General features: G+C 37.6%; 80 protein-coding genes, 9 tRNA genes, 3 rRNA genes, 1 pseudogene and 1 riboswitch. Of the genes and pseudogenes, 25 read left to right on the top strand and 68 right to left on the bottom strand.

Features of this window, described 5'->3' with window-relative positions:
- From I573_RS11545 to pth, 15 genes are all read right to left on the bottom strand, one after another.
- Positions 1–1,626, bottom strand: a 23S ribosomal RNA gene (locus I573_RS11545); the annotation flags it as partial.
- Positions 1,627–1,801: 175 nt separating this feature from the next.
- Positions 1,802–1,874 (bottom strand) — tRNA-Ala (locus I573_RS05465).
- Between the two features lie 72 nt (positions 1,875–1,946).
- Positions 1,947–3,502, bottom strand: a 16S ribosomal RNA gene (locus tag I573_RS05470).
- A 626-nt stretch (positions 3,503–4,128) separates the two neighbouring features.
- A complete protein-coding gene (gene lysS, locus I573_RS05475) occupies positions 4,129–5,610 on the bottom strand; it encodes a lysine--tRNA ligase (protein WP_035020647.1) in 1,482 nt (493 codons plus the stop codon).
- Positions 5,611–5,739: 129 nt separating this feature from the next.
- The gene (gene dusB, locus I573_RS05480) at positions 5,740–6,729 is read right to left on the bottom strand and encodes a tRNA dihydrouridine synthase DusB (protein ID WP_016186660.1); all 990 of its coding nucleotides are present in this window, start codon (positions 6,727–6,729) and stop codon (positions 5,740–5,742) included.
- On the bottom strand, positions 6,729–7,619 hold the full coding sequence (hslO, locus tag I573_RS05485) for an Hsp33 family molecular chaperone HslO (protein ID WP_016186659.1): 891 nt from the start codon (positions 7,617–7,619) through the stop codon (positions 6,729–6,731). Before hslO ends, dusB begins: the two co-directional genes overlap by 1 nt.
- 119 nt (positions 7,620–7,738) lie before the next feature.
- On the bottom strand, positions 7,739–9,787 hold the full coding sequence (gene ftsH, locus I573_RS05490) for an ATP-dependent zinc metalloprotease FtsH (RefSeq protein WP_016186658.1): 2,049 nt from the start codon (positions 9,785–9,787) through the stop codon (positions 7,739–7,741).
- A gap of 74 nt (positions 9,788–9,861) precedes the next feature.
- On the bottom strand, positions 9,862–10,404 hold the full coding sequence (gene hpt, locus I573_RS05495; RefSeq protein WP_016186657.1) for a hypoxanthine phosphoribosyltransferase: 543 nt from the start codon (positions 10,402–10,404) through the stop codon (positions 9,862–9,864).
- Positions 10,405–10,423: 19 nt separating this feature from the next.
- A complete protein-coding gene (gene tilS / locus I573_RS05500; RefSeq protein ID WP_016186656.1) occupies positions 10,424–11,773 on the bottom strand; it encodes a tRNA lysidine(34) synthetase TilS in 1,350 nt (449 codons plus the stop codon).
- Between the two features lie 59 nt (positions 11,774–11,832).
- Complete coding sequence (locus tag I573_RS05505) at positions 11,833–12,285, bottom strand: S1 domain-containing RNA-binding protein (protein ID WP_016186655.1); 453 nt, start codon at positions 12,283–12,285, stop codon at positions 11,833–11,835.
- A 65-nt stretch (positions 12,286–12,350) separates the two neighbouring features.
- Positions 12,351–12,752 carry an FtsB family cell division protein gene (locus tag I573_RS05510; RefSeq protein WP_016186654.1) on the bottom strand — a complete coding sequence of 134 codons (402 nt, stop codon included), beginning with the start codon at positions 12,750–12,752 and terminating at the stop codon, positions 12,351–12,353.
- An 84-nt stretch (positions 12,753–12,836) separates the two neighbouring features.
- A complete protein-coding gene (locus I573_RS05515) occupies positions 12,837–13,115 on the bottom strand; it encodes an RNA-binding S4 domain-containing protein (protein WP_016186653.1) in 279 nt (92 codons plus the stop codon).
- Entirely contained in the window at positions 13,112–14,692 is a 1,581-nt protein-coding gene (locus I573_RS05520; RefSeq protein ID WP_016186652.1) for a putative polysaccharide biosynthesis protein, read from the bottom strand. The genes I573_RS05515 and I573_RS05520 overlap by 4 nt, the downstream gene beginning before the upstream one ends.
- Before the next feature lie 12 nt (positions 14,693–14,704).
- Positions 14,705–18,238: a transcription-repair coupling factor gene (gene mfd, locus I573_RS05525; RefSeq protein WP_016186651.1), complete on the bottom strand. Its 3,534-nt coding sequence runs from the start codon at positions 18,236–18,238 to the stop codon at positions 14,705–14,707.
- Positions 18,239–18,242: 4 nt separating this feature from the next.
- Entirely contained in the window at positions 18,243–18,815 is a 573-nt protein-coding gene (gene pth, locus I573_RS05530) for an aminoacyl-tRNA hydrolase (protein WP_016186650.1), read from the bottom strand.
- Positions 18,816–19,173: 358 nt separating this feature from the next.
- On the opposite strand from pth, the gene I573_RS05535 reads away from it, so the two are divergent.
- Positions 19,174–20,157 (top strand): L-lactate dehydrogenase, encoded by a 984-nt coding sequence (locus I573_RS05535; protein ID WP_016186649.1) that lies wholly within the window; start codon positions 19,174–19,176, stop codon positions 20,155–20,157.
- A 41-nt stretch (positions 20,158–20,198) separates the two neighbouring features.
- Here the strand turns inward: I573_RS05535 and I573_RS05540 are convergent, their stop codons facing one another.
- From I573_RS05540 to I573_RS05550, 3 genes are all read right to left on the bottom strand, one after another.
- Positions 20,199–20,714: a GNAT family N-acetyltransferase gene (locus I573_RS05540; protein WP_016186648.1), complete on the bottom strand. Its 516-nt coding sequence runs from the start codon at positions 20,712–20,714 to the stop codon at positions 20,199–20,201.
- A gap of 20 nt (positions 20,715–20,734) precedes the next feature.
- Positions 20,735–21,238: a VanZ family protein gene (locus tag I573_RS05545; RefSeq protein WP_211213401.1), complete on the bottom strand. Its 504-nt coding sequence runs from the start codon at positions 21,236–21,238 to the stop codon at positions 20,735–20,737.
- Between the two features lie 90 nt (positions 21,239–21,328).
- Positions 21,329–21,622: a hypothetical protein gene (locus I573_RS05550; protein ID WP_016186646.1), complete on the bottom strand. Its 294-nt coding sequence runs from the start codon at positions 21,620–21,622 to the stop codon at positions 21,329–21,331.
- Positions 21,623–21,762: 140 nt separating this feature from the next.
- On the opposite strand from I573_RS05550, the gene I573_RS05555 reads away from it, so the two are divergent.
- Positions 21,763–23,565: a M3 family oligoendopeptidase gene (locus I573_RS05555; protein ID WP_016186645.1), complete on the top strand. Its 1,803-nt coding sequence runs from the start codon at positions 21,763–21,765 to the stop codon at positions 23,563–23,565.
- Positions 23,566–23,602: 37 nt separating this feature from the next.
- Here the strand turns inward: I573_RS05555 and I573_RS05560 are convergent, their stop codons facing one another.
- The 4 genes from I573_RS05560 to I573_RS05575 form a co-directional block, all read right to left on the bottom strand.
- Positions 23,603–26,038, bottom strand: a complete 2,436-nt coding sequence (locus I573_RS05560; protein ID WP_016186644.1) for a heavy metal translocating P-type ATPase — start codon at positions 26,036–26,038, stop codon at positions 23,603–23,605.
- A 69-nt stretch (positions 26,039–26,107) separates the two neighbouring features.
- Positions 26,108–27,010, bottom strand: a complete 903-nt coding sequence (locus I573_RS05565; protein ID WP_016186643.1) for an ROK family protein — start codon at positions 27,008–27,010, stop codon at positions 26,108–26,110.
- A gap of 87 nt (positions 27,011–27,097) precedes the next feature.
- Entirely contained in the window at positions 27,098–28,303 is a 1,206-nt protein-coding gene (locus tag I573_RS05570) for an NAD(P)/FAD-dependent oxidoreductase (RefSeq protein WP_016186642.1), read from the bottom strand.
- Positions 28,304–28,333: 30 nt separating this feature from the next.
- A complete protein-coding gene (locus I573_RS05575) occupies positions 28,334–29,236 on the bottom strand; it encodes a prenyltransferase (RefSeq protein ID WP_016186641.1) in 903 nt (300 codons plus the stop codon).
- 108 nt (positions 29,237–29,344) lie between these two features.
- Here I573_RS05575 and I573_RS05580 point away from each other — a divergent pair, with 108 nt between their 5' ends.
- Positions 29,345–30,325, top strand: a complete 981-nt coding sequence (locus I573_RS05580; protein ID WP_016186640.1) for a polyprenyl synthetase family protein — start codon at positions 29,345–29,347, stop codon at positions 30,323–30,325.
- Positions 30,326–30,379: 54 nt separating this feature from the next.
- On the opposite strand, the gene thiT is transcribed toward I573_RS05580, so the two are convergent.
- The 5 genes from thiT to nfsA form a co-directional block, all read right to left on the bottom strand.
- The gene (thiT, locus tag I573_RS05585; RefSeq protein ID WP_081634500.1) at positions 30,380–30,973 is read right to left on the bottom strand and encodes an energy-coupled thiamine transporter ThiT; all 594 of its coding nucleotides are present in this window, start codon (positions 30,971–30,973) and stop codon (positions 30,380–30,382) included.
- A 2-nt stretch (positions 30,974–30,975) separates the two neighbouring features.
- A riboswitch (TPP riboswitch) is annotated at positions 30,976–31,078 on the bottom strand.
- 51 nt (positions 31,079–31,129) lie between these two features.
- The gene (locus I573_RS05595) at positions 31,130–32,179 is read right to left on the bottom strand and encodes a serine hydrolase (RefSeq protein ID WP_016186638.1); all 1,050 of its coding nucleotides are present in this window, start codon (positions 32,177–32,179) and stop codon (positions 31,130–31,132) included.
- On the bottom strand, positions 32,176–32,697 hold the full coding sequence (locus I573_RS05600; RefSeq protein WP_016186637.1) for a DNA-3-methyladenine glycosylase I: 522 nt from the start codon (positions 32,695–32,697) through the stop codon (positions 32,176–32,178). Before I573_RS05600 ends, I573_RS05595 begins: the two co-directional genes overlap by 4 nt.
- A gap of 170 nt (positions 32,698–32,867) precedes the next feature.
- Complete coding sequence (locus I573_RS05605) at positions 32,868–33,827, bottom strand: L-lactate dehydrogenase (protein WP_016186636.1); 960 nt, start codon at positions 33,825–33,827, stop codon at positions 32,868–32,870.
- Positions 33,828–33,845: 18 nt separating this feature from the next.
- Complete coding sequence (gene nfsA / locus I573_RS05610) at positions 33,846–34,586, bottom strand: oxygen-insensitive NADPH nitroreductase (protein WP_016186635.1); 741 nt, start codon at positions 34,584–34,586, stop codon at positions 33,846–33,848.
- Positions 34,587–34,880: 294 nt separating this feature from the next.
- On the opposite strand from nfsA, the gene I573_RS05615 reads away from it, so the two are divergent.
- The 3 genes from I573_RS05615 (at position 34,881) to I573_RS05625 (ending at position 37,940) form a co-directional block, all read left to right on the top strand.
- Complete coding sequence (locus I573_RS05615; protein WP_016186634.1) at positions 34,881–35,267, top strand: YxeA family protein; 387 nt, start codon at positions 34,881–34,883, stop codon at positions 35,265–35,267.
- An 81-nt stretch (positions 35,268–35,348) separates the two neighbouring features.
- A complete protein-coding gene (locus tag I573_RS05620; protein ID WP_016186633.1) occupies positions 35,349–36,101 on the top strand; it encodes an ABC transporter ATP-binding protein in 753 nt (250 codons plus the stop codon).
- A 12-nt stretch (positions 36,102–36,113) separates the two neighbouring features.
- On the top strand, positions 36,114–37,940 hold the full coding sequence (locus I573_RS05625) for an FtsX-like permease family protein (protein ID WP_016186632.1): 1,827 nt from the start codon (positions 36,114–36,116) through the stop codon (positions 37,938–37,940).
- 16 nt (positions 37,941–37,956) lie between these two features.
- Here I573_RS05625 and I573_RS05630 read toward each other — a convergent pair whose 3' ends face one another.
- The 11 genes from I573_RS05630 to I573_RS05680 all read right to left on the bottom strand — a co-directional run bounded on the left by I573_RS05630 (position 37,957) and on the right by I573_RS05680 (position 50,496).
- The gene (locus tag I573_RS05630; RefSeq protein ID WP_016186631.1) at positions 37,957–39,375 is read right to left on the bottom strand and encodes an amino acid permease; all 1,419 of its coding nucleotides are present in this window, start codon (positions 39,373–39,375) and stop codon (positions 37,957–37,959) included.
- A gap of 14 nt (positions 39,376–39,389) precedes the next feature.
- The gene (gad, locus tag I573_RS05635; protein ID WP_016186630.1) at positions 39,390–40,772 is read right to left on the bottom strand and encodes a glutamate decarboxylase; all 1,383 of its coding nucleotides are present in this window, start codon (positions 40,770–40,772) and stop codon (positions 39,390–39,392) included.
- Between the two features lie 215 nt (positions 40,773–40,987).
- Positions 40,988–42,763 (bottom strand): oleate hydratase, encoded by a 1,776-nt coding sequence (locus tag I573_RS05640; RefSeq protein WP_016186629.1) that lies wholly within the window; start codon positions 42,761–42,763, stop codon positions 40,988–40,990.
- Positions 42,764–43,196: 433 nt separating this feature from the next.
- The gene (locus I573_RS05645; protein ID WP_016186628.1) at positions 43,197–43,451 is read right to left on the bottom strand and encodes a hypothetical protein; all 255 of its coding nucleotides are present in this window, start codon (positions 43,449–43,451) and stop codon (positions 43,197–43,199) included.
- Positions 43,452–43,488: 37 nt separating this feature from the next.
- Positions 43,489–44,127: a hypothetical protein gene (locus I573_RS05650; RefSeq protein WP_016186627.1), complete on the bottom strand. Its 639-nt coding sequence runs from the start codon at positions 44,125–44,127 to the stop codon at positions 43,489–43,491.
- A gap of 31 nt (positions 44,128–44,158) precedes the next feature.
- Entirely contained in the window at positions 44,159–44,707 is a 549-nt protein-coding gene (locus tag I573_RS05655; protein WP_016186626.1) for a hypothetical protein, read from the bottom strand.
- A 30-nt stretch (positions 44,708–44,737) separates the two neighbouring features.
- Complete coding sequence (locus tag I573_RS05660) at positions 44,738–47,089, bottom strand: hypothetical protein (protein WP_245555068.1); 2,352 nt, start codon at positions 47,087–47,089, stop codon at positions 44,738–44,740.
- A 535-nt stretch (positions 47,090–47,624) separates the two neighbouring features.
- Entirely contained in the window at positions 47,625–47,993 is a 369-nt protein-coding gene (locus tag I573_RS05665; RefSeq protein ID WP_016186624.1) for a DUF1622 domain-containing protein, read from the bottom strand.
- Positions 47,990–48,355, bottom strand: coding sequence for a DUF1622 domain-containing protein (locus I573_RS05670; protein WP_016186623.1), 366 nt, complete (start codon positions 48,353–48,355; stop codon positions 47,990–47,992). Before I573_RS05670 ends, I573_RS05665 begins: the two co-directional genes overlap by 4 nt.
- 67 nt (positions 48,356–48,422) lie before the next feature.
- A complete protein-coding gene (gene abc-f, locus I573_RS05675) occupies positions 48,423–49,934 on the bottom strand; it encodes a ribosomal protection-like ABC-F family protein (RefSeq protein ID WP_016186622.1) in 1,512 nt (503 codons plus the stop codon).
- Between the two features lie 250 nt (positions 49,935–50,184).
- Entirely contained in the window at positions 50,185–50,496 is a 312-nt protein-coding gene (locus tag I573_RS05680) for a nucleotide pyrophosphohydrolase (protein ID WP_016186621.1), read from the bottom strand.
- A gap of 234 nt (positions 50,497–50,730) precedes the next feature.
- On the opposite strand from I573_RS05680, the gene I573_RS05685 reads away from it, so the two are divergent.
- Entirely contained in the window at positions 50,731–52,053 is a 1,323-nt protein-coding gene (locus I573_RS05685) for an amino acid permease (RefSeq protein WP_016186620.1), read from the top strand.
- 37 nt (positions 52,054–52,090) lie between these two features.
- Here I573_RS05685 and I573_RS05690 read toward each other — a convergent pair whose 3' ends face one another.
- Positions 52,091–52,912 (bottom strand): hypothetical protein, encoded by an 822-nt coding sequence (locus tag I573_RS05690; RefSeq protein WP_016186619.1) that lies wholly within the window; start codon positions 52,910–52,912, stop codon positions 52,091–52,093.
- A gap of 205 nt (positions 52,913–53,117) precedes the next feature.
- On the opposite strand from I573_RS05690, the gene I573_RS05695 reads away from it, so the two are divergent.
- Genes I573_RS05695 through I573_RS05715 form a run of 5 tightly spaced genes read left to right on the top strand, consistent with a single transcriptional unit; the run spans position 53,118 to position 56,656 of the window.
- Entirely contained in the window at positions 53,118–53,534 is a 417-nt protein-coding gene (locus I573_RS05695) for a MarR family winged helix-turn-helix transcriptional regulator (protein WP_016186618.1), read from the top strand.
- Positions 53,535–53,548: 14 nt separating this feature from the next.
- Positions 53,549–54,511: a ring-cleaving dioxygenase gene (locus I573_RS05700; RefSeq protein ID WP_016186617.1), complete on the top strand. Its 963-nt coding sequence runs from the start codon at positions 53,549–53,551 to the stop codon at positions 54,509–54,511.
- Positions 54,512–54,523: 12 nt separating this feature from the next.
- Positions 54,524–55,411 (top strand): VOC family protein, encoded by an 888-nt coding sequence (locus I573_RS05705; RefSeq protein WP_016186616.1) that lies wholly within the window; start codon positions 54,524–54,526, stop codon positions 55,409–55,411.
- A 12-nt stretch (positions 55,412–55,423) separates the two neighbouring features.
- The gene (locus tag I573_RS05710) at positions 55,424–56,035 is read left to right on the top strand and encodes a flavin reductase family protein (protein WP_016186615.1); all 612 of its coding nucleotides are present in this window, start codon (positions 55,424–55,426) and stop codon (positions 56,033–56,035) included.
- A 12-nt stretch (positions 56,036–56,047) separates the two neighbouring features.
- Positions 56,048–56,656: an alpha/beta hydrolase gene (locus tag I573_RS05715; protein WP_016186614.1), complete on the top strand. Its 609-nt coding sequence runs from the start codon at positions 56,048–56,050 to the stop codon at positions 56,654–56,656.
- A gap of 15 nt (positions 56,657–56,671) precedes the next feature.
- Here the strand turns inward: I573_RS05715 and I573_RS05720 are convergent, their stop codons facing one another.
- The 3 genes from I573_RS05720 to I573_RS05730 are packed head-to-tail and all read right to left on the bottom strand — an operon-like array spanning position 56,672 to position 60,482.
- Positions 56,672–59,518 (bottom strand): DEAD/DEAH box helicase, encoded by a 2,847-nt coding sequence (locus I573_RS05720; protein WP_016186613.1) that lies wholly within the window; start codon positions 59,516–59,518, stop codon positions 56,672–56,674.
- Entirely contained in the window at positions 59,518–59,922 is a 405-nt protein-coding gene (locus I573_RS05725) for a (deoxy)nucleoside triphosphate pyrophosphohydrolase (RefSeq protein ID WP_016186612.1), read from the bottom strand. Before I573_RS05725 ends, I573_RS05720 begins: the two co-directional genes overlap by 1 nt.
- A 14-nt stretch (positions 59,923–59,936) precedes the next feature.
- Positions 59,937–60,482, bottom strand: coding sequence for a GNAT family N-acetyltransferase (locus tag I573_RS05730; protein ID WP_016186611.1), 546 nt, complete (start codon positions 60,480–60,482; stop codon positions 59,937–59,939).
- Between the two features lie 76 nt (positions 60,483–60,558).
- Here I573_RS05730 and I573_RS05735 point away from each other — a divergent pair, with 76 nt between their 5' ends.
- Entirely contained in the window at positions 60,559–60,963 is a 405-nt protein-coding gene (locus I573_RS05735; protein WP_016186610.1) for a GNAT family N-acetyltransferase, read from the top strand.
- 26 nt (positions 60,964–60,989) lie between these two features.
- Here the strand turns inward: I573_RS05735 and I573_RS05740 are convergent, their stop codons facing one another.
- The 4 genes from I573_RS05740 to I573_RS11635 all read right to left on the bottom strand — a co-directional run bounded on the left by I573_RS05740 (position 60,990) and on the right by I573_RS11635 (position 64,041).
- On the bottom strand, positions 60,990–61,661 hold the full coding sequence (locus tag I573_RS05740; RefSeq protein WP_016186609.1) for a DUF389 domain-containing protein: 672 nt from the start codon (positions 61,659–61,661) through the stop codon (positions 60,990–60,992).
- A 111-nt stretch (positions 61,662–61,772) separates the two neighbouring features.
- Positions 61,773–62,729, bottom strand: a complete 957-nt coding sequence (locus I573_RS05745) for a tRNA dihydrouridine synthase (RefSeq protein ID WP_016186608.1) — start codon at positions 62,727–62,729, stop codon at positions 61,773–61,775.
- Positions 62,730–62,855: 126 nt separating this feature from the next.
- Entirely contained in the window at positions 62,856–63,476 is a 621-nt protein-coding gene (gene apf, locus I573_RS05750) for an aggregation-promoting factor (protein WP_016186607.1), read from the bottom strand.
- A gap of 430 nt (positions 63,477–63,906) precedes the next feature.
- The gene (locus I573_RS11635; protein ID WP_016186606.1) at positions 63,907–64,041 is read right to left on the bottom strand and encodes a hypothetical protein; all 135 of its coding nucleotides are present in this window, start codon (positions 64,039–64,041) and stop codon (positions 63,907–63,909) included.
- A gap of 217 nt (positions 64,042–64,258) precedes the next feature.
- Here I573_RS11635 and I573_RS11505 point away from each other — a divergent pair, with 217 nt between their 5' ends.
- Positions 64,259–64,408: a hypothetical protein gene (locus I573_RS11505; protein ID WP_016186605.1), complete on the top strand. Its 150-nt coding sequence runs from the start codon at positions 64,259–64,261 to the stop codon at positions 64,406–64,408.
- A gap of 459 nt (positions 64,409–64,867) precedes the next feature.
- Here the strand turns inward: I573_RS11505 and I573_RS05760 are convergent, their stop codons facing one another.
- The 3 genes from I573_RS05760 to I573_RS05770 all read right to left on the bottom strand — a co-directional run bounded on the left by I573_RS05760 (position 64,868) and on the right by I573_RS05770 (position 70,382).
- The gene (locus I573_RS05760; protein ID WP_016186604.1) at positions 64,868–67,597 is read right to left on the bottom strand and encodes a DEAD/DEAH box helicase family protein; all 2,730 of its coding nucleotides are present in this window, start codon (positions 67,595–67,597) and stop codon (positions 64,868–64,870) included.
- A gap of 2 nt (positions 67,598–67,599) precedes the next feature.
- Positions 67,600–69,648 (bottom strand): DNA methyltransferase, encoded by a 2,049-nt coding sequence (locus I573_RS05765; protein WP_016186603.1) that lies wholly within the window; start codon positions 69,646–69,648, stop codon positions 67,600–67,602.
- A 110-nt stretch (positions 69,649–69,758) separates the two neighbouring features.
- Entirely contained in the window at positions 69,759–70,382 is a 624-nt protein-coding gene (locus I573_RS05770; RefSeq protein ID WP_016186602.1) for a hypothetical protein, read from the bottom strand.
- 225 nt (positions 70,383–70,607) lie between these two features.
- Here I573_RS05770 and I573_RS05775 point away from each other — a divergent pair, with 225 nt between their 5' ends.
- The 7 genes from I573_RS05775 to I573_RS05805 all read left to right on the top strand — a co-directional run bounded on the left by I573_RS05775 (position 70,608) and on the right by I573_RS05805 (position 75,105).
- Positions 70,608–70,997, top strand: coding sequence for a hypothetical protein (locus tag I573_RS05775; RefSeq protein ID WP_016186601.1), 390 nt, complete (start codon positions 70,608–70,610; stop codon positions 70,995–70,997).
- Position 70,998: 1 nt separating this feature from the next.
- Positions 70,999–71,532, top strand: coding sequence for a hypothetical protein (locus tag I573_RS05780; RefSeq protein ID WP_016186600.1), 534 nt, complete (start codon positions 70,999–71,001; stop codon positions 71,530–71,532).
- Positions 71,519–72,292: an ATP-binding protein gene (locus I573_RS05785; RefSeq protein ID WP_016186599.1), complete on the top strand. Its 774-nt coding sequence runs from the start codon at positions 71,519–71,521 to the stop codon at positions 72,290–72,292. The genes I573_RS05780 and I573_RS05785 overlap by 14 nt, the downstream gene beginning before the upstream one ends.
- A complete protein-coding gene (locus I573_RS05790; RefSeq protein ID WP_010716728.1) occupies positions 72,276–72,482 on the top strand; it encodes a hypothetical protein in 207 nt (68 codons plus the stop codon). The genes I573_RS05785 and I573_RS05790 overlap by 17 nt, the downstream gene beginning before the upstream one ends.
- Positions 72,483–72,769: 287 nt before the next feature.
- Positions 72,770–73,669 (top strand): rolling circle replication-associated protein, encoded by a 900-nt coding sequence (locus tag I573_RS05795; protein WP_016186598.1) that lies wholly within the window; start codon positions 72,770–72,772, stop codon positions 73,667–73,669.
- Positions 73,670–73,767: 98 nt separating this feature from the next.
- On the top strand, positions 73,768–73,959 hold the full coding sequence (locus tag I573_RS05800; protein ID WP_016186597.1) for a MerR family transcriptional regulator: 192 nt from the start codon (positions 73,768–73,770) through the stop codon (positions 73,957–73,959).
- A gap of 96 nt (positions 73,960–74,055) precedes the next feature.
- Complete coding sequence (locus tag I573_RS05805; protein WP_016186596.1) at positions 74,056–75,105, top strand: tyrosine-type recombinase/integrase; 1,050 nt, start codon at positions 74,056–74,058, stop codon at positions 75,103–75,105.
- 62 nt (positions 75,106–75,167) lie between these two features.
- Here I573_RS05805 and rpsI read toward each other — a convergent pair whose 3' ends face one another.
- Both rpsI and rplM read right to left on the bottom strand, forming a co-directional pair.
- On the bottom strand, positions 75,168–75,560 hold the full coding sequence (gene rpsI, locus I573_RS05810; RefSeq protein WP_016186595.1) for a 30S ribosomal protein S9: 393 nt from the start codon (positions 75,558–75,560) through the stop codon (positions 75,168–75,170).
- A 16-nt stretch (positions 75,561–75,576) separates the two neighbouring features.
- Positions 75,577–76,023, bottom strand: a complete 447-nt coding sequence (gene rplM, locus I573_RS05815; protein WP_342662182.1) for a 50S ribosomal protein L13 — start codon at positions 76,021–76,023, stop codon at positions 75,577–75,579.
- A gap of 295 nt (positions 76,024–76,318) precedes the next feature.
- On the opposite strand from rplM, the gene I573_RS05820 reads away from it, so the two are divergent.
- Complete coding sequence (locus tag I573_RS05820) at positions 76,319–77,515, top strand: argininosuccinate synthase (protein WP_035020649.1); 1,197 nt, start codon at positions 76,319–76,321, stop codon at positions 77,513–77,515.
- 15 nt (positions 77,516–77,530) lie between these two features.
- A complete protein-coding gene (gene argH / locus I573_RS05825; protein ID WP_016186592.1) occupies positions 77,531–78,904 on the top strand; it encodes an argininosuccinate lyase in 1,374 nt (457 codons plus the stop codon).
- A 30-nt stretch (positions 78,905–78,934) separates the two neighbouring features.
- Here argH and I573_RS05830 read toward each other — a convergent pair whose 3' ends face one another.
- The gene (locus I573_RS05830; protein WP_016186591.1) at positions 78,935–79,420 is read right to left on the bottom strand and encodes a Dps family protein; all 486 of its coding nucleotides are present in this window, start codon (positions 79,418–79,420) and stop codon (positions 78,935–78,937) included.
- A gap of 129 nt (positions 79,421–79,549) precedes the next feature.
- On the opposite strand from I573_RS05830, the pseudogene I573_RS11640 reads away from it, so the two are divergent.
- Together I573_RS11640 and I573_RS11605 are read left to right on the top strand one after the other, a co-directional pair.
- A pseudogene (locus tag I573_RS11640) lies at positions 79,550–79,789 on the top strand (prepilin peptidase); the annotation flags it as partial.
- A 93-nt stretch (positions 79,790–79,882) separates the two neighbouring features.
- The gene (locus tag I573_RS11605; protein WP_245555069.1) at positions 79,883–80,233 is read left to right on the top strand and encodes a hypothetical protein; all 351 of its coding nucleotides are present in this window, start codon (positions 79,883–79,885) and stop codon (positions 80,231–80,233) included.
- A gap of 41 nt (positions 80,234–80,274) precedes the next feature.
- Here the strand turns inward: I573_RS11605 and I573_RS05840 are convergent, their stop codons facing one another.
- The 16 genes from I573_RS05840 to rrf form a co-directional block, all read right to left on the bottom strand.
- Positions 80,275–81,642 carry a C40 family peptidase gene (locus I573_RS05840; RefSeq protein ID WP_016186589.1) on the bottom strand — a complete coding sequence of 456 codons (1,368 nt, stop codon included), beginning with the start codon at positions 81,640–81,642 and terminating at the stop codon, positions 80,275–80,277.
- 168 nt (positions 81,643–81,810) lie between these two features.
- The gene (locus I573_RS05845; protein ID WP_016186588.1) at positions 81,811–83,160 is read right to left on the bottom strand and encodes a PcsB-like coiled-coil domain-containing protein; all 1,350 of its coding nucleotides are present in this window, start codon (positions 83,158–83,160) and stop codon (positions 81,811–81,813) included.
- 246 nt (positions 83,161–83,406) lie between these two features.
- A complete protein-coding gene (mreD, locus tag I573_RS05850) occupies positions 83,407–83,931 on the bottom strand; it encodes a rod shape-determining protein MreD (protein WP_016186587.1) in 525 nt (174 codons plus the stop codon).
- A gap of 1 nt (position 83,932) precedes the next feature.
- Positions 83,933–84,787 carry a rod shape-determining protein MreC gene (mreC, locus tag I573_RS05855; protein ID WP_016186586.1) on the bottom strand — a complete coding sequence of 285 codons (855 nt, stop codon included), beginning with the start codon at positions 84,785–84,787 and terminating at the stop codon, positions 83,933–83,935.
- A 133-nt stretch (positions 84,788–84,920) separates the two neighbouring features.
- A complete protein-coding gene (locus I573_RS05860) occupies positions 84,921–85,553 on the bottom strand; it encodes a thiamine diphosphokinase (RefSeq protein WP_016186585.1) in 633 nt (210 codons plus the stop codon).
- A gap of 1 nt (position 85,554) precedes the next feature.
- Positions 85,555–86,205 carry a ribulose-phosphate 3-epimerase gene (gene rpe, locus I573_RS05865; protein ID WP_016186584.1) on the bottom strand — a complete coding sequence of 217 codons (651 nt, stop codon included), beginning with the start codon at positions 86,203–86,205 and terminating at the stop codon, positions 85,555–85,557.
- Between the two features lie 11 nt (positions 86,206–86,216).
- Positions 86,217–87,104 carry a ribosome small subunit-dependent GTPase A gene (rsgA, locus tag I573_RS05870; RefSeq protein WP_016186583.1) on the bottom strand — a complete coding sequence of 296 codons (888 nt, stop codon included), beginning with the start codon at positions 87,102–87,104 and terminating at the stop codon, positions 86,217–86,219.
- A 99-nt stretch (positions 87,105–87,203) separates the two neighbouring features.
- Positions 87,204–87,277, bottom strand: a tRNA-Pro gene (locus tag I573_RS05875).
- 16 nt (positions 87,278–87,293) lie between these two features.
- Positions 87,294–87,367 (bottom strand) — tRNA-Arg (locus I573_RS05880).
- A 4-nt stretch (positions 87,368–87,371) separates the two neighbouring features.
- Positions 87,372–87,457: transfer RNA gene (locus I573_RS05885), tRNA-Leu, on the bottom strand.
- A gap of 13 nt (positions 87,458–87,470) precedes the next feature.
- Positions 87,471–87,542: transfer RNA gene (locus I573_RS05890), tRNA-Gly, on the bottom strand.
- A gap of 10 nt (positions 87,543–87,552) precedes the next feature.
- A tRNA-Thr gene (locus I573_RS05895) sits at positions 87,553–87,625 on the bottom strand.
- 10 nt (positions 87,626–87,635) lie between these two features.
- Positions 87,636–87,717: transfer RNA gene (locus I573_RS05900), tRNA-Leu, on the bottom strand.
- 9 nt (positions 87,718–87,726) lie between these two features.
- A tRNA-Lys gene (locus tag I573_RS05905) sits at positions 87,727–87,799 on the bottom strand.
- 3 nt (positions 87,800–87,802) lie between these two features.
- Positions 87,803–87,875 (bottom strand) — tRNA-Val (locus tag I573_RS05910).
- An 11-nt stretch (positions 87,876–87,886) separates the two neighbouring features.
- Positions 87,887–88,002 (bottom strand): 5S ribosomal RNA (rrf, locus tag I573_RS05915).
- Positions 88,003–88,069: the final 67 nt, after the last annotated feature.

Consider the following 88,069-nt stretch of genomic DNA (forward strand, 5'->3'; position numbering starts at 1 on the left):
TACTAGAAGCTTTTCTTGGCAGTGTGACATCAGGAACTTCGGTACTATTATTTCCCTCCCCATCACAACTTGTCCTTGAAAGTGAAAGCATTTGACTCTCACTAAGACTTGTTGCTTGGACAGACATTTCCGATCGTCTGCATTCCTTAGCCTCCTGCGTCCCTCCATTGCTCAAACAAAAACAACGAGTACAGGAATATCAACCTGTTGTCCATCGCCTACGCCTGTCGGCCTCGGCTTAGGTCCCGACTAACCCTGGGCGGACGAGCCTTCCCCAGGAAACCTTAGTCATTCGGTGGACAGGATTCTCACCTGTCTTTCGCTACTCATACCGGCATTCTCACTTCTAAGCGCTCCAGCAGTCCTCACGGTCTACCTTCAACGCCCTTAGAACGCTCTCCTACCAGTGTACCAAAGGTACACTCCACAGCTTCGGTAATATGTTTAGCCCCGGTACATTTTCGGCGCAGGGTCACTCGACTAGTGAGCTATTACGCACTCTTTAAATGGTGGCTGCTTCTGAGCCAACATCCTAGTTGTCTGTGCAACCCCACATCCTTTTCCACTTAACATATATTTTGGGACCTTAGCTGGTGGTCTGGGCTGTTTCCCTTTCGACTATGGATCTTATCACTCACAGTCTGACTCCCGGATATAAATGAATGGCATTCGGAGTTTATCTGAATTCGGTAACCCGAGATGGGCCCCTAGTCCAAACAGTGCTCTACCTCCATCATTCTTAAATCCGAGGCTAGCCCTAAAGCTATTTCGGAGAGAACCAGCTATCTCCAAGTTCGATTGGAATTTCTCCGCTACCCACACCTCATCCCCGCACTTTTCAACGTACGTGGGTTCGGTCCTCCAGTGCGTTTTACCGCACCTTCAACCTGGACATGGGTAGATCACATGGTTTCGGGTCTACGACTACATACTAAAACGCCCTATTCAGACTCGCTTTCGCTACGGCTCCGCCTCTTCAGCTTAACCTCGCATGCAATCGTAACTCGCCGGTTCATTCTACAAAAGGCACGCCATCACCCATTAACGGGCTTTGACTTGTTGTAGGCACACGGTTTCAGGATCTATTTCACTCCCCTTCCGGGGTGCTTTTCACCTTTCCCTCACGGTACTGGTTCACTATCGGTCACTAGGGAGTATTTAGCCTTGGGAGATGGTCCTCCCGGATTCCGACGGAATTTCTCGTGTTCCGCCGTACTCAGGATCCTCCTAGGTGCATACCAAATTTCGTCTACGGGGTTTTTACCCTCTTTGACTGACTTTTCCAAGTCATTCGACTATCTGATCGTACTACCATATTGGAGTCCTACAACCCCAAGATGCAAGCATCTTGGTTTGGGCTTTTCCCGTTTCGCTCGCCGCTACTCAGGGAATCGAATTTTCTTTCTCTTCCTGCAGGTACTTAGATGTTTCAGTTCTCTGCGTCTACCTCTAATCAGCTATGTATTCACTGAAAAGTAACATCCTATAAAAGATGCTGGGTTCCCCCATTCGGAAATCTCTGGATCATAGCTTACTTACAGCTCCCCAAAGCATATCGGTGTTAGTCCCGTCCTTCATCGGCTCCTAGTGCCAAGGCATCCACCGTGCGCCCTTATTCACTTAACCTTATCAACCTTACGGTTGGGTTTTAATCATTGTCTTCTAGCGATAGAAGATGATTAAGAAAAATAAGCAATTGAACGTATTAAAAAACTCATTCAACGCGGTGTTCTCGGTTTGTTTTGATTTCTTTACTTCAATATCCAGTTTTCAATGAACAACTTAACGACTAAAGTCGTTATGGAGCCTAGCGGGATCGAACCGCTGACCTCCTGCGTGCAAAGCAGGCGCTCTCCCAGCTGAGCTAAGGCCCCGAGTATTAAGAGTAGACCTCTCAAAACTGAACAAAGTGGAAACGAACGTGTGTATTCCGTAATATTCCTTAGAAAGGAGGTGATCCAGCCGCACCTTCCGATACGGCTACCTTGTTACGACTTCACCCCAATCATCTATCCCACCTTAGGCGGCTGGCTCCAAAAGGTTACCTCACCGACTTCGGGTGTTACAAACTCTCGTGGTGTGACGGGCGGTGTGTACAAGGCCCGGGAACGTATTCACCGCGGCGTGCTGATCCGCGATTACTAGCGATTCCGGCTTCATGTAGGCGAGTTGCAGCCTACAATCCGAACTGAGAGAAACTTTAAGAGATTAGCTTAGCCTCGCGACTTCGCAACTCGTTGTATTTCCCATTGTAGCACGTGTGTAGCCCAGGTCATAAGGGGCATGATGATTTGACGTCATCCCCACCTTCCTCCGGTTTGTCACCGGCAGTCTCGCTAGAGTGCCCAACTAAATGATGGCAACTAACAATAAGGGTTGCGCTCGTTGCGGGACTTAACCCAACATCTCACGACACGAGCTGACGACAACCATGCACCACCTGTCACTTTGTCCCCGAAGGGAAAGCTCTATCTCTAGAGTGGTCAAAGGATGTCAAGACCTGGTAAGGTTCTTCGCGTTGCTTCGAATTAAACCACATGCTCCACCGCTTGTGCGGGCCCCCGTCAATTCCTTTGAGTTTCAACCTTGCGGTCGTACTCCCCAGGCGGAGTGCTTAATGCGTTAGCTGCAGCACTGAAGGGCGGAAACCCTCCAACACTTAGCACTCATCGTTTACGGCGTGGACTACCAGGGTATCTAATCCTGTTTGCTCCCCACGCTTTCGAGCCTCAGCGTCAGTTACAGACCAGAGAGTCGCCTTCGCCACTGGTGTTCCTCCATATATCTACGCATTTCACCGCTACACATGGAATTCCACTCTCCTCTTCTGCACTCAAGTTCTCCAGTTTCCAATGACCCTCCCCGGTTGAGCCGGGGGCTTTCACATCAGACTTAAAGAACCGCCTGCGCTCGCTTTACGCCCAATAAATCCGGACAACGCTTGCCACCTACGTATTACCGCGGCTGCTGGCACGTAGTTAGCCGTGGCTTTCTGGTTAGATACCGTCAAGGGATGAACATTTTACTCTCATCCTTGTTCTTCTCTAACAACAGAGTTTTACGATCCGAAAACCTTCTTCACTCACGCGGCGTTGCTCGGTCAGACTTTCGTCCATTGCCGAAGATTCCCTACTGCTGCCTCCCGTAGGAGTCTGGGCCGTGTCTCAGTCCCAGTGTGGCCGATCACCCTCTCAGGTCGGCTATGCATCGTTGCCTTGGTAGGCCATTACCCTACCAACTAGCTAATGCACCGCGGGTCCATCCATCAGTGACGCAAAAGCGCCTTTCATCACTCTACCATGCGGTAAACTGAATTATGCGGTATTAGCACCTGTTTCCAAGTGTTATCCCCCTCTGATGGGCAGGTTACCCACGTGTTACTCACCCGTTCGCCACTCCTCTTACTTGGTGAACCGAAGTTCGATAGTAAGAAGCGTTCGACTTGCATGTATTAGGCACGCCGCCAGCGTTCGTCCTGAGCCAGGATCAAACTCTCATAAAAAAATTTGAAACGATCTACGATCGTTAAGCTCTAAATTGACTTTGCTAGCAATAATTGCTTGCTGTTTTGTTTTGCTTCTATTAAATAGAAACACCTTACACTATTGGTTCGTTTGCTTGCTTTGTTCAGTTTTCAAAGGTCTATCCTGTCGCTGTAGCAACTTTTAAATCATAACACACCATACAATCTATGTCAATGCTTTTTTTAAAAGTTTTTTTCAAACAAAATTCAGTTTGTCTTTAACGACTTGATTATCATAACAAGTTATTTGTTATTTGTCAACAACTTTTTTTATTTAATTGATTGTTACATCAACGTTTAATTCAAGTTGTATTTTAACGACTCAGTTATAATATCATTTGCTTGCTCTCACGTCAACACTTTTTTTTAGCTTTTTTTCACTAAATATTTTAAGTGTCTCTCTTTGAGACAAGTAATAATATACCAATTAAGTTTCTCTAGGTCAAACATTTTTATGCTTCTTTTTCAAGTTTTTTCAAAAAGCGTTTGATCTATATCATCAAGAAGATTTCGTTCGTTTTTTAAAGTGATAATTCTATTTTTTTCTTATCAAACCATCTCTTTATTCGTATAAAAAAAGCCCTCAAATTATGAGGGCTTTTTTTCTAACGCATTGTAGGGAATAATAATACATCACGAATTGACTGTGCATCCGTTAGCAACATCACTAAACGGTCAATCCCGATTCCTAATCCACCAGTTGGCGGCATACCATATTCTAACGCTTCTAAGAAATCTTCATCGACTCCATGCGCTTCATCATTTCCAGCAGCACGTTCTTTTTCTTGTGCTTCAAAACGTTCGCGTTGATCGATTGGATCATTTAACTCTGTAAAGGCATTTGCAAATTCACGTCCTACGATAAATAATTCAAAACGATCTGTAAAACGAGGATCTTCAGGATTTTTCTTCGCTAAAGGTGATACTTCCACTGGATGTCCATAGACAAAAGTAGGTTGTTGCAGTGTTTCTTCCACAAATGTTTCAAAGAACTCATTCAAAATGTGTCCGACTGTCATGCTATCTGTGATTTCAACATTGTGCTCTTTAGCTAAAGCACGTGCTTCTTCAATAGACATTTCTTTCCAGAAGTCTACACCTGTTTGTTCTTTTACACCGTCTACCATATGTAAACGACGGAATTCAGATCCTAGATCAACAGCTTGTCCATCATAGGTAATTTGTGTTGTACCTAATGTTTTTTCAGCAGCATTGCGAATGATTCCTTCTGTTAGATCCATAATATCTTTATAATCTGTGTACGCTGTATAACACTCCATCATCGTAAATTCAGGATTATGGGTAGTATCGATTCCTTCATTACGGAACACACGACTAATTTCGTATACTTTTTCCATACCACCAACAATCAAACGTTTTAAATGTAGTTCTAGCGCTATACGCAAATACAAGTCCATATCTAAAGCATTGTGATGAGTAATGAATGGACGAGCTGCAGCACCACCAGCTTGGTTATGAAGTACAGGTGTTTCTACTTCGATATATCCTAAACCATCTAAATAGCGACGGATTTCGCTGATAATTTGACTACGTTTTGTAAAACGGTCAAAACTTTCTTGGTTACTAATTAAATCTAAATAACGTTGGCGATAACGTTGTTCGACGTTAGTCAATCCATGGTATTTATCCGGTAAAGGACGTAATGCTTTTGATAAGATTGTAATTTCTTTTGCTTTAATCGTCACTTCGCCAGTGTTCGTTTTCATGATTTCACCAGTCACACCAAAGAAATCACCTAGATCAGCATGTTTGAACACTTCATATTCAGCTTCACCTACTTGGTCTTGACGTACATAAATTTGGATACGACCTTCGCGATCTTGTAAATGCGCAAAACCTGCTTTTCCTTTTCCACGTTTTGTTACGATACGACCAGCGATACTTGCGGTTAAGCCCATTTCTGCTAGTTCTTCTTTTGTTCTCGGATCAAAGACCTCATGTAATTCAGCTGATTGATGAGTACGTTCAAAACGTTGACCAAATGGGTCGATTCCTTCTTCACGTAATTGTTCCATTTTTTGACGACGAACGACCATTTGATCGTTTAGTTCTTCTTGCGTTTCCACTTGTGCTTCTACTTTTTCCTCTGCCACGAGTGTTCCTCCATTCTCACTTGTACTTCTTTCCTAATAATGACAAGTTTCTGAAAAAAAAGCAAGTCGAAGATGGCACTTCGACTTGTTCTTTCATATTCGTTAGGCGTTTGCTTCAACCTTTTCCAAAAATGAGTCGAGCAAATCTAATGTTGTTTGACGATCTTCTGATTTATTGATCGCCGCTTTTATTTTTGCTGCACGTGGTACACCTTTTAAATAATAGGCAGCATGTTGACGAAATTCTAATGAAGCCAATTTTTCACCTTTTAGGGCAACCAAACGTTCAAAATGTAATTTTGCAATATCGATTTTTTCGCGCGGTGACGGTTCATCGATTAAAATACCTGTTTCCAAATATTCTTTTGTTCGACGAATCATCCATGGATTACCTAAAGCAGCACGACCGATCATCACTGCATCGCATCCGACTTCTTCAAGCATACGTTTAGCATCTTCTGGTGTTCGCACATCGCCATTTCCCATAAATGGAATATCGATTGCTTGTTTTACTTCTTTTAAAATATCCCAATTGGCTTGTCCTTCATACATCTGTACTCGTGTTCGCCCATGCATGGCGATCGCTGAAGCACCCGCGGCTTGAGCGGCTTGAGCATTTTGGACTGCAAATAAATGTTCCTCATCCCAACCCGTACGCATTTTCACAGTAACTGGAATCGAAACAGCTGATGAAACGGCATGAACCATTTCGTATACTTTATCAGGATCTAGTAGCCATCTAGCCCCTGCTTCTGCTTTGATGATTTTATTTACTGGACATCCCATGTTGATATCAATAATATCAGCAGTCGTATTGGCTTCTACAAAACGAGCTGCTTCTACTAGATTATCTTTGTCGCCTCCAAAAATCTGCAAGCTAAGCGGATGCTCTGTTTCTTCAATATGCAACATACTCAATGTCTTTTTGTTCCGTAAGTTGATTCCTTTGTCGCTGATCATCTCACACACGACCATCCCGGCACCAGCTTCTTTTACGGTTACTCGAAAAGCGGCATTACTAATTCCAGCCATCGGCGCTACGACCACACGATTAGGAATTTCAACGTTACCGATTTTCCAGGAGTGGTCCATTAGTTACCTCCAGTGATTTCAGCTTTAATTTCTTCAAGATCAGCTTCATCAAAATAGTATTTATTATTACAGAATGAACAGACAGCTTCTGCTCCGTGGTCTTCATCGATCATGTCTTGGATTTCTTTTGTACCCAAAGTTAAAATGGCGTTACCAAATTTTTCTTTTGAGCAATCACATTTAAACTCTACAGGCATTGTATCTAAGATCATGAGTGATTCACCATCAAAAATTGTATCCAGGATATCTTCTGGTGTTTTCCCTTGATCTAAAAGGCTTGAAACAAGTGGTAAGTTCGCTAAACGAGCTTCGATCTTATCGATAACTTCTTCAGAAGCTCCTGGCATAATTTGCAGCATAAATCCACCAGCAGAACGAATCGAATCATCTGTATCCACTAACACACTTAGCCCGACTGCTGAAGGAACTTGTTCAGATACAGCTAGGTAATACGTGAAGTCTTCACCTAATTCACCAGAAACGATTGGCGTTTGACCAGAAAAAGGTTCTTTTAGACCTAAATCTTTAATGACCGTAAATACACCTTCTGTTCCCACTGCACCACGAACATCGATTTTTCCTTTTTCGTTTAACGGTAAACTGACGTTAGGATTTTGAATATATCCTTTCACTTCACCACGACCATTACTGTCGACCATAATCAATCCAGCAGGACCATTTCCTTGAACTTTTACTGTAATCGTATCGTCGCCTTTTAGCGTGCTGCCTAATAACAATCCACCTACGATCGTTCTACCTAATGCAGCGGACGCTGTGTTCCATGTATCATGACGGCGCTGTGCTTCAGCGACCGTTTCAGTTGCACTTACAGCATAAGCGCGGACAAATCCACCATATGCTAATGCTTTTACTAAATAATCTTTGGTCATTTTTTTCTCTCCTTTTGCTTATGACTGAATCATACTCAAATCTTCACTTTTTTTCAACTTTACCGTTTAAAACAAGAAAACGAAGGAGCTACAAGTAGCATCCTTCGTTTATCTACCTATTATAGATGGTCATCTTCATCTAAAGGCGTAATGTCTTCATCTAAAGGTTTTTGTTCTGCTTGTTTTTGAGCGTCTTTTTCTTCTAATGCACGTTTTGCTTCTTCATACGTTTGTGCTTTTTCACTTGGAAATTCGCTATGCTCATGATCAGAAGGCATACGTCCTTCTTCAAACAAGGATTTGATTGCTTTTGCATCTAGCGTTTCAAACTCTAAAAGTTTTTCTGCAATCAATTTATGTTTCTCATGATACGTTTGAATGATTTCACGTGCTTTATTGTGTGCATCAACTAAGATCTTACGTACTTCTGTATCGATCTCATAGGCTACTTGTTCAGAATACGCTTTGGTTTGACCGTAATCACGACCAACAAAGACTTGATGGTTTCCTTCATATTGAACAGGTCCTAATTTATCACTCATTCCATATTCAGTTACCATGCTTCTTGCAAGAGCTGTTGCTTGTTCAAAGTCATTGGATGCTCCAGTTGATTGCACATTGAAGATCAATTCTTCCGCTGTACGACCACCTAAAAGACCGACGATTTGTTCGAACATGTCTTCTTTAGTCATCAACATTTGATCCTCTTTAGGCAAAGCGATCATGTACCCGCCAGCGCGTCCACGAGGAATGATCGTTACTTTATGCACGACACGAGCACGGCTTAAGACTAAACCAACAATCGTATGCCCTGCTTCATGGTAAGCAACCATTTCACGTTCACGTTTACTGATGACACGATCTTTCTTAGCAGGTCCTGCGATCACGCGATCTTCTGCTTCATCGATATCTGAAGCATCGATTTGTTTTTTATTACGACGAGCAGCAACTAAGGCTGCTTCATTCAAGACGTTTTCTAATTCTGCACCAGCAAAACCTGGTGTTTGTTGTGCCACGACTTTTAAGTCTACATCGTTTGCTAGAGGTTTATTCTTCGCATGAACACGTAAAATCGCTTCACGACCTTTAACATCCGGACGACCTACTAAGATTTGACGGTCAAAACGACCTGGACGAAGTAACGCAGGATCTAATACATCAGAACGGTTAGTTGCCGCAATAACGATTACACCTTCATTACCACCAAATCCATCCATTTCAACAAGCAATTGGTTCAAGGTTTGTTCACGTTCATCGTGTCCACCACCCATACCAGCGCCACGTTGACGACCTACAGCATCGATTTCATCGATAAAGATGATTGCTGGAGCATTTTTCTTCGCTGTTTCAAATAAATCACGTACACGGCTTGCACCGACACCGACAAACATTTCCACAAAATCAGAACCTGAAATTGAGTAAAATGGTACGCCAGCCTCACCTGCAACTGCTTTAGCAAGCAATGTTTTACCAGTTCCCGGAGGACCCTCTAATAACACCCCTGCTGGAATACGTGCACCTAATGCTGAGAAACGTCGTGGATCTTTTAAAAATTCCACTACTTCAACAAGTTCTTGTTTTTCTTCTTCTGCACCAGCAACGTCAGAAAAACGAACTCGGTTAGCTTTTTTATCTGCTTCTTTGGCTTTTGATTTTCCAAAGTTCATGACACGGCCGCCACCGCCACCGCCGCCTCCTTGTTGCCCCATCATCATGTAGAAGAAGAAAATGATGATCACAAGTGGCAAGAAGCTGACTAATAATGATAACCAGATTCCGCTATTTGATTCTTGTTCGATTTGCGTTTTCACTGAATTGTCACTTGCAAGTGTCGTAATTTCACTTAAAGTCGAATCATTCGGCAAAATAATTGTTGAAAATGATGTCGATTTAGAAGAAGTTGACCCAAACACACTCAATCCACTGTCATTGCTAATCGTTTGTTCACTCTTGTATTTACCCGTAATGCGATAAACACCGTTTGAAGGCTGAACGGTAAATGATTCAACGTCACCGTCTTTTAACTGTTTTGTAAATGTGGAATACTCGATTTCAGGTGATTTGCTGCCACCGTTGCCAAAGAAATAATAGACAACCATGACCATCGCCAATAAGACGAGTACATAATATAAGGTCGTTTTGACCGTACCGTTTCCTTTTTTGTTCATGCGGCCCCTCCTTGCCTGTTTTGTCTTATATTGACCAATTTTATTGTATCATAGTTGTTGTAAAATAATCACTATTAAGATTGATAAACGCTCGGTTTTAATACGCCTACATACGGCAAGTTACGGTATTGTTCGATGTAATCTAAACCATATCCGACAACAAATTCGTTTGGAACATCGAATCCAATGTAATCTGCTTCAATATCGACAACGCGACCTTCTGGTTTATCTAACAAGGTAACAATTTTGACAGATTTTGCTTTGCGATATTTAAATAAGTCGACTAGGTACGCTAAAGTGCGTCCACTATCAATAATATCTTCTACGATCAACATATCGCGACCTTCTACATTTGTATCAAGATCTTTAACGATTTTTACTTCCCCAGAAGACACTAATGCGTTCCCGTAGCTTGAGACATCCATAAAATCGATTTCTAAATAGCAATCCATTTCACGTACGATATCTGCCATAAATGGTACTGCACCTTTTAATACCCCAACAACTAATGGGTTTTTATCTTGGTATTCTGCTGTTAATTCTTTGCCAAGCTCTTCACAGCGTGTACGAATCTGCTCTTTTGTTACTAAAATTTTTTCAATATCTTTTTCTAGCATATAAGTCTCCTTTCAACCGTTACTTCTTGTATTTATAAAGAAGTACGTAGTGTATTTTATCAGTTTCTTTACCAATACTCAAATAGGAACAGACAAAAGGTAAGAATGCTAAAAGATTCTTATCTTTATTTTCTAAAACCCAGCCATTTTCACGTGCTTCAAGAGGGATTTTGCGATCGATTAAGAAACGTGAGATCTTTTTATACAGTTTGTTCGTGAGCCAAATGCGATCTCCAGGTTGTTTTTTTCGTAACCAAAACTCCTCTTGCGGGGCTAAGTGTACTTGGTAATCCGCTTGCCAATCTGGTAATTGCGTTGAAGCAAAGATTCCAATTTGTTCATATTCAGATAATCGATAGGTCTGATTTAAGCATAATTGGAACGGCTCATGCTCTATTTTTGAACGCGTTTCTTCTATAATAATCCATAATTTATCATATCGCCGTTTTATTTTTATTTGGTTGGCGAGATCCAGTTGCCACTGGCTTGTGTTTTTTCCAAGTAATCGGCGTACTTGTTCCACTTGCTTTTGGCTGATCTGCACAAAACTTTCTAGTCGCAAATATTCCCAAAAATAATATTGTTTTGCTTTTGATAATGCATGAAGTTGCGTGAGATCGATACACCAATAGCTTTTGTTTTTAACGATTATTTTTTTAGACCACTCTGCATACTCTTCTTCTATAAGTTGTTGGGCATATGCAGTTTGTTCGCTAACTTGATGGATATGTTCCAGTGCGCGCTGATTTTCCTTAGTCAATTGCGGAATAATATACTTACGAATTCGATTTCGAGTATACGCATCGCCCTGATTGCTTTCATCTTCATAAAATTCAATCTGGTTTTCAGTAGCGTACTGATAAAGTTCTACTTTTTTGACCGTTAAAAGCGGCCGAATTAAATATTTAGTTTGACTAAAAGATTGTTTTGCGACTAAAGACTTTAATGCAAACAACTGACCTTCACGAATCAATTTCATAATCAGCGTTTCTGCCTGATCATTTAAATGATGCGCCGTTAACAAAACATCGTATTCTTTCGTTTGTAAGATACTCTCAAAAAAAGTATAACGAAACGTTCGAGCATTTGCTTCGACATTATGATTTGTAGGTGTCCATGTTGTAGAAAAAAAAGGAATCTGATGTTGCGCACAAATTTTTTGTACCAACTCTTTTTCTGCTTTGGTTTGATCGCGCAATTGATGATCGACATAGGCTACAGCCAAGTGCTGGTATAGATCAGGCGATTTTATCAATAAATCAAACAGTACCATTGAATCAACTCCACCGGAAACTGCTAAAAGAATAGCTTGATCGCGCTCCCATAAAGCTTGTTTACGAAGATGAAGTAGTAGCTTTTCCCGAATCATTTTTCCTCCTATTGATAAAAAAAGGTTGAGCCGATACGGCTCAACCTTTATAAATTTACTTAGTTACGACGACCTCCACGGCCTCCGCGTTTTCCTTCAGTATTTCGTTTTAATGAAGATAGACGATCATCGCTATCCTTTAAAAACGAGGACATTAATGAATCGAAGTCTTGTTTTGTATTTGCTGGTGCTTGTGAAGGTTGATTACGTGTAAAAGGTTTTTTAGGTCCTCTATTAAACTCTTTTTTAGGATATTCACGTTTTTCTTCACGTGGTTTATCTTCAGCTTTACGAATCGATAAGCCTATTTTTCCATCCGTACCGATGTTTGTAACTAGAACTGTTACTTCATCGCCAACTTTTAATACTTCATTGATATCCTTCACGAAACCATTTGACACTTCACTGATGTGGACCAAGCCAGTTTTTCCCGCTCCAAGATCAATAAAGGCACCAAAATTTGTAATTCCTGATACTTTTCCTGGTACTTTTGCTCCAACTTCGATTGACATAAAAAATATGTTCCTCCTAATTTAATTACCCTTTTATAATGGACTATCTTGCGATAGACATTCACTTATTTTGTAGTTTCTTCTTGCGATTGCGTGACTGAATCTGGCAATCTAAAATTAATTTCGCCTTCTTTAGAATAAAAATAGCGGCTACGTGCAAGTTTTGCAACATAATCATCGTCTTCTAAGAGTGCGACATCTTTTTTCAATGATGTGATTTGCTGATCGGTTTCAGCTTTTTGCACAATTGTTTTATCTTGATATGTTTCTAATTGATGCAACCGTGAGAAATCACGTAATAAACTAATACCAAACAAAATCGCCACAACTGCGGCAACCGCAAAAATCACAAATAGACGGCGACGACGATAAATCACTTGGCGTTGTTGTTTCGCATAATTCGCATATTGTTCTTTTGCAAAATCAGTTGGCAAGTAGGCAACATTGCTTTTTTTCTGTTTTTTCAAAAATCGCTCGCTCCAGTCTTGTATGATTGTGATACTTATTATACCAACATCCACAAGACTTGTCTAACAATATTGAAGAGAAGTTTAAGACTCTTTTGTACTTGTTTCTGAGACTCTTTCTTCAGATAATAGAGTATACATTTGTGCAGCATCTTCTTTTTTTGTAGACTCTTGTAAGACTTCTACTTTGACTTCTACGATTCGATTACCAAATTGAATTCTCAAGATATCGCCAACTTTTACACTACTTCCTGATTTCGCTAACTTACCATTGATTTTAATTCGGCCTTTATCCGCTACCTCTTTTGCAACTGAACGGCGTTTAATCAAACGCGACACTTTTAAAAATTTATCAATTCTCATTTCTTCACTCCTAAACGTAAAATTTTTGCGCCTTTAGGTAAATACAACCACTCGCGCACTGTAAACACTTGGCATTTAATCGTTAAAAATAAAAAGACACTCGCACCAAGTACGACTCCTAATAAGCTGATCCACAGAGTCGTTGAACGATGCCATTCTTGAATTCCATAATACCAAGCAAGATCATAAATAAGCAAACTTACTGCCATACCAAATAGGGCAATTCCTAACCGAATAAAAAAAGATCGCTCTTTAAAAAACAGATACAATTTCCGGTCATCATAGCGTAAAAAAACTAAAAAAACAACGAAGAGTCCACTTAATGTAGCAAAACTAGTCCCAACTGTCCCAAAACGATAGGTCAAAATCCCAGTCAAAAATAATTTTATCGCGCATCCCCATGAAGCAGCTCGAAGGGATAAGCGCAAGCGATTTTGACTTTGAGCGATGCTTTGATACGCTTGGACCGTTGCCATCAATACGATGGAAAAGACAAAAATCAACAATGTATTCGTTCCTTTAAAATCTTTAAAGAGCGTATAGTTAATAAAAGGCATCAGACTAGCTAATCCTAGCGAAGCAGCAAAAGCTACACTGACCGTTAAGCGCAAATACATTTTTGCTGAGAAACGAAATTGAGCTTCGCGATTTGCAGTTAAATAATTGGTTAATGCTGGTAAAAAACTTGCGCTCAGTGCGGTCGCAACAACAAGTCCTAGCTGAACAAGCGGCTGACCACGATCAAAAATCCCTTTCGTGACTTGCGCTTCATGCAATGGCATACCTGATGCGACTAATCCATTCACTACAAAAAAAGAATCGATCAATTGAAAAATAATCAATAAGCTACCATAGATCGTTAACATCCCTGCTTCTTTATAAAAACGGTAACGAATTCTTTTCTCCGGATAAGGACCAAGCAGCTGGGTGAGTCGTGTATGTCCACCATGAATCTGGTAAGCATAATAACGAAGAACAAAAAATGCTGCAATACCTCCTACTAGTGATCCACTTAATGCATACGTTCCGACTTGATAAACAGTTTTATCAAATACCTTAAAACTATAGGCAGCTAATAAAATGACAATCACACGTACGATTTGTTCTACTACTTGAGAAACTGCAGTCGGGATCATGTGCATTGACCCTTGAAATTCTCCTCGACGAATCGCAAGTGACGGAATCAGCAAAAACGTAAAGGACACCACTCTGATCAAGGGGGCTAATTCACGATTCCCCATCGCAAACGCAACGATACCACTAAAGGTAAAAAGAAAAAACCAAAGCCCTAAAGATAGCGTTGCAATCATCGGAAAATACGCTTTTAACGTCTCACGTTTTTCTAATGGATTTTGGCCTACCGTCACGCGGGATAAAAATTGCGGAAAACTAGTCAACGCTAGCGTAATAGCGATCCCATATAAAGGATAGACTTGCTGATAGACATAGAATCCTTGGTCACCAACTAAATTTTGAAAAGGTACTCGATAGATTGCACTCAAAAGTTTTGCGACAAAGGAAGCAATCGTCAAAACAAGGGCGCCACGCATCAAATGATGCAATTGCGATTTTGCCATAAAAAAGCCTCCTTAGTCTGCGCTAGCTACTAACTGTTGTTGGTATCTGATTTCACGCAAAGCACGAACAAAATTTTCTACTTCTTGTAGCCATACCATCGATTTCATTTCTTTTGGAATAGTTAAGCGAATCACCATTTTGTCTTGCTCGATCCCTAGTGTCGCTTTTAATTTTGTTTTAGCCAACCCTTCAAACAGTTGTTCAACGGAGTACAGTTTGGTTCCAACTTTACTTAATGTAAATAACAATTGCTGTTCTTTTTTACGGATACTCTCAAACAAAGCTCGATCTGCATTCATTTTGATCTCGCCAATCATCAATAAATGCGCCACTTCATCCGGATAGTCTCCAAAACGATCCAGCAAATCATCTTGCAACTCGTCTAAGGCTTCCATACTTTCTAGTTCACGGATACGTTTATAGATTTCAATTTTTTGACGTTCATCTTCTATATAGGTTCCTGGCAAGTAAGCATCTAATCCTAAATCGATTTCCGTACTCGTTTTTTGCAACTGGGTATTCTTTCCTTGTTTACGTTCAACTGCTTCAGCAAGCATTTGTGCATATAAATCGAAACCGACAGAATCGATAAAGCCATGTTGCTGAGCACCCAAAAGGTTTCCTGCACCACGAATCGATAAATCACGCATTGCGATTTTAAATCCTGATCCTAGTTCCGTAAAATCTTTGATCGCTTGTAATCGTTTCTCACTGACTTCAGTTAAAATTTTTTGTGGTGCATACATAAAGTACGCATATGCCACCCGACTGCTTCGTCCCACTCGTCCACGTAATTGATAAAGTGTTGAAAGTCCCATAAAGTCAGCATTTTCCACAAATAATGTATTGGCATTTGGAATATCGACACCCGTTTCAATAATCGTCGTGGTCACTAAAACATCAAATTCCCCTTCAATAAAATCAAAAAGTGTATTCTCCAGCTGAATTTCGGTCATTTGACCATGTGCGTATCCAATTCGTGCATCTGGGACTAAAGCTTGTAGCTCTTCAACTTTTTGTTCGATTGTATCTACGCGGTTGTATAAATAAAATACTTGTCCACCACGAGCCATTTCGCGTAAGATCGCTTCTCTGATTGCTCCTGGGTTGCTTTCCATCACATAAGTTTGAATAGGATAACGATTTTCAGGTGGCGTCTCAATCACGGACAGATCACGCACCCCTAACATGGACATATGTAGCGTTCGGGGAATCGGTGTCGCAGTTAGTGTCAATACATCAACTTGTGAACGCAATTGTTTCAAACGTTCTTTGTGTTTTACACCAAATCGTTGTTCCTCATCGATGACTAGTAGACCTAGATCAGCAAACACAACATCTTTTGATAACAATCGATGCGTACCTACAACGATATCTAATTGTCCTTTTCGTAATTCTTCTAATGTCGCATTTTGTTGTGCTTTTGTTTGAAAGCGACTCAAAACACCAATATTTACCGGAAATCCTTGAAAACGATCGACCATCGTTTCATAATGTTGTTGCGCTAAAATCGTAGTCGGAACTAAGATCGCGACTTGTTTACTTTCCCGGATCGCTTTAAATGCTGCGCGCAAAGCGACCTCTGTCTTTCCAAATCCAACGTCTCCCACTAATAAACGATCCATTGGTTTTTCTTTTTCCATATCTTTTTTTATTTCAATCGTACTTCTTAATTGATCTTGAGTTTCAGAGTAAGGAAACGCATCTTCAAATTCTTTTTGATAGCCATCATCAGGACCAAAAGCAAAGCCTTTTTCTGCTTCTCGTTTGGCATACAGTTGGATCAAATCGTCCGCGATATCTTCAATACGTTGAGAAACTTTGCGTTTGGTCTTTGTCCATTCACTTCCTCCAAGTTTATTGATGCGAGGCGATTTCGATTCAGAAGCGACATATTTTTGGATCAAATTCAATTGTGTGACCGGAATAAACAGCTTATCATCATTTTGATAGAGAATCGTTAAGTAATCTTGATGGACGCCATCTACTTCTAGCGTCTCCATCCCAATATATTTTCCGATCCCATGATTTTCGTGGACGACATAGTCACCAGTTTTTAATTCGTTATAGCTTTTTAAGCGTTCTGCATTAGAGATCGTTTGACGGCGCGCACGCTTCTTTGCCACTTTTTGGAAGATTTCACGTTCGGTCACGACGATCAACTGTTCATTTGGCAATTCAAACCCGTTTTGCAGACTTGCTTCAATAATTTGAGCCCGTTGCAAAGTTAATTGATCTGGTTTCGTCGTCACAGCATAGATTTCATGATCGCGAAATTCTTGCTCTAATTTTTTTTGTTGTTCGATCGTCCCGACTAAGAAAACGATGGTGTAAGATAATTTGCTCCAACGATCGACTTCAGCTTTTAATAGCCCCATTTGACCGAAAAACTGTTGCATTGGTCGATACTGGATATTATGAATCGCTTGAAATTTTAAATTCCCCATCCCTTTTTGGAATAAAGAAAAGAATGTCGTTGGCGCATCGATATGATGCAAGACTTGTGGATCATCAATCAAAACCTCTTGTGTCGAAAATAAACGTAATTCTTCAATTTTTTGCGTGTGCCATTCTGCAGCTTCATGCATCATTTCACGCGACGTTTCCATAATTCGAGCATAGTCATCTACCATCAAAAAATAAGGATCCGTGAAATAATCAATTACTGTTGTTGCATCAGAATACAGAAAGTCCGTATAAAAAGCCGCTTGTTCTCCTGCGATACCATTTGACCAATCTGTCATCAATTGTTCAAAATAATCGGTTAAAAGTAAGCGATCGGTTTCTTCTTTTGTAACAGCTAATCGCTGATGCAATGCTTGCTCGATTAATTCTTGTCCATGTTGGAAATTCTCTTTTGAAAAAATAAGTTCCGTCACCGGTAAGACTGTAAAACGCTCGACGGTTGCCAAAGAACGCTGTGTCGCTACATCAAACGTTCGCATCGAATCAATTTCTACATCAAATAATTCCATTCGGATTGGATCCGCTTGATCGAGCGGATAAATATCGACAATACTACCACGGATGCTGAAATCACCAGGCTTTTCGATCATCTGTTCTCGAGTATATCCCATATGAACGAAACGAGCAGGCAATTCAGTAATCTCGATTTCTTCTCCTACTGCAAAAGTCATCTTCGCTTGATCCCAAGTTTCTTGATCCGGCAATCGTTTTTTTAAGGCAGCAATAGGCAAGATGTAAATCCCTTTTTTCTTTGTCGCAATCGCATCTAGTGTAGCTACACGTTCTGCTTTCGCTTCTGGTGAAGCAAAAGCCATTTCTGCCGATATCACTTCATCAACGGGAAATACATATACGTTTGATTCCCATTGACGCAATTCATCTGCAGCTTGATTGGCATAATACAAGTTTGACGTTACTAAAACGACGGAACGATCAAATTGTTTAAATGCGCTTAAAATCGCCAGATGCTTAGCAGAACCAGCAAGTCCCGTAATCAACTGACGTGGTGTATTTTGTTTAAGTTGCGTTTGCCACTGAGTGATCGTTTCAGAACGACCAAGCAAATCTAGAATATCCATCGAGTTATTCTCCTTTTTTATTGAAACGATTCATAGAGGCCATGAAATCACCTTGATCAATATAATGAGTCAAAGCATCTACCGAAGCATCGATTCCTTGCAAAATAAGTGGTCGATCTTCCTTATCAAATCCACTTAAAACATGATCGATAACAGTCTGTCTTCCTTTTGGTCGACCGATCCCGACTTTGATTCGATCAAATGTTTGAGTCCCCAGATGAGAGATCAAACTTTTTATTCCGTTATGACCGCCTGCACTTCCTTTTTGACGTAATCGGATTTTCCCAACCACAAGGTCTAGATCGTCATACACTACGACAAGTTCTTCAGGATAAATTCCAAAGTACGTCATTAACGGACCAACAGAGCGTCCAGAATCATTCATATACGTTTGAGGTTTCACAAGCAGAACCTTTTCTCCATTATGAAAGAATTCAGCAACTTCGGCTTCAAATGTATTTTTTTTAAATGTCGCTTGATTTTCTTTGGCTAACTGATCAAGTACCATAAATCCGACATTATGTTTTGTAGACTCATATTTTTTACCAGGATTTCCTAGGCCAACAATCATTTTCATTATGTTTCATCCAACTCTTTCTTTATCTGATTTTCAAACGCAAAATGCTGGCCAACAGATGCTGACCAGTGCGTTTCTACTATACAATAGTTAAATTATACCATATTGCATATTTTTCTGCGAAATATCTGTATAGTGTTCATTTTTGGTTACGATGATTTATTTTAAATTGTGACATATTGAGCAACTGTACTTTTAAAGAACATATGTTACGTTTACATTTGTTAAAAGAAAGCGTTTTAAGATGAAAACAGTTAAAAAAACTGTTATATTGTTTGCTGAATCACATGACAAAAGTTTGATAAAGTGTTAACATAGTTCTTGTAAGAGATGCGAAATTAGAAAGGATGATATATAAATGGTTAAAAGTACAGCGAAAAGACATCAAAAAGTAATTTTAGTAGGCGATGGCGCGGTTGGATCAAGTTATGCGTTTGCGTTACTTACTCAAAATATTGCACAAGAAGTTGGAATTATCGATATCGATAAAGCAAAAACAGAAGGCGATGCTCTTGATTTATCACATGCTTTAGCCTTTACTTCACCTAAAAAAATCTATGCCGCAGACTACGCTGACGCTCATGATGCAGATTTAGTCGTGATCACAGCAGGTGCAGCACAAAAACCAGGTGAAACTCGTCTAGACTTAGTTCATAAAAATTTAAAAATCAATCGTTCAGTTGTAACTCAAATCGTAGATTCAGGTTTTGAAGGAATCTTCTTAGTTGCAGCAAATCCAGTTGATATTTTAACGTATTCTACTTGGAAATTCTCAGGTTTCCCTAAAGAACGTGTTATCGGATCTGGAACTTCTTTAGACTCAGCTCGTTTCCGTCACGCACTAGCTGATTTGATCGACGTAGATGCACGTAACGTCCATGCCTATATTTTAGGTGAACATGGAGATTCAGAATTTCCAGTTTGGTCACATGCCAATGTAGCTGGTCTACAAATTTACGAATGGATCAAAAATAATCCAGAGGTCGATGAAGAAGCAATGGTTAACTTGTTCTTTAGCGTACGCGATGCAGCGTATACGATCATTGAGAAAAAAGGGGCCACTTTCTATGGAATCGCCGTATCTCTAGCACGTATCACACGCGCAATTTTAGATAATGAAAATGCAGTGTTGCCATTATCTGTTTATTTAGATGGTGAATATGGAATCGATGATGTATATATTGGAACACCTGCTGTGATCAATGCAACAGGAATCAAACAAATCATTGAAATTCCATTAACCGATAGCGAACAAGAAAAAATGGAAGCTTCTGCTAAACAATTAAAAGACATTTTAACGAGTGCATTTGCAAAACTTGAAGAAGAAGATGCAAAAAAATAATTAAGTTAATAAAAAAAGATCTAGCGTAGCTAGATCTTTTTTTATCGTTCAATTTTAAAAATATAATGAGGCATTTGAACTTCTTTATATTCTTTGATAATACGTTTCAAAATAGTCATACCATTTTGAATGGCCACATTCATCGATTCAACATTAACATCTCGAACAATAGCTACAATGGCATGTGCACCTAAACTTTCAAAAGCATATTGTATAATTGCTTGCGTCGCTTCAAGCATGTAGTCCTCATGACAAGCACTTTTTTTAAAATGATGGGTGATCTCAAAATATGGACGACCGTCTATCCATTGATCCGTCAATCCACATTCACCAATCACTTCTTTGGTTTCCTTTAATTCTACTGCCCATAATCCATATCCTTTGGTTTCATAAGAAGCGATATTCCAACGTAACCACTCAACAATTTCTTCTTGAGTAAAAGGTTCTTCGTAAGCTAGCATGACTTCTGGATCTGCTAAAAATTCAGTCAACTCAACTTCTTCTCCTCTTGTCCATTGTCGGATACGTAACCGATCTGTTTCTAAAATCATTAGCATATCTCGCTCCTTCTTCAGTTTTAGATGACACGTCTCTTTTGTAGATAAAAAACGATCATACAAAGTATAATGGCTGTCGCTGCTCCAGATGAATCGAGCATGACATCTTGAAATAACGGTGTTCGACCACCCGTCAGCATCTGATGGAATTCGTCAAGACCAGCATATCCTGTTGCTGCTAACCAAGCGATGACTGCGGTTAACCACACACTCCTAATTCTAGGAAAAAGGCCTAAAAACAAGCTCCCTCCCATTAAAAAGTAAGTTCCAAAATGAGCTCCCTTACGAATAAAGAATTCGACAAATGAAAAATATCCTTTTGCCTCAATGCTTACTTCACTACCGGCATAGTCAAATGCGATATGCGATAATCCTTTTGAAAAAGGTTCATTATGCAGTAAAGTGGATAATAACCCAATCTGTGATTGCTGCTCATAGGTTTGAGAAGAACTGTAGAATAACACGCCCATAAGTATAAAGGCAATCCACAAATATAGACGACCGTCTTTTCGATATTGTTTGATCACTGACATCCCTCCAACGAGTTTATCTTATCACGTTCTTTCACAATTGAGAAGATAACAAAAAAAACAAAAGCATATTTGCTTTTGTTTTTAATATAAATACGGTTGGAATGGCATTTCTGAAGAATAGTACATCGGCATCGACTCTAATATTTTAAGTTCATCAAAATATGCTGGATCAAAATCTAGTAATTTTCCAGCGTGATGCAAGATTCCTTTGATTTCAAATAAAGCTTTTTTATGCGCCTTAAATGCTGCTAGATCTTTGTCTTTTGACGAGAGCGACTCATCATGTTTTAAATCAGATAAATCTTTTTCAAGTTTTTCAACGATTGCCCTAATTTGTTCCACGTACTGTTTTTTTTCATCTTGTTTTTCTGTCATCACTATTCTCTCCTTTAAAAAGAAATCGCTTACTTTAGATAGTATAGCATATTCATTTCAAAATACCGAATAAATAGATAAGGCTTTCATGATAGAAAATCCTGGTTGTGCTATACTACTAAAAAAGGAGGAATTGACACATGCATTATGCGATTAATTGGGATTTAGATTCAATTTTTGAAGGAGGAAGTCATTCAGGTGCACTCGCTGCACGTTTAGAAGAACTCTCACAGCAAATCAAGAACTACCAAAAAGCCATTGAAGCGTGGGATGTGACACAAACAACTCCAGAAGTGATTGCAACTATTCTACAAAAAGAAGAGATTTGCAGCAATGGCTTCTCACAATGTGGCAGCTTTATCGGTGCCTTGCTTTCTAGTGATGTGAATGATCAAAAAGCAAAGCTATTAATGGGTGAATTATCTGCAAAATCGCCTGTTTTTCAATCTGCACACACACTTTTTGCTAAAAAATTAACAGAAATCAGTGAAACAGACTGGAATACGATGACAACAAGTGAAACGTTACAAGATGTAGCCTTTCGTTTAAATGAAATGCGTCGCGATGGACTTGAGTTATTGAGTGAAGCGGAAGAAAATATTATCCATACCTTAGCTTTAGATGGGCTAAATGCTTGGAGTGAACATTACGATACGATTGTGGCTACGATTGCGATCCCATTTACAGATAAAAATGGAAATGAACAGACACTCTCTGCAGGACAAGCCTTCAACAAGATGACGGGGGATCCAGATGCATCTGTTCGTGCGACTTTATTTGCTGCATGGGAAAAAGCTTGGAGTGAAAAAGCACCTCTTTTAGCCGATACATTAAATCACTTAGATGGTTTTAGAATTTCAACTCAACGATTACATGGAGTAGAAGATTTCTTAAAAGAGCCTTTGGAATACAACCGTCTCTCTCGTAAAACACTAGATACTATGTGGCAGACGATTGCAAAGAACAAGCAACCGATTATGGATTTTTTAACGCGTAAAGCACAATTATTCGGTAAAGAAAAAATGGAGTGGCAAGATCAAGATGCTCCGATTATTTTAGGCAATATGCAAGAAAGAACTTATTCATTTGATGAAGCGGCAGAATTTATTATCAAACATTTTAAAGACTTTAGTCCTAAAATGGCTGATTTCGCACAATCTGCTTTTGAAAAATCTTGGATTGAAGCAGAAGATCGTCCAGGAAAACGTCCGGGTGGATACTGTACAGAATTACCCGAAACAAAAGAGTCACGTATTTTTATGACCTATAGTAATTCAGTTAACGAAGTCGCTACATTAGCCCATGAATTAGGTCACGCTTTTCATAGCAGCGTGATGTGGGATCTTCCTAGCGTCAATCAAGAATATGCGATGAACGTTGCTGAAACAGCCAGTACATTCGCTGAATTGATCGTAGCAGATGCTACTTTAAAAGAAGCACAAACACCTGAAGAAAAAATCAATTTACTTGATACAAAAATGCAAAATGCGATCGCGATGTTTATGAACATCCACGCACGTTTCATTTTTGAAACAAACTTCTATACTGCTCGTCAAAAAGGTTTGGTATCTGAAGAACAAATCACGAATTTAATGTTAGAAGCTCAAAAAGAAAGTTATTTAGATCAACTCGGCAGCTACCATCCACATTTTTGGGCAGCTAAATTGCACTTCTTTATCGACGATGTGCCATTTTATAATTTCCCATATACGTTTGGTTATTTATTTAGTATGGGAATCTATGCTTATGCAGCCGATAAAGGAACAAGTTTTGAAGATGATTATATCGCTCTTTTACGTGATACAGCTTCGATGACAACTGAAGAATTAGCACAGAAACACTTACAAGTCGACTTAACCAAACCTGATTTTTGGCAGGCTGGAATCGATCGTGTATTAGAAGATGTACATGAATTTATGGAACTTACAAACGATTATATCTAAAAAAAGAACGCTTGATGGTAGTCATCAAGCGTTCTTTTTAGATTTTTCGTTTTAAACGTAACGCATTTAATAAAACAGAGACCGAGCTAAAGCTCATCGCGCCGCCAGCTAGCATAGGGTTAAGTAGTGGTCCACCAAATAAATGTAAAACACCCATCGCGACAGGAATACCTAAAATATTATAGGCAAATGCCCAAAACAAATTTTCTTTAATCGTTTTGATGGTAAGCTGACTGTAACGAATCGCTTGAACGACTCCCGTGAGTTCATTCTTCATCAAAATAATATCAGCAGACTCTAACGCCACATCTGTTCCTGAGCCAATCGCCATTCCAATATCTGCCTGAGCCAAAGCTGGTGCATCATTGACTCCATCACCAACCATTGCTACAAGTCCTTCATGTTGATCTTGTAAGTTTTTGATTGTTTGTGCTTTTTGTGAAGGTATGACTTGGCTAATGACTTCTGTTATTCCAACTTGTTTAGCAATTGCTTGAGCTGTCTGTTGATTGTCCCCTGTTAGCATCACCACGTTTAAGCCTTGGTTTTTCAATTCTTTAATTGCCGTTATACTACTTGGTTTGATTGGATCCGCAATCGCTAAAGAACCTATCACGACTTGCTTATTCACTAGAAAAATAGCAGTTTTTCCTTGACTAGCCCACTCTTTTGCTAGCAATTTTACCTCGTTTAATCCAGTAAATTCTTCTAAAAGTGTCTCATTTCCTAAAGCATACGACTCATGATCGATGATCCCTTTGATTCCAACACCAGGTAGAGAGAGAAATTCATCTACCTCTTTTAATTCGATGTTCATTGTCTCCGCTTTTTTCAACACAGCTTTTGCTAAAGGATGTTCCGATGTATTTTCTAATGCAGCAGCATAACTTAGTACATCTCGTTCAGTGAATCCTGAACTTGCGAAAATATCTGTCACTTCAGGATTTCCTTGCGTTACCGTACCTGTTTTATCCAGTACGACTGTTTTGACTTGATGCGTGTGTTCTAAAGCTTCACCAGTCTTAAACAGTATGCCTCGTTCAGCAGATTTCCCCATTCCAACCATCATCGCAGTTGGTGTTGCTAATCCTAATGCACAAGGACAGGCAATGACTAAAACAGAAATCGTAATCGTTAACGCAAATACCCACGATTGTTGACCTAAACTCAACCACAATAGCCCAGAAAGTAACGCAAGTCCGATGACGATCGGCACGAAAACACCTGAAACTCGATCGGCTAATTTTGCAATCGGTGCTTTTGATCCTTGAGCCTCTTCAACGAGTTTTACGATTTGGGCCAATGCTGTATCGGCACCGATTTTTGTCACATTCATTTCAATACTACCTTGTTGATTCAAGCTCGCTCCGATTACCGTATCACCGATTTTTTTAGTTATCGGCAAACTTTCACCAGTGATCAAGCTCTCATCGATACTTGTACTCCCTTTGACTACGATACCATCAGTTGGAATTTTTTCACCAGGTTTTACTAAAACGACATCACCGACTTGTAATGCTGAAACGAGACGTTTTTCGACTTTTCCATCAATAAGGACATTCGCTTCTTTAGGAGAAAGATTCAATAAACTTTGAATCGCATCCGAAGTTCGTCCTTTAGATACTAATTCAAAATATTTCCCTAAAGTGATCAAGGTTAAAATCACCGCGGCTGATTCATAATATAAATTCATTGCCGCTGTATGATCTCCTAGATACACTCTAAGTGTGCCATACACACTATATAAAAAAGCGGCACTCGTTCCTAAGGCCACTAGTGAATCCATCGAAGGATGTCCTTTGATTAATGCTTTAAATCCCTTACTAAAAAATGCACGCCCGATCCACAAAACAGGTAATGCAAGTAACAGCTGTATGGTTACTGCGATCATAGGAGCATGATGAGCACTGATTGATTGCGGAATTGGTAATCCAATCATTTCGCCCATTGCAAGATAAAGCAAAGGAACAGTAAACACTGCAGAAGTAAAAAAACGTTGCCACATATGATGGATCGCTTGTTCTTTTTTATCTTTCGCACTAACAGTTGAGGGCGTATTCGTTAGGGCTAATTGATAACCGGCTTGAGAAACTTCTTGTGCGATAGCCTCGATCGATGTTTGTGTTCCATCAAAAGATACTTGTAGTGTTTCAGTCGCTAAATTAACAGAAGCAGCTGTGACACCAACAGTTTTTTGTACCGTTTTTTCAACAGTTTGGGCACAACTCGCACACGTCATCCCTTCAACTGGCAACGTAAGATGTGTAATTGGGTCGATTAAATGATAGCCTGCTTGTTCGACAGATTGAGAAAGAACAGCAAAAGGAAGTTCTGTATCTTCAGTTACTTGCACTGTTTCTGTCGCTAAATTGACTGACGCATTCGTAACACCAGAGAGACCTTTTATCGCTTTTTCAACAGTCTGAGCACAACTGGCACAGGTCATTCCTTCCACTTGATATTGTTTATGCATAAGAGCTCACCTCTAATTTCTTTTCTTTCTTCTATCCTACTTCTTGCGTTTACAATTGTCAACGATTAATTATTTAGATGACAATTCTGTTCGCAAAGGATAAATTGCACCTAATAAATTGGCACGATTTTGAAATCGGCACGCTTCAATCTTTACTGGTTCAAGTGACTGCTGATAAAAAGGATTATGCTGCAATAGTTGCGTGTATTGATGATTGATTTCTTCTAATAGTTTAGCTTGTGCGCTAATACCACCACCGATTACGATTTTTTCTGGATCAAACATAATTTGTAGATTGAGCAACAAAGCAGCGATTTTAAAACAATATTCTTCAAATAATTCTAATAGTTCAGGATTCGCTGATGTCGATAACGCGTTAAATACTTTTTTACCATCCGTTGTATCCGTTAGCTCTAAAATTTTGGCAGCACGTTTGATAAAACGAGCTGCTGAAAGATCAGCCCCAATCATCGTCTCTTTTGCAGGCCATGCAGCTCGGTTAAGTAAAAAGCTAAATTCTCCAGCCTGAAAATTTTTTCCTTCTAATACTTTGCCATCAATCATAATTCCACCACCGACACCCGTTCCTAAAGTGAGCGCAATACCGATCTGAGTGCCTTCCAGATTTCCAAGCCAGTATTCACCTAAGACTGCTGCTTTTCCATCATTTTGAACAGCTAAAGGAATCTCACAATTTTTTTCACCAAAATAATCGGCAAAAGAAAACTGATCTAAAAATTCTAATGAACCACCGTGATAGACTGTTTTCGTTTGGGTATCGATTTTACCAGGACAACTAATCCCAATCCCTTGGCACTCTTTTGGTAATGAATCGATTACTTTATCTAAACATGCTAAAAAAGCGCTTTTAGTTTTTGGTGTCTCAACTTCAGTACTAGAACTTATTTCTCCATTTTCATCAATATCAGCTTGTTTAATTTGTGTTCCTCCAATATCAATTGCACGAAACATCTTGATCACTCCTTCATTCTTTGTTTTAACTGTAACGAAAAAAAAAGAAGCAATCAAGTTTCCTTGATTGCTTCTTGAAAAATCGGCTTAATGATATAAATCAAAACGACCTTTAGCAAATACTTCTTTGAATCCACCTGTTTCCATTAATGATTTATTTTCAATCATTTTCTTCACGAATGAAGCTGGATAACCTTTGATCCCTGTATTTCCAACCATACCAAATGCATGTGTATTTCCGATTGAAGCTACAGAACCTTGAGATTTAAAGGTAAATTCTTGAGTTGCTTGACCATTTAATTGGTTCAATACGTTTTTAGCAGCATGCGTTCCCATTTTTAGTGCGATCTGAGCAGTTGTTGGGTAAGGACGATTTGATTCTTTATCCATTACAGCAGAAACGTCACCGATTAGGTAAACATCATTATGGTTTGGATCTGTTAAGTCAGCGTTCACCATTACGCGACCACGACGTTCTTCAAATCCAGACTCACCAATTACAGTACTTCCACTAACACCTGTTGTCCAGATGATTGTAGCTGCTTCTAATTCACCCATTGTTTCGTCTTTACCATCTTGGTAAACAACCGTTTCAGGTTTGATCGCTTTGATCGCTTTACCTGTCATCAATTTAACATCCCATTTAGCTAAGTGATCTAAACAGTAGTTTGTTAAATCGTCATTGAACATTGGTAAGATTGTTGGTGCAGCTTCCACACAGAAAATTTCGATTTCTTTAGGATCAACACCTGCTAATTTTGCATAACGCGGACGTGCTTCTACTAAAGAACCTACTAATTCGATTCCTGTAAATCCAGCACCACAAACTACTAATTTCAGATATTTTTTATCTTTTGTTTGTTTGTATTTTGCCATGCTTGCTAAAATATGCTCATGGATCTTATTAGCTGAATCGATAGTTACCATCTCTAATGCATTTTCTTCAGCGCCTTCGATTCCAAATGTTTCAGAACGGAAACCTAAAGAAACGATCAAGTAATCGTAATGGATTGGTGATCCATTTTTTAATGTTACTTCTTTTTTGTCTGCATCAATTTTTTCAACGCGGTCTTGAATGAATGTTGTTACTTTTTCATTCACTACGTCTTTAATTGGATAGCAAATTTTTTCTTTTGGTTGTGTTCCAGCAGCTACTTCATGTAAATAAGTTGCTTCGTAGTGGTAATCATTTTGATCCACTAATGTAATATGGAAATCTCCAGCTTTTTTCTGCAAAGTTTTTAAGGCCATTAAGCCTGCGTAACCTGCACCTAAAATCGTCACTTCTTTCACGATTCGTCCCTCTTCTTTCTATATAAAAAATTAAATTAAGATACCCAACAGATAAGTTAGTACTTGCACCGCCGATCCGACAGCTAAAATACGAATAGCACAGATAAATGTTTCTCTTTTCACTTGTTTTGCTAAAAACAGTTTCGTTTGTTTGTAAACAAAAGGCACAATCAATAATGACAATAAAACTGTTACAGGTGCCAATTGCAGTAGTACAGACGCGATAATTCCTATAAATGCAAACAGATTAAAAAACACAAATAAATTCAATGACCCTTTACGGCCTAGATAATGTGCTAATGTATACCGTTTATTCTTCTCATCTTCTTCCATATCACACGTGTTGTTTGCAAGCATCAAGTTTGCAATCCACAGTGTATTTGGCAATGCTATAATAAAAATACTGAATATACTTGAGAAATTCCATTCAAACGACTCATATGTGTTTAAATACACACAGATCAATGAAATCATAAAGCCCATCGTAAACCCTGAGAAAAACTCACCTAAAGGTAAGCTAGACAGCGGTCTAGGACCTGATGAATAAAAGATTCCCACTAAGTAACAGTATAATCCCATCCAAAAAAGTGGCCAGCCAACAAAATACGCAAGGGTCAAGCCCATAATTGCGGAAACGATGATCATACTGGTCATCAGCCAGAACACCAAGCGAACGGATAGATTTTCACGACCAATAATATTGGTTTTTTCGCGATAATCATGAACATCTGTTGCATGATGGTAATCGTTATAGTTGTCGAGCATATCGACCGCCATATTGAATAAAAACATTGCAAGAAAATAAATTAGAACAAATCCGAGATGAATGGACCGGTAATGATACCAACTATAACACAATCCGATCAAAAATGGTAACACACTTGCGGTTTTTGCTTTAAATTCTACTAATTCTAAGAATACTTTTAATGACATACGCTTCTCCTTTCATCGAATTGTTACAAGTTGCATAAAATTAGCCAATTTGATAGAAAATAAGGTAGAATATGACTATCCTATTATAACTACCGAAAGGGCTGTATTATGCACTCATACTGGAACGATTATCCTACAATTCAGAGCAAACTCCAAGTCGTTTGCTCAATTTTAGAAGAGCACATGACGATTCGTAACAAAGAAATTCAAGAAACATTAGTTGAATTTAGCCGCGCAGGTGGTAAATACCTTCGTCCAGCTTTCTTCTTTTTATTTGCTGAATTGGGAGATAGTACAAAACAAGACAAAGACCGCTTAGCAAAAATCGCGGCATCAATTGAATTACTTCACATGGCTACTTTGATCCATGATGATATTATTGACGACTCACCATTGCGTCGTGGCGTGATCACTGTGCAATCGCATTATGGTAAAGACGTCGCCGTCTACACTGGAGACTTATTGTTTACTTTATTTTTTGAATTATTGATCGATACTATGAATGGTTCGCCTTTCATGCAAACCAATGCGCAAGCCATGAAACAATTGCTCTTAGGTGAACTTGATCAAATGAATAACCGATTTAAAGAAAATGAAACGATCGAAGATTATGTTCAAAGTGTAGATGGAAAAACTGCAGAATTATTTTGGTTAGCTTGTTTAGAGGGTGCTCATTTTGGCCAAACTTCTCAAGAAATCGAAAAACTAGCGGGAGAGATCGGTCGTAATATCGGGATCGCCTTCCAAGTCTATGATGATATTTTAGACTACACTGCACAAGAAGAAGTTTTACAAAAACCTGTTTTAGAAGATTTAGCACAAGGGGTCTACACCGTGCCGTTATTGTTAGCTAAAGCAGAACATCCAGAAGCGTTTAAACCGTTATTAGATAAACGAGCTGAAATTACACCAGAAGAAGCAAAAGAAGTAGCGGCTTTAGTGACGACCTATAAGGGTGTTGAAAAAGCAAAAGCATTTGCTAAAGACTATACACAGCGAGCATTAGATGGCATTCAACAATTGCCTCAAGGTGAAGCACGTGATCAAATTGAAAAATTAACACGACAATTACTTGAACGTAATTATTAAAGGTTAATGTCCTTTGTGAAAAAATGAACCGAGAGCAGTCGCTCTCGGTTCATTTTATTTTGGTTGGAAGATATGACTGATTTTCAATAAAATCAAGACGGCTATCAAGCTAGCAAGCGCTGTGGCTAACCCACTGATCCCATTCATAACAAGTGAAAACAGCCAAGGCTTCATTCCCCAAAGTGCATACGCTCCCCAGAAAATCCAGCCTGCGATAAAATGAAATACATAACGGGCAAATGTCCCAAGGAAAACACCTTGAATTGCAGCAATGGTTGCTTGACGACGGTTACGTTGTATTAAGCCATTTTGCAGTTTAAGCGCATAGACACCCGCTAGGCCTAGACAAGTATCGGCTATTGGATATTCTAATACTACTTGAACGGGTGTTAAAAAATAAGCCATTCCTGTGACAAAATGCAATAAACCCCAAACAAGTCCTGCTGCCATTCCTGCTTTGACCCCACGTCTTAGGGCAAATACGATTAAAGGGATTTGGCCTAATGAAATTGAAAAACTACTGCCGATATTTAGTGGAATAAAGGACAACACGATTCCAAGTGCTGCCATAATGGTTCCTTCCACCCATATCCGATTTTTTTGTTGCAAAAAAAGTCCTCCTTTGTCTGAATCCACAAAGGAGGACATATCTATGTCACTCTCACAATCCCTACGTTCGCATGATCGAAACAGGTTCAGAGGGTTTAGAGCATTGCTCATTCTCAGCCCAAATGGACTCCCCTTTGTGAATCATTCAATTTTTTTGTTCCTAGATAGCATAACATAATGATAAAAAAGCGCAAGTTATTTTGAAACGATGACTTGATTTGTCGCTTCAGCTAGCTCTTGGAGTAAAGCTTGTCCACTTTCCATTGACTCATTTTCAGAAGTTAGAATAGCCATCAAATAGTCTTGATTGTCATTAGTCGGAATCGCTCCAATACTATTGACTATCCAAGTTTCACTGCCATCTTCTTTCTCGTCATTTAACCAGCCATTTTTTAACGCCACTTGATCAGAAAGTACGCCCAATCCAAATCGTTGCTCAGTCGAGACATTTTGCATCAATTCTTTGATTTGATTTTGACTGTCTGTCGTTAAATAATCGGAAGGCTCAAAAATCGTGCGCAATAATTTGATTTGATCGCTAGCCGTGGTTTTCGTTAGACCCCAACTTTCCTCATCACTTGTGGTGTCTTTCATATCTAAATCCTTAAATAATTGATTTAAAGCCGTGACGCCACCTAATTTTTCATCTAAAAGATAAGTCGTATCTTCATTATCACTATCTTCGATCATAGAGCGAAGCGCTTCGGTATCATCTGCGCTTAGTGTCTCATTTGTTTCTTGCAACGTATGTAATAATCGTGTAGCCACTGCTACTTTCACGATACTTGCTGTATAAAAAGGCTCGTTACTTGTCTGATCTGTAATCAATTGATTGTCTACCCAGACCGCTAAAGCGATTGGTTCTTTATGTTGAGCTAAAATGGGTTGCCAAGCAGCTTTTACTTTTTCTTCAAGAGTTGGATCTGTTGTGGGCGCTTGTTTCGCCACCTCATCTTGCGTAGAAGCTGAATTTTTTGATATTACAGGTAAGGCAAATACTTTAGGAATATCAAATTGGATGATCGTCATCGTCATAACAGTCCATAATAATCCCGTAATTCCTAGGTATACGATCAACCGATTACGCAATTGAAATTTACGCGCTATACTCGTCTGAACAACTAAAGCTAAAATAGCTAAGACTAGTAAACAAGTAACAAACCAATATCTAATCAAAAAATAGATGACAAAGAGTAACGCAATTCCTAAACAAATTGCTTGGATATACTTTTTAATGCGGGTCACACCTCTCTAAATGCACACTGTTCTTCATGATCATTGACCATTCCAACGGCTTGCATGAACGAATAACTTGTTGTAGGTCCGACAAATTTAAAGCCTCGTTTTTTTAATTCTTTACTTAAAAATAATGCTGTTTCTTTGGGATCTGGCATGTAAACGGTAAAGGTTTGTAAATAAGTTGCTAGATCCCCAAATGTTTCTTGAATCTCAAGAGTAGCTTTTGCATTGGTAATCACAGCTTCAATTTTTTTACGATGTCGAATAATCCCTGTATTTTCCATTAATTCATCCACTTTTTTTGGCGTAAACTGAGCGATTTCAGCAATCGACCAATTCGCAAAAGCTTCTTTAAAATTCTGTCTTTTTTTCAAAATCGTTGACCAGCTAAGACCGGATTGCATTAGTTCTAAAGTCAGTGCTTCAAATAATGCTTCATCCGTTTCATGAGGTTTCCCCCATTCTGTATCATGATATGCTTGCTCGATCGGATTTTCTTTGACCCATTGACAACGATAAACCATAATGGTTCCTCCTTTTATGCAAAATGCTTGTTTATTATATCAAGTTTATTTGAAAAAATCGTGAGGAAAGCTTTGAAAAAATATGACAAAATAGTGTGATTGTCATTATCGGATCAAGTTAGAAAAAAGACTTTGCCTTTTCGATTCGGAAAAAACAAAGTCTTTTTGATTTAGTCGATATATGAACGGATTTTTTCCGTATACGTACGAATCACTTCCGCAGAATGAGCAAATTGGGCTTGTTCTTCAGATGTCATATGCATTTCCAACACATCGAATACACCTTCACGGTTCAATACTACCGGAACACCTGCATAAATATCTTCTTCGTTATACTCCCCTTCAAGTAAAGTGGAAACGGGAATGATTGAATTTTCATCAAACAAGATCGCTTTAATGATTCCCACACAAGCGGAGGCGATTCCGTAATACGTCGTCCCTTTGCGGTTATAGATCTCCCAACCTTCTTTAGTCGTCTTTGTCACAAGGTCAGCTAAATCAACTTCCCCTACGATCTCAGGATTATCTTTGATTACATCCAAAATCGGTTTTCCAGCTACAGTAACCGTTGACCAAGGCACCATCAAGGAATCTCCGTGCTCACCCATCGCATAAGCATAAATACTACGTGGATCAACATCTACTAAATCAGCCACAAAGTTTTGCAAACGCGCTGAATCCACTGATGTACCTGTTCCGATCACTTGATTTTTTGGCAAGCCAGATAAACGATAGACTAGATAAGCCATCATATCTGCTGGATTGGATACAACTAAAAAGATTCCATCAAATCCACTTTCCATCACCGGTTCCACAATCGATTTCACGATTTTAGCACTGAGATCTAACGTATCTAAACGTGTTTGTCCCGCTTTTGGTGGCGCTCCTGCTGTGATGACGATAATATCGACATCTTTACAATCCGCATAGGTCGCGGTTTTCACTTTGACATTACGGTCCAAATAACGAATCGAATTACGTAAATCACGGACTTCTCCTGCCGCTTTTTCTTCATTGATATCAATTAATAATACTTCGTCACATACTCCTTGTGTAATCAAGCTAAAGGCCGTGGATGAACCTACTAGTCCTGTACCCACGATGGCTACTTTTGATGGTTTAATATACATACTGCTCCTCTTTTCTGATTATTTATCTAGTTCAAATCCTTGTGCTTTTAAAAACTCTGCAATTTCTTGGCGACGTGTCACACTAAAAAATTCTGCCATTTTAGTAGAAAAGTCTGCTTGTTGTGCATTACTACTACGTTCTTGATAATAAGTCGTCAGTTGCGCATCATATTGAGAAAAATCTGTAAAGACTTCCTTAGGGTAATGATTTTCTGCAACTTGATTGGATCGGGGCATTCGTGGTTTGGTTTCGTTCTTATGAACAGGTACTCCAATCGTCATCCCAAATAAAGGCAGCGTGTGATCAGGCAATGCTAATAACTCTGCTACTTTAGGAATATCATTGCGGATCCCTCCAATATAACAGATCCCTAGATCTAACGATTCAGCAGCCACTGCCATATTTTGAGCTGCAATCGTAGCGTCAACCACTGCGACAAGCAACGCTTCTGTATTACTTGCACCTTCAATTGATTGACCATTGTTTTTTAATAACATCGCATGACGATAAAGATCCGCTACAAAAACATAAAAAGTTCCCGTTTTTTCAACATATGCAGCACTATTTGTGATTTCAGCTAGTTGTTTACGTAAAGTAGGATCAGTAATCTCTAAAATCGAGAATGCTTGTACAAAATTAGATGTAGATCCGCTTTGCGCTGCTTGGATCAATGCATCTTTTAGTTCATCGGATAACGGTGTATCCTCGAAAGCACGCACAGATACATGGGCTTTTAAATTCTGAATCGTTTCGTTCATCTTGATTGAACTCCTTTTCGTTTTTTCAATTCTAGCATAGCATAAAACCCCTCTAGACAACATCTTGACGAATCTAAATTACACAAGAAAAATAAGTTATACCTCCTATCTAAGTTTCCTCTTAAGATTCTTTTAATGAAATAGTTTCCTAATTTATCAACGTTTTAGACGCTTTTTTAGCTATCTCGCTCTAAGAAAACGCTATTCTAACACTTCTGTTAGTTGATTCTATGGTTTTTTAAACGTAAAGACTGGATAATAGAGATATCAATTAAGTAAAGGGGTTTTTTACAAATGAAAAAAATTATTGGGATTATCGTAATCGTAGCAGTCGTTGTAGTGGGATTCTTCGGCTTTCAATATTATCAAAATACGTATAACGGGCACGAAGCTTATGCAAAAGTCCCGACGACGGTTCCTGAAAAACATGAAACAAAAGATTCAAATGGAAAAGTTATAGGAAATTCTTATTCCTATGATTATACGTTCACCTTTGTTACACCTAAAGGCGAAAAAGTCGAAATGGATTATGAATTAAGCGGTGAAGATCCACAACCGTTGACACCAGGTGCGTATATTTCAGCAGAAATCAGTAAGACAAGAATCGTTAGTGGTCCAAATGATATCGAAAAATCAAAAATACCTCTTAAGTCCCTAGAGGTTTTAGAATCAATCAACTAATATAAAGAAGAAAAGATCGATCGCAGAGTCTAAAAATACTCGCGATCGATTTTAACTACAACTTACTTACAGGAGGAACTTATGGAAACAATTGTTCAAGTAAAAGAAGTAACAAAGGTTTATGGGAAAAAAAATGAAAAACAAACACATGCATTACGTGGGATCGATTTTACAGTAGAAAAAGGTGAATTCGTTGGAATCATGGGAGCATCTGGTTCTGGTAAATCAACATTATTGAATATTTTATCTACTTTAGATCAACCAACAGCTGGTCAAATCACGATCCATGATCGTAACTTGACCTCATTAAAAGGCAATCAGTTAGCCGATTTTCGTGCCAAAGAAATTGGCTTTATCTTCCAAGAATTTAATTTACTAGAAACTATGACAGCTAGCGAAAATATCGCGATCCCGTTGTCGCTACAAGGTGTAAAACCTAAAGAAATCAAAGAACGGATCCAAACCGTTGCGACGCGACTAGGTATTACAGAGATCCTGACACAATACCCTACTGAATTATCAGGAGGACAAAAACAACGGGTGGCTGCAGCACGTGCGTTGATCACGCAACCTGCGATCTTACTTGGCGATGAGCCAACCGGTGCGTTGGACTCAAAAAGCGCGAAAGATCTTCTGGACATGATGGAAGAATTGAATCAAAAAGATCAAGTATCGATCTTACTCGTAACACATGATCCTTTCTCTGCTAGTTATTGTAAACGAATTTTATTTATTAAAGATGGTGTCATCCACAAAGAAGTAACACGTGACGGAAAAACACGAAATCAATTTTACCAAGAGATCTTGACCACTCTTGGAAATCTGGAACAGTAGGAGGAAATCAGTATGATTTGGAAACTCTCTCTGACCGGTATGAAGACGCGTTTACGTGATTATATGATTTTATTTTCTGGACTTGCGATTGCGGCGGCGATCTTTTATATGTTTGAAAGTCTAGCCACTAATAAAGAATTTCTTGAACACAGTAATACTGTAAGTGTCGTCGGTATCGTCTTTCATTTAGGTACAGTCTTATTAGGGATCATCACGTTTGTCTATATTCTGTACGCCAATTCCTTTTTAATGACCTTACGGCAAAAGACGTATGCGATGTTGATGATGCTAGGCGCACGTACAAGTAAAATTGCGCAAATGATTTTTATTGAAACATTTGTTGCAGGGATCGCAGCCACAGTCGTTGGTATGGTGGTAGGTGTAGGATTAACGGCTTTAGTCAATCGGTTGCTCGTAAATCAAATGGGAATCGTAGTTAGTCATTACACACCATTTAACACCGCTGCACTACTCGTTACATTGATCTTTTTTATCGCAGTCTTTTTGATTGCTTCGATGATCAATGCCTCTTCGATCGTGAAAAAATCGATTTTACAATTACTGAATGAACAAAAAACACCTACTCGGTTTAAACGCAATCCATTCTTACTATTTATTGAAACAATCATTGGTTTGCTTTCCTTAGCGATTGGCTACTATTTCTTAGCTGAAATCGTAAAATTCCAAATTATGGGATTAGCCATCGCTTTAGTAACAATTATCTTAGGAAGTTATTTAATCTTCCATTCGGTCGTGATTTTTGTTATTAGTTTATTGAAAAAATCTAATGCAGTCGTATTTAAAAAATTAAACAATTTCACACTTTCACAATTAAGTTTTCGTGTTCGTGATTTTACGCAGATTCTGTCTATGGTCTCGATTTTATTCGCACTAGCATTAGGTGCCTTGACTGTCGGACTGGGATTCCGCAATCAAATCATGACGTTTACGAATACGGCAGCAACATATGATATTGTATTAAATAATGCTCAAAAAATCGATCAACAAAAAATCGACACATTAGATCCTACTTTAAATGTGACGTATGATCAAAAATACGATGACACAACGATCTATTATATTAAAGAACAATTCGATCAACATCCATTTGAGCAAAAAGATCAATCTGTCTTTTTATCAGGTGAAGTTAATGATAAAACACTAAAATATGATGCTGCTAAAATGGAACAAGATGAACAAGCTCAAAAAGCCTTACAAGATCTTGAATTACCAGAACAAAAAGAAAAACAAATCAAGCTAATCAGTCAAGCCGACTTTGACACATTAGGTCTAGATGAGAGTCAGTTACAAGTGATCAATGTGACAGATTTTACAACGATCCTACCTCAAATCAAGACATTGATCGAAGAAAATGAAAAAAATAATCCTTCGTTAGGTGGTGCTGAAGGACAAAATAGTTTTTCTCAAAAATACTACGTGTACAACCTGTACAATACGTTCTTTTCGGGATTTGAATTTATGGGCTTCTTCCTAGGAATCGCCTTTTTAACGATGCTTGCTAGTTGCTTGATGTTTAAGATCTTATCTTCAGCTAATAGTGACGCCATTCGTTATGAAATGCTTCGTAAGATCGGTACAAGACAAAGTCTATTAAAACGCGCGATTTTCAAAGAAATCGGCATCTTGTTCTTATTACCAGGTATTTTAGGAAGTATCCATGTATTATTTGGCTTACAAATGTTTAAAAACTTCCTTAGTCAGCCTTATCATAATATTTGGATTCCATTTACGATCTTTATCGTTCTTTATGCCTTGTATTATTTTGCTACAATTTGGATCTACACTAGTATCGTGTTACCAAAAGAAAAACGCAATTAAAAAACATGATCTTACCTTAACGGGTAAGATCATGTTTTTGTTTTTGAATATTTTTTATGGAATAGAAACGATAAAACACAAAAGGTAGTGCTAACGTCACAATAAAGCAAGTGGCCAATAATAATAGATAAGAATGGCTGTCACTTTTAGCAATCGTCGTAGGGACAATAAATGCAGTAATGACTGCGCTGACTGAAATCAATAAGCCAAATCCAGCTACGATGATTTTCACCAATTTCCCTCCAGGAATTTGATAATCGCGTGGTAGATCTGCATGTTTTTTTAAAACAACAAAGTAGGCAATAAAAAACAAAATATACGCACTAAGATAAATCAATACGGTCATTGAGATCGCCGCTTGAAAGGCGATCCCACCTGAACCACCTGATCCAAATGTCAATAACGCGGCCCAAATCGTCACGATGATGGCTTGGATCACTAAAATCTTCACTGGAACTTGATGTTGATTTTTTTGTGCTAGTCCTTTTGGTAATAGTCCTTTTGTCGCTGCAAATTGCAATCCCTCTGTAGGACTTACGATCCACGAACTAACTTGTGCAAAAATTCCAAATGAAATCAAAAAGCCAATAACGCGCACTCCCCAGCTTAGATGACCTGGTGAGAATAATAATGTTGCAGTATCGACTACACCTTGATTAGAAGAGATGGTTCCTGTTAGTACCATAGACACGATACTGCCACCTAACGTACTCATAACGATTCCGACAACGACCAATGCGATCAAAAGCTTAGGATAATTTTTTTGTGGGTTTTCTAATGATGAAAAATGAGGCGCTGAAGCTTCTACCCCCATATAGGCAAGGACAAATGAAGTCAAAGCACCGATGTCTTTTGTCGTTGGGAAAAAAGGCACTTTCGTAAAATTCGTCGATAGGGTATGACCGTGCATGAAATACATGATCGTAAACACCGTCAATACCAATACAGGCAATACGATCCCAATCGAAAAGCCATATTTTGCCAACCGCGCCGTCATTTCTGTTCCTTTGAACTGTACTACTGTCAGAACCCAGAAAATTAAAATCACTGCTAAAAATTTAACTAAAGGATTGCTATTCATTTCAGGGATATTTAACACATATGCAAGAGTTCCTACGATAAAATAAATCATCGTCACAAATCCAACTGTAATTTGAAACCACTGAAAGAATAGTGCCGCAAACCCAAATTTTTCACCTAAAGGTTTTCCGACCCAACTATAGATTCCACCTTCTTGATAGCCTTTGATCGTCGCAAGTTCTGCGGCGCATAAAGCTACGGGTAAAAACCATGTAATCCCACAAAGTAATAAGAAAAAAATCAAGGATTTACCCGACGCAGCAAACGTCGGGTACTCATAAACCGTAATAAATAACGAAGCGGTCATGGAAAAGAAAGCAAAACGTGACATCTTACCTGATTTTGTCTCGTTCATTATCGATCCACTCCTTAATGCGTAAAGCCATGAACGTGCGGTCCTTCATCAGCATGCATCGACACATTCGCTTTATCTAGTTCTGCTACAGCTGCTTTGATATCTTCAATCAATGCATTCGCCATATTCATTCCAAAGTCACCGCGACAAACAAATCGTTGAATCTCAACATTTTCTAAATCTTCAGGTAACGGATACGCAGGTACTTGCCAGCCTTTCATTTGCAAGCGATCGGCTAAATCATAAAGATTCCAATTGACATTCGCATCATCTTTCAAACGATAACATACAATTGGTAAATTCTCGCCGTCATTATAGATTTCAAAAATATCAAAAGAATCGATCGCTTTCGCAATTTTCATTGCTACTTTTTGCGTGCGTAAGTGAATCTCACGATATCCATCAAATCCAAACCGATAAAAATTATAGTACTGTCCTAAAATTTGGCTTGCACTACGTGAAAAGTTGATCGCCATCGTTGGCATTTCGCCACCTAGATAGCTAACATTGAAAATCAATTCTTCTGGTAAGAAATGACGGTCACGCCATAAAATCCAACCGACACCAGGATAGACTAATCCATACTTATGGCCAGAAGTGTTGATCGACACGACATTTTTCAAACGGAAATCCCACTCTAAATCTGGGAATACAAAGGGTGCAAACATCCCACCACTGGCCCCATCGACATGGATGCCTAATTCACGGCCTGTTTCTTGGTTAAATGCTTCCACTTTATCATTTAACGCTTTGATGTCATCATATTTTCCAGTATAAGTGATTCCTAAAATCCCAACGATTCCGATCGTATACTCATCGACATAGTCCATGACTTTATCGACATCGATACTCATATGATTGACATCCATTGGTACAGTTCGCATATCGACATCCCAATAGACACAGAATTTTTCCCAACATACTTGATAACCTGATGAAATAATCAGATTCGGGCGCTGTTTTTGAATATCGATTCCACGTGCTTCTGCTTCTTTGCGCCATTTAAATTTCATCGCCATGCCACCTAGCATGCATGCTTCACTAGAACCTACTGTAGACGTTCCAATCAATTGTTTTTGATCGGGCGCATTCCAAAGATCCCCAATAATATTGACACAGGCTTCTTCGATTGCGGCTGTGCTTGGATATTCTGATTTGTCGATCGCATTTTTTTCAAATGTTTCTGCCATCAATTTTTGAGCTTCTGGTTCCATATAAGTTTGGCAAAAAGTTGCCATATTTTGTCTAGCATTGCCCTCGTCGATCAATTGATCTTTAATTAAACGATAGGCTAATGTCGCATTCACCGGTTCTTTACGTAGTTTATTCAAAATCACATTTTCACTTGCTTGAATTGAACCAAAAATTGGACTATTAATTGAAGTTTCTTCACTCATTTACATTTCCTCCTAGTTGTTTTCAAATTAGTTTATGATGATGACCGCTCCCCACGACCAAAGTCCGAAGTATCCCATCTTTTATTGATATCTTCATTATAGCGGATTTTGTGTACAAAAGAACGAACGAATGCCTTACATAAATGATAGCTTAAGTTATCTTATTTACGATTCAAAAACACCTCGACATCTTACGATCTCAAGGTGTTTTGTATTTATGGTAATAAATGGGCGTCTTGTAATAACTCTTCAATAAAGCTTCCTTTGGCTTTTTTCAACTCATGTTTGCCAATCAGACTAGCCAACCAAGGAACTTTGAGTTCACTTAATCCTTTTTGATCATTTAGATAATACGCAGCACGTAAAAGCATACGAATATCATAAGAAGAAGCAAATATTTCTGGTACGCCACGATCGATTTCTAAAAATGTATAAACAGCTTCCATCGCCGTACGGACTGAATACTCTGTAGTAAATACCGTGTCACGTTCTGTTTCGGCAAAATTTCCGATAAAGGCTAAGTTTTTAGATCCTTCTGGAATAACTAATGGACGATCGCCTAATGCTCTTGGCATAAAATAAGACGTGATATACGGCATATATGTTGGGATCGTATTGCATGATTGTTTCGCTAGTTCATCGATTTGATCGATCGGAACTCCCATATGATACATCCACTCAGAAGCAATTTCGATTCCTGTACATTCTGTGATAGGTTTTTGAACATAATTTCCTGGTTGATCAGAAAGTAATGCGTAGAACCATACAACCAATTGATCTTTGGGTTGTGCTTTAAAATGTGGTTGACGATTTAAGGTGTAACTTAGCTTCCAATTCGAATCTTCTGCGTGGACGATTCCACCTGTGACGACTTTTCCTGCATAAGGATCACGTTTACTGATTTTTTCGATGTATGGTGCGATCTTATCGTCTAATGTCGTAATCGTCGCCGATACAAACCAACTTGCTTCAGGTAGATTCTCACAGAATTTTTCAGGATGACCAAACGCTTCATCTTGAGCAGCTAAGTTTTTCCATAGATTCCAACTTCCACCTAATGCATGGCTTACAGGAGCTGGCGTCGTATTATTTCCATAAGTTGAACTTTCTGTAATCGAGCCATTCGTCACAAAAACAAGATCTGTTTCTTCAAGATCAATGGTTTTCGCTCTTCCTTCTACCGTCATGACCAATTTTTCCGCAACTTTTTCACCATTTTTCGTATTGACGATGACGTTGCTGACACGTGTATCATACTGGAAATGCACACCGTGTTCTTTTAAATAAGCTAATATCGGAAGGACTAAAGACTCATATTGATTGTATTTCGTAAATTTTAATGATGAAAAATCAGCTAAAGCATCGATATGATGAATGAATCGTAATAAATAGCGACGCATTTCCATGGCGGAGTGCCAAGTCTCAAATGCAAACATCGTACACCAGTATGACCAAAAGTTTGATTCAAAAAATTCTTTTGTAAAGACATCAGTGATTTTTTTGTCTTGTAATTCTTCTTCTTTCATCATACAAAGAGCTAAAATCTCTTTATTGGCTTGCTCGCTTAATGTCAATAAACCATCAGATTCTACTTGTTTACCTTGCTCATGGATCAAACGACAGTGTGAAGAGTTAGGATCTTCTTTATTTAACCAATAAAACTCGTCTAAGACAGAGGCATCTTCAACTTCAAGCGATGGAATCGAACGATATAGATCCCATAAGCATTCAAAATGACTTTCCATCTCACGACCGCCACGAATCACAAATCCGTATTCTTGCATATAGCGGCCATCTAAAGAACCACCTGCTAAAGGTAATTCTTCTAAAATATGGATACGTTCACCTTTAACTTGACCATCGCGAATCAAAAATGCCGCTGCAGCTAATGAAGCCAAACCTGAACCAATCAGATATGCCGATACTTGATCTGCTTTTTGAGGTTTTTTCGGACGGGCAAATGCTTCATAATTTCCATTACTTCGATACATAATTATTTTCCTCCTCGTCTCCTATACAACTAGAAGCTCTTTTTATTTACTACTTGTTCGATACATTTAGTTTAGAACTTTTTTGAGCAATTGACGTAAGAATTTTGTCGGATAACGCGACAAATAAACAGAAATGTTTTCGCTTACATTATAATGCATAAACTAAAATAATGCGAAATTTACTACTAGAATTCTTTGATATAACTTCCTTCGTTCTTTTTTGTCCACAAATCCTGAAAATTATGACCTAGGTGTCTAGTCACATCTGTGTTAACCTTATAATGAGTGTTATGTTATCTGCCTGATGTTTTACATAACTTTCTAGCTATTGTTCTTCTTTAATTAAAAAAACCGAGATCTTTGGTAAAAGACCTCGGTTGCCTATTTCGACATCTTCTGAACAATGAGTTTCCGCCATAAAACTTTGCGTCAACTATCGTCGATCAGTAGATTTTAATTGATTGGAGATTTTCTTTAAGCGATGTAACACTAGTACGGTCAGGCAGATCGTCACTCCTAGACCCAAAAGATAAAAGCTCAAGTATTCATTAGTACTTGGCAACACCCCATAATACGTCTGTGTAGTCGACGGCTTCGTAGTATTTCCATCTCCCGGCTGCATCGGATTTTGTGACTCTTCCGTTTCTTCTTGCCCTAAGATACCTTTTATTTCAATTTGGCCATCCATGACATCCCTCCTTCACGAACTATACGTTACACTAGCACTAGTTTGTAGGAACATCGATTGTTGCGCCTTTAGTTAGTGCTTTAAATGATAATGTCATTTCATAAGTTAATGGTGTAACAGTATCTACTGCCTTCGTTACACTACCTGTGTATTCATACGTAAACGTTCCACCATCAGCTGCTGTAGAACTCGTAACAGGACCTAAATTAGCTAGATTTTTAGCTGTAGTCTGAAGCGTATCGTTAGTAACTAAAGCAATCGGCGTAGCTACGACTTGTGCATTTGATCCAGCAGTAGGTGCAAGATTTAAATTTAAACCTGCACTAGATGTACTACCCGTAATTGTAGTATAGCCTACAGCTACTCCACGTCCTGAGTTGTTTTTTACAGTATAAGTCGGTGATAATAAAGTCGCTCCTGCAGCTCCTGAACGAGCACCGAAAGTCGTTGTTGTTGGAACAGTAACATTAATCCAAGAATCATCTGTTTCTGGTAATCCACCACCAGGATCTGTATTACTTGCTCCAATCGTCCCGTTGATTTCTACCTTTGCTGAATTCTCTCCGCTGATAGTCTGAGTGCCATCACCATTATCTGTAACTGTAGCAGATACACTAACAGCTCCAACTGTTAATAAACTTGTCGACAACAATAAACCTAGTAATGTTTTTTTCATGATACATTTCCCCTTTACCTGTTATTTTTATCTATTTATCAACTATTAAAGTTAATAACGCTTGAACTTGCCCCTGCTTTTTCTTTGTTGTTGGATCATAAATATTAAATGTTGCAGTAGCTGGATAAGATCCTGGATTCAATTTCTGAGATAGAGTTGCTTCTTTGATTTCTTCACCAGGTTGGATAGCGCCTGATTCATAAACTTTTGATTTGTCATTGTCCAAAGTTACCACCACATTTACAGGCTGGGAGTTTTGTGGAGGATTTTGTATCGCTAAACTCCCTTTCATTGTTTCTTTATCAAAATGCGCTTCTGATACGATACGCATATTAAAATTACTCTTATCGACCTTAGTCTGTGCATATTCTAATTTTTCTTTTTCTGTCATTTTGGAAGCATCTTTAGCATCTGGTAAAAAATCTCCTGCTACAACTGCAACTTTTTGTGTTTGCGTATCAAAAAATAATTTATAGGTAAAAAATCCTCCAATAATGAGTAATAATAGTAACAGTATCAACCAAATCAGGCGTTTTTTCTTTTTCTTTTCCTCTTCATTCCTATTCTGCTCTGTCTGCATCTACCCAACTCCTTTAATACTTAAAATAGTTTATTTAGCAGCCATTGAAAATATCAAATTGTAATCTATTAATGCCTTGCTGTTTGTAATAAATGGCCCACTATAAACCCCATCAAAATAAAATTGCTTTTTACTGTTGGTTGTATCCCAATAGGGTTGCAATTCTAATACCGTTGGACTAGTTAAATCACCTAAATTCCAATTAGGAGTAGTTGTACTGGAAATAAGTTTTAATTGTAATTTTTTATCATTGTTTGTTCCTGGAGTACCTGAAACTAAAGTAACCTGATTACTTGAATTCGAAACCATAGCAGTTGGTTTGACATCCATAACTTGATTGCTACTACTCGATATCGTATACAACTTCGTTTGATCGAATTTCAAACCAAGTGTACCTCCCGTTCGCTGATAAGTAAAACTATCATTTAATTTCACTGAACTTGGAAAAACAAACGAACTATATGGATTAATTGTAGCTGTCGTATTTTGCCAAGGTGTATAATAAAAATTTCCACTTGAATCTTTAATCTGTAAACGACCATAAACTCTGTAAGTTCCAGGTAATAGTTGATCTAGCGCGGTACTCGTCGACTGATCTCCAGTAGTACTAGAAATAGAAGGCAAAGTTGTCAAAGCCTTATATACACTTCCATCATAATGTATACTCGAATTACTAGGTGTTGCACTCGCATTCGTATATTTAGAAGCTACAGTTGCATCGTCAAGTATAGTTGTACTACTTGAAACATAGTATTGAGATTGATACGTAAATGTGTTGTCTAACGCGCTAGAAACACCTGTTAAATTACTTGATACTTTACTAGAGCTCGATGCGCTGCTACCCGTAGAAGTAATACCATCAATTTTTACAGCAGGTTTAAAGATAAGTGAATTATAATTTTCAAAACCACTAGTCATTTTAGTAATACTTTTGCTTGGCAATATAAAATCATTTGATATAGTAGGCGAACTACCCAACGTAGTTTTTTGAAAATTATATATAGTATTATTCGCTGTAGAATTGGTAAAACTTAAAGTAGGTGTGTAGCTACCATTATTTAATGCTGATTTACTTGAATCTGTATTTTTAAAAGTTATTTTTGAAGTATCTACAGAACTTATATCAAGGTTCCCAGTTTGATATGGATAGCTATTTGTTAAAAAATTTAAAGACGAATTCTTATTTGCAACAATATTCAGTGTAGTCTTTCCATCAAAAAAATTATTGGAAGATGCGTTAGTACTTCCTGTTTGACTTATTATTTTATAGTCAGCTTGCTCGCCAAAAACAGTACTTGGATCTATATAAGAAAGTCTCGGATCAAAGTAATAAGTAAATTTTGCATTTTCGGCTAATGAAATTATAGCAGATCTACTAGGATAAAACATTTCGGTTTTACCCGATTGAATAAATACTTCGGCATTTGATTCAACATTCATCTGAACACTAGAATAATTCCAAATAAATGCTAAGACTTCGTTAGTTTTTTGTACAATTGAAGTTTTACTATTAGTTTTAAAATTCATAATACCAGTAAATTCTGCAAATTCTTGATTTTGAGAACCCGTATTGGATACTACAAAACTATTATTTCCATAAAAATTTAATACACTGTTAGAACCTGTAACAAAAAAAGGTTGTCCACCAGTTTGGGCATAGTAACTCACATTCCTAATATTCATCGTATTGGATGCACTTGTACTTGTACAAAACCCATAATAAGTACTAATTGAAGAACTTGTGGATCCAAAATTAATATTATTGAAACTAATATTCATATTGGAAGAACCTAAGCTAAAAATCCCCCCCGAAGTAGTTGTACTGCCCGTATAAAGTATTGAAAATTTCCCATCAGTTCCCGAAGTACTCGTTGTAGCACCATCAATAATAATAGAGTTTGTATTATTAGAAAAATCAGCTCCTGATCCTGTTGAAGTAATATTGGCCATCAATTTGATATATACACTCCCAGTATTAGTAGAAGTATAATAAGAAGATGTGCTAACTGTCGTAGCAACTGATTTCATTTCAGTGAAAGTGTTCACCTGAAATGGATTTGCTTGAGTGCCATCCCCGACTATTCCATTTATTACGTTAGCTCTCGTCGCAAATAAACTTGGTTCTACCGTTTTACTTGTTTCTGAGGTGCTTTCAGTATCAATTGTTGTCTCCTCAGTATTACTTGATTCGTATATTGAACCGCTTGTTGTATCTGGACTAGATTTTGTCTGGGAAGTGCCACTATTGATTGAACTGACTGTCGAGCCAATGTCACTTGTCCCAGTAGTGCTCGTAGTACTTTCTTCCCCTTTGACTACCACTGGACTAACCAGACCTAAAACCAAGGTACTTGATAAAAAAAGATATGCTATTTTTTTCATGTTCGTTTGATTCACTTCCTTCCCAAGCTTTTCATCTTAATTAAAATCTGAAAAGAAAAATATTTTTTTGTATTTAAAATTTTTAAATTATAGACTGTAAAAAGATATATCTGAACTCCTAAATTAAATAACGATATTTATTATAATTTACGTTTTTTAATTTATATGAAACAATTGTTCTAACACATTAATTTTATCATATAGACTTAAAGTGGACAATTTTAATAATTTAAAATTGTTACAACAAACAAATAATAACAAATTTTTTTCGAATAGATTTTAATTTTAACGTGTATGTTAAATTTTTTGATAACTATTTTGTCTAAAGAAAAAATAATATTTATCTAATTTAACTTTTTTAACTCTATTGATAATTTAAGACTTTAGCTTTTGATATCCTTCTCTTAAATTTATCTTACTCCTTTTTATACTTAAATACCTTATTAAAAACGTCATTTAAAATAATTAATATAAAAAATTTTAGATTTTATGAGCACAAAAAAACACCGAAACAAAATCGTTTCGGTGTCTTCCTTTATTCTCCTGTTTCCACATCTACCGGTCCGATTTCTTTATTCAAGAAATAAGAGATAATCGTTCGGATCACGACGAGTGCTGCCAACTGGAAGATATCTTGCAGTGTCGGTTTGATGATCGATTCGATGATCCCACCTGCAATCAAGATCTCTAAACTTAATAAAATATAGCCACCGAGCATTTTTTTGATCGCATTGTTTTTTTCGATGCGCATTTGCTTATTCGGGACTTTTTCAAAGGTGAACATAAAGAAATCTTTGGCCGATAATAAAACACCCCAAAGCAACCAAATGATCGCAAATAGTTCCAACCCTTTTACGATATATTCAAAGTAAGACAATATCTGTTCGATCCATTCTGCACTCATTGGTCCACCTCATGTTCTGCTTGCGCTTTTTCTTCGATTTCTTGATTTAAGAAGTATGAGATAACTGTTCGAATAATGACCGTTAGCGCCAATTTTAAAATATCGAGCCACGTTGGTTTTAAGATCGATTCGACAATATCGGCAACAACCAACACTTCTAGACTAAGTAAGATATAACTTGCTAAAATCTTACGCACTTCCGCATTTCGATTGTTCCGCAGTGCATAATTTTTTTTGATCGGTTGATTGAAAAAGATCCCTTTCGCTACTAAAACGATTCCGACTAGCAAGATCGCGATTGAAAATAGATTTAATAAAAATACGAGCCATTCTAATAAGACTCCTGCATCCACACCAAACATAATACGCCCCACCTTCTCTAGTTTCCTTCTATTCTAAAGAAGAATGATGCATTCGTCCAATAACAATCTAGTCACGTTCTTGATCAAGGTCAATGATTTTGGTAGCAATTGTGTCAATAAATCGACTATCGTGTTCGATAAATAACATTGTAGGTCGTGTCGCTAAAATCACTTGCTCTAACTGTTGATGATTGAATACATCAAGATAATTCAGGGGTTCATCCCAAATAAATACATGTGCTTCTTCCAGCAATGAACGGGCAACTTCAACACGTTTACGTTGTCCCATGCTCATCGTTTCAATCGGCTGAATAAAATTCTCACGCTCTAAGCCTAATTTTTTTAGATTATGCAACAATTCTTGATACGCACATTTTTGATTTTCTGCAAATGCTTCTAATGAACCATGGTTGTCTTCGTAAAGCTGCCGGATCAAACTAAATAAAATCCCGTGAGCGCATTTGATTTCACCGATGATCTCCCCTGTGAATGTGCCTAAAATCGCCGCCAGTAATGAAGATTTCCCAGATCCATTTCGTCCAGTGATCGCGATACGTTCCCCCTTTTTTAAAGTAAAACTAATGGGAGAAAACAAGGGAACACCATCGTGAAGAAGTTGTAGATGTTTCACTTCGATCAGCGTTTCATGGTGTGTTGGCTTTGGATGCATCACTAGAGTATCTACTGTTTCGATATCTTTTAACAACGTTTCTTTTTGAATCGCTTGATCTTCGATTCGTTTAACGATCGCCTTAGAACGCTTCATCGTTCTAGCTGCATCCGCACCGACTGCACCTTTGTTGACGCGACGATCTTCACTATCGATAAAGCCTCTTTTGGCCTTTGTTTTATCTTTTTCACGATTTGAAGCCCAGCGTGCTTTTTCAGCAGCGGTTTCTTGTAGACGATAAATCTCTTTTTTTAATTTTTCATTTTGTGCTTGCTCATAAGCATCGCGTTTGGCTTTTTCTTGTTCATAAACAGTGAAGTTCCCTTGATATAACACCAGTTGATGGCGCTCGATCGATACGATATGATCGACGACTTCATCAACAAACTCACGATCATGGCTAACTAGTAAAAATCCTTGTTTCTTTTGCTTCAGATAAGTCGAGACATGTTTACGCGCCTGTTTATCTAAATGATTCGTTGGCTCATCGATGAGTGGAAATTGTGTGTCATCGCTAAATAATAAAGCCAACAATACTTTTGTTTGCTCGCCACCAGATAGGCTATGAAACGGACGCCATAAAATATCTGGGTCGACTTGAAGCAGATTTAACTCACGTTTGACTTGCCATAACTCACTTGGCATCAATTTTTCGATAATAAATTGCGTAAGTTGTGTAGGATCACTTACTGTTTGGGGAAAGTAGACAAATGTTTTTGTGGTATGGATCACACCCTGATAAGGATATTTATCTAATAGTAAGTTTAGGAGTGTCGTTTTACCACGTCCATTGCGCCCGATCAACCCTAATTTCCAATCTGTTTGAATCGTTAGATCGATGTGATCAAATAAGTTTTCTTCTTGTAGATCAAAACCAAATGTTACTTGTTTAAATTCAATTGAAGACATATAGACTCCTATTCTCTTGTCGCATGACAAGCAAACCAGAAGTGCTTTTCAAGTAAAGCGTAAAAAAGAGTACACAAAAAGACCCTCGATCGAAACATTAAGCTTCACTTGAAAATCTGCAGACTCCACCCATTACGTTGTGTGTCTTCTGCAACTTTCATCAGCGGCTTAATTTTTCAATCGACGATCCCTCACTTTAGTCATATTTTGTTAAAGTATAACAAGTTTCAATTCGTTCTTCAAGTTTGAACTAGTCTTTTATTGGTTCAGGATATTTTTTAGCATTTTTTACTAATTTTTCAGCGATAATTTCATCAATATCCATCCCGAGATTGTCTGCTAGCATGTAGCTATAGATCAATACATCCGCAATTTCTTCTTTCAAATGCTCATAATCTTGATTGCCTTCTTCAGCACTTTTCCATTGATAGATCTCTAGTAATTCAGCTGCTTCTAAACTAATCGACAGCGCCAAATCTTTTTCATTGTGCGCTGGGCGCCAATTTCTCGCATCGCGAAATGCATTGATTTTATTCATCGTTTCATTTTGTTCATTGGCCATTCGTAGACGACTCCTTTATTTTTTCAAATTATTTTCAAACTTCTCTTTTAAATAACAGTTGGTTACGATACACTAGTAAACGGAGCATTTCTCATGATTTCATTGTGGTTTTCTCATCAAAATGAATAATCTGTCATTTTTATTTCGTTATTATTTTCAGAATATTTTGTGTTTAATCACAATCGAAGAAAAATAATCCTTATATTTAGTCAGTTTAACAGAAAGTGGTGTTTTATGGAAAATAAGCTACAAAAACAAATGACCTCCAGACACATTACGATGCTCGCTCTTGGTGGCGCGATCGGTGCTGGATTATTTAAGGGAAGTGGTGAAGCGATTGGAATCGCTGGACCATCTGTCTTATTAGCATTCTTGCTTGGAGGGATCGTACTGTTCATCGTGATGAGCGGTTTGGGACGACTTGTCTTACACAATGATAACGTCCACGGTCTATCTGGATTGATTCGTCCGATTCTTGGAAGTCACACTGCCGATTTTATCGATTGGATCTACTGGTCGCTTTGGATGATCAATATTATTGCTGAAGGTGTCGCCGCCGCAAGTTTCTTACAACTGTGGTTTCCCAACATTCCGCAATGGCTATTCGTTTTACTCCTTGCGATTTTAACGACTGTCATCAACTTATACTCCGTTCGTCTATTTGCCGAAACAGAGTACTGGTTAGCCTTTGCTAAGATTTCAGTAATCATCCTATTGATTATCTTCGGTGTCTTTCTAGTTGGAAAAATGGCGATTGCAGAAGGATTGTTCCCAACTGTGCAACACATGAATGCGCATGGTGGTTTTGCTCCAAATGGTATGAAAGGATTGATCAGTTCTTTATTAGTTGTGATTTATTCTTACGGAGGATCTGAGTTGATCGCCATTACTGTAAGTGAAGCTGAAAACCCTAAAGAAGCCATTCCTAAAGCGATCAAAGGGGTAATGGGCCGAATCATTTCATTTTATATTATTCCATTATTTTTACTTTTGATCATCTATCCTTGGGATACACTAGCAAGCAGTACAACAAGTCCTTTTGTGATGATTTTTGAAAAAATGAATTTCCCATTTGCCGCGGATTTCATTAACTTCGTCATTGTATTGGCATTATTCTCATCAATCAACTCTGGTGTATATGCATCATCACGTACGCTTTACTTCCGTTTACAAAATCGTGGTGGTTTTGCCAAAAAACTAACAAAATTAAATCATCATCGTGTTCCACGAAATGCCGTTTTATTCTGTACTGGAACGTTGTATATCGGTGTGATCTTGTCTTACTTTGTTGGTGATAAATTATTCAACTATCTTGTTGGATCAATTTCTTATACTGTATTGTTTACATGGTTATTGATTACGATCGCTGCATTTGTTTTAGCACTGCAACAAAAGAAAATCGGTGCGGTTTCCTTCCAAGCATTTGCGATCATCGTATTGTTCTTGATCTTTATTGGTATTTTGATCAATAATCCAATTACCATCACTGCACTAACTGCAGTACTATATGCCTTCATTTGGTTTAGCTATAAAAAAGAACCAAATACTATAAACTAAACAAAAACGACGATCTCGGATTGAGATCGTCGTTTTTTTAGTTTTCTAAAAATGAACCGCTACGTGTTCGTTGTCCGCGTAATCTGAATGCTGCCACTACACAAGCAATCGCAATAACAACTAGGCAAACGACTACTGTTGTCATAATCGAAGGATACTTTCCATTAAACCCATCCGTTGCCGCTTGATGTTTGATCAAGATTCCTGCATATCCCCAAATCGTGGTGATTCCATAGGCAATATCTAGATTAAACCATGTTGTAAATACGATAATCGCTAGTCCAACGATCAATATCGCAATCGTCCATCCTACTTGATGGTCATTGATAAATGCTAATTTTTTATCCACAAAAAAGGCGATAATATCCGCGATCGTTGCAATCGTGATCCAACCAAAGTAAACACTAAAAGGTAAACGAATCAACCAATAGTCTAATTTCGTTTTCTTAGTACGCGCTAATAATACACTTCCATAGATCAAAGATACCAAAAAGACCAACATAATAATAACCGATAACCCAACATAGAAATACTGCCACGCGAAGATCCAAAGGCTATTACAGATCGATGTTAAAATAAACAACCCTCGTATTTTACGAGCAATCGGCGGATCAGCTAATAGACTCTTTGGTTTTGGTGGTAACCATTGATAAATAACAAATAGCAATAATAGCGTATAGATTACCGACCAAATCGAAAAGGTAACTCCAGCTGGTGCAAATAGATTCGGATAACTATCCGATACTTCTTGTGTCGTGACCCCGTTTAATGGTAACAATACAGCCATGGCATTAACTGCCACCATCACGACGTACATGATCGTGACAAAAATCTTACTTCCCGTTGCGGATGATTTCATCCCCATTTCCCCCTTTAACTTATCATTTGATAAGTCTATGGTACCACGAGTCAAAAATTTACCCAAAAGATTCGCATCCAAAAAAATCAATACTATCGTTATTTAATTATCAAAGTAAATCTCAAGCATATTGCTATACAACTTACTAAAAATAAGTTATATTTATCTCGAATTCGAAATACTTTTTTTCAAAAAGGAGTTTATGATGAATAAAGAACGATATGCGCTTCCACTATATATTCGCTTGCTTCGTACAAGCACTCAACTCGAACATCTAGCGAAACAAGATGTCGTCACTTATGGATTAAATATCACAGAATTTTCCGTGATGGAACTACTTTATCATCAAGGGCGTCACACGACTCAATCCGTTAAGGAAAAAATTTTGATCGCTAGTAGCAGTACTACCTATGTTATCGATCAACTTGTCAAAAAAGGCTATGTCTTACGAGAAAAAAATACACAAGATAAACGCGTGATCGAATTGTGCTTGAGCACTTCTGGTGAACAATTGATGCAAGAAATTTTTCCCAAACATGCACAAACGATTCGCCAAAAGTTTGATGTCTTATCTATAGAAGAAATGAAACAGCTCCAAACCTTATTAAAAAAACTAAACTGAAAAGAGGAACTCTTATGAATAAACAAGATCAATTATTAGGAATCCACCATGTTACAGCAATGACAAGTGATGTCGTACGCAACTATGAATTTTTCACTCAAATTCTAGGCATGCGTTTGGTTAAAAAAACTGTCAATCAAGACGATATTTACACCTATCACACTTATTTTGCCGATGATCATGGTACACCCGGAACTACCATGACTTTCTTTGATTTTCCAAACAGCCAAAAAGGACATGCTGGAACAGATGCTATTACGCGTACAAGTTTTAGAGTACCGTCTGATGCAGCACTAGACTATTACGCTAAGCGTTTTGTTGAACATGAAGTCAGACACGACGCGATCACAACAGACTTTGGTAAACAAGTCCTTCGTTTCTATGATTTTGATGATCAAGCGTATCAATTGATTTCAGACGAACAAAATCAAGGTGTTGCTGCTGGAACACCTTGGAAAAAAGGCCCTGTTCCTAATGAATTTGCCATCTACGGTTTAGGTCCCGTTGAAATGACGATTTCTCAATTTGAAGCCTATGCCTCAATCTTTAAAACTATTTTTGGTTTTAAAGAAATCCAAACAGTAGCAAATCGTACGCTTTATACAGTCGGTGAAGGTGGCAATGGGGCTGAGATCATTTTAGTTGATGATGCAGTCAGTGCGCCTGCTCGTCAAGGAGATGGCCAAGTCCATCATGTCGCATTTCGTTTAGCTCATCGCGATTCCTTAGCCGTTTGGCAAGAAGCATTTGATCAACTTGGTTTACATCATTCTGGCTATGTCGATCGTTACTATTTTGAATCGTTATATGTTCGCATCGGTGCGATTTTAGTTGAATTAGCAACAGATGAACCTGGCTTTATGGGAGATGAACCTTATGAAACATTAGGTGAACGCTTATCATTAGCGCCTTTCTTAGAAAGCCGTCGCACACAGATCGAGCAATCGATTCACCCATTTGACTCTACCCCAAAATAAGGAGGGATCTAGATGCAAGAAATCCAAAAAATCCATCATATTTCAGCGATCGTCGGTGATCCACAAATGACTGCAGATTTTTACCGACATGTTTTAGGTCTACGATTGATCAAAAAAACCGTCAATTTTGATGATCCACATACGTATCATTTATATTTTTCAACACCCTCTGATGACGACGGGATGGTCATGACCTTTTTTAATTGGCCAAATCGCTATGTCGGTCGTATCGGTAGTGGGCAAATCGGTACGATAGCCTTTCGTATTCCGAAAGGTAGTCGTGCATATTGGCTAGATGTATTGAACGCACGTCGTATTTCTGTTCAAGAAACACAATTATTTCATCGACAAACATTAGAGTTTACGGATCGCCATGGGTTAAAATTAGCCCTTGTCGAAACAGATGTACAAAAAGATACGCCAGCTATCATTGGATTTCATGGGAGTGTATTGTTGTCTGAAGATATTACAAAAACAGCAAAAACATTATCTACTTTGGGATTTTCTCTTGTCGAGGACACGACTTTAAGTCAAAAATGGCAACTACTTGGAGCCAGTCAACATGAATTGATTGTCCCAACTCACAGTTTACCAGCTGGTCGATTTGGCGTCGGAACAGTCCACCATATCGCCTTTTATGCAGAAGATGAAACGACACAACTTGCGTGGCAACAAAATTTGATGAACAGAGGCTTTGCCGTGACGGAACAAAAAGACCGTGATTACTTTAAAGCGATCTATTTTGTCGAACCAGGTGGCGTCGTATTTGAGATCGCCACTGCTGGACCAGGGTTTACAGTCGACGAACCTGCAGAAACTTTGGGTAGCCAGTTAAAATTACCTAACCAATACGAACACCAACGTGACGAAATTATGCTACACTTACCTAAATTTACGTAAAGGAATGAGCCTATGCTTACTTTAAATCCAGAAACACTGAGCGACCGTGAAATCTATAAATTATTGATTGGATCGATCATTCCTAGACCGGTTGCAGTAGTCGCTACACAATCTACTAAACAGATTTTAAATATTGCGCCTTTTAGTTATTTTTCGATCGTCAGCACTTCTCCTACTCTTGTTTCCGTATCGGTTCAACGAAAATCAGGTGTAATGAAAGATACTGCCCGCAATCTACTTGAGACAAAGGAAGCCGTGGTCCACATTTTGGATGATTCCAATCTAGATTTGGCTAATGAAACGGCTGCACCTTTAGATCCTGAAACCAGTGAGTTGACTCGAGCTGACTTTAAAACTGTCGCTTCGACTACAATTACGACACCAGGATTAAAACCTGCTAAAGTGCGGTTTGAAACTACACTATATCAACACATCCCCGTAAACACGGATACAGAAATCACAGCAGATCTTTTTTTACTTGAAATCAAAGCTTTTCAAATCGATGAATCGATCTATCATGAAGGAAAAATTGATCCAAGACAACTAGGTGCAATTAGTCGTTTGGCGGGAAATGATTATGCCAACATCGGTGAAATCACTACGATTGCCCGTCCGTTAGAATAAGGAGGAACGTTTATGTTTACGTATCAATTTAGACCTGGAAAATCTGATGCACCAGTTTTAGTCTTATTACATGGAACCGGTGGCGATGAATTTTCTTTACTTCCTCTACATGAGGCATTAGATTCTGAAGCAACCGTCTTAAGCATTCGTGGAAATGTTTTAGAAAATGGAGCACCACGTTTTTTTAAACGTTTAGCTGAAGGAATCTATGACGAAAATGATCTACACGACCAAGGTGAAAAATTAGCTGATTTTTTAGTCACTTTCTTTAAAGAAAACCAGCTTAACTTACAAAACTTAGTCTTTGTTGGTTACTCAAATGGCGCAAATATTGCGTTAAAGCTTTTACTTGATCGTTCTGATTTATTTAAAAAAGGGATTTTATTTCATCCTATGTATCCTGTAAAACAGATTGCAGATCAAGCATTGACTCAATCTGAGGTGTTGGTGACACTCGGAACACACGATCCAATCGTTCCCGTTACGGAAAGTGACCACGTCTTAGAGTTACTAGAAAGCCGTAAAGCTACAGTGACCACTTTATGGACTCCGTCACATCAATTGACCTATGCTGAAGTCGAGGAAGCGAAAAATTGGTTACAAAAAATCACGCATGGATGATCATGCGTGATTTTTTTATGTTGTAAAATAACGAAATAAGTCATATGGCATTGGCTCATTAAATTTAAGATTCATATGAACAACAGACTTATGCGTTCCTTGATTTGTCGGTTTTTCTTCTTGTTTGATCGTTTCATTAACCGGTATAACTTGACCAAGAGCATAAAAGTTCGTACCTTCATCATCTGATTTTTTCACAAACAAATGATAGGTCCAGCCTTCCTCTTCCAGCATGATTCTGACTTCTGGCGAGTTGATACTACGTGGCGCCTTAGTAAACCAATGCATCGTTTCGACATCTAATAATTGATCTTCATATGCCATTTGTGCGCCAGAAAAGGTCTCCCCTTTATTCAACGTCACAAAGATTACAAACTGTTTGCGTTCACGATTATATGTGTACCCACCAACATTTTGATCAACCATCTGTTCTTTCCAACCAAGTAGACGCAAGACATCGCGCCGACGATAGCTTTCATATACCGTGAATGGCTCATGATCGTATCGAGCCGCTTTATGTATCGCGGTCTCAAGAACATCTACAAAAAACTGTCTAAATTGTGAATTGGCTAAAGCTAGTTGAAAGTTTGGGTGTAAGTAAAGCTGCTGCTCTTTTTGCTGGATAAAGGCATATGGTTCATATGTTTTTTTCACTCCACCACGATAAAAGTCCGTCGTTAACGTATCGACAACAGATCGTATCGACCAAGGAACAGCATTTAGAGCGAAGGGTTCAAACACCTTATTTAACTCTTTGACCTCTAATTTTTCAAGAAATAATAATTTTTTTAATATCAATAATTCTTGTTTACGTTTACCTGATAATAATTCTTGTGAGAAAAAGGTAAAATAGCCTAGCATCTTTTCTGGAAACGTCAGTTTGATCTCTTTGATTTTTAATAAAAATTGTGGATAGTTCTTATATTTATCTGTAATGACTAACGGATCCATGATCCCACTTTGTTCGAGATCCAATAATGTTGGAATTCGGTTTAAGCGTTGTTTCACTTGGATGTAAAGTTCGCGTAATTCTCTCATGCCATCTAGCTGCGCGCGATCGATCGCTTCAAATACACGTTGTTTTGCGATCTCTTCAAAATTAATCATCGAAAGGCCTGTTAAGTAATTCGTTTCAACAGTATCTTTACGCAATCGTTCTTTTACCCGGCTGACATCGCCTGATAATGCCATCGGAATCATATAATTGTTTTGATAATTTCCAATAAAATCAATGACCGTGACAAATTCTTTTGATGGATCTTTTCGCAATCCACGTCCAAGCTGTTGCACAAAAATAATATTGGACTGTGTCGCACGCAGCATAATCACTTGATTGATTTTCGGAATATCGATCCCTTCATTAAAAATGTCGACTGTAAAAATATATTCCAATTCATTTTTTTCAAGTCGCTCAATTTCCTGTTCACGTTCTTGTATCGTATGAGAACCAGTCAAAAAACTTGAAGGATGGCCCAAATCGGTAAATTTCCCACTTAAGACTTGCGCTTCCTCTCGCGAACGACAAAACACTAGTCCTCTTGGAACTAAATCATCGCAACCATAATAAGCTAATTTTTCCAATAAAAAATGACAGCGATCATCCATCGTCAAACGATCTAGCGATGTCTTATCGTCTACTAATTCACCCTCGATTTCATAATCAGTTACGCCAAAATAATGAAATGGACACAGGAGATCTTCAGCTAAAGCATCTTGTAATCTGATTTCGTAAGCTACGTTGTAATCAAATAATTCAAAAATATTAAAATTGTCTGTTCGTTCAGGTGTTGCGGTCATTCCTAAGAGAAACTCAGGTTCAAAATAGTCCAACACACGTAAATAAGACTCTGCTCCAGCTTTATGGACTTCATCGATCAAGATATACTCAAACTCATGTGCTTTGAACAAGGCTAGATTTTCAGGTTTGGATAAAGTTTGAACTGTAGCAAATACATACTTTGCCGTTAGCTCTCGCTTATTTCCAGAAAATATTCCAAAATCTTGAGCTTGCCCTCCAATTACTTTTTTAAAAGAAGCTTGCGCAGCTCGTAAAATTTGTTCACGATGCACCACAAATAGCATTTTTTTAGGCTTTACTTGTAACACGTCAAATGCAGCTAAATAAGTTTTTCCTGTTCCAGTTGCAGAAATGACTAACCCTTTTTTAGCTCCAGTTGCACGTAGTTGGGTCAAACTTTCCAAAGCAGCTTTTTGCATACGATTTGGCACGACATATTTTTCATTTGGGTCAATTATCTTTAAATCTTTGATCTTTTTCACTTGTTCTTGCTCGTATACCTTTTGATACGCCAAGATCCACTCTGTTGTCAGCAATTGCGCTTTTTGCCACTCCTCATTGAAATGGGTCACCAATTGATGCAAGATTTCTCCATTTTCTTTAGAAGTCAACAGGACATTCCATTCATAATTTTGTTTCAAAGCTTGAAGCGTCAGATTAGAACTTCCAATAATAAACGACGTATGCTCTGCTTGTTTAAATAAATAGCCTTTCGCATGAAATCCTGGTGTTTCTGAAATACGTACGTCTAGATTAGGGATACGCAATAACGCATAAAAAATCTCGGGAGCATTGAAAGCTAGATACGTAGAAGTTAACAATCGGCCTTTTTTTCCATGTTGATATAAATCTGCCAGCTGTACTTTTAAAGCATTTAAACCACTTTGTGTGATAAACGCCACTGAAAAATCAAACGTTTCACACTGAGATAGCTCTTCTTGCAATACGTTAGCTAAAAATTCTTTTTTCTCCGGCTGATTGATGATCATCTTCGGCACGTAGCGACTCGTCAAAATTTGTCGATCGATAAATCCCTTCTGCAATCCTTCTTCTAACGTAGCCATCACTCGACTCCTTGTACTTTTAATTTTTCGACTGCTGGAATATCCGCAGGTGCAAAAACAAACTGATCCAATTCTTCTGGCGTCACCCAATCAATTGCTGTATGTTCCATCAACATCGGGGTACCAGCTATTAATTGACATCGATATGTCGTCAATTCTACTGTCCCAAAATCATAAGCATAACGTGTGCATTCAAACACTTCTTCCTCTACTTGTACTTGGATCTTTAGTTCTTCAATGATCTCTCTGATCAAAGCTTCCCGAGGTGTTTCATGCATCTCGATTTTACCACCGGGAAATTCCCACATATTTTCTAAAGATCGTCCTGGTACTCGTTGTGCAATCAAAATTTTCCCCTCTTCAATCAAAATCGCGCCAACCACTTTTATCACTTTTTCCATCATTATCTACTCTTCTCTTAGTTTACTTTTGTATATACGATATGATCTACCCATTCACCATGTTCAAAGATAAATCCCTTACGTATGCCCTCACACTCCATTCCAATCGATTTTGCCAATTGTTGTGAAGGAAGATTGTCTAAATTAATATGTGCTTCGATCCGATGATACCCTAGTTCTTTTTGCCCAACTGCTAAAGCAACTGTCATCGCATCTTTTCCATAACCTTTGCGCCAATATTGATTATGAATCGTATACCCTACTCTAGCCCACTGGAAATCTTCTCGTAGTAACGTTGTAAAATCAATTGCACCAAGATGCTTCCCATCAGAATTGCGAAAGATACCAAAAACATAGGTATCGTCTGTTTCAGCGAGTTTTTGCTGGCGCATAATGAGTGCATCAAACCATTCAGGTGTACATTCGCTCATATCGATTGCCCCTTCGTCATATGGATGCTTCGCTGGTTGGCGTTGTAAAAATGAATCTAACCAATTATTGTAATCCAAACGATTTAATGGACGGATCGTAACCAACTTGCCACTGCTTTTAGTTGTAAACATCTTTATCCTACTTTCTTTTTCTTCTAGAATAGCATATTCTAAAAGTAGAAGACAGATCCACGAAAGGAAGATCACTATGGAAAAAAAGACGTCCAAACAGATTCCCTTGACCGAATTATTAGACCTTTATAACTCAGTAGGTTGGTATGCCTATACAACTGAACCAGAAACACTAAAGCGTGCGATCGAACAATCCCTTGTTGTACACACGCTGTGGGACCACAAAAAATTAATTGCCCTCATTCGTGCTGTTGGAGATGGTGAAACGATTCTTTATATCCAAGATCTTTTGGTCCATCCAGAATATCAACGCCGCGGATATGGCAAAACGCTACTAGAAACCGTAGTAGCGGACTATCCTCATGTCCGTCAAAAAGTATTACTAACGGATGACAGTACAAAAACACAAACATTTTATAACGCAACCGGATTTGAAGAAGTCGGTACACAGCAAATGCGTGCTTTTTATCGCGAATATTAAAAACGAGCAGCAAAATGGCTGCTCGTTTAATTTCCTTTACTTTTCCATTTATGATTATCTTGACGTTTTTCAGCTCGTTGACGATTCACGATCGGCAATGTCCCAAGTGCTGCCCCAATAATAATCATTCCAACATTTAACAAGAATAATTCGCCTGCATGTAAGGCAATCGACCAAGAAGCGTTTGCTAATCCAAATCCAACAGTCGCTAAAGGTGGCATCAAAGAAGCCGCGATGGCTACTCCAGGTAAGATATTGCCTGAATCTTTCTTAGCTGAGCCAATAATTGCAGCTAAGCCACCAAAAAAAGCTACAATAGCGACGCCAAGCGTAATGCTCGTACGACTTAAGATCGCTTCATTGACCGTTGCATTTTGCATAACAAGAAAATATCCAGTCGATGCAACCAAACTAATGATCAATTGTAACCCTAATAATAATACGCCTTGTTTGATCATTGTAAATTCCCGTCGAGTGATACCATAACCGACTCCTAATAAAGGACTCATCAACGGTGAAATGAGCATTGAGCCTACAATAATCGGTGAATTTTCTTCCGCTAATCCCACACTAGCGATAACGACAGCACAAAATAAAATAGCTAAATCCGGCCAATCAAAATTAAGATTACCTGAAATATGCTTATGTAAAGATTCTGAACGAACTAATTGACGTTCTTGATGTTTTGCTTTGTCCATATCCTCTCACTCCTTTTTATTTAGTTTAAAAAAGTATAACAAAAAAATAACAATAATGAGCATAATTTAATCCAATAAAAAAACACCAGCTACATAGCTGGTGTTTTTTTTCTATCCTTCAAATTCAGCTAAAATAGCACGAACTTCAGCAGTTGATTTGGTATTCATCAATTGCACACGTAAATCATTTGCACCAGGAAATCCTTTAACGTAGATTTTAAAGAAGCGATGTAGACCTACGATCGAACGTGGAACAAGTTCTGAATATTTGTCTTGTAGATCTAGCTGTAATTTTAATAGATCTAGTAATTCTTTTGATGAATGCTCTTTTGGCTCTTTCTCAAAAGCAAAAGGATTCTTAAAGATTCCTCGACCGATCATGACCCCATCGACACCGTATTTTTCAACTAATTCTAAACCAGTTTTACGATCTGGAATGTCACCATTGATCGTAATCAACGTCTGTGGTGCGATCTTATCTCGTAATTCGACGATTTTAGGGATCATATCCCAATGTGCTGGGTATTTACTCATTTCTTTACGCGTGCGCAAATGAACAGATAAATTCACGATATCTTGTTCTAATAAATGTGTGATCCACCCTTCTAACTCATCGATCTGTTCAAAACCGATCCGTGTTTTGACACTCACTGGAATCCCACCAGCCTTGGCTGCTTCGATCAATTCTGCTGCCATATCTGGTCTTCTGATCAGTCCACTACCTTTTCCACGCTCGGCTACATTCGGTACTGGACATCCCATATTGATATCAAGGCCTTTAAAGCCCATTTCAGCCATTCCAATACTCATCTCACGGAAAAACTCTGGTTTATCGCCCCAAATATGCGCGACAACGGGTTGCTCATCCTCAGTAAATACTAGTCGTCCACGGACGCTATCTTTACCATCTGGATGACAGTAACTATCTGAATTCGTAAATTCGGTAAAAAAGACATCTGGTGCGCCCGCTTCTTTCACGACATGACGAAAGACGACGTCAGTCACGTCCTCCATGGGTGCTAAAATAAAAAAAGGCTTTGGTAATTCGGCCCAAAAATTTTCTTTCATGTATATGCTCCTATCTCTACTTGCTCACAAACATCTCTATTATACTAATAACTTAGGAAACATTCAAAAAAGCCGTTTAAAAAAGACACTTCCAAAAAGGAAAGTGTCTTAAAAGTCTGTTAAATCTTAGTACCAACCATTAGCCATCCAGAAAGCTTGAGCAGCTGTCCATGAACCATAACGGTTTTGTACGTATGAATCTGCTACACGTTCTTGGTTTTCTACTGAGTAGTCACCATTTAGGTAAGTGTTTGTTAATTGGTAACGACCATAGTATTGACCGTTAGTTGCAGTATAAGAACCGCTTGATTCTTTTTGTGCAATCCATTCTTTCGCTGCAGATTCAGAACCTGAAGCTGATGAAGTATAAGTTGTTGTTGGAGCAGCTTGTTCTACCACTGCTTCTTGAGCTGGTGCTTGTTGTACTGGCGCTTGTTCTACTACTGCTTCTTGTGCAGGAGCTTGCTCTACAGGCGCTTGTTGTACAGGTGCCGCAGTTGCAACTTCACCATTAGTATTGATCACTAAAGTTTCGCCAACATAGATCATACCAGGATTTGCAATGTTGTTGTCTTCAGCAATTTTATTTACGTAATCAGCAGAACCAAAATATTTTACTGATAGTTCTGATAATGTGTCATTTGGTTGGATTGTATAGTTAATTTCGTCAGCATTTGCTGTACCAGTGTAAGCGACAAATCCAACTAATGCTACTGTACTTAATGCTAGTGATTTAAAAAATTTCATATGTTTAAATATCTCCTTTAATTTCGAAAACTTCTAAGTAACTCATCGACAAGGACTATAATAACAACTTCTAAGTCCCTTTTGGTGACAACCATGTAACGAAATATTTCAAAAAAGGCATTTTCGAAAAAAACAGGCGATATTTTATTTTTAAAAATAATAAACCTTGATTTAATAAGGTTTGTAACAAGTTTTATGTAATCTTATCTTAACAATAAATTCGAAATATTTTTGAGAATTTCTTAAATCAGTAGTTAGAATACGAAAATTTGTTCTTATATTACATTTATGTAAAAAATAATTCAATATTATCTTGTTATTTTTTACATATAGAGTTTAATTCTACTACTTTATCGAACTAATTTAGCTATTATAATAGTAGAAACACGTTCAACGATACAAAAAAACCAGCAAATTTGCTGGTTTTAGCTTACTTGATATAGATTTTTGGACCTTTACGCATACGTGTACGGTCATTTTTGGGTGTATCTTTTGAAGCAGGCTTTTCACCTTGTTGTTTTTTTTGCTTGATTAGATCTAACATTTTTGCTGTTTTGTTATCCATTTTATTCCTCGTTTCTAAATTACAGTGACACATCGCTTCACTTTATCACAATTTCACATCTTTGCCTATCTTTTCTTGATTCTTACTGAAAAAAAGCTTAAGAATCCCTATAGTTGATTTGACAATTTTTTCACATGAGGTGTATACTAAGGATGGAATTTCGTTATAGAAGACGTTATGGTTGCCTTTCAATACAACACAGAAAGGAGAATGCCATATGACATTCACAAACAAAAAATTAGAGTACAAAGTAACACTAGATACTGAGTTGAATCTATTTATCGTTTTTTCGACAACAGATCACAACAAAGTAGCTACCGGTACCACAATTGAACAAGCAGTAAAAGAACTAGAAAAAATCGCATAGGAGAGACTATCCCTAATGGACAACGACTATTCTTACTAAAAGCATCTATCGTAGACAAACGGTAGGTGCTTATTTAGTTTGTGTGGGAGATTTTTTATACATAAAGGTAACTGCGCTCAGCAAAGCTTCGCCCAGTACGATTCTCAATAAACAAAAAAAAGACATCCAAATGGATGTCTTTTTTTGCCAATACGTAATTGTATGGTACTCGATTTTCGAGAAAATCTCCGTCCCATATTGCATTCGTAAGCGAATAAATTCGCAACGAGTCCAAATAATTAACGTTTTGAGAAGTATAAGGCACAATAGAAATCCAACCTCATCCACACAAATCCTTTCATATCAAGTTTTTGCAAACTTTAAACTTCTTAAAACAGGATGAATATGGATAGAAATTGACAAAGACAAGACCAGTTATGACCAAGATTGATACTGACTATGATTTGATTATACTTTTATTTAAACCAGTTTATTACACTGGTTTTTTATTTGAACCATATTGGATAATTGTTCCATTGTCTTTTGTCCATCACCTCGAGTATAGAATTTTAATCCACTAATACGAACATTTTTTTCATTTGCTTCAAATTCCATTTCACCTTGATTATCTGTCATATATAGGAGTAAATCTTGCTTCCATAATTCACTAATAAATCTATCCCCACTCATACCTTTTGGTTCAATAAAGATTTGAAAATAAAACTCACTATCTTCAAGGAATAAAATAAAATCAGGCTGAAAACCTTGTAAATGAGTTTCTGTGATTTCACCTTCTCGATTCATACGTGAACCATATTGATGAAGTTTTAGCTTTTCGCTCTTCGCAGATTCACGATGCATATTTTCATCCATACGAAGCAAATACACCGATTTTTGATACTTCTCTTTCAATTCATTAACATGCGCCTTCACACGTTCTATCAACTCATATTCAAGCTTATTCACGATTGCTTTTTCGTAAACATAAAAATCATCTTCTATTTCATAAACGGCAATTTTTTGCATCGTTTCATTAAATAAATTAGCCGTATCATATTCTGGAACACGCTTATTATAATTGGTTAAATATTCATTGATTCGATAGCCGATAAATTTATTGGTTCCTCTTTGTTTGACATAGCCTGATTTAAATTTCACTTCATATTCTTTTAAAAGTTCAATTACAACGTTCAATATGTCATCTGGCGTGACATCAGTTGATTTATACTCTTTCGGTACAGTTAAAAATAGGTTTAATTTATTAGCATTTAACCAATTCTTTCCATAAATAAAGTCTTTCATTGATGGTAGTAATGGGATATATTTCTTTAATTGTTCAAATTGATAGAAATCCAATCGTTGAATGGCTTTCTTTATATACCTTTCATCAAGATGACCAAGACTAATTGTTTTTGTTTCATTCACCCCAACATTTGACTGGTAGGAGACCTCTCGACTGCCATAATTCAAACTACGTGAAATATCTATTTGATGATTGATACCATACTTATCAATCGAATCAAACCATTCATCTTCCACATCCACCACTTCATTGTAATAAATCTTTCCATTTTTATAGGCCTCTGTTTGCTTAAAGGATGACTTTACCTTAATTTCAATAGGTGGATTTTTTTTATCTTCACCTGTAGGTAAATCCATTTGTTTTAAAGAACCCACTAATTGTTTTAAATATTGTGGTTCATTCATCGTATGATAATGTAACGTTTCAAGAAAAAGTTGCTTATTGGATGGTTCGTTATCAAATCTTCTTTGATAACTTTTCTGCCCTTCTATTTCAAATGGATAATATCTAGCACCACGACCAATCAGTTGAGCTTCAGCCATAGTTGCTTTTTTATTCGTTCCTGCTTCTTTCTCTATACGAACAATATCATACAGATTAAGAACATCCCATCCTTCCGTTAGCTTAGCTACCGCAAAAACAACACGGTAGAGATTATTCGGATTCTCTAGTGTATTCAATGCCTGATACTGCCCTTTTTCAAGCATATTTCCACTTGTATCATTGGCATTTAAAACATTTCTACTATCAAAGTCATTCTTGATTTCTCTAATAATCTTCCCTAAATCATCTTCATTCTTCAAATAAAAATCATAAACTAGACTTAATGCTGAACTCGCATTACTATCCATTAGCTGTTGACGTTTGATAAAGGCAATCAACTCTCTCACATTAAGATTTTCAATCATTTGATTGAATATTTGATTTGCTTCCAGAGAAACAGCCACTTTGGGAGATTTAAATAGAATCACTGGTTTGAATGTGCTGGTTACTCCTTCCGAATACGCTCGATACTTTCTAAACTGCGATAGGAGTACCACATTTAACATTTTATCTTCATCACTTGCGGACGTTTCAATTCGTTTAACCTGCTTAGAATAGCCATCAAACATAAATTTACTTAGTGGATAGCGATAAACGACCTTATCACGATACTTATCGTAAATAACTTCCTTATCAAAATCAACGGTTGCTGTAAATTCTAAAAGAAGATTTTTTTGTTCCTGTTCGTTTCTTACATTTAAAATTTTATTAATTGCAGATTCCCATGTATTTTCGGCTTCTTTTTCAGACTTGGTACTTGCAGAATAATGATGAGCTTCATCTGCCAAAATTACAACTGGTTGACGTTCATAATCAGACAATCCCATTGTGTTTTCTTTTAATACAAATAAGTCATCTGACACCTTTTGAACAGAAGATAATTTGATATAGATGGTATTTTCTTGCTGGATTCTAGGGAAGCGTTCCACTTCTACAATAGAAATCTGTGTACCGTCAATTTCTATCTTGTCCTGATAAAGATATTTATCACTATTTTTATTCACCAAATTATCTTTCGTTTTCATCAAAACAGAATTCGTATTGACGGTAAATAAGAAGTTTCGATAATTATATTCTTGATAGAGGTATAAAATTAATCCCGCCATCAAGTCTGTTTTTCCCGAACCTGTTGCCATATTAAACAAAACATGTTGTGGGCTTGGTTTAATTTGTGTCTGAGTATAATGATAATTTCGTATCGCTTCATCTTGATAATGTCGCAGTGTGTGAAGTAGATTGGCATTAATGTATTCAGGTATTGTATAGCCTTGGTGGGCATTAAATAAATCTTTTTCTGCTAAATTTGCTTGTTCTATCAGAGGGAAGTGGCGGATATTAGTTTTATTTCTTTGTGCTTTTACCATCCCTACTCACCGCCTTTATAAAATTGTTTGTTAAAGCGATAGTCCTCATCAGAAATCAACTCTCGTACATTTGCATCGTCAATTTCTGAATAGTTGTAATACAGTCCATTTTTATCCAATAACTTAATCAACAAGCGTTTATTTTCATTAAACCCTTCCAGCCAATCAATTTTATCTAAGTCTGCGCGGAAAGAAATATCAGCAGGTTCCATAGTATCTGTTCCTTCTAACATACGATTGTACACGACTTTCAAGTCATCTAATGTTTTTGCATGAATAATATCTTGTAGATAACCCATATTCTTAGGCATTAATTCTGTATAAACGAAGGAACCTCCACCTTGCCAATTTACATCTTTAGAAATACCACCTTGTTCACCAGCAATCACTTTTTGTAATCTTGAAACTGATACCTCATTGATATAATCCATTTGTTCAATGCCAATAAAACGTCTATTCATTTTCATTGCTGTTGCTTGCGTAGAGGCAGATCCCATAAAGAAATCAAGAATAATATCTTTCTCCTCACTTCCACTTGCGATAATTCGTTGTAGTAATTTCTCTGGTTTCTTACCATTACTCAATTCAACTCCCCCTTCATTCTTAATACTACTCCAAGATATATCTTCCCAAAGGGTTCCTGCTTTTTCTGTTTTATAAGCAATGCCTTCTTCAACATAACTAGTTCCTGACAAAAAACTAATCAGACGTTTGGTTGTACCTATGAATCCAACATCGGTTACTTTCCCTTTATTTTTCCCTGAAACTGGTACATAACGTGCGATTGTATAACCATCATCTTGGACAGCATCTCGGACTCTATCTCGAATTGAAGTTTGGGCATTTTCAGTGGTATAAATTTTATCTAAATATTTTACATATATTTCTTCCTCTGATATATTTTCTTCTTTTGCTAACTTTGACACTGACTTTGTTTCATATCCAGTAACATCATATAACTCTATTACTTCTCCTCGTCCATCCAAGGTTTCTCCTATTTTACTTAATGTTCCCTCATTTATTAGTACATTAGAATAAGCAAAACTTTTCCCTTGCTCTTTTCGCTCTGCAATGTATTCACTTAATAAAAACGGTTTTTGTTGAATTTTAATTTGAGCATTTTCATTAGCATAGACTAAAAGAAACTCAACATTTTTCTTCAACCGCTTATCTTCACCACCACCACTTGCACCAGACGATGCTTTTGCTTTTATAATTACTGTATTCAAATATTTAATTTGACCAAAGATAGAATCCATAAGCACTTTCAAATAAGCGTGTTCTTTATCGTCTGTCTGAACAAATATCATTCCATCATTTGAAAGTAATTCTTTCGCTACCTCCAATCGATTCTTCATAAAAGTCAGCCATGCTGAATGATTAAATTTGTCATTATATAAAAAACTGTCACTACCTGTATTATATGGTGGATCAATGTAGATTACTTTCACTTTCCCAGCGTACTTCTCTTTAATCGCATGCAATGCGAGTAGATTATTTCCTTTAATAATCAAGTTATCTGTATCTTCATTGAATTCTGTTACCACTGAGTCGCCATTTTTATCATATCGCTTGCTGTTCACAAATATTTTCTTATCAAATAATCGATCAATCTCATCTTTTTCAATCACTTCATTTAAAAACGCATCGTCATAACTATCTTCATTATCTTCTTTTGTCATCGAAGCTGTTAGAACACCATCTTTAAATGGAAAATCTAATACTACGTCTTGACACTCCTCTAAGAATTTTCCATTAGAAGCTAATCCAATACGATTTTCGTATTTCGTATAACTCGTATCCCAATAATCATTATATAGAATTGCTTCCTCTAGCTGTTCAATCTGAAATAATTTTTGTCCTGCAACTTCCTTAATAAAATGCTGTTTAATAAAATCTGTTTGAAATAATTTCTCAAGCAAAGTTTCATCATAGTTTCTTAAATCTTCACTCAATTTAGATCGATTTAACTCCTCACCTACAAAATACCTATCTCCAAAATCTGCTAAAACTTTTTTTAATTCATCAAAGAGTCTTGGTTCAATTTTCACTATACATCCTCCTCTATTACATTTATTTCTATAAATTCTATTTTACACTAAATCTTAATCAAAACGGACAAAAAAAGAAATAAGAAAAAACGGCTGTACACCGCTTTTCCTTATTCTCTCTCTTCTACATAGCTTTCCCAATTATTAAAACGGGCTATTTCTCGTAATTCTGCTCCATCAAAAAAAGATTGATTGTCATTAATTAATGAATTTATCTTATTTGCGTCATCAATTAATTCATCAATTTTTAACGTATAGTACTTAGAGAATAACGCTTCCAACATGACTTCCATCTTCTTTTCTCGAATAAATGGATGATTCTCATTAAAACATGTAACACTTTTTTGATTTTCAATCATAACATTTTGCTCTTCTGGAGTCTTATTCAAAAATTTTGAAAATTCATGTTCAATTCGATCATTAGAATTTACTGCACTTTTATAATGGTTAGAATTTTCAATTTCTTTCAACAGTTCATCTTTCGACAAGATAATCATATAATCGAACAGTAAATCATCTACAATCCTGTTCTTCACTTCCAAAGAGTATGCTTTTGCTATTCTTTTAGAGTAAACAGATTTTTTTTGTTCTGATGCAGGTTCATAATTATATTTTTTTATGATTCTTTCAATTTTCTTTTTTAAAGCCGGTAACGTTCCTTCAGTTTCATCCACTTTGTACTTTTTCAAAGCCTCTTTTGCTATTTCCAAAACAGTGTATTGTTCCTCATTCATAAAAAAATACCCCCTGTGTCCTTATTTAATCAAATTATATCCCTATATACTTGCATTTTCAAACAATTTAGTCCTTTTATTGTCCGTAATTAAATTGATATTATGTATACATAAAGAGAACAGCAAACTCTCTTTTATAGTTGCAAATCAATATGGGATATCACTTATTGGTTCACTCACTGATTATTTGCTGATAGTCAGTTCATACCGAAAGGAGTCATCATTATGACAAAAACAAAGTACAACGAAGTAAAAGTAAAAGAATTAGTAGCAAATCCGGAGATTCAAACATTCCTCAAAAAAGCAGTAGAAGTTCCAACAAAAGTAATTGTTAAGTCTGTTCGTAATCCGTTTAAAAACGAAGAAACAAATGAGACAACACAAAAGGTGCATGCAGTAGCTGGTACGTCACTCGTTGATATGATGGAATTTGATTTCACTTTGGTTAATCAATCTATTGACGGTACGGAAGCAATTAACAAAGAATTCCAAATCGTTGAATATAGTTTTGCATTAGAAGCAAATATGCGTGGTGGTAACTTTGGTGGATACTCACCAACAGGTTTGAAACTACTCATTACAAAACTAATCCCAGTCACAAACGAGGGCAAATAATATGAAGCATACCGTAACCGTTCGTGTTGCTAGTAATTTGATGACGTCATTGAAGATTTTTTCAATGATGTCCTCACTAGCTTTAGCAATTCTACCTATGCTTATCTATAGCAACGGCAAAGAAATCTTCCATTTAGAAGTGAATTTGTTTATGACTATTTCAATCATTGGTTTAGCCTGCTTCCTAACAACTGTTAGTATCATTTACCTTTCTTCAAGGTTCAGTCCGATTCAATCGTTGCAAATTCGGAAGAAGCTAATCTTGTTCACAGAACAGCTCACAAAGCAAACCGAAGATGGCAAGTTAAAACATTCCGTCAAATGGCATTACAAAGTAAAAGACAAAAAAATAACTATTCAATTATATTCAAACGGACTTGTGGATGACAAACGAAAATTAGGTGGACAGCTATCAGAGTTTATTGCTGAAAACTTATTGAGTTACAAAGAAGCTTCACAATACGTCATATTTATCTTTGGGCAATTCCCTGCTCGTTTGAATGGAAAAGAGGTATTAGAAAATGACCAATTATAAACCTATCCCAATTTATGATTCACTTGAATGGGATTTAACAACAGAAGCCTGTCACACGCTTCTACTTGCTCCAAGTGGTGCAGGAAAAACAATTTTCCTAAGCTATTTATCAGCAATGCTTTTGAAGCGTGGGCATGAATTATATATTATTGATGCAAAAAATAGTTCTTTCGGTGCAACGTTCCGTAGTACAGGAATTTATACTGCTTCAAGTGCTGAGGAAATCCTTTGTTTACTGACGTCACTTGTCGAACAAATGGAGCATGACTATGAAACCCTCTATTCCACCGACCAAGTAGGACTAGACACAAATTTCTCAGATTTGAACCTGCCTGCTCACGTTCTCATTTTCGATGAAGTTCTTTCAGCACTTGAAAGTGGTGATAAGAAGCAAAAAGCTGAAATGGAACGTTTGCTTAAATTACTGGCTCTAAAAGGACGTTTAGCAGGCTATGTCATTGTACTGACTTCTCAACGTCTGTTAGCTACCGACCTGCCCAAGGCTGTAACCGAACAATGTCAGACACGATATGTGATGGGTTCGAATATATCAGAAGAATTATTTCATATTGGAACTGGTGCCTATAAAAAAGATTTAGCAAGCTCTTATTTGGGTGATGTCGGAAAAGGTTACGCTGTTACACCTAAATTAGGTCTCAGTTATTTTGAAGCACCTTATATGAAATACAAATCGAATGATTTTCGACAGTTGATTTATCTCTTTCAAAGGAGTGGTATGAGCGATGGCAAAAGTGATTAAAAGTTTCCAAGTAACCGAATTTGATGATGGTAGTATTCGTGTAATCAACTCGGACAAGCGTCAAATGGCTCGATGGTTTGCCTTAGATTACTTTGTTGATAAGCCTCAACTAGCTCAACAAGGACTTTATGTGGCTCTATTATCGCAAGACTATTATTTTAGTGCAGGCTTTCGGAAACGGACGAAGTAGCCATGCTCGATGCTGTTTTCCAGTATGTGACCCTGCGAACAGCACACCTTAAAGCGCTCTGAGCATGCGTGCAGTGTTTTTTGTTCGAGTGGTCGGACTTTTAGGCAGACCACTCGAACACGCTCTGCAGGCACGCATACCAGAGCGGTGTCTAGGGGTGCCCCTCGCAGGTATCGCAACAATGGGAGCATGGCTTCGAGTCAGTTTCCGTCGCTTACTTGACAAAAGGCGACGTTACGACGAAAAAGCCAGTATGAGCAAGAATAAATAGAAAAATGAGGGATTTTATGGAATTTAATAAAGATGATTACAAGGAACAGATATTAGAAGAATACAATCAAAAAATCGTCGATTTTGGTAATGGCATGGTTGAAATCACTGTCTATCACGATTATCAAATACGACAATTAGGTAGTTTTAAACACAAGGGTGGTGCAACCGATAAATCAGAGATAAGTGATGAAGCACAAGAAGAACGGACAAAAAATCAAAGCTATGCAATCAAACGGAAAATACGAGGATATGCACTGGCGAATGATTTCAAATGGTTCACAACCCTAACAATAGACCCTAAACAATATGATAGTCTCGATTACAACAGTTCAAAAGAGCTGTTATTAAAATGGTGTCGAAAAATGCGCGATAGATATGGTAATTTTGATTACTTAATTGTTCCCGAGTTACACAAAAATGGTGCTGTTCATTTCCATTCTCTACTGGGAGATATCCCAGCAAATTTTATAGAAGCAAAACATCCTAAAACAGGTGTACCACTTTTACGGAACGAGCGACAGGTATACAACTTAACTGATTGGACATATGGATTCACTGATTGTGAAGAAATTGAAGATAAAGAACGGACGGCTAGTTATTTAACAAAATACATCACAAAAGAGTTAATGACAGACAAAGAAATGTTTCGAAAAAAGAGATATTTCAATAGCAAAGGCTTAAAGAAACCACAAATTGATTATATCAATTCAGAAACAGATAACTTAAAAGATTTTATACCAAATTTTGGAATAGTTGAAACAAATGAGAACGGAAATAATGTTCTCGAAAAAGTTATCTATAAATTGGAAAAAGATGCAACTGGTCAGTTAGTGCAAAAAACAAATGATTATTTAATTAAAGCAAAAAAAAATCATCTCTCAACTCCTATATCTAAGACTGATGACACTTCTTAGATTAAAACATACTGTTTCAATTGAGCTCAAGGCTCATTATCATTACAGAACATCGCCTGAACCCTTGTTCTTATTATAAAATGATAGGAGGTACTATTATGAAAGATAATAAGCAGATGCCTTATCTCTTGACAAGAGAAACCGCTTCTCAATACCTTGGTATTGATCCAAAATCATTTGATAAATACTTCCGTCAAAGAAATGACCTAAAGCGGTTTATGATAGGGAAACAAGAACGATATACCATTTCAGATTTAAAGGAATTCATTGCTAAGAATTCTGTAAATTAATTACAAGTTGATAGTTGACTTAAAAAAATTTATCATAGAGATGTAATCAAAATAGCCAGCTGTCAACTTTGTTTATACAGAAAGGAAAGTTGATATATGCCAACAATAGAAAAACGAGGAAAAAATTCCTTCCGTGCTCGTGTATCGGTCATGGAACATGGTAAACAAAAACAAGTAACAAAAACATTCGCTACCAAGTCTGAAGCAAAAATTTGGGCACACCAACAAGAAGTATTAAAAGGAAAAGGAAAAAATATTGCGAAACGTGAAGATACTTTTGCTGATTTTTTTGAAACATGGGTCTATACCGTCAAACGTAATGATGTACGTACTGCAACATTTATCAATTATGAACGTACTGTTACAATTGTCCGTTCCCTATTCAAAGATATCAAAATCAGTAATCTTGATGATTTAGTAGTACAGATGAAAATTGATGAGTATGGAGAAACTCATTCTCGAAAAACGACAACTGAAGTTCTGTTAAAAATAAGAACTGCTATACACTATGCATATGCACGTGGATTATTAGATAATGATTTTGGTTCCCTTGTCAAAACTCGTGGAAAAGAATTAGAGAAACGAAACAAGGCTTTATCAATGAACGATATGAAAACTCTTCGTAACTATCTTCTCTCTCACACAGAAGATGAATTTAATATCATTGCGTTGATTGCACTCGAAACTGGTGCTAGACGAGGAGAAATTCTTGGGTTAAAACCCGATGATATTTCTTCAAATGGAATTCATATCAACCGTTCTATAAGCCCTACGAACGATGATACTCGTTTAAAAACAGCCAAATCAAAACGTACTGTTGCAATTACCGATGAAGTCTATACTATCATTCGTTCAGTACAACCAAAATCAAATGGCTATTTGTTTGACCCCGATGGATTTAAACAATCTCAAAGATTGAAAAAGCTATTAGCAAAATTAGAACTCCCCAACACGACCTTTCATGGATTACGTGATACTATCGCATCGTTTCTATTTTCAAATGATATCCGATTGGACTATGTTTCAAAGATGTTAGGTCATTCAAATCTGCAAACAACAATGAATTATTATTTGGAATTGATGCCAGAAAAAAAGCATCAGCAAGAAGCCGATGCTTTAAATTTATTAAGTTCTTTGTCTGATTGACCCTTAACAAGACCAACCAAGACCAAAAAACATCTGTAAACGTTGATATAGAGAGATTCCTCTTAACGTTTTGAGAATTGTGATGCTTTACGGGCTTTTTTAAGACCTGGTTTTTTACGTTCAACCATACGAGCGTCACGAGTAAGTAATCCAGCTTGTTTAAGAGCTAAACGGAAGTCAGGATCTACTTGTAGTAATGCGCGTGCGATTCCGTGACGGATAGCGCCAGATTGTCCAGCATATCCACCACCGTTAACGTTTACGAATACGTCGTAAGCGCCTTTTGTTTCTGTAACGCCAAATGGTTGGTTGATTACTTCACGCAAGTCAGCGTGTGGGATGTATTCTTCAACGTCTTTTTTGTTTACAGTGATTTTACCAGTACCAGGTACTAAGCGTACGCGAGCCACTGCATTTTTACGACGGCCTGTGCCGATATATTGTGCTTGTGCCAATGAAATTCCCTCCTGATTAGATTAAGTTTGTGATGTCCAATACTTCTGGTTGTTGAGCTACATGTGGGTGAGTTGCTTCACCGTAAACATGTAATTTCATGCCTTGAGCACGGCCTAAAGTGTTTTTAGGTAACATGCCTTTAACAGAAGTTTCGATCAAACGACGAGAATTGTTAGCGCGTAATTCTCCAGCAGAGATTGATTTCAATCCTCCTGGGAAGTTTGAGTGACGGTAATAAATCTTGTCTGTTGCTTTTTTACCTGTTAATTTGATTTTATCTGCATTAATTACGATTACAAAGTCACCAGTATCCACATGAGGAGTGAATGTTGGTTTATTTTTTCCACGTAGGACAGAAGCTACAACTGCTGAAAGACGTCCTAAAGGAACATCTGTAGCATCTACTACATACCATTTACGTTCTACTTCGCCTGCTTTGGCCATATATGTTGTACGCACGATTAGTTTTCCTCCAATATCAATTTCGAATGTTTACTTACACTTGAGTTTCCGGGGCTCTAATGGGGTAAACAATACCATTTAATATAATACCTCAGATCCACCCCATTCGTCAATCTTTTTAGTTAAAGAAAATGAAACTTTTGTGAATGTTCATGCTTATGAGCATTTTTTGTATATTTAATAGATAATATTCAATTATTTTGTATAAATATTATATTTTTTGTTGATTTACTTATATTTATTTGTTAATATGAATTCATTCAAGAAAACAAGTTACGAGAGGACGGAAATGTATATGAAAGAAAAAGTAATTTTAGCCTATTCTGGCGGTCTAGATACATCAGTTTCAGTAAAATGGTTAGTTGATGAAGGATACGATGTGATTGCCTGTTGTTTAGACATCGGTGAAGGAAAAGATACTGAAACAATCAAACAAAAAGCGTTAACAGTTGGTGCGAGTGCTTCTTATGCGATCGATGCGCGTGAAGAATTTGCCAATGAGTTTGCCTTGATCGCGTTACAAGGAAATACATTCTATGAAAATTCATACCCATTAGTTTCTGCCCTATCTCGTCCATTGATCTCAAAAAAATTAGTTGAGTTAGCACACGAAACGGGTGCCACAACAATCGCCCATGGTTGTACTGGTAAAGGAAATGACCAAGTACGTTTTGAAGTGGCGATTGCAGCACTGGATCCACACTTAAAAGTGATCGCCCCAGTTCGGGAATGGAAATGGTCACGTGAAGAAGAAATCGCCTATGCTGCGAAAAAAGGTGTTCCAATCCCAGCAGACTTAGATAACCCGTATTCAATCGATCAAAACCTTTGGGGACGTGCCTGTGAATGTGGTGTATTAGAAGATCCTTGGGCAACACCTCCCAAAGGTGCCTACGCCTTAACGAAAGAATTAGAAGATACTCCAGATACACCAACGATCATCGAAGTTACGTTTAAAGAAGGTAAACCTGTCGCTTTAGATGGTAAAGAAGATACCTTTGCTTCAATCGTTTTACAATTAAATACGATTGCTGGTGAACATGGAATCGGTCGGATCGATCATATCGAAAATCGTCTAGTTGGAATCAAATCACGTGAAGTGTACGAATGTCCTGGAGCGATGACATTAATGGCTGCGCATAAAGAATTAGAAGATCTAGTCTTTGTTCGCGAAGTGGCACATTTCAAACCGATCTTAGAACAAAAATTAGCACAAGTGATTTATGATGGACTATGGTTCAATCCACTAACAGATGCTTTGATCGCTTTCTTAAAGAGTACACAACAAGTCGTAAATGGTACGGTTCGTTTAAAACTATTTAAAGGTAACGTAATCTGCGAAGGACGTAAATCAGCAAACAGTTTATACGATGAAAACTTAGCAACCTATACTTCAGCGGACACATTCGATCAAGAAGCTGCCGTTGGATTCATTAAACTATGGGGTCTGCCTTCAAAAGTACATGCTGAAGTGCAAGCCGCTCAAAAATAAAGGAGTTTTAAAGGTATGGCAAAATTATGGGGTGGCCGTTTTGATGGCAAAAATGAAGCATGGATCGATGCCTTTGGTGCATCGATTGCATATGATCAAGCATTAGCAAAATACGATCTACAAGGTAGCAAAGCACATGTCAGCATGTTGAAAAAAACAGCAATTTTACCCGCTGATGAAGCGGATCAAATTTTGGCTGGACTCACACAGCTAGAAGAAAAACTGGCTGCTGGTGAATTGAATTTTTCTGTTGAAAATGAAGATATCCATTTAAATATGGAAGTCTTTTTACACGAATTGATTGGCCCTGTCGCAGGTAAACTGCATACTGCACGTAGCCGTAATGATCAAGTCGCAACAGATATGCACCTTTACTTAAAAGATCAAGTAACCCAAATTATTGATTTACTTCATCATTTACGTGAAGTGCTCGTCACAAAAGCTGAAGAAAATGTCTATACGATCATGCCTGGTTATACGCACTTACAACATGCTCAGCCGATTTCATTTGGTCACCACTTACTTGCTTACTATCAAATGTTCACTCGCGATGCCGCTCGTTTGACTGAAAGTCTAAAACGAATCGATGTTTCTCCATTAGGTGCAGCAGCTTTAGCTGGTACAACCTTTCCAATCGATCGTTTTTACTCAGCAGAACAATTAGGATTCACTTCAGTGTACGAAAATAGTTTAGATGCCGTGAGCGATCGCGATTTTATTCTCGAATTTTTAAGCAACGCATCGCTAATCATGATGCACTTATCTCGTTTTTGCGAAGAGATTATTTTGTGGTGTAGCCATGAATACCAATTTGTTGAATTAACCGACACGTATTCAACTGGTAGCTCGATTATGCCGCAAAAGAAAAATCCTGATATGGCAGAATTAATTCGTGGAAAAACTGGTCGTGTATATGGAGATCTATTTAGTTTACTCACGATTTTAAAAGGACTTCCATTGGCTTATAATAAAGATTTACAAGAAGATAAAGAAGGCATGTTTGATACTGTCCAAACACTTTCTCATAGCCTTGCTGTTTTTACTGGAATGGTTGAAACGATGCATGTCAAAGTAGATACGATGAAACAATCGACCGAAAAAGATTTTTCAAATGCTACTGAACTTGCAGATTATCTAGCAACGAAAGGTGTTCCTTTCCGCCAAGCGCACGAGATCGTAGGGAAACTCGTGTTAGAAGGAATTCAACATGGACACTACTTACAAGATATTCCACTAGAAACTTATCAAACGATTCATCCAGCGATTACCGCAGACATTTATGAAAAACTAGATAGTACGAATGCTGTCAAAAATCGTCATTCTTTCGGAGGAACGGGGTTTGATCAAGTCCTCGGTCAAATCGAACGTGCTAAAGAAACATTCCAATAAAAAAAGAAGCCGAATCGGCTTCTTTTTTTGTTAATGATGTACAGAATGTTCTGGATCAATCTCTGGAGCATAACCAAGTTTGGCTTGGACCATCCAAATTTTCTTTTCGATATCTGTTTTAAACGCAATAAAAATATCTTGAGTTGAGTCATCGCCTTCTTCACCAGAAATTTCGATCCCTTCTTGGTAAAGATCTGCTAAATAGCGATAGCCTTCAACTAATTTTGCCATACGTTCTGGAATCGTACGGTCATATGTACCGATTTCGTCTTTGATTCCAGTATGATCAGCAAACTCTTGTAAAGTAGAATAAGGTGCGCCATCTAAAGTGATCAAACGTTCAGAAATCACATCTAATTGTGCATCGATTTCATCCATAAAATCATCCATCATTGGGTGTAAGGTTAAAAATTCAGGACCACGCATATACCAGTGTGTTTGATGGATCACAACTGAAAACTGACTTAAGTCCGCCACTAATTGATTTAAAGTTTCTTTCGTTTTTTCAAATTTCATCCCACTATTCCTCCTTCGTTTCTATACATAAAGGATAACGACTTTCGCGAAAAAAGTACAATTATTTACTCTATCTGAGAAGGTTTCTCAACTAATTTAACGTAATTATAACTAAGGAGTGTGATTGAAATGTTATTTGTAATTGGTGCTTGCTTAGGCTCTTTTTTTTGCGTCTTTGCTGAAAGGATGCCCCTTCGAGAAAATTTTTGGAGTACTCGTAGTCAATGTCCCCACTGTAAACAAACGTTACGGTTTTATGAATTGATCCCCTTGATTTCCTTTACTTTTTTAAAAGGAAAGTGCTCACGATGTAAAATCAAAATCCCCAAACTTTATGTAGTAGCGGAGTGTTGTTATGGTCTTTTATTGTTTAGTATGGTCCACTATGCTCATCATTTTGGATTTCACCTAAGTTCTATCGTCATTTGGTTGACTAGTGCTTTTGTTCTTAGCTTAATTGATATGTTTTATTATGAAATCGATACTTGGTTATTGTACGCTATGACTTTGGTGCTTTGGATCAACCTTTTTTTAACACACGCTCACTTTCATGTAGCAACAGCTTTAGTTTGTATTTTAATTTATTTTCTAGGTCAACATTGGTCCTTTATTGGTAGTGCAGATCTTTTTTTAGCACTAAGCTGGTTTTCTTGGTTGACCTTTGATCAACTCTATCTACTACTTTGGAGTGCAAGTCTGCTTGGCGTCTTCTATTATTACTGGTCCACTTCTGTATTGAAAAAAAATATCGTCGCCATTCCATTCGTCCCTTTTTTAAGTTTTGGGTTACTCCTTTCCTTATGGATATATTAAAAAAAAGCCCCTTCGAATACGAAGGGGCTTTAAGCTGATTCTTAATGAACACGAACTGCAAAACTTGGTGTAAACCCAACAGTCGTTCCTTGTACGACGCCTAGTTCTGGCGTTGCGGCATGAATAATGCCATTTCCACCTAACGAAATCGCTACATGATACGTACTTCCTGGACTACCCCAGAATAATAGATCACCAGGTTGCGCTTGGCTTACTGGAATCACTGTTCCAGCTGACTCTTGCGCTCCAGTCCATCCACCAATACTTTTTCCTGCTGCTTGCATATAGACATATGAAGTAAAACCAGAACAATCAAATGCATTCGGGCCTTTTGCTCCCCATACATAGGCTTTACCTAGATGTTTACTTGCTTCAGCTACGATCGCTGAACCATTAACTGTTTGAGATGGTGCTGGTGTCGGTGTTACTGGTTTTGGTGCTGGTGTTTCACTACTAGTTGGTGTTTCAACTGGAGTTTGAGTTGGCTGCTCAGTTGAAGTCGATGGTGTTGTTGAAGGAGTTGTAACTTCTTCTTTTGGTGTATTGACTTCTTCTTTTACGGTCTCCGTTGTTGTTTTTGTTTCTTCTACCGCTTTTACTGGCTCTTCTTTGGCAGTTTCTACCTGAGTCGTTTTAGTAGTTTCTTCTTTTGCTACTGCTTTTGCTTGTTCCGCTACTTGTTGTTGTGCGGCTTTCGCACGTTCTTGCTCGGCTTTTACGCGAGCTTGTTCAGCTTCAGCGGCTGCTTTTTGAGCTGTTAACTGTGCTTTCTCCTCTTCCTTAGAAGATTGTTGCAAAGCAAGATCAGCTTTTGCTACCGCTAAACTAGCCTGTGTTTGCTCTAAGGTCGCTTTCTTTTGTTCAAGCTGTGTTTGATTAGTTTCTAAATCTTTTACTTTTTGATCAATATCTTTTTGTTTTTGTTTTACTGCTTCTTGATCTGCTTTTTGTGCTTTGATTAAATCATTATTTGCTTTGACATAAGTATTTACTGCTTGTACACGAGAGACTGCATCAGTCAATGATTCTGCATTTAATAATGCATCCATTACGCTAGTATCTTGTCCATTTACTTGAACGTCACGAGCTTGTGTTTTAATCGTCTCGGTACGTTTTTCGATTCGAACTTGTAATCCTTCAATTTCTGTTTTTAATTTTTCCGATTGTTGACGCAACGTTGCTTGTTCTGCAACTAAATTTTGTGCTTGTTCGTTGATTGCAGATACTTTTGTTTCTAAATCACTCACTTGGCTTTGAATATCTACTTGCTTGTTCTGTAATTCACTAATTACTGTATCTGCTTGATTGATTTTGTCGTCAATTGAATCTGCTGTAGCTAAAGTTGGCGCAGCTAACGAGGTCATTACAACTGAACTTAAAAGCACTGAAGCATAGATCCGCTTCTTCACACACATTCCTCCATCTCACATCACGATTACTTTCTTAACGTTTTCTTAATCACAAAGGCAGTTTACCATAGGAATATGTCAATAAAATAATAGAAATATTACAAATAGATGTCAAAAAAAGAGCTTTCATCTAGACCAATTGTCTAAATAAAAGCTCTACTATATCTATTATGCTGAATGACCAACGATAACTCCACCGCTGTAACCAAAACCAACACGTGTGATACTTGGGTTAATTTCCCAATCACGATGGCCTGAACCAGAAGAGGTCGTCATATTTGTTTCATTATACCAAGCGTTGATTACGGCTGAACCTGGTGCAAATAAAATGGCGATTACTTCATCTCCACGTGACCAGTGATCATTTGGAATCGATCCACCGTTACCATTGATTAATGATGCACGAGCAGAAGCAGTTGCTGCTAGACCAGCATCCCAACTTACTGGATTCAATCCATGAGAAGCACGTAAAGCATTTAATGCATCTAGCGTTGCGTCTCCTGAAGCAGGAGCAGTTGTTGCAGGTTTTTCTTCTTGCACTGGTTGTGTTACAACAGGTTTAGAAACTGGTGTTTCACTCACAGCTGGTGTCTCAACTTTCTCTTCAGAAGGTTGTGTCACTTGTGGTGTTTCTACTGGTGCTTGTGTTGAAGTAGTTGTTTCTGCTTTTGGTGCTTCACTAGCTACTGTTTCTTGTTTTGCTTCTGTAGTAGAGGCAGTTGTTGCTGCTTTCGTTTCAGCTTGTTTTGTCTGAGCTGCTACTTGAACTGCTTGAGCTTCTTTCGCTGCTTGAGCTTCTTTTGCGGCTTGCTCTTGCTGAGCTTTCACGATGCGAGCTTGTTCTGCTTCAGCTGCAGCTTTTTGATTTAATAAATCACTTTTAGTTGATTCAGCAGTTGCTTGTTCTGCTGCTAAAGAAATTTTTTGAACTTTCAAATCAGCTTGTTTTACAGCTAATTGATCACGTTGAACATCTAACTCTGCTTTTGCATCTGCTAAACGAGCTAGTTTTTCTTCGTTTTCAGCTTTCTTTTCTTCTACTGCTTTTTGATCTTCTTTTTGAGCAGTAATTAAGTCATTATTTGCTTTTACAAATGTGTTTACAGCTTGTACACGACCAACAGCATCAGTAATTGAATCTGCATTTAAAATCGCATCTACAAAGCTTGTATCTTGACCATTTACTTGAACATCACGAGCTTGTTTTTTAATTGTTGCTGTACGTTTTTCGATACGAACTTTTAACGCATCAATATCTTTTTCTAATTGAGCAGTATCTGCTTCAAGTTGTGTTTGTTCTTGTTGTAATTTTACACCTTTATCATAAATCGTAGAGATATCTGATTCTAAAGAGGCGATTTGAGTTTCAGCAGTCGCTGTTTGCTCTTTGATAGATGAGATTTTTTGATCTTGTTCATTGATTTTACTGTCGAAATCATCTGCACTCACTTGTACTGTTGCAATTGTCGATAAAAGTAATGTACAAACCAATAATGACTTACTTATGCTTTTCTTCAATCTGCTTTCCTCCACAGGGTTCTAAATTATTTATGTACGTTCTATGTTTATTAGACTAATTTTTCCTTAAGACAAAGAGAATTGTATCATAGAGATATGACACAGAGATAAAGGAAATGTTTCAATATGATGTCAAATATCTTGATTTAGTCTTTTTGAGACTACATTAAGACATTTTACAGTAAATAAATTGATATTTCTAGTTTTCTTACAAAAAAAATGCTTGATCCTCTAAGGATCAAGCATTTATACGATTGGAATATCTAATTTAAATAATTTTTTTAGTGGAAACATCAAGATTGCAAAATAAATAATATTTAAAATCAAAGTCGGTGCAAAAGAATTTGTAACAAAAAATTCCCCTTTGATTGTTGTAATTTTAAACATCAATTGAATCCCTAATGTAACCAACTGAACGATCGTCAATGAAACGATCCAACTAAAGAATAAAGTCATTAAATTTTGATAATATATCGAATGGAACACATACATTAACCACACAGCAACTGGTAAAGCTACCGCATATACACCAATTAGCCCTAAAAAGTAAAGATCAAATAGTACGCCAATCGTTAGTGCACTCAGAATCATATATCGCTGCGGTAGGTAACCTGCTGCAAATAGCATGACCAACAACAATAACTCAGATTGCCAAATACTTGTATTATGATTAAAGTTAGTAAAAAAGTTGGTGATATGCGCATCGATTAACATTAAGAAAAAAAATACGACGTAAAGATATGTTAAATATTGGATACTAAATCGCTTCACATTACTCACCTACTGTACGTTTAATTACGGTTACAACCGATAGATCATACATTTTTGCATAAGGTTGCACGTATAATTTCTTTTGAAGCCCAAAATCATCAGCACGTGCTTCTAATACCGTTCCCACTGCCAAATCAGCTGGTGAATTTCCACCTAGTCCAGATGTTTGAACAACATCCCCTTTTTCAAATTTAGCATCTCCGGTTACCTGTTCAACTACTAAAGCATTTTTTTCTTCATCGAATCCCTTTAATAATCCAAATAATACACCATCTTTAGTCGAAATTCTCACTGGAAAATGGTTTGATGTTTGGTTTTCAGCCGTTAATAACTCAATTTTTGAAGAGGCACGATTGACCTCAATAACACGACCAACCAATCCTTTTGTCGCCATAACAGACATATTTAATTCGATCCCATCTTTGGATCCTTTATCGATAATCAAAAAGTCTTGCCATGTATCTGGAGATCTTGAAATGACATTTGCAGTAATTTTTTCAAAACTTGTTAATGTATTATTCAGTTCTAATTGTTCTTTTAGTGAACTAATTTCACGTTGATCATTTTTTGTTTGTTGTGATAGTTCTTCATAATGATCAATTTTTTCTTTTAATCGTTGGTTTTCATCATATGTTGTAAATAAGTCCTGGACATTATCTACTGTTCGACTAATAAAATTAAATGGCGCTTGAATCACACGATCAACTAAAGCAATCGAGTCATTTACCGTAGACTGAACCACATTGGTTTTTTCAGATACCGCTCTACGGGCAATCGTTATGCTCAAAACTGTAACGATAATAATCACAATAATTAAAGCAATAATAATATTTTTATTCGGATTTATTTTTTTCACAAAAGCACCTCAATAATTTCAAAATAAATGAAACTCATAACTTGAATTGTACCACTTATTCAAACGAAACAAAAGGTGATGAGAACGACTCTTAACGTTTTTTGAAACATTAGTCGTCTCTTCACCTATAGACTTAATCTTTGCTTTGAATAACTGCTACTAGACCACTTTTAAAAGAAAAGGTTGCGGTTTCGGTTAAAAATTCATTGCTTGCATACGATATAGAATATGGAACATCCTGATTACATAGCGTATATTTGCTCCCTTCAAGTGTCAATTCTTTCACAGGTGTTAAGCAACAATAAGCCAAATAATTCATTTCCTTTTCTTTTGAGATCGTATACTTTCCTGCTTCAAAATATCTGATTGTATTTTGAGGGTCTTTTATAGTAAGTTGTTGGCAGTGTACACGAAATCTCGGTTCTAAAGGTAGCCATAAGTTTGCTAGGAAATGATCGATTCTCCCTCCAGTCAAACCTATTAACGTAATATCGGCGTGCTGATTTATTTTTAAAGCATGTACCAATGCTAATTGCGTATCCGTATCATCTTTTTCAGCGGGAGATTTTTTAACAATCACTGAATGCTGAAATACACGTTGTTGTTCCTCATTAGTCAACGAGTCAAAATCACCAATTGCTGCATCACAAGGAAGACCTTGTTCCATTAAATAGTACGCACCTCGATCGATACCGATATAATAATCAAATTCTTCCAGAATAGGCCAAGTCGAAACTGGCTGTCCTCCAACTAATAAAATTTTCATACTAACTCAATTGTTCCTTTAACGTTTGGATACGCTCTCCAGGATCATCGGCACCATATACATAACTTCCTGCGACAAACACGTTTGCCCCTGCTTTAGCGCACAATCCAATCGTTTTATCATCTACTCCACCATCAACTTCAATATCAAAAGTATAGCCAAATTTATTTTTCAGTTCGACTAGCTCTTCGATTTTTGACATCATTTCTGGTAAAAATGATTGTCCACCAAATCCTGGATTCACTGTCATTACTAATACTTGATCGACTAAAGGTAAAACATGTAAAATTTGATCTACCGAAGTCCCAGGATTGATCACGACTTCAGCTTTAACACCTTCATTTTTGATCATTTGTAATGCCCGGTGGATGTGAGCAGTAGCTTCGACATGGACACCGATAATATCCGCACCAGCTTTTGCAAAATCCACAATATAACGCTCTGGCTCTGTAATCATCAAGTGAACATCCAAAGTCAGTTTAGTTGTTGGACGGATAGCTTTTACCATTGCAGGTCCAAATGTGATATTTGGAACAAAATGACCATCCATTACATCGATATGAATGTAATCAGCACCATTTTTTTCGACTAGTTCAATATCTCGTTGTAAATTCGCAAAATCTGCACTTAAAATGGAAGGGGCAATTTTCATTTTTTTCTCTCCTAATTTTTATTTTTTTTCTTATATATCGGACGACGATTCTCAATTTCTGACATAAATTGCTTATAATCTTCATATCTGGAAAAAGCTATTTTATCGGATTCGACTGCCTCTTTAACTGCACAATCTGGTTCATTAAGATGTTTGCATTCTCTGAATCGACACTGATCCATAATTGCAACAAATTCAGGAAATAACCTAGGTAAAACTTCTGATTCAATTGTTGCTAAATCAATTGCACTAAATCCAGGTGTATCTGCAACAAGCCCGTTTGCAACTTCTAATAATTCTACATGTCGTGTTGTATGTTTTCCTCGACCTAAAGATTCTGAAATAGCTGCTGTAGGTAAGTCTAAAGAAGGAAGAATCTCATTTAATAATGTTGATTTACCAGCACCTGACTGACCCATAAATACTGTTAATTGGCCAGAAAAAGTTTCTTCCAATTCATGAATAGAATTGTTATCGCTTGTTGCAGAAATCACTGGATAACCAATTTTTTCATAAATTGCTACAATCTCTTGCACTAATTCTACATTTTCAAGAAGATCAACTTTTGTTAAATAAATAATAGGCTTAATTTCATTAAGTTCTAGTGTTACTAAAAATCGGTCTAAAAGGTTGAAAGAAAAATTAGGTTCAACTAAACTTGTTACGACGACCGCTTGATCAATATTGGCTACAGTTGGTCGAACCAATTGGTTTTTACGAGGTAAAACCTCTAAAACATAGCCATCTGTTTTATTTGTACTTTCAAAAATAACAGTATCTCCAACCAAAGGTGTAATGTTTTGTTTTCTAAAATTCCCTCTACCTCTAGTTTGATAAATATTTCCTTCTGATTCTACATAATAAAAGCCACTTACTGCTTTACGGATTCTTCCTTGCAAATATCCGCCTCCTCATACTATTTTTCTTTCTCATTGTATCACACCTATTCAAAAAAATCTGAATACAAAAAAAGACATATCGATTGATATGTCTTAAAATCGGGAAGACAGGATTCGAACCTGCGACCCCTTGGTCCCAAACCAAGTGCTCTACCAAGCTGAGCTACTTCCCGAAATAAAAAAAAACTACGCGCCCAAGAGGAGTCGAACCCCTAACCTTTTGATCCGTAGTCAAACACTCTATCCAATTGAGCTATGGGCGCATAATGCCGAGGACCGGAATCGAACCGGTACGGTGATCACTCACCGCAGGATTTTAAGTCCTGTGCGTCTGCCAGTTCCGCCACCCCGGCGTGAAATTGGCTAAGCGGAAAACGGGGTTCGAACCCGCGACCCCCACCTTGGCAAGGTGGTGCTCTACCACTGAGCTATTTCCGCGTTTATCTGATGCCGGCTAAAGGATTTGAACCCTCGACCCTCTGATTACAAATCAGATGCTCTACCAACTGAGCTAAGCCGGCCTAACTAATATGCGGGTGAAGGGACTTGAACCCCCACGCCCGAAGGCGCTAGATCCTAAATCTAGTGCGTCTGCCAATTCCGCCACACCCGCATGTGAAAATGAGTCGTACAGGGCTCGAACCTGTGACCCTCTGATTAAAAGTCAGATGCTCTACCAACTGAGCTAACGACTCATATGGAGGTTAACGGGATCGAACCGCTGACCCTCTGCTTGTAAGGCAGATGCTCTCCCAGCTGAGCTAAACCTCCAATATGATAAAGCATGGCGACGTCCTACTCTCACAAAGGGAAACCCTTCACTACAATCGGCGCTAAGAAGCTTAACTTCTGTGTTCGGCATGGGAACAGGTGTGTCCTTCTCGCTATCGCCACCACACTATGGTGAGTTATTCACTCAAAACTGGATTGAAGTACTTCATCAAAACTCGTCGAGTTTTTCATTC

This window comes from Enterococcus sulfureus ATCC 49903 (assembly GCF_000407605.1).
GTDB lineage: Bacteria > Bacillota > Bacilli > Lactobacillales > Enterococcaceae > Enterococcus_G > Enterococcus_G sulfureus.

What these genes read in the sequence shown, in the direction of transcription:
- argH (WP_016186592.1), top strand. Translation starts at nt 77,531, where the DNA reads ATGGCAAAATTATGGGGTGGCCGTTTTGATGGCAAAAATGAAGCATGG.
- I573_RS05770 (WP_016186602.1), bottom strand. Translation starts at nt 70,382, where the DNA reads ATGAATGAGGAACAATACACTGTTTTGGAAATAGCAAAAGAGGCTTTG.
- I573_RS05630 (WP_016186631.1), bottom strand. Translation starts at nt 39,375, where the DNA reads ATGAACGAGACAAAATCAGGTAAGATGTCACGTTTTGCTTTCTTTTCC.
- I573_RS05600 (WP_016186637.1), bottom strand. Translation starts at nt 32,697, where the DNA reads ATGGTTTATCGTTGTCAATGGGTCAAAGAAAATCCGATCGAGCAAGCA.
- I573_RS05775 (WP_016186601.1), top strand. Translation starts at nt 70,608, where the DNA reads ATGACAAAAACAAAGTACAACGAAGTAAAAGTAAAAGAATTAGTAGCA.
- I573_RS05785 (WP_016186599.1), top strand. Translation starts at nt 71,519, where the DNA reads ATGACCAATTATAAACCTATCCCAATTTATGATTCACTTGAATGGGAT.
- I573_RS05550 (WP_016186646.1), bottom strand. Translation starts at nt 21,622, where the DNA reads ATGACAGAAAAACAAGATGAAAAAAAACAGTACGTGGAACAAATTAGG.
- I573_RS05650 (WP_016186627.1), bottom strand. Translation starts at nt 44,127, where the DNA reads ATGAAAAAAACATTACTAGGTTTATTGTTGTCGACAAGTTTATTAACA.
- I573_RS05820 (WP_035020649.1), top strand. Translation starts at nt 76,319, where the DNA reads ATGAAAGAAAAAGTAATTTTAGCCTATTCTGGCGGTCTAGATACATCA.
- ftsH (WP_016186658.1), bottom strand. Translation starts at nt 9,787, where the DNA reads ATGAACAAAAAAGGAAACGGTACGGTCAAAACGACCTTATATTATGTA.
- I573_RS05615 (WP_016186634.1), top strand. Translation starts at nt 34,881, where the DNA reads ATGAAAAAAATTATTGGGATTATCGTAATCGTAGCAGTCGTTGTAGTG.
- I573_RS05795 (WP_016186598.1), top strand. Translation starts at nt 72,770, where the DNA reads ATGGAATTTAATAAAGATGATTACAAGGAACAGATATTAGAAGAATAC.
- I573_RS05505 (WP_016186655.1), bottom strand. Translation starts at nt 12,285, where the DNA reads ATGTCAATCGAAGTTGGAGCAAAAGTACCAGGAAAAGTATCAGGAATT.
- I573_RS05730 (WP_016186611.1), bottom strand. Translation starts at nt 60,482, where the DNA reads ATGTTTACAACTAAAAGCAGTGGCAAGTTGGTTACGATCCGTCCATTA.
- I573_RS05665 (WP_016186624.1), bottom strand. Translation starts at nt 47,993, where the DNA reads ATGAGTGCAGAATGGATCGAACAGATATTGTCTTACTTTGAATATATC.
- I573_RS05640 (WP_016186629.1), bottom strand. Translation starts at nt 42,763, where the DNA reads ATGTATCGAAGTAATGGAAATTATGAAGCATTTGCCCGTCCGAAAAAA.
- I573_RS05515 (WP_016186653.1), bottom strand. Translation starts at nt 13,115, where the DNA reads ATGAGAATTGATAAATTTTTAAAAGTGTCGCGTTTGATTAAACGCCGT.
- thiT (WP_081634500.1), bottom strand. Translation starts at nt 30,973, where the DNA reads ATGTCCTCCTTTGTGGATTCAGACAAAGGAGGACTTTTTTTGCAACAA.
- I573_RS05830 (WP_016186591.1), bottom strand. Translation starts at nt 79,420, where the DNA reads ATGAAATTTGAAAAAACGAAAGAAACTTTAAATCAATTAGTGGCGGAC.
- I573_RS05655 (WP_016186626.1), bottom strand. Translation starts at nt 44,707, where the DNA reads ATGCAGACAGAGCAGAATAGGAATGAAGAGGAAAAGAAAAAGAAAAAA.
- apf (WP_016186607.1), bottom strand. Translation starts at nt 63,476, where the DNA reads ATGAAATTTTTTAAATCACTAGCATTAAGTACAGTAGCATTAGTTGGA.
- hpt (WP_016186657.1), bottom strand. Translation starts at nt 10,404, where the DNA reads ATGCTAGAAAAAGATATTGAAAAAATTTTAGTAACAAAAGAGCAGATT.
- I573_RS05540 (WP_016186648.1), bottom strand. Translation starts at nt 20,714, where the DNA reads ATGCTAATGATTTTAGAAACAGATCGGTTACGTATCCGACAATGGACA.
- I573_RS05735 (WP_016186610.1), top strand. Translation starts at nt 60,559, where the DNA reads ATGGAAAAAAAGACGTCCAAACAGATTCCCTTGACCGAATTATTAGAC.
- I573_RS05685 (WP_016186620.1), top strand. Translation starts at nt 50,731, where the DNA reads ATGGAAAATAAGCTACAAAAACAAATGACCTCCAGACACATTACGATG.
- I573_RS05725 (WP_016186612.1), bottom strand. Translation starts at nt 59,922, where the DNA reads ATGATGGAAAAAGTGATAAAAGTGGTTGGCGCGATTTTGATTGAAGAG.
- pth (WP_016186650.1), bottom strand. Translation starts at nt 18,815, where the DNA reads ATGAAAATGATTGTTGGCCTAGGAAATCCTGGTAAAAAATATGAGTCT.
- I573_RS11635 (WP_016186606.1), bottom strand. Translation starts at nt 64,041, where the DNA reads ATGGATAACAAAACAGCAAAAATGTTAGATCTAATCAAGCAAAAAAAA.
- I573_RS05760 (WP_016186604.1), bottom strand. Translation starts at nt 67,597, where the DNA reads ATGGTAAAAGCACAAAGAAATAAAACTAATATCCGCCACTTCCCTCTG.
- I573_RS05605 (WP_016186636.1), bottom strand. Translation starts at nt 33,827, where the DNA reads ATGTATATTAAACCATCAAAAGTAGCCATCGTGGGTACAGGACTAGTA.
- I573_RS05805 (WP_016186596.1), top strand. Translation starts at nt 74,056, where the DNA reads ATGCCAACAATAGAAAAACGAGGAAAAAATTCCTTCCGTGCTCGTGTA.
- I573_RS05715 (WP_016186614.1), top strand. Translation starts at nt 56,048, where the DNA reads ATGTTTACGTATCAATTTAGACCTGGAAAATCTGATGCACCAGTTTTA.
- gad (WP_016186630.1), bottom strand. Translation starts at nt 40,772, where the DNA reads ATGAGTGAAGAAACTTCAATTAATAGTCCAATTTTTGGTTCAATTCAA.
- rpe (WP_016186584.1), bottom strand. Translation starts at nt 86,205, where the DNA reads ATGAAAATTGCCCCTTCCATTTTAAGTGCAGATTTTGCGAATTTACAA.
- I573_RS05580 (WP_016186640.1), top strand. Translation starts at nt 29,345, where the DNA reads ATGCACTCATACTGGAACGATTATCCTACAATTCAGAGCAAACTCCAA.
- I573_RS05620 (WP_016186633.1), top strand. Translation starts at nt 35,349, where the DNA reads ATGGAAACAATTGTTCAAGTAAAAGAAGTAACAAAGGTTTATGGGAAA.
- I573_RS05720 (WP_016186613.1), bottom strand. Translation starts at nt 59,518, where the DNA reads ATGGCTACGTTAGAAGAAGGATTGCAGAAGGGATTTATCGATCGACAA.
- I573_RS05645 (WP_016186628.1), bottom strand. Translation starts at nt 43,451, where the DNA reads ATGGATGGCCAAATTGAAATAAAAGGTATCTTAGGGCAAGAAGAAACG.
- I573_RS05660 (WP_245555068.1), bottom strand. Translation starts at nt 47,089, where the DNA reads ATGAAAAAAATAGCATATCTTTTTTTATCAAGTACCTTGGTTTTAGGT.
- I573_RS05565 (WP_016186643.1), bottom strand. Translation starts at nt 27,010, where the DNA reads ATGTTTCGTGCAATTGATATTGGAGGAACACAAATTAAACAAGCTGAT.
- I573_RS05695 (WP_016186618.1), top strand. Translation starts at nt 53,118, where the DNA reads ATGAATAAAGAACGATATGCGCTTCCACTATATATTCGCTTGCTTCGT.
- mfd (WP_016186651.1), bottom strand. Translation starts at nt 18,238, where the DNA reads ATGGATATTCTAGATTTGCTTGGTCGTTCTGAAACGATCACTCAGTGG.
- I573_RS05690 (WP_016186619.1), bottom strand. Translation starts at nt 52,912, where the DNA reads ATGAAATCATCCGCAACGGGAAGTAAGATTTTTGTCACGATCATGTAC.
- I573_RS05745 (WP_016186608.1), bottom strand. Translation starts at nt 62,729, where the DNA reads ATGAAAGAAAATTTTTGGGCCGAATTACCAAAGCCTTTTTTTATTTTA.
- hslO (WP_016186659.1), bottom strand. Translation starts at nt 7,619, where the DNA reads ATGACCAAAGATTATTTAGTAAAAGCATTAGCATATGGTGGATTTGTC.
- I573_RS05680 (WP_016186621.1), bottom strand. Translation starts at nt 50,496, where the DNA reads ATGGCCAATGAACAAAATGAAACGATGAATAAAATCAATGCATTTCGC.
- I573_RS11505 (WP_016186605.1), top strand. Translation starts at nt 64,259, where the DNA reads ATGACATTCACAAACAAAAAATTAGAGTACAAAGTAACACTAGATACT.
- I573_RS05535 (WP_016186649.1), top strand. Translation starts at nt 19,174, where the DNA reads ATGGTTAAAAGTACAGCGAAAAGACATCAAAAAGTAATTTTAGTAGGC.
- abc-f (WP_016186622.1), bottom strand. Translation starts at nt 49,934, where the DNA reads ATGTCTTCAATTGAATTTAAACAAGTAACATTTGGTTTTGATCTACAA.
- dusB (WP_016186660.1), bottom strand. Translation starts at nt 6,729, where the DNA reads ATGGACCACTCCTGGAAAATCGGTAACGTTGAAATTCCTAATCGTGTG.
- I573_RS05710 (WP_016186615.1), top strand. Translation starts at nt 55,424, where the DNA reads ATGCTTACTTTAAATCCAGAAACACTGAGCGACCGTGAAATCTATAAA.
- I573_RS11605 (WP_245555069.1), top strand. Translation starts at nt 79,883, where the DNA reads ATGTTTTATTATGAAATCGATACTTGGTTATTGTACGCTATGACTTTG.
- I573_RS05560 (WP_016186644.1), bottom strand. Translation starts at nt 26,038, where the DNA reads ATGCATAAACAATATCAAGTGGAAGGAATGACCTGTGCCAGTTGTGCT.
- I573_RS05790 (WP_010716728.1), top strand. Translation starts at nt 72,276, where the DNA reads ATGGCAAAAGTGATTAAAAGTTTCCAAGTAACCGAATTTGATGATGGT.
- I573_RS05700 (WP_016186617.1), top strand. Translation starts at nt 53,549, where the DNA reads ATGAATAAACAAGATCAATTATTAGGAATCCACCATGTTACAGCAATG.
- I573_RS05800 (WP_016186597.1), top strand. Translation starts at nt 73,768, where the DNA reads ATGAAAGATAATAAGCAGATGCCTTATCTCTTGACAAGAGAAACCGCT.
- I573_RS05625 (WP_016186632.1), top strand. Translation starts at nt 36,114, where the DNA reads ATGATTTGGAAACTCTCTCTGACCGGTATGAAGACGCGTTTACGTGAT.
- I573_RS05520 (WP_016186652.1), bottom strand. Translation starts at nt 14,692, where the DNA reads ATGGCAAAATCGCAATTGCATCATTTGATGCGTGGCGCCCTTGTTTTG.
- I573_RS05860 (WP_016186585.1), bottom strand. Translation starts at nt 85,553, where the DNA reads ATGAAAATTTTATTAGTTGGAGGACAGCCAGTTTCGACTTGGCCTATT.
- I573_RS05780 (WP_016186600.1), top strand. Translation starts at nt 70,999, where the DNA reads ATGAAGCATACCGTAACCGTTCGTGTTGCTAGTAATTTGATGACGTCA.
- nfsA (WP_016186635.1), bottom strand. Translation starts at nt 34,586, where the DNA reads ATGAACGAAACGATTCAGAATTTAAAAGCCCATGTATCTGTGCGTGCT.
- I573_RS05705 (WP_016186616.1), top strand. Translation starts at nt 54,524, where the DNA reads ATGCAAGAAATCCAAAAAATCCATCATATTTCAGCGATCGTCGGTGAT.
- I573_RS05740 (WP_016186609.1), bottom strand. Translation starts at nt 61,661, where the DNA reads ATGGACAAAGCAAAACATCAAGAACGTCAATTAGTTCGTTCAGAATCT.
- I573_RS05555 (WP_016186645.1), top strand. Translation starts at nt 21,763, where the DNA reads ATGCATTATGCGATTAATTGGGATTTAGATTCAATTTTTGAAGGAGGA.
- I573_RS05575 (WP_016186641.1), bottom strand. Translation starts at nt 29,236, where the DNA reads ATGTCATTAAAAGTATTCTTAGAATTAGTAGAATTTAAAGCAAAAACC.
- tilS (WP_016186656.1), bottom strand. Translation starts at nt 11,773, where the DNA reads ATGATTCGGGAAAAGCTACTACTTCATCTTCGTAAACAAGCTTTATGG.
- I573_RS05670 (WP_016186623.1), bottom strand. Translation starts at nt 48,355, where the DNA reads ATGTTTGGTGTGGATGCAGGAGTCTTATTAGAATGGCTCGTATTTTTA.